87 protein-coding genes (2 of these 87 only partly in view) are annotated in these 115,343 nt (G+C 35.2%); 42 read left to right on the top strand and 45 right to left on the bottom strand.

Features of this window, described 5'->3' with window-relative positions:
• The 3 genes in view from KHA98_RS06380 to KHA98_RS06370 are tightly spaced (at most 9 nt apart) and all read left to right on the top strand, a layout consistent with a single transcriptional unit that may run on beyond the window.
• A protein-coding gene (locus KHA98_RS06380) for a LodA/GoxA family CTQ-dependent oxidase (RefSeq protein WP_213256414.1) crosses the window boundary here: on the top strand, positions 1–197 show its 3' end. The gene continues 2,881 nt to the left of window position 1, outside the view; only the last 197 of its 3,078 coding nucleotides appear in the window; its start codon lies beyond the left edge, outside the window; the stop codon is at positions 195–197.
• A 2-nt stretch (positions 198–199) separates the two neighbouring features.
• Positions 200–1,327: an NAD(P)/FAD-dependent oxidoreductase gene (locus KHA98_RS06375; protein WP_213256412.1), complete on the top strand. Its 1,128-nt coding sequence runs from the start codon at positions 200–202 to the stop codon at positions 1,325–1,327.
• 9 nt (positions 1,328–1,336) lie between these two features.
• Positions 1,337–1,504, top strand: a complete 168-nt coding sequence (locus KHA98_RS06370; RefSeq protein ID WP_213256410.1) for a hypothetical protein — start codon at positions 1,337–1,339, stop codon at positions 1,502–1,504.
• Positions 1,505–1,507: 3 nt separating this feature from the next.
• Here the strand turns inward: KHA98_RS06370 and qhpG are convergent, their stop codons facing one another.
• The 11 genes from qhpG to KHA98_RS06315 all read right to left on the bottom strand — a co-directional run bounded on the left by qhpG (position 1,508) and on the right by KHA98_RS06315 (position 22,414).
• On the bottom strand, positions 1,508–2,992 hold the full coding sequence (gene qhpG / locus KHA98_RS06365; RefSeq protein WP_213256408.1) for a flavin-dependent monooxygenase QhpG: 1,485 nt from the start codon (positions 2,990–2,992) through the stop codon (positions 1,508–1,510).
• Between the two features lie 6 nt (positions 2,993–2,998).
• Entirely contained in the window at positions 2,999–4,384 is a 1,386-nt protein-coding gene (locus KHA98_RS06360; RefSeq protein WP_213256405.1) for a radical SAM/SPASM domain-containing protein, read from the bottom strand.
• The gene (locus tag KHA98_RS06355; RefSeq protein WP_213256403.1) at positions 4,381–6,693 is read right to left on the bottom strand and encodes a hypothetical protein; all 2,313 of its coding nucleotides are present in this window, start codon (positions 6,691–6,693) and stop codon (positions 4,381–4,383) included. Before KHA98_RS06355 ends, KHA98_RS06360 begins: the two co-directional genes overlap by 4 nt.
• 45 nt (positions 6,694–6,738) lie before the next feature.
• On the bottom strand, positions 6,739–8,247 hold the full coding sequence (locus KHA98_RS06350) for a ferritin-like domain-containing protein (protein WP_213256401.1): 1,509 nt from the start codon (positions 8,245–8,247) through the stop codon (positions 6,739–6,741).
• Positions 8,248–8,331: 84 nt separating this feature from the next.
• On the bottom strand, positions 8,332–9,864 hold the full coding sequence (locus KHA98_RS06345; RefSeq protein ID WP_213256399.1) for a peroxidase, FMP-type: 1,533 nt from the start codon (positions 9,862–9,864) through the stop codon (positions 8,332–8,334).
• A gap of 953 nt (positions 9,865–10,817) precedes the next feature.
• Positions 10,818–12,902 (bottom strand): M56 family metallopeptidase, encoded by a 2,085-nt coding sequence (locus KHA98_RS06340; protein WP_213256396.1) that lies wholly within the window; start codon positions 12,900–12,902, stop codon positions 10,818–10,820.
• Positions 12,899–13,261 carry a BlaI/MecI/CopY family transcriptional regulator gene (locus tag KHA98_RS06335; RefSeq protein ID WP_213256394.1) on the bottom strand — a complete coding sequence of 121 codons (363 nt, stop codon included), beginning with the start codon at positions 13,259–13,261 and terminating at the stop codon, positions 12,899–12,901. The genes KHA98_RS06340 and KHA98_RS06335 overlap by 4 nt, the downstream gene beginning before the upstream one ends.
• A 203-nt stretch (positions 13,262–13,464) precedes the next feature.
• Positions 13,465–14,103 (bottom strand): porin family protein, encoded by a 639-nt coding sequence (locus KHA98_RS06330; RefSeq protein ID WP_213256392.1) that lies wholly within the window; start codon positions 14,101–14,103, stop codon positions 13,465–13,467.
• A 74-nt stretch (positions 14,104–14,177) separates the two neighbouring features.
• Positions 14,178–20,369 carry a M4 family metallopeptidase gene (locus tag KHA98_RS06325; protein ID WP_213256390.1) on the bottom strand — a complete coding sequence of 2,064 codons (6,192 nt, stop codon included), beginning with the start codon at positions 20,367–20,369 and terminating at the stop codon, positions 14,178–14,180.
• Positions 20,370–20,459: 90 nt separating this feature from the next.
• The gene (locus KHA98_RS06320; RefSeq protein WP_213256388.1) at positions 20,460–20,597 is read right to left on the bottom strand and encodes a hypothetical protein; all 138 of its coding nucleotides are present in this window, start codon (positions 20,595–20,597) and stop codon (positions 20,460–20,462) included.
• A gap of 167 nt (positions 20,598–20,764) precedes the next feature.
• Positions 20,765–22,414, bottom strand: a complete 1,650-nt coding sequence (locus KHA98_RS06315) for a tetratricopeptide repeat protein (protein ID WP_213256386.1) — start codon at positions 22,412–22,414, stop codon at positions 20,765–20,767.
• 323 nt (positions 22,415–22,737) lie between these two features.
• On the opposite strand from KHA98_RS06315, the gene KHA98_RS06310 reads away from it, so the two are divergent.
• Positions 22,738–23,334, top strand: coding sequence for a Crp/Fnr family transcriptional regulator (locus KHA98_RS06310; RefSeq protein ID WP_213256384.1), 597 nt, complete (start codon positions 22,738–22,740; stop codon positions 23,332–23,334).
• A 137-nt stretch (positions 23,335–23,471) separates the two neighbouring features.
• On the opposite strand, the gene KHA98_RS06305 is transcribed toward KHA98_RS06310, so the two are convergent.
• From KHA98_RS06305 to KHA98_RS06275, 7 genes are read right to left on the bottom strand one after another with little or no spacing between them, the layout of a single operon-like run.
• Positions 23,472–23,843, bottom strand: a complete 372-nt coding sequence (locus KHA98_RS06305) for a group III truncated hemoglobin (protein ID WP_213256382.1) — start codon at positions 23,841–23,843, stop codon at positions 23,472–23,474.
• 32 nt (positions 23,844–23,875) lie between these two features.
• The gene (locus KHA98_RS06300) at positions 23,876–24,643 is read right to left on the bottom strand and encodes an ABC transporter permease subunit (RefSeq protein WP_213256380.1); all 768 of its coding nucleotides are present in this window, start codon (positions 24,641–24,643) and stop codon (positions 23,876–23,878) included.
• Complete coding sequence (locus KHA98_RS06295; protein WP_213256378.1) at positions 24,627–25,349, bottom strand: ABC transporter ATP-binding protein; 723 nt, start codon at positions 25,347–25,349, stop codon at positions 24,627–24,629. The genes KHA98_RS06300 and KHA98_RS06295 overlap by 17 nt, the downstream gene beginning before the upstream one ends.
• A complete protein-coding gene (locus KHA98_RS06290) occupies positions 25,346–26,578 on the bottom strand; it encodes a nitrous oxide reductase family maturation protein NosD (RefSeq protein WP_213256376.1) in 1,233 nt (410 codons plus the stop codon). Before KHA98_RS06290 ends, KHA98_RS06295 begins: the two co-directional genes overlap by 4 nt.
• A 31-nt stretch (positions 26,579–26,609) precedes the next feature.
• Entirely contained in the window at positions 26,610–27,614 is a 1,005-nt protein-coding gene (locus tag KHA98_RS06285) for a nitrous oxide reductase accessory protein NosL (protein ID WP_213256374.1), read from the bottom strand.
• A gap of 54 nt (positions 27,615–27,668) precedes the next feature.
• Positions 27,669–29,642 (bottom strand): Sec-dependent nitrous-oxide reductase, encoded by a 1,974-nt coding sequence (gene nosZ / locus KHA98_RS06280; protein ID WP_213256372.1) that lies wholly within the window; start codon positions 29,640–29,642, stop codon positions 27,669–27,671.
• A 33-nt stretch (positions 29,643–29,675) separates the two neighbouring features.
• The gene (locus KHA98_RS06275) at positions 29,676–30,152 is read right to left on the bottom strand and encodes a c-type cytochrome (RefSeq protein ID WP_213256370.1); all 477 of its coding nucleotides are present in this window, start codon (positions 30,150–30,152) and stop codon (positions 29,676–29,678) included.
• A gap of 127 nt (positions 30,153–30,279) precedes the next feature.
• On the opposite strand from KHA98_RS06275, the gene KHA98_RS06270 reads away from it, so the two are divergent.
• The 10 genes from KHA98_RS06270 to KHA98_RS06225 all read left to right on the top strand — a co-directional run bounded on the left by KHA98_RS06270 (position 30,280) and on the right by KHA98_RS06225 (position 40,546).
• Complete coding sequence (locus tag KHA98_RS06270; protein ID WP_213256368.1) at positions 30,280–30,651, top strand: hypothetical protein; 372 nt, start codon at positions 30,280–30,282, stop codon at positions 30,649–30,651.
• Between the two features lie 80 nt (positions 30,652–30,731).
• Entirely contained in the window at positions 30,732–31,583 is an 852-nt protein-coding gene (locus KHA98_RS06265) for a FixH family protein (protein WP_213256366.1), read from the top strand.
• 62 nt (positions 31,584–31,645) lie between these two features.
• Positions 31,646–33,643: a TonB-dependent receptor gene (locus KHA98_RS06260; protein WP_246522181.1), complete on the top strand. Its 1,998-nt coding sequence runs from the start codon at positions 31,646–31,648 to the stop codon at positions 33,641–33,643.
• Between the two features lie 204 nt (positions 33,644–33,847).
• Positions 33,848–34,780: a quinolinate synthase NadA gene (nadA, locus tag KHA98_RS06255; RefSeq protein WP_213256364.1), complete on the top strand. Its 933-nt coding sequence runs from the start codon at positions 33,848–33,850 to the stop codon at positions 34,778–34,780.
• Positions 34,781–34,808: 28 nt separating this feature from the next.
• Positions 34,809–36,338, top strand: coding sequence for an L-aspartate oxidase (nadB, locus tag KHA98_RS06250; protein WP_213256362.1), 1,530 nt, complete (start codon positions 34,809–34,811; stop codon positions 36,336–36,338).
• A gap of 19 nt (positions 36,339–36,357) precedes the next feature.
• Positions 36,358–37,089: an iron-sulfur cluster repair di-iron protein gene (ric, locus tag KHA98_RS06245; RefSeq protein WP_213256360.1), complete on the top strand. Its 732-nt coding sequence runs from the start codon at positions 36,358–36,360 to the stop codon at positions 37,087–37,089.
• 11 nt (positions 37,090–37,100) lie between these two features.
• On the top strand, positions 37,101–39,224 hold the full coding sequence (locus KHA98_RS06240; RefSeq protein WP_213256357.1) for a ribonucleoside triphosphate reductase: 2,124 nt from the start codon (positions 37,101–37,103) through the stop codon (positions 39,222–39,224).
• Positions 39,205–39,372, top strand: a complete 168-nt coding sequence (gene nrdD, locus KHA98_RS22985) for an anaerobic ribonucleoside-triphosphate reductase (RefSeq protein WP_213256356.1) — start codon at positions 39,205–39,207, stop codon at positions 39,370–39,372. The genes KHA98_RS06240 and nrdD overlap by 20 nt, the downstream gene beginning before the upstream one ends.
• The gene (locus tag KHA98_RS06230; protein ID WP_246522203.1) at positions 39,350–40,042 is read left to right on the top strand and encodes an anaerobic ribonucleoside-triphosphate reductase activating protein; all 693 of its coding nucleotides are present in this window, start codon (positions 39,350–39,352) and stop codon (positions 40,040–40,042) included. The genes nrdD and KHA98_RS06230 overlap by 23 nt, the downstream gene beginning before the upstream one ends.
• A 57-nt stretch (positions 40,043–40,099) precedes the next feature.
• On the top strand, positions 40,100–40,546 hold the full coding sequence (locus tag KHA98_RS06225) for a copper resistance protein CopD (RefSeq protein WP_213256354.1): 447 nt from the start codon (positions 40,100–40,102) through the stop codon (positions 40,544–40,546).
• A 503-nt stretch (positions 40,547–41,049) separates the two neighbouring features.
• Here the strand turns inward: KHA98_RS06225 and KHA98_RS06220 are convergent.
• From KHA98_RS06220 to KHA98_RS06205, 4 genes are all read right to left on the bottom strand, one after another.
• Complete coding sequence (locus KHA98_RS06220) at positions 41,050–42,468, bottom strand: TolC family protein (protein WP_213256351.1); 1,419 nt, start codon at positions 42,466–42,468, stop codon at positions 41,050–41,052.
• Positions 42,449–43,804, bottom strand: a complete 1,356-nt coding sequence (locus KHA98_RS06215) for an HlyD family secretion protein (protein WP_213256349.1) — start codon at positions 43,802–43,804, stop codon at positions 42,449–42,451. Before KHA98_RS06215 ends, KHA98_RS06220 begins: the two co-directional genes overlap by 20 nt.
• A gap of 2 nt (positions 43,805–43,806) precedes the next feature.
• The gene (locus KHA98_RS06210) at positions 43,807–45,462 is read right to left on the bottom strand and encodes a peptidase domain-containing ABC transporter (protein WP_213256347.1); all 1,656 of its coding nucleotides are present in this window, start codon (positions 45,460–45,462) and stop codon (positions 43,807–43,809) included.
• A 102-nt stretch (positions 45,463–45,564) separates the two neighbouring features.
• The gene (locus KHA98_RS06205; RefSeq protein ID WP_246522178.1) at positions 45,565–45,900 is read right to left on the bottom strand and encodes a hypothetical protein; all 336 of its coding nucleotides are present in this window, start codon (positions 45,898–45,900) and stop codon (positions 45,565–45,567) included.
• Between the two features lie 345 nt (positions 45,901–46,245).
• On the opposite strand from KHA98_RS06205, the gene KHA98_RS06200 reads away from it, so the two are divergent.
• Together KHA98_RS06200 and KHA98_RS06195 are read left to right on the top strand one after the other, a co-directional pair.
• Entirely contained in the window at positions 46,246–48,186 is a 1,941-nt protein-coding gene (locus KHA98_RS06200) for a glycoside hydrolase family 97 protein (RefSeq protein WP_213256344.1), read from the top strand.
• Between the two features lie 384 nt (positions 48,187–48,570).
• Positions 48,571–49,203: an NAD(P)H-dependent oxidoreductase gene (locus KHA98_RS06195; protein WP_213256343.1), complete on the top strand. Its 633-nt coding sequence runs from the start codon at positions 48,571–48,573 to the stop codon at positions 49,201–49,203.
• A 111-nt stretch (positions 49,204–49,314) separates the two neighbouring features.
• Here KHA98_RS06195 and KHA98_RS06190 read toward each other — a convergent pair whose 3' ends face one another.
• Together KHA98_RS06190 and KHA98_RS06185 are read right to left on the bottom strand one after the other, a co-directional pair.
• Positions 49,315–49,908 (bottom strand): 5'-methylthioadenosine/S-adenosylhomocysteine nucleosidase family protein, encoded by a 594-nt coding sequence (locus KHA98_RS06190; RefSeq protein ID WP_213256342.1) that lies wholly within the window; start codon positions 49,906–49,908, stop codon positions 49,315–49,317.
• Between the two features lie 331 nt (positions 49,909–50,239).
• Entirely contained in the window at positions 50,240–51,856 is a 1,617-nt protein-coding gene (locus KHA98_RS06185; RefSeq protein WP_246522176.1) for an arylsulfatase, read from the bottom strand.
• 629 nt (positions 51,857–52,485) lie between these two features.
• On the opposite strand from KHA98_RS06185, the gene KHA98_RS06180 reads away from it, so the two are divergent.
• The 4 genes from KHA98_RS06180 (at position 52,486) to KHA98_RS06165 (ending at position 67,054) form a co-directional block, all read left to right on the top strand.
• Positions 52,486–62,130 carry a PKD domain-containing protein gene (locus tag KHA98_RS06180; protein WP_213256341.1) on the top strand — a complete coding sequence of 3,215 codons (9,645 nt, stop codon included), beginning with the start codon at positions 52,486–52,488 and terminating at the stop codon, positions 62,128–62,130.
• Positions 62,131–62,160: 30 nt separating this feature from the next.
• A complete protein-coding gene (locus KHA98_RS06175; RefSeq protein WP_213256340.1) occupies positions 62,161–63,084 on the top strand; it encodes a PorP/SprF family type IX secretion system membrane protein in 924 nt (307 codons plus the stop codon).
• A 10-nt stretch (positions 63,085–63,094) separates the two neighbouring features.
• A complete protein-coding gene (locus tag KHA98_RS06170) occupies positions 63,095–65,026 on the top strand; it encodes an OmpA family protein (RefSeq protein WP_213256338.1) in 1,932 nt (643 codons plus the stop codon).
• 561 nt (positions 65,027–65,587) lie between these two features.
• Positions 65,588–67,054, top strand: coding sequence for a glycoside hydrolase family 130 protein (locus tag KHA98_RS06165; RefSeq protein ID WP_213256336.1), 1,467 nt, complete (start codon positions 65,588–65,590; stop codon positions 67,052–67,054).
• 179 nt (positions 67,055–67,233) lie between these two features.
• Here the strand turns inward: KHA98_RS06165 and metQ are convergent, their stop codons facing one another.
• The 3 genes from metQ to metN form a co-directional block, all read right to left on the bottom strand.
• Complete coding sequence (gene metQ, locus KHA98_RS06160) at positions 67,234–68,046, bottom strand: methionine ABC transporter substrate-binding lipoprotein MetQ (RefSeq protein WP_213256334.1); 813 nt, start codon at positions 68,044–68,046, stop codon at positions 67,234–67,236.
• 122 nt (positions 68,047–68,168) lie between these two features.
• Complete coding sequence (locus tag KHA98_RS06155) at positions 68,169–68,822, bottom strand: methionine ABC transporter permease MetI (RefSeq protein WP_213256333.1); 654 nt, start codon at positions 68,820–68,822, stop codon at positions 68,169–68,171.
• Entirely contained in the window at positions 68,815–69,846 is a 1,032-nt protein-coding gene (metN, locus tag KHA98_RS06150) for a methionine ABC transporter ATP-binding protein MetN (protein WP_213256331.1), read from the bottom strand. The genes KHA98_RS06155 and metN overlap by 8 nt, the downstream gene beginning before the upstream one ends.
• A 615-nt stretch (positions 69,847–70,461) precedes the next feature.
• Between metN and KHA98_RS06145 the strand changes: the two genes are divergently transcribed.
• From KHA98_RS06145 to KHA98_RS06135, 3 genes are all read left to right on the top strand, one after another.
• Positions 70,462–71,052 (top strand): hypothetical protein, encoded by a 591-nt coding sequence (locus KHA98_RS06145; protein ID WP_213256329.1) that lies wholly within the window; start codon positions 70,462–70,464, stop codon positions 71,050–71,052.
• 367 nt (positions 71,053–71,419) lie between these two features.
• The gene (locus KHA98_RS06140; protein ID WP_213256327.1) at positions 71,420–71,671 is read left to right on the top strand and encodes a hypothetical protein; all 252 of its coding nucleotides are present in this window, start codon (positions 71,420–71,422) and stop codon (positions 71,669–71,671) included.
• A gap of 96 nt (positions 71,672–71,767) precedes the next feature.
• On the top strand, positions 71,768–72,250 hold the full coding sequence (locus tag KHA98_RS06135; RefSeq protein WP_213256325.1) for a GNAT family N-acetyltransferase: 483 nt from the start codon (positions 71,768–71,770) through the stop codon (positions 72,248–72,250).
• Positions 72,251–72,268: 18 nt separating this feature from the next.
• Here the strand turns inward: KHA98_RS06135 and KHA98_RS06130 are convergent, their stop codons facing one another.
• From KHA98_RS06130 to KHA98_RS06120, 3 genes are all read right to left on the bottom strand, one after another.
• Positions 72,269–73,492 carry a PQQ-dependent sugar dehydrogenase gene (locus KHA98_RS06130; RefSeq protein WP_213256323.1) on the bottom strand — a complete coding sequence of 408 codons (1,224 nt, stop codon included), beginning with the start codon at positions 73,490–73,492 and terminating at the stop codon, positions 72,269–72,271.
• A gap of 177 nt (positions 73,493–73,669) precedes the next feature.
• Positions 73,670–74,497 (bottom strand): hypothetical protein, encoded by an 828-nt coding sequence (locus KHA98_RS06125; RefSeq protein ID WP_213256321.1) that lies wholly within the window; start codon positions 74,495–74,497, stop codon positions 73,670–73,672.
• Positions 74,498–74,889: 392 nt separating this feature from the next.
• A complete protein-coding gene (locus KHA98_RS06120; RefSeq protein WP_213256319.1) occupies positions 74,890–75,228 on the bottom strand; it encodes a hypothetical protein in 339 nt (112 codons plus the stop codon).
• A gap of 226 nt (positions 75,229–75,454) precedes the next feature.
• On the opposite strand from KHA98_RS06120, the gene KHA98_RS06115 reads away from it, so the two are divergent.
• Positions 75,455–78,268 carry a PAS domain-containing sensor histidine kinase gene (locus KHA98_RS06115; RefSeq protein ID WP_213256317.1) on the top strand — a complete coding sequence of 938 codons (2,814 nt, stop codon included), beginning with the start codon at positions 75,455–75,457 and terminating at the stop codon, positions 78,266–78,268.
• Between the two features lie 47 nt (positions 78,269–78,315).
• Here the strand turns inward: KHA98_RS06115 and KHA98_RS06110 are convergent, their stop codons facing one another.
• On the bottom strand, positions 78,316–78,759 hold the full coding sequence (locus KHA98_RS06110) for a response regulator (protein ID WP_213256315.1): 444 nt from the start codon (positions 78,757–78,759) through the stop codon (positions 78,316–78,318).
• Positions 78,760–78,977: 218 nt separating this feature from the next.
• Between KHA98_RS06110 and KHA98_RS06105 the strand changes: the two genes are divergently transcribed.
• A complete protein-coding gene (locus KHA98_RS06105) occupies positions 78,978–79,478 on the top strand; it encodes a pyridoxamine 5'-phosphate oxidase family protein (protein ID WP_213256313.1) in 501 nt (166 codons plus the stop codon).
• 402 nt (positions 79,479–79,880) lie between these two features.
• Here the strand turns inward: KHA98_RS06105 and KHA98_RS06100 are convergent, their stop codons facing one another.
• Genes KHA98_RS06100 through KHA98_RS06090 form a run of 3 tightly spaced genes read right to left on the bottom strand, consistent with a single transcriptional unit; the run spans position 79,881 to position 81,966 of the window.
• Complete coding sequence (locus tag KHA98_RS06100; protein WP_213256311.1) at positions 79,881–80,594, bottom strand: DUF72 domain-containing protein; 714 nt, start codon at positions 80,592–80,594, stop codon at positions 79,881–79,883.
• Positions 80,591–81,370 (bottom strand): DNA-formamidopyrimidine glycosylase family protein, encoded by a 780-nt coding sequence (locus tag KHA98_RS06095; protein WP_317192567.1) that lies wholly within the window; start codon positions 81,368–81,370, stop codon positions 80,591–80,593. The genes KHA98_RS06100 and KHA98_RS06095 overlap by 4 nt, the downstream gene beginning before the upstream one ends.
• Positions 81,371–81,393: 23 nt before the next feature.
• Positions 81,394–81,966: a YciE/YciF ferroxidase family protein gene (locus KHA98_RS06090; protein WP_213256309.1), complete on the bottom strand. Its 573-nt coding sequence runs from the start codon at positions 81,964–81,966 to the stop codon at positions 81,394–81,396.
• Between the two features lie 188 nt (positions 81,967–82,154).
• On the opposite strand from KHA98_RS06090, the gene KHA98_RS06085 reads away from it, so the two are divergent.
• On the top strand, positions 82,155–82,640 hold the full coding sequence (locus tag KHA98_RS06085) for a hypothetical protein (RefSeq protein ID WP_213256307.1): 486 nt from the start codon (positions 82,155–82,157) through the stop codon (positions 82,638–82,640).
• A gap of 82 nt (positions 82,641–82,722) precedes the next feature.
• Here the strand turns inward: KHA98_RS06085 and KHA98_RS06080 are convergent, their stop codons facing one another.
• From KHA98_RS06080 to KHA98_RS06065, 4 genes are all read right to left on the bottom strand, one after another.
• On the bottom strand, positions 82,723–83,370 hold the full coding sequence (locus KHA98_RS06080; RefSeq protein WP_213256305.1) for a DUF5661 family protein: 648 nt from the start codon (positions 83,368–83,370) through the stop codon (positions 82,723–82,725).
• Between the two features lie 84 nt (positions 83,371–83,454).
• The gene (locus KHA98_RS06075; protein ID WP_073481941.1) at positions 83,455–83,616 is read right to left on the bottom strand and encodes a DUF1328 domain-containing protein; all 162 of its coding nucleotides are present in this window, start codon (positions 83,614–83,616) and stop codon (positions 83,455–83,457) included.
• A gap of 110 nt (positions 83,617–83,726) precedes the next feature.
• Positions 83,727–84,812, bottom strand: a complete 1,086-nt coding sequence (locus tag KHA98_RS06070) for a DNA topoisomerase IB (RefSeq protein ID WP_213256303.1) — start codon at positions 84,810–84,812, stop codon at positions 83,727–83,729.
• Positions 84,813–84,822: 10 nt separating this feature from the next.
• Positions 84,823–85,062 carry a DUF7218 family protein gene (locus tag KHA98_RS06065; protein ID WP_213256301.1) on the bottom strand — a complete coding sequence of 80 codons (240 nt, stop codon included), beginning with the start codon at positions 85,060–85,062 and terminating at the stop codon, positions 84,823–84,825.
• A 738-nt stretch (positions 85,063–85,800) separates the two neighbouring features.
• Here KHA98_RS06065 and KHA98_RS06060 point away from each other — a divergent pair.
• Entirely contained in the window at positions 85,801–86,388 is a 588-nt protein-coding gene (locus tag KHA98_RS06060; protein WP_213256299.1) for a DUF4142 domain-containing protein, read from the top strand.
• A 222-nt stretch (positions 86,389–86,610) separates the two neighbouring features.
• Here KHA98_RS06060 and KHA98_RS06055 read toward each other — a convergent pair whose 3' ends face one another.
• From KHA98_RS06055 to galA, 5 genes are all read right to left on the bottom strand, one after another.
• A complete protein-coding gene (locus KHA98_RS06055; RefSeq protein WP_213256297.1) occupies positions 86,611–87,594 on the bottom strand; it encodes an aldo/keto reductase in 984 nt (327 codons plus the stop codon).
• A gap of 247 nt (positions 87,595–87,841) precedes the next feature.
• Entirely contained in the window at positions 87,842–88,894 is a 1,053-nt protein-coding gene (locus KHA98_RS06050; protein WP_213256295.1) for an NAD(P)-dependent alcohol dehydrogenase, read from the bottom strand.
• A gap of 361 nt (positions 88,895–89,255) precedes the next feature.
• Positions 89,256–89,663: a cupin domain-containing protein gene (locus tag KHA98_RS06045; protein WP_213256293.1), complete on the bottom strand. Its 408-nt coding sequence runs from the start codon at positions 89,661–89,663 to the stop codon at positions 89,256–89,258.
• Between the two features lie 306 nt (positions 89,664–89,969).
• Positions 89,970–90,842 (bottom strand): helix-turn-helix domain-containing protein, encoded by an 873-nt coding sequence (locus tag KHA98_RS06040; RefSeq protein WP_213256291.1) that lies wholly within the window; start codon positions 90,840–90,842, stop codon positions 89,970–89,972.
• Between the two features lie 352 nt (positions 90,843–91,194).
• A complete protein-coding gene (galA, locus tag KHA98_RS06035) occupies positions 91,195–94,017 on the bottom strand; it encodes a beta-galactosidase GalA (RefSeq protein ID WP_213256289.1) in 2,823 nt (940 codons plus the stop codon).
• A 219-nt stretch (positions 94,018–94,236) separates the two neighbouring features.
• On the opposite strand from galA, the gene KHA98_RS06030 reads away from it, so the two are divergent.
• Positions 94,237–94,620: a hypothetical protein gene (locus tag KHA98_RS06030; RefSeq protein ID WP_213256287.1), complete on the top strand. Its 384-nt coding sequence runs from the start codon at positions 94,237–94,239 to the stop codon at positions 94,618–94,620.
• A gap of 133 nt (positions 94,621–94,753) precedes the next feature.
• Here the strand turns inward: KHA98_RS06030 and KHA98_RS06025 are convergent, their stop codons facing one another.
• Positions 94,754–95,245, bottom strand: coding sequence for a TlpA family protein disulfide reductase (locus KHA98_RS06025; protein WP_213256285.1), 492 nt, complete (start codon positions 95,243–95,245; stop codon positions 94,754–94,756).
• A gap of 477 nt (positions 95,246–95,722) precedes the next feature.
• Positions 95,723–96,406 carry a S24 family peptidase gene (locus KHA98_RS06020; protein ID WP_246522173.1) on the bottom strand — a complete coding sequence of 228 codons (684 nt, stop codon included), beginning with the start codon at positions 96,404–96,406 and terminating at the stop codon, positions 95,723–95,725.
• A gap of 304 nt (positions 96,407–96,710) precedes the next feature.
• Between KHA98_RS06020 and KHA98_RS06015 the strand changes: the two genes are divergently transcribed.
• From KHA98_RS06015 to KHA98_RS05950, 14 genes are all read left to right on the top strand, one after another.
• Positions 96,711–96,848 (top strand): hypothetical protein, encoded by a 138-nt coding sequence (locus tag KHA98_RS06015; protein WP_213256283.1) that lies wholly within the window; start codon positions 96,711–96,713, stop codon positions 96,846–96,848.
• On the top strand, positions 96,841–97,119 hold the full coding sequence (locus tag KHA98_RS06010; RefSeq protein ID WP_213256281.1) for a hypothetical protein: 279 nt from the start codon (positions 96,841–96,843) through the stop codon (positions 97,117–97,119). The genes KHA98_RS06015 and KHA98_RS06010 overlap by 8 nt, the downstream gene beginning before the upstream one ends.
• An 11-nt stretch (positions 97,120–97,130) precedes the next feature.
• Entirely contained in the window at positions 97,131–97,841 is a 711-nt protein-coding gene (locus KHA98_RS06005) for a DUF3164 family protein (protein ID WP_213256279.1), read from the top strand.
• Positions 97,842–97,963: 122 nt separating this feature from the next.
• On the top strand, positions 97,964–98,164 hold the full coding sequence (locus KHA98_RS06000) for a hypothetical protein (RefSeq protein ID WP_213256277.1): 201 nt from the start codon (positions 97,964–97,966) through the stop codon (positions 98,162–98,164).
• Between the two features lie 414 nt (positions 98,165–98,578).
• Positions 98,579–98,824: a hypothetical protein gene (locus KHA98_RS05995; RefSeq protein ID WP_213256275.1), complete on the top strand. Its 246-nt coding sequence runs from the start codon at positions 98,579–98,581 to the stop codon at positions 98,822–98,824.
• Positions 98,825–99,143: 319 nt separating this feature from the next.
• Entirely contained in the window at positions 99,144–99,431 is a 288-nt protein-coding gene (locus tag KHA98_RS05990) for a methyl-accepting chemotaxis protein (protein WP_213256273.1), read from the top strand.
• Complete coding sequence (locus KHA98_RS05985; protein WP_213256271.1) at positions 99,428–99,880, top strand: CHAP domain-containing protein; 453 nt, start codon at positions 99,428–99,430, stop codon at positions 99,878–99,880. The genes KHA98_RS05990 and KHA98_RS05985 overlap by 4 nt, the downstream gene beginning before the upstream one ends.
• A gap of 28 nt (positions 99,881–99,908) precedes the next feature.
• Positions 99,909–100,400 (top strand): hypothetical protein, encoded by a 492-nt coding sequence (locus tag KHA98_RS05980; RefSeq protein WP_213256269.1) that lies wholly within the window; start codon positions 99,909–99,911, stop codon positions 100,398–100,400.
• A gap of 34 nt (positions 100,401–100,434) precedes the next feature.
• Positions 100,435–102,636: a hypothetical protein gene (locus KHA98_RS05975; RefSeq protein WP_213256267.1), complete on the top strand. Its 2,202-nt coding sequence runs from the start codon at positions 100,435–100,437 to the stop codon at positions 102,634–102,636.
• Positions 102,636–105,947, top strand: a complete 3,312-nt coding sequence (locus KHA98_RS05970) for a hypothetical protein (protein WP_213256266.1) — start codon at positions 102,636–102,638, stop codon at positions 105,945–105,947. The genes KHA98_RS05975 and KHA98_RS05970 overlap by 1 nt, the downstream gene beginning before the upstream one ends.
• Before the next feature lie 2 nt (positions 105,948–105,949).
• Positions 105,950–106,420 (top strand): hypothetical protein, encoded by a 471-nt coding sequence (locus KHA98_RS05965; RefSeq protein ID WP_213256264.1) that lies wholly within the window; start codon positions 105,950–105,952, stop codon positions 106,418–106,420.
• Positions 106,421–106,681: 261 nt separating this feature from the next.
• Positions 106,682–107,197 carry a hypothetical protein gene (locus KHA98_RS05960; RefSeq protein WP_213256262.1) on the top strand — a complete coding sequence of 172 codons (516 nt, stop codon included), beginning with the start codon at positions 106,682–106,684 and terminating at the stop codon, positions 107,195–107,197.
• A 510-nt stretch (positions 107,198–107,707) separates the two neighbouring features.
• A complete protein-coding gene (locus KHA98_RS05955) occupies positions 107,708–108,790 on the top strand; it encodes a hypothetical protein (RefSeq protein ID WP_213256260.1) in 1,083 nt (360 codons plus the stop codon).
• 668 nt (positions 108,791–109,458) lie between these two features.
• Positions 109,459–115,343, top strand: partial view of a hypothetical protein gene (locus KHA98_RS05950; protein WP_213256258.1) — the 5' portion only. Its footprint extends 1,546 nt past the window's final position; 5,885 of the gene's 7,431 nt are visible here — the first part of the coding sequence; the start codon lies at positions 109,459–109,461; the stop codon falls past the right edge of the window.

Below are 115,343 nucleotides of genomic sequence, written 5' to 3'. Positions count from 1 at the left end.
ATATGGACTGGCTGCCTGAAAATATTTATGTAGAAAATCTGACTAAGGCTGAAAGCAAAAATCTTAAATCAGATAGTCTGATTTATAATAAAGCATTTAATGAACTTGGACTAAAAGATCAAAGAATGGCAGAAGCCGGATGGGATAGTGAAGAACAAAGAAATGAATTTTTAACTATTAAACGCAGAGGTAATTAATTTTGAACGATACAGAATTTGATGTAATTGTTGCAGGCGCAGGCCCAGCGGGATGCGCCGCCGCAATTGCCCTAAAACTCGCAGGAATAAAGGTTTGTCTGGCCGATAAGGAACTTACAACTGACTACAAAGTTGGCGAGTCGATTCCTGGTGCAACAATCCGGCTCTTAAACCGTCTTGGCATTAATGGAATTGATGATTTATTACATAAAAATCAGTATAACCCCTGTCACTCAAATGCTTCTGCTTGGGGAAGTGAAGAATGGGTGTATCAGTCCGGTTTAAAAAATCCCGAAGGTGGCGGATACCACATAAACAGGATCCTTTTTGACGAAGCGATTAAAACAAAAGCAACCTCTTTAGATGTTCCAATGTTTACCGCTTTAATAGATCAAATAAGCATTTTATCTGATGAAGAAGCTTCCCAAAAATTTCTCATTCAGTTTAAAAATGATACTTATAAAAATATTACCGCAAAATGGATTATAGATGCAACTGGACGTAAAGTAGCTATAGGACGTAAATTAGGCATCAAAAAAAATCGCATTGATAATCAGATGGCTGCTATAAATTGGGTCAAAGCTCCACCAGACGATACTGATTCTGCTACAAGAATAAAATCGACTGCTAATGGATGGTGGTACACAGCTCTTTTACCAAATCAAAAAAGAGTCATTGGATTTCAAAGTTTGCCTGACACGATTAGTCAAATGCATAAAAATCCACATTTGTTTTTTCAGGAATTTAATGAATCCCAAATATTACCTTATAAAATTACCAGTGAATCAAGTGTAAAAAACATTGCAGTTGAAGCTGGATTATCTATATCTGAATCTATTACAGAAAATCGTTTGCTCTGTGTTGGTGATGCGGCACTTTCTTTTGACCCTCTCGCCTCTCAGGGAATTTTCTTTGCGCTTTACAGCGGAATTAAAGGGGCTGAAACTATTATAAATTGTCTTAACGATGGTAGTTTAGAGAATAAAAATCTTGCCGATTATAAACTCATCATAAATCAGGTATTTAATGAAAACAAAAAAGCACTCCGATATTTTTATTTAAATGAAATACGTTTCCAAAATCATCCTTACTGGAAAAGTCGTCGGACTAATTTTGAAGTTCTTTCCTGACGAAGCATAATGAATCATTTCAATTTCAGAATTTATTACACTAAAATGGGACTTATTAATGCTTTTCTGGAAACCAATTCTGAAGCTTTTTTAGCTAAATATTGTAATCAAGACGGCAATATAAAAAATTCACAACTCAAATTCTGGATGGATGGTGCCAGCAAAATTCTAACGTAAGCTTTACGCATTCTGAACTATAGCAAGCAATTGATTTGAAAATAGAAATACAACTATTTTCTTTGACTTTTCCAGTGTCATAAATTTATTCAGATGAGCCACAATATCCGAAACGGTTTTGCCATTCATGGTCTTAAAAAGTGGAAATAATTCTACCTGATCCAAATAAACTAAAGGACGCTCCAGATTAGGGTGAATTAATGCCTGTTTTGTCACTACGCAATCATTATCAATAGCGTAAACTGATTTAAATGTAATATTTGAAGCAACTACTATCTCTTCATTCCAAAGTCGTTGTAAGATGTAATCGACAGGAATTGGCTCTGTTTGTTTATGTTCAACTATTGGTTTTATGGAATTAAATGCTGTTTCCAGTTGGGTTGTAAATGCTGTTTTATGGTTCGAAATATCCAATTGGAAATTAATTCTTTTCATCCAAAATTCACTATTATCATTGCAAGTCCATGCATTTTGATAATAATCAGTGGTCCAATGCGCATGATTTACAACCGATTCTATTAATTTTTCTTCATAAAAATTCTTTGGATCTGGCGAATCCGGGTCTTTCAGGTACGTATTTATTGCAATAGCAACCTGCAAAGAAAAGCGCATTGCTTTTTCGACACCGGTTGAGGAAAGCGGATCTAATGTAAAAGCCGCTTCTCCGATTTTTATAAACTCATTATTCCACGGAGTTTGATTAACAAAGGAAGTAACCGAACAGGTTTCAATAAAATTACCTTTTATCTGGTTTGTAAATGGAGCAAATAGCTTTGTTTTATGCATTAAATCCAAAAGATGTAATTCGCTGTTTTTTTTGAATTTTACCGTATCAGTAAAAGCCATGATACGATAGCGATTTCCGCAAACCGGAGATCCCCATAACCAGCCATCGTCGACAGCTTCAACAAATGCCTCATTAAATGTCGCATTGTTATCTATATGGGTCCAGACCGCAATAGCGGGAGGCGCAACAGAAACTCTTTCGTTTAAAAGAGTTCCTTTACGTCCTCTTCCATCCAAAACTATTTTTGAGTTAGTTTTAATTTCAGATGAATGCTGTGTTATTTCTAAATTCCAACCCTTTTTGGAATGAGTGGATTTTTTTAATTTTCCCGGCTGTATTAAATACAATCCTTTTGAAACCGTGAACCTGAGCAATTCCTGATCGAGTCTACTTCTGTCTACAATTATTCCTCCATTATTTTGTCCCGGACGTTCGTAAATTTGCTCTTTATTTTCCCAAATAACCTTAGCAGAAATCCTGTTCAGATACATAGAATCATCTAATAAATCACCTGTATTTAAATAGTCGAAAATATTACGAATTCCAGGCGAAAGAGACTCTCCTATTTGTGCTCTCGGAAATTCTTCCTGTTCAAGCATTCCTACGGTATAGCCCATATCTAGTAAACGTATCGCAGCACACAATCCTGCAGGACCCGCTCCAAGAATAAAAACGTCAAAAGTTTCAGGAAATGATTTCATTGGTAATTAATTGTTCCAGTTGGGTTTTAATCTCGATAATCTTTCGTTGGCTTGTATGGTATAAAACAACCAAGATCTAATGTAATCGCAGGCGGGTCTTCCTTTATCGATAACTTCATGATGGCATCCTCCTCCGCATAAATAACGAGCCCAGCATTGTGTACATGGATCTTGTGTATTCACATGTCGGTTTGCAAGCCAGTTGTTTTGCAGATCAGCATTTACGCCTTCTGTTAAATCTCCCATTTTACCGGCTTCTTCGTTTACAAAACGATGGCAGGCAAATAGTTCTTCATCTGCAGAAACCCCCATGTAACCAGCACCGGCACCACAAGGATACGGTCTGTGGGTTCCTTTTGAAATTTCCTTTAATGCATTTACCATGTTCAAGAAAGGATAACGTTTTCCTGCTAATACATTTTTTTCAAAATTAAGTCCACAGGCAATCATATTTTCCAACATGACAGACAGTTGCTCTTTGTTCATTTCATTCTGTCCGTTACTAGATTTTAGTAATGGAGAAAAACCCACACCATGAAATCCCATGCGAACAAATTCGTCTAAAACCTCCGGAAGATTTGTAATTTCCGGGGTTACGGTCACTCTAGCCGAAACCTGCATTTTTTTTTGCATGGCCAATAATGGCTGAATGTTTTTTATGATTCTGTCATAACTCCCATTTCCACCTTTCATTGGTCGGTTTAAATCGTGATCTTTACCAATCCCGTCTAAACTAATCGTTACTGAGAAACCGTATTCTTCAAAAAATTCCGCATCATTTTCTGTTACCAAAGTACCATTTGTAGTAATCGAATAACTCATCTGAATGTACTTCTTCTTTGCAGCTGTTTCAGCATAAAGCGTCGCTTCTCTAATCGCTTTCCGATTAATCAGAGGTTCTCCGCCTAAAAAGGTGAGCTGTGCTTTTCCTCCTTCGGGACAATCTTTTAGTAACAGCTCTATGGCTTTAAAAGCGGTTTCTAAAGACATATTTTTTGTAGGCCCTCCAAAATCACCCTGATCGGCATAACAATACGTGCATCCCATATTACATTTTTGCGCTATTGCCAATGATAAAGCGTGCAAAGGCGGACTTTGCAATGGCTCATCTGTAATATATTCAGGAGCATCAATCCCTAAAAGTGCCAGTTCGTTTTGCAGGGCATTTTCATCTTTTTCATTCATTAAAAAAGCTATTTTTTGCTCTACTTCCGGAGAAATAGTATAAAGTCTGCTTCCGTTTGGAATAAAAATCTGAGTCGCTTGCCCGCCTTTTATTAAATGTGCTTTGGGTGAACGCGGTCTGGATTGCGGAACAATTATCTCCGTCAGCTTAGTTGCGACGGAGCTATTTTGTTTCTCTTCGGAAAATCTTTCCTTAGTTCCTATCATTTTTTGTCTTTCGGTTTAGGTTTTACTATGCTGCTTTCTATCGCATCTTTTCCTTCAATGATGAAATTAAGTTCTCCCTGCCAGTTTTCAAAAAGATCCTGATAAGAGATTAGTCTTGAATTTTTCCAGTCGTCGGGAATATAAGATCCTGTACGTTTTTTTGACATCCATAAATCACCGGTGCTCAAACCGTTTTCATCCGGAACAATATTTACAAAATCGGGTCTGCTTGCCGCCCAATAGTAACAAGAACATTCGCGATAGTCATTTTGCCACGGAGCACAAAGACCTTGTGTTAGTTCTCCGGGTTTTAAAACAGTATCTGAAAATGCTGCACTATTGCCATCAAATATTTTATTTACAACCAGTTTTACCTTAATATATTTTTTAGGATCATCTAATTGACTTAAATCTACAACTACTTCTTCTAGTGACGGTTCTGCCGTAAAATGACATATAACTTCCTGCCCTTGTTTTTGTAAAACCTCAACCATAGAATTGGACCATTCCATAAACGAAACCCCATTTGGATTGGCATTTGTTTTTAAAGGAACGGAATCTCCATCGGGAAAAACAGGTCCAAAAGTTTGTACCATTGTAGGTTTTCCTTCTATGGCTACCAAACGATGTCCCACTAAATTGGAGTCGGTTGCTTCGAGTACATAGTTATTATTTTCCATAAGAACGATGCCGTTAAAAGCTCTTCTCCAAAGGTTTCTAAAATCAAATTCAAGTCCCGGATAGCAGTTTGAAATTGCTGTTCTTGGCAAAACCGCAATAGGATTTCCGACTCCTCTGTAATGCAATTGTGCGGTTAAATTAGAAGCTTTAAGCGGCGAACCATAAGATAGCGGCAAAGTATCCGGATTACTATCTGCAAACATCGATTTTGTTGCCGCTTTTATAATCGTATTGATCTGGCGATAGGTAAAAGTAAGCGATCTACCGTCGGCACCACGCATTAAGGCTGGCATTTTTCGAAGTGCTTTACTTGATAAATCCCCAATTTCTGTAGGTTTACGCAATACATCTCCAAACCACGGAGAGGCACCGGAACTTAATCCGTTGAATACTCTTTCGTGTAATAACTGCAAAGCCAGATTGTCAACCAATGAAGTGGCCATAATCGGCTCAAAAAGACGTCCGAAGTCATTTGTATTCTGGCGCACCATTGTACTGGCAACATTTTGTTTCCCCTCGTAACTATTGCCATTCATAATCGTTGTATTCATCAGACGAATGGTTTCAAAAGCCCTGCGAATAATTTCTTCGGCTTCTTCTATACTCACTTCTCCTTCGATATCGGTTCCTTCGATAATTTGTTCCAACTCGTCTGAAACTACACGAATTGGTAAAGTATCCGGTGCAAAAGAAGGAGGTCCGGCGCTAATATGAGCTTTGGCTGTTAAGGTCTTCTCGTCTGAAACTTTTAGTTTAACCGTTACAAAACCATCACATTCATCATCAATATAGCCCCAACTTACCTGCCAGCTTTCATTTTTTTTGTCTGTATAACCATACCCGGCAAAAATTTGTGCAGGAACGGTATAGAATATATTTGGATTACTGCCTTCTTTATAACCACGCCAGGTACCTTTTCCTTTACTGATATCGTACAATATTCTATCTTCATCTCCATCTCCATTTTCCTTTTTAAAAGTAGGGTCAATTTCTGTCTCGTCAACACCAGACACTGTATTTCTATGTAAACTGGAACCATAAACTTTTCCTCCGGCTGGCGTATAACGCAATCTTAGCTCTGGAAAATCTTTGGTTGGTTTTACATACTGAACAGAGCCTAAAGGCAATTGTTTGTTCGGCAGAAAATTGTTGCAATCTGCTAATACTGGTTTTAGTTCGTGCGAATTAATATTACTTAATTTTGCAGTCATTTTATCATTTACATCTCCCGTTCTTCTGAAGATTTTAATGTTTGCCACATCGACGTCCCAGCTGATATCTTTCAGACTTAATCCTGATTGTTTCAGTAATTCTTCTGTAAGAGGCACTAACTCGTCCGGTTTTTGATCTGTTATGGCAAAAACTTCCAGAAAAGGAGAAACAGGGTGTATTTTTCCATTTCTGTCTTCCAGATTGGCTACTTCTTTAAACTTTATATTCTGAGGTTTGTGAGCCGTAATTTCTCCTGAAACCGGATCTACAGTTAATGTTGTTTTTGGAATAATTTCTCTATAATCGAGCGGTTTTTCTTTTGATAATTCAAGATCGTATGCCGCCATTGGTTTCTTTGATTCTCCTAACCTGCCAATTGCAATGGGCGGAAGAATCCTTAGTTCAATAATTTTCATATCGTGGTATTTTTAATAATTAAATGAAATAAAAATGCTTTGGAATTAAACCAGATTTTCTTCGGTTAAACTTGCCATTGCCTGTAGCAGTTTTTGATCTGCTTCCTGTAAACCGTTCAAATATTGAATGTGTGGCTGAGTCTTAAAGTTTTTCAACTGCACTATAATATTGTTTGATGCTTCCAGAAGATCTCTGTGCAATCTCCATCGATTGTGTTCCCCAAATGGTAAATCAAATGTATAAGGCAGTGTAAACGGAGGTCCGGCGACTTTAGTACTATTTTTTGAGATAGGCGTCTGAACCAAAATTGTAGCCAGACTTCTTAAATTGTACATTTCTCCAAATGCCGAATTGATAATCATACCTCGAGGAGAAGAATTTCCTGAATTATTAAAACCATTATCTAATAAAAAACTATGATTTAAGAAATTAAGCAATAATCGATAACGAATGTCACACAAGTTCGCCCAAAGTATAGCTTCCGGACTTTTAATTTCGTCACTTTCTTTTTCCTTTTCTTTTTCCTTTTCTTTTTTTGAAGTATCTGCATCTGACGTTTCTTTTAAATCAGATCCTGAACCTACATAAGGATTTGTAGCTACATCTCTGGAAGGATCAAAAGCATTGTTGGTTTCATCTAGTATTTCTTTGTACTCTGTGTAGATATGCAAAAAACGTTCAAAATGAGATGGTAAACTTTCATCTGTATCTAATCCTTCTCCCTGTTCTGCTATTTCCGACAAGGCGTTGTAGGCATCATCGCGGGATAATAACGGAGCCACCAAAACATCGGGGCTTTTTGTGTAGATATTTTGTCCGTCACTTCCTCTGCTTCCACCTTTATATCCACGTCCCCATTCATCAAATTTTGCCTGATAATTGTAAGTCGCAGCCTGAAAGGTTTCATCTGAAATTACTTTTGGATCTTTAATTAACTGAAGCAACACAACAAATAATGCTCCAACAGTATGAGGATCTGATACAGTTGAATCTACAGAAGTTCTAATCTCAATTGCCAAAGGATCATTTCCTGCCAGCCACTCGCAAGGCGCTTCGGCATATACATACTTAGCAAGCGATTTAAGAGAAAATTTTTCTAAAGTAAAAGGAAATGGATAAAAAGGGCTGTCCCAGGGATAACTTTCTCTTCCAAAATTTAAGGGTGCTCCAATTACTTTTAATACATTTTGAACCGAGATGAAATGTCCCATTTCTTCCTTAGCTATCCCCAAAATAATATTTTGCCAGGTATGTACTTTTTCCTGATATTTTTCGGGAACTTTTGGCCCTCCCATACTGTATGCTGAATACAGATATTGCAACATCAGTCCCTGTTCTATTTCTGCATCAATCTGAAGCAGCATTGTTATATAATCTTTCCCATTAAACTGAGATGGTACTTTAAAAGGTTCTCCGTTTTTTAAACGATCACAATTACTTATGGCATCGCCAGCCATGAACATCCCTTTGGCAACATTTGGCTGAGGTGCATTGGCTTTTGCCCATTCTAATATTGGCGAGATAAAATGATCTCTTTTTTCGTTGTAATTCATGGTATCTTTAGTTAGTTGATCTTTGTTTTTGATACAAAAACATCACAGTATTTCAATAAAAAAATACTGTGATGTTTTCTAATTTTATGATTTATGATAAGGACATTCTGAAGCTGATGCAGAAGAAGTAATTATGTGTGAGCTAGGAAATTGCTCTTCGATTAATTTTCTTTGCTCTGGCGAAACATCATCAATTTTACGAAGTGTATTTACCTGAATGTGCGGCCAGCTTGTAGTTCCTCCGTTATCTCCAAAATCAAATTCAAAAAAGATAATCTGTTCGTATTGCAACTGAAGAATTTCTACTCCGTTTTCTTCGACTGTTTCAATCCACATTCTCATGTTCATTTCGACAGTCGGAACAAAACGATTTACAAATGGAACATTTAATATCCCTCCTTGTGCTCCTGTTTTATTTTTGGATGATAAATCGATACGTACGTGATTTTTAATCACCTTTCCTTTGTTATTATCGCGCAAACGTAAATCTGGTCGTACAGAATAAGGATATAAATGATGGGCAAGTATACGCTGAGTATAAATTCTGTTTTCTTGCGGGTCATTTTCGTGATCCAGTTTTTCAAATACCCAGGCTGGTGGTGGCGCATCAAGATTTATAGGGTCGGCCTCACTTGCTCCTGCGCCTCCCATTGTTTGGGAAATAGAAAGATGATCGTACTTCCAGGCTGCATCCCCGCTTGGAAATGCCGGAGCACCCTGTATTAAAAAACTACTTCCTTTTGGTTTTAGATCACCCAGCAAGGTTACCGTACTTCCATGAGGAATAACACCACTTCTGGAGATGGAATAATCTGGAATAAAATACGTTCCTGTCTGACCTGCTCCCGGTTTAAGCTCTTTGGCTGCTATAATATTATAATACTCACGACCGTTTAGATTTTCCAGCGTTACATATTCTTTTACACCTTTATCGTTTATAACCAAAAAAAGAGTTTCATCCTGATAACCACTTTTATATAAATGTCTATTTGGATCATCTGGTGCTACGGCATGAATACCACGATCTTCTTCAATCGTTTTTTTGGTAGCGGCATAATTAAATATTTGACTCAGCCATAAATACATTCCGTTTTCTTCGTGAATCGGAGTATATTCCAAAGAAGACTTACCCAGAACTCTATTGACACTTTTTATACTTTGATCATATTTAACAGCTCCGCAAAATTGCTCGTTTGCTCCTCCACGATTACGAACTCCTCCGGGAACCAGATTAAAGGTTAGTTTTTCGATATACTCTTCGCATTCAAAGCTATACTTCCCGGGAATTGTTCCTGCATTTGTTCCGGGAGATGGCATAATGGTGGTATGTATTCCGCTTCCTACCAGATTACCCTGGTTATCGTTATAACTAACCCATGTACCTTCCAGCATACTTAAAACCCCATAATCTACATTTTTAACAATTTCCTGTAGATTCTCTTCACGAAAAGGATTAATTGGGGTTTCGATCAGAAGTTGCTTATAATTTGACATCAACTTTTCTAATCTGCCCTGATCACCAGGAGTAAATTTCAATAAGGATTCATTTCCGTCAACTAAATTTGCGGCTAATTCAGATTCATTTAATTCATCTGTGAGGTTTTTACGTTGTAACATAGCATTTGTTTTTTAAGGTTAATAATTTATGTGTTAATATGGTTTCAGGATTATAATGTCAATCGAAATTGGCACTTCATTAACGAACAAATTGTTCTTACAATAGATTTGGGATTACAATAAATTTCGCGTTTCTTTTAAATCGTTTTTATAATTTTTAAGATGTTTATAAGGATTATTTTCATTCTGTTATTTTCTCTCTTAACAAAAAACATAACAATCTAAAAATCAAACAACAACATATAAAAATCATATTTAAAACAAGACTCGTTATTTAAAAAAAAGAGGGACTTCTTTTTCTTCAACTCAGATTCCTATCTCAAAAGATCCAGAACTTTTCAAAATTTATTCTTACAATATTAAAGCTAAATTTCAAAAACAAACTAAGTGTTTTTACCTGTTTTTTCTTACTTGATAAATTGATCTTTCGGTTCTTATAATTGACGGAGATTCTGCAAAAAATATAGATGGAGATACAAAAAATTATTGCAAATAGGACTTTAGCCAAAATTATGCGCTAATTTGGCTAAAGCCTGCCTTACTTACAATTCATAAAATCCCCTGGTTAAAACCAAGGGCTATGGAAATAACCTTAAACCGTTGGGTGTAATTAAAATAGTGTAAATTTTGACGCGGATTAGACAGATTCGTTATCACGAAAACGCGGACAAAAACGGATTTGTATAAAGAATTAAAAAAAAAAATCTGTTTTTGTCCGCGTTTTTACGAAGTAAATCCGTTTTATCCGCGTGCTATTTTTATTCAAAGGAGCATTTTTAAACATAATAACACCCAACGGGTTAACCTTAAAAACTTATATCTATTTAGATGCAATTTCACGTAACGGATTAAATCATCCGTTTAATCGCATAAAAAAAGGTTTGCACATAAAAATGTGCAAACCTTTTTCTTTTTTGGCTCAGTCTCAAAAGCCAGTTAATTCTGAGTTTGATTTATTTTCCCAGAACTTTTAACTGAATATATTCTTGCAGGTCATTAGAATTATGTCCTTTTCCTTTCATCGATTTTATAAAAGACGTCGTAGTTCCGGTAGCTTTAGCTCCAACAACATCTTCAATATTCAAATTAGAAAAACCAAGATCTTTATATTGCTGAATTAAATCCGGAGTTATGTTTTGTGATTTTAAGGCAATTAAATTTTCTGCTTGTATGTCTTTAAAACCTGATTTTTTAAAAGCATTTGCATATTCCGGTGTAACATTTAATGACTTAAAAGCCATCAAATCACCATTTGAAAGATCATTAAATCCTATTTTTTTAAAGGAATCAATATATGCCTGATCAATGTTTAAGGATTTGAAGGCGATAATGTCATCGTTTGAATCGTTTTCATCATCATTGTCTTCTTTATTCTTATCCTTATTTTTTTCTTTATTCTTATCCTTATTTTTTTCTTTATTCTTCTCTTTATTTTTTTCCTTATCTTTTTTACCGTCATTAGTCGAATTATGAAAATCAGAGATATATTTTCCATCAATACCCTGAGATTTTAAAGCTATAATTTTATCCGGACTAGCCTCTTTATAACCTGCATTGCGTATTTCTTCGATATAAGCTTTATCAACTCCAAGTGCTTTAAAAGGAACCAGATTTTCTACATCAATATCTGGTACTACTTCTTTAATAGATGTGATGTAAGCTTCATTTATGCCTAATGCAGCAAGAGGAATTACATCATTTTTATCAAGATTTGTATAACCTTGTTTTTTAAGCATTTGTACATAAGAACGTTTAATATCTAACATATAGAAAACCACAAGATCACTGTTTTCTGAAAGTACAATTCCTTCTTTTTCCATTGCGGCACTATAGTCTTTATTAGGTGTAAATCTGTAAGATCCCATTCCGTTATCTCCTTCAAATTTACCGGTAAAAGTCATTGTGCCTGCCTCGCGCGTTCCTGTAAATTCACCTTTTTTGTCTCTTGGAAGGTTTGAAAAATCGCTTAACTGAAAAGTGTGTGATGAAGTACTATTTTCATCGCTTTTGAATTGCATGTTTACTTCAGTACCTTTTATGGTAGCAAACCAACTGCCTTCTGTTTTCATTTCGCCGTGAATTTCAGCATGTTGTTCTTCTTTTACTTTAGAAGTAAGCGTTTGACTTTGTGCTGCCGGCTGATTAAAAAGGCACACAAATAACACCATAATTGGTAACAGGAAAAAGTATTTCCAGGTGGTGTTTACATTTGATTTTTTTGAGTTCATCATGATGATTCGTTTTTTTAAAAGTGATTGATTATAATTGGTTGTGAGACTCAAAGGAAATTGGGGCGCTGCAACTTTAAGCAAGCTAAACTGGTAACTTTCTCTTTCAACAGTTTCTTGTTGCAGCATTTTGTCGTCTGTTAAAAATTCCAGATTGATTTCTAAGGCTTTTCTCCATTGCCATGCAAAAGGATTAAACCACTGAAATATAAGCACTAACTCGGCAAGCAGAAGATCTACAGTATGCTTTTGCTCGATATGAATTTTTTCATGCTGCAAAATCTGATCGTAAGTTTCCCATTCGTATTTTTCAGGATTGATGAAGATATTATTGGCAAAAGAACAGGGTGCTTTGTCTCCCGTAATTTCGATAATACGGAATTTTCCGTCCTGAATAACGGAACCCGAATAGGATCTGTAAACCAAGATTACGATTTGCATCAAAAAGTTAAGTCCAAAGATTACCACACCAAACCAATACAAATAAATCAATGATTTACTAATGGTTTCAAAATTGATCATTTGTTTCGTTTCTTCAGCAATTGCTGGCGCAACTTTCAACTCTTTTGCTTGTACTTGTGTAGTATTTCTGATTGGAGTTTTAAAAACTTCAATTGGTTTATGTTCCGAAACTTTTCTCAATGAAAATTGCTGAGGCACGGGAACCAAAGGCAAAACGAAAGCCAAAACCATACAGAAAAGCAATACAAATCTGTTGAGATGAAAAAATGTTTCTTTTTGCAGCAACAGCTTGTAAAACACAAGGCATGCAGAAAGAACCAAAGCCGTATAAAGAATATAAGGTATCATATTTTCTCTTTTTTAATGATATTTACTATTTCGTCCAGTTCTTTTTCTGACAGCTTTTGCTCTTTTGCAAAAAAGGCAAGCATTCTTGGATATGAATTATCAAAATACTGGCTTACGACATCTTTCAATGCAAATTGTTGGTACTCTTCTTTACTAACTACAGGAAAGTAACAATTCATATTACCGGCAGTTTCATGATTCAGAAATCCTTTTTCTTCTAATATTTTTACGATAGTCGCCACGCTATTATAATGTGGTTTAGGATCTGGCAATTGTGGAATTACATCTCTTATAAAAGCTTTGTTTAAATCCCAAAACACCTGCATAATCTGTTCTTCTCTTTTTGCTAACTTAATCATAGTATGAAAATTTTAACGCAAGATACTACTAATTAATTAGTAGTCAAACTAATTTGTTAGTAATTTAACTAACCGATTAGTTTTTGCAAGAAAAAACAAAACTTAAAACATTGTTTACCAATAAAATAAACACTTTTAAAACAAAAAAAACCATTCTTAAAAATAAGAATGGTTTTTAAAACATGAAGTCATACTAACTCGATCTAGAAAAAATAACCTACGGTTATCTGAAAAATTCTATTCTTCATGTCACTGTTAATTACATACGTGTCTGTTGCTTCTTTAAAAACATCAGAATAAGAAATAGTATATCTTAAATCTGCATAAAATTTATCTTTAAACTGATAACCCAATCCAAAGTTTGCAGCAGCATCTACTCCATTTGTAAAATCTGATAAATTGTAATTATCCTGATTTTCATAACCTAAAAAGTTATCCTGAGATTTGTTATTCGCTTTTAAAAGTATTCCGATTTGTGGTCCGGTTTGCAGACTCAATCCTTTTACTACATAATATTTAAGCATTACCGGAATATTCAAATAATTCAATCCGATTGTACTTTTATAATGTGAATTGGCGATCGCTGCATCAGAATAAGAAAGTTTTACTCCTTGCTGACTGTATAATACTTCGGGCTGAACTGAAAAGTTTTTTGTCAAAGGAATTTCAGCCATAAGTCCTGCTGTAAATCCGGTTTTTGATGATGAATTTAATTCGCTTTCATCGAGACTTAAACTGGAAATATTCAAACCTGCTTTTACACCCAATTTAACTTTCTTGTCCTGAGCCATAACAGACCCGCAGAGAAAAAGGGAACATAAAATTAATATGGATTTTTTCATAATATTCATTTGTTTGTTTTTTAGAACGGTAACTCTAATGGCTTAGAGTTACCGTATTTCTATCTCTTATTTTGTTATTTCTTAATAACCTTGGCTGTGTATTTTTTATCTTGTATCATACAGTCTAAAATATAAACTCCAGTTGTTAGCTGACTTACTTCTATACTTGATGGCATTTTTGCATAGGTTTTACTCCATAATACATTACCATCCATTCCGTAGATTTTAAGCTGTGCTTCTCCACTAACCTTATCCGCTAAGAAAATATTTAGATTATCAGTTGCCGGATTTGGGAAAACTCTAAAAGAATTAGTTAATTTCCCAATAAGTAAACCTTTAGAATCAAGTGGCTCTGACATTCTGGTACATCCGTGTGCATTAGTTACTTCAACTGTATAACTTCCTTCCCATATTGTCGCTACCATTTTTTCGGTTGCACTTGGTATAACTCTTCCGTTTAAATACCATTGGTAAGCTGCCGCATCTACAGAAGCACTTAGTTTTTTGTTGTCTAAAACCTGAATTTCCGGCACTGCATTTTCAAGAATCGTAATGCTTGTACTCAAAATTTTTCCTATTCCGTTTTCATTATAAACCGTAACATAGTAATCACCGTTTTCTGTTGTGGTATAGGTTGGATCTGTAGAACCGTCAAACCATTCATAGGCAGAATAGTTTCCTGGATTTAAAACAACTTCAGGACCACAAACCTCTCCACTTAGCAAACCAGATTCAAACGTATCAAATACAACTTTTACAGTTTCTGTAAGTGTACATCCATTTTCCAATACAGCCGTTACGGTATAATCTCCGGCTTTATCAACATCTATAGCGTTAGTAGCTGCACCTGTATTCCATAGGTATGAAGTAACTTCTAATTCTTTATCAAGAAAATTAGTTTCGGCATCAATATACAATGTTGTTCCTGCAGAAGCGTGAAGTACCGTTTTATCAAATATTTTGAAATCTGAAGATACATTTTGGTACACATAATTTTTAACTATATTATTTTGTGTTATAATATCGTCTTCCAATTTTGCATTAATAGTGAACTTGTGAGAATCTCCCGAATCATCCAATTTTGGTTGTTTGATAAATGTATATTCTATACTTTCTCCAACAGGAATTCCTGAAGCAACATTTTCAGAGATTTTTTCTGAAGTATTGTAATAGTCTAAATCTAATTGAATAGCATTTGCAGCAATGGCAACTTGCCCTTCATTGGTAAGTTTCACTTTTACTTCGTTGTTACCACAAACATCTTTTGGAGATAAAATTTGAAGTGATACATCTAAAACAGCTTCATTAACTACTTTAAGATCATCTAATACCAAATAAGAATATCCATCAGATTTAGCATGTCTAAAACGGAACATTACCGATTTACCAGCATACTTAGTAACATTTGCTACTCCCTTTTGCCATTCTGTATCTACATAAGTACCTTGACTTGTAGCTCTCCATGCTTCTTTCCACTCACCACCAACTGGTTTTACATCTACGATTAATGCATCATTAACATTACTTTGCAATGCGTAATAAAACTCTAAAATTGTAGCATTCTCACTTAGTTTATAAACTGGAGAGATCAACTCAGAGTAGTAATAATAACCTTCTAAAGAACTGTATAACAGTTTTCCGTTAGTATCACCTGTGCGGTCTTTTTGAGGAAGTGTCAAATAAGTATTATCAGGTGCCGGAAGAGCTCTCCAAGGATAATTTTCATCACTTTGATTAGAAACAAATCCTTTAGATCCAAATATAGAACCTTGCGTTAGACTTGTAAAACTCTCCGCATTTAATTCTGCTGCGTTTGCAACAACTTCAAAAGAAGCTGTCAAACTTGTAGTACTAGGAGCACTTTGTCCTTCGGCAGTCGCCTGTACTTTTATCTCATAACTTCCTGCTTCTAATTTAGGAAGACCGTCTATTTTATAAGCAAGATTTTCACCCAGTCTTACAGTAGCTGGTCTTTCTAATGAAACTGGTTCACCAACAGCAGTTCCGTTTTGAAATATTTGATATTTTAATGAAATCTTATCAATTACCTTATAGCCCACATTTCTGGCGTCTATAAAAAATTCAGACGAAGGCGCATCTTCATACACACTTTCTGCTACAACTAAATTAGATAGTTTTAAGTTTTCTTTGGTTGGATTAATTTCAATATTATCAACTGCAAAACCATTAGCAAACAATCCGTTGTCATTGTGCTGAAATGCAACCATTACGCACGATTTTCCTGCATATGGAGTTAAGTCAACATTATATCCAAACCAAGCGCCATAATACGGCATATGAAATACTTCTGTCCAAGTTGTTCCGCCATCGGTACTTACTTTTACATAACCGTCTGAAAGATGTTGAGGATCTCCGAAAGCATCAAATGATAAATGTGCTTCTTTATAATTGGTTAAATCAAGTACCGGAGAAACAAGCATATCGTTTGAAGCATCACAATTGCATTTGTCATCATTACTTGCCATAAATTTGGTATGATCATCAATAAACCATCCAGGAGATCCTAAATCCGGACGAGCTCCGCGTTGCCATCCTGCTGCACCCTTATTTTCGTAAGTTCTCCATCCTTTGTAGTTAGAAGCATCTTCAAAGTCCATTTTATAAGGAAGCGTAGTTACTTTAACATCTTCATTATTCCAGTTGTCATATGCAAATACATAAGAATTATTTGCCTGTTTTACATCTGCAGTCATATCTTCAGGGAAAACAGAAACCGAAATAGTATGTTCTCCGATATTTTGCAAACTGATATTTGGAACAGAATAAGCAATAGTATCTTTAAACTTAGCAAAGTTTAAGGTCGTCTTTTCTGTTTTTGAAAAAACTTCTGTCTTTGCAGCGTCAAGGATTTTTGTTGTCACATTAACCACCTGACTGCTTGTAGCAAAATTATTGGTGATTAAAGTTCTTACTGCAACATTCTTATTATCAACAGTACATTTTCCAGCGTCTAATTTTGCTGAAAGAACCTCTAAATCATAAGGAGCATTGCTTACTAAAATATTGTCTACAAATCCTCCTAAAAAGCCATCATAATAATCATCTGATTTTACATGGAAACGAATTGCTACTTTTTTTCCTGCAAGATCATTTAGACGAATCTGATATGGATCTTTTTTAAGAACGGTATTTATTCCGGTAAACCAAGGACTGTGATCTGTATCATCATCACCATGTACCGTTTCAGGATAATTTACGGTTTCGATTTTTTTCCAGTTTTTACCTTTATCTTCAGAATATTCAACAATTACACCATCATATCCTCTATGAAGTAAATAATATAAATCGAATTCTATATAAGGAGAAACAACATTTGTAAAATCGAAGATTGGAGATTCTAATACAAAATCAGAATTAAGTCCCATTTTTTCACCTGTCTTAAGATCTACTAATCCCCACATATATTGAGACTTAACATTTCTGAATGAAGCCGGGTAATTTTGGAAAATAAATTTTTGTGTTCCCCCTAACACTTTTGTATTCCATCCTCCCGGCGTTCTTTCAAAACCTTCCGAATAAGGTAATTGTGTTACAATACCACTATAAGATGCGTTTAATATGCTGTTATTTGTTGCATCAGGATCCTGGCTAAATGTTACATAAGCCTCGTAAGTATGAAGTCCTTGTGCAGACAAATCTACTGTTCCGTCAAAAGGAATTGTTATTTCCGATTTTCCTTTAAAATCTGACTGTAGCACAACATCTTTCCAAATCAATGTGCTTCCTGCTTTCGTATTAGCATATCCAATCTTTAGCGGAGTTCCAGCCGGTATAGCTGCGCAGCCCAAATTAGAAAGCGTAATAGATAACTGATAATTTGCACTAAGTGCATCTCCAGTATAATCAGGCATTTTTAGCGCCGTTACCTTAATATTAAAATCTTTTTGAGCAGTAGGAACTACTATTTTTGAAACAAAAGAATATCCTTCTTTTACGCCAAATTCTTTAATAGGATTAAGATCTATTTTTACCTCTACATAGTTTATGCCACCTCCAACTTGATAAGGTATCTTACTTAAAAGTGCTAAAGTTGTTTCTTCTCCAACTGCTAAATCTTTAGCAAAAGAAACTTTATCCTCATTAGTATAAAAAACAAGCATTCTTCCTAAGGCACTAGCCATTGCTCTTAGTTTGAAATTTAAAACTTCATCTGCTTTTATTACTGTAGTTCCGGTATTTTTTACCGTTACATAAAAAGGCTCATCTCCTTTTAATTGTCCGCAAGGCAAAGATGGCTCCTGAACAGAAACTAACGAAATTTGTTTGTCTCCATAAGCTGCCCCTACACCAATTGCATACCAGGCATTGGTTACTTGTTTGTATTCTTCAGAACCTAATCCGTACAAATCTTCTGTAGCCATTAAAGTCGCCTTACGCATGTCTTGAAAATTTGAAGAAGGCGATAAGTATTCTGTAAGTGCTATGTAAGCAATTTTTTCTGCTTTCGCCAGACCAATCGCTTTGATACTATAACTGTTATTAAGGTCGTTTACACCTTCTCCTCCTTCTGCCAACAAGTAAAACCAATAATTAGTAATACCACTGTTCATGTGCACACCACCATTGTCATATCCAACATTTGCAGGATCTACCCAGTTTGTTCCTCCGTAAGTATCCGGCTGACCTTCTGCTTTAGGGTTTGACATGCTTCTTAAACTTCCGTGAGTATATAACTCATCACCAAGCATCCAGATATCATTTTTACTGTCTTTCCCTGCGTAAAATTCAATAGAAACACCAAAAATATCACTAAAAGATTCGTTCATTGCTCCCGATTCTCCCTGATAAATCAACCCTGCTGAAAACTGCGTTACAGCATGCGTTAACTCGTGACCTGTAATTCCTAAACTTACGAAAGGAGAATTGTCTCCATCTCCAAATTGTGTCCATCCTCCGGTCCATGAAGCATTTTCAACCTTTGTCCCTAAATGTGCAATACCAAACATGATCATTCCATTATCATCAACACTATTTCGGTTGAATTTTTCTGCGTAATAATCAACAGATTTTGACAATCCCCAATGAATATCGATTGCAGCTTCATCATGATCTTTATTGTACAAATCATTCCAGTTATTATCCTGATCAATAAAATCAGTAAGTACTTCATCAGCAGGAAAATCTGCATGGTTCATGTTTATAGTATAAACAGGAACCTTAAATTTGCTTTGTTCTGCTTCTAATTTATAACCGTCTGCATATTGTTTGGTATTAAAAGTAACATCACCTGCGTAACGCGCTTTTCCCTTTCCAATACTTTGAAAAGCGAATGCATTAGGATTTAAAGCCACCTTTTTTCCAAAATTCTCTTTCGTTTTTCCAGTACTTTCATTTCCTGTATGCACGTCACGGCTTAAGTCAATTTTTAAAATAACTTTTCCAGTATTTGCATCTACATAAATAGTCTGACTAGATTGCGGATTTGTAGCGAAAACATCATATTTCCACGCCAAGTGATATTCCGTTAATTCAGAAGAAAAATTTGGTCCAACATACACCAATTCACCTTCTGGTTTTGTGCTGATTTTTTTATGAACTAAAGAAGATAATTTCTTGTTCTGCCAAACATATTCCTTGGCCTTTACAGTATTTAATGCATTTTGTAAACCAGCCGAAGCATTCACTTTATAACTACTGTTTGCCGGCAGTTTTTTACTAATGTGTCCAAAAGCATCAATTTTATTTTTACTGTCTCTTACTTTATAAATTGACCCTTCTACCGGAACAGAATTGTGCATTTGCTGGTACGTTGCAAGGCTTCTGCCGTGTTTATCTGAAACCGATTTTAGCTGCATTTTATCCGAAGTAGACAATTCAAAATCAGCTTTTTTGACCTCAAATACATTTCTGATGGTCAAATTAGAAGATTTGGCAAAAGACCTGACTTTTGTGCTGTCTGCAATCTGGATATTTTTGGCTGTTGAAGCGCCCTGACTTTTGCTATACAATTTTTGGCTTGCTTCTGCTCTTTTATTTACTGCTTCACTTTCTTCCTGAGAGAGCGTTGTGCCATTTATACTCTTTTGAGTCAAAAGAGGATTAGCACTTGTGTCTTCCTGAGCATTTTGATCACTGTTTTTCTTAGAAACTTGATCTTTTTTTTGAACTGCAAATGGCGATTGCACTGCCGTTTGCACATTGGCTGTTTTGCTCTTTGGCAAAGGTGACTGAGCCATTCCTGTAGAAAAGGCAAAGAAACCTAACAAAAGAAACAAATACCTGGGTTTCTGGTAAATCTGGTTCATTCTTTTAAATTTAAAGTTAATATTAAGGTTGTTTGGTCAAAAGCTACTTTAAAATGGCGCATACAAAACCACAAAAGCAGATTCTAAAAATCAATTTGGTGGTTGATCTTTAGAATCTGCTTTCGCTATTTTTTGTAAAATTTTTAAAAGGGCACTCTTTTTTGTTTTTGCTTCTTCTAAGAGTTGCTCCAAACTTTTAAGTGGCACATTTTTTTTCTTCGCGTTCATCCAAACTTATTTATAATAGATTGGGTAAATGTAGAACGGAGCTACAGCCTAAGAAAAAAAAGTACTATTGTAAAAACACTCGCAGACAAATATGGGTCACATATTTACCACTCATTTAAAAGTAACCATAACAATATCAATAAATTAAACTTAAAATTTATTTGTCATTATTCCGGTTTAAATGAGTTGAGATAAGTGGAAAGATTTACTTTTTCGTTGGTCAAATCGAACTTTTTACGAAGTCTTGTTCGGGCATTTTCAATCGATTTAAAAGACTGACCTGTAATCTGAGAGATTTCTTTTGTCGTTAAATCAAGATATAAAAGCGCACACAATCTGCGGTCTTTTGGAGTAAGTGAAGGATAATCTATAGTAAGTTTATCAAAGAAAGATTTATGAACCTGCTCAAAACTAAGTTCAAATTCTTTCCAGATGTCGGTATTCAAATTCTTTTCCAGACGTTTTAAAACAATATCAATGGCTTGTTGCATTTCTTTATTGACTGTTTTGAGTTTTATCATTTTAAGATCCGTCAGGATTTCATTGATATTATCTGTACGATGAATTTCGGACATTGCTTTGCCAATAAGCACCATATTTTTGGCCTCGAGACTTTGTTTAAGTTCCTGTTCTTTTCGTTTTAATTTTTCTTTTTCGAGCTGATTTTTAATATTGTTATTTCGGTATTTTATAAGCAAAATAATCAAAATCAAGATCCCTACAACCAGTATTAATCCCACGACATAATACTTAAATCGCGCTTTTTCCTCCTCTAATGTCCTGATTTGGCTGCGCACTTTGTAATCCTGTTCCAGTCTTATTCTTTCCAGATTTACTGCCTTATGCTCAATGTTTATGCTGTCGCTAATGGCATTATACTTCTGAAAATAAAATACGGCATTTTTATAATCTCCTTTTTTTAAATAGCTCTCATACAATAATCTATTCAACTTTAGACTGGAAAAACTATACAGGTTACTTTTTGATAATTCTAAAGCTTGCTTTGCATTAAGAATAACGTCATCATACTTTTTTTCTTCAAATTTATATTCCGAAAAAGCCCCATAAACAAACACTTTTACCGAATTATCAAGAGGATTATTTAAAACGGAAAAGGCTTTATTAAAATACAGGTCACTATTTACTTTATCTTTCTTGAGTGCATAAGTCCTTGCCAGGTTGGTATAAACATACGTTTTTAAAGTAGCATCAGGCAAAGTATTAATTATAGCGTGTGCCTTCTGAAAGTAGTACAAAGAAGAATCAATATTTTTTCCAAGATAGATTGTTCCAATATTGTTTAAAATTTTTACCAGTTTAGCCGGATCTTTCTTTGATTTTTGATAGTGATATACATTTAAAAAAGATTGTAGTGCTTTCTCTTTGTTGTCTCCTTGTGCATAAATAATCGCAAGATTGTTTTCTAACTTCGCTACTTCTTCCGTATTATTTCTGCTTTTGTAAATATTATAGGCTTTTAAATAATATTGCAAAGCAACATCTAAAACATCCTTATCTGCATACATTTTACCTGTCGCAAGATAAACCGAAGCCAGGCTCAGTTCAGGATCTTTTGCTTTTTTGGCTTCTTCTTCTGCCAGTTCAATATATTTTATAGCCCTTTCCCAATCTGAATGCTCTAATTGTATTGCAATTTTCTGACTCAGTTCTGCCTTTTTATCGTGATCACTAATAGTGTTCAGGTTATCAATCAGTTCTTTTGTGGAAGACTGAGAATAGGTACAAAAAGAAGTAAAAAGAAGAATTAGGAAGAATAATCGTGCCATCATGAATAAAATCTCTAAAGATGGTTTCAAATTTAAAGAAAATAAATAGTTTTAAGAAAAAACATAAGTAAATACCATTTTAACAAATCTATCAACGGCGATTTTTGCACTTAAGATAGCTGAACAAAGTTAAAACCGATAAAACACTATAAATCAAAACTATAAAAACTAATTTATCTACTAAATAAAGTAAATTTTGACTCCTTTAAAAACCTAACATTTATCATGTTTTTTTTACTTGCAAATACATTTCTTTGATACGAAATTTAAGATAGACACTTTTTCCTGAATAGAAAACAAGTCGAGTTTTAATCCGAAACAAATCCTTTTTAATGTATTAATAGTTTACTAAAATGCACATTGATACTGATTTACTTTATACCTGGGGCGCAGTTGCAAAAAAACTGCCCAAAAATACCATCATATTTTATGAGAATGATGCACCACTCTATTTTTATCAAATTCTGGAAGGTGCAGTAAAAATGATTTATACCAACGAAGATGGCAAAGATCTGACACTTGGTATTTTTACAGCAGGAAACAGTTTTGGTGAACCTCCCCTTTTTATTGGTCAGCCCTATCCTGCTTCTGCCATAACCCAGACAGATTGCGTAATCTTAAAACTTTCAAAGTCAAACTTCTTTTCCTGTCTTGCCGAAAATCCTGAAATACAAACCAACGTATTAAAACTTTTTGCATGGAAAATCTACAATAAAATTGTTTTTTCTAAAAACATCATCAACCATAAACCCGAATATCGCATTCAGTCTTTTTTGGATAATTTAAAAAAACAACAGAACATAAATTCTACGATAAAAATGAAAATCCCGTACACCAGGCAAGAGATTGCCGATTTTACGGGTTTACGCGTCGAGACCGTTATAAGAACGCTTTCGCTAATGTGCAAGAATAAAAAAATTGAAATTATCGATCATAAATTATTCTATTAATCTGTATCAATATGATTTTGGTCATACTTTATATAATGCTTTTGCGTTTACTTTGTCAAGGTTAAAAAGTAAATTATTAATTCAGTTCTAATAACTTTAAAATAAAAACGGGAACCTTTTTTAAGTTCCCGTTTTATTTAACTGACTACTTTGTTCATCAGTGCTTTTGAAATGTTATTTGCCCTTACTTTTACTTCATTTGCTTTCTCGCCTTCAAATAAATCATCGACTGTTTTTTTCCACAATTTTGTCCAGTGTTTAAAATGTGCTTCTGTCAAAGTGCTTTTCTCATTCAATATCCTGTGCTTCATCATCGGATTTCCATCAAAATTTCCAGAGTGAAAGAGAATATTATCCCAAAAATCATACATAATTGGTAAATGTTTTTGCCAGTTTACAGCTGCTACTTCTGTAAATAAATAACCGATAACCGGATCTGCTTTAATCTTCAAATAAAAAGCATCAACCAATATTGCTATATCATCTTTATTTTTAATATCTGTTTTCATATTGCTTTTATAATTCAAAAATTCATCACAAACTAAAGATCTTTCGTTTCAAATTTTCTAACTGAAACTAAAAATGGCACCACAATCCATAAAACCAATAACAAAAAAGAAACTATTAAACCGATTGTTGTTCCAAAAAAATCTTTAAAAATGGCACCGGTATATCCCATCATCGCAGATTGATCGAGATGTAATAAAATTTGGATACGTGCAAGATCAATTGGACTTAAAGCTGTTATTCCGACCATTGCTTCTTCAATAGGATATTCTGAAAACTGGAATAATAAAAATAGCACCATTGCATCAAAAAGAATGGCAAAATACAACCAGAATAATATTGCTAATCCGATGCCTTTTGCTTTGTCACGAGTCAGAATACAACTTAAAAAAGCCAATCCGACAAATACAACCGAAATTAAACAGCCCGACAAAAGCATCATTAATCCGGCCATGTCTGAGCAATTTATCAAAAGTGGAATTCCTGCACCCAGAAAAAAAGCTAAAACCATCGCCACTGATAGTCCGATAAATATACTGATCCAGATTTTTTTTCTTTTAATTGGCTGACTTAGTAAAAGTTCAATAAACTCTGAGCTGTTGTAAATGTAAATCGTAGAAAAAAGTACCGAAACTAAAGGAACTGTAAATAGAATTACGTTTAAAATCGTCAGAAGTCCTTTGGCTGTATTGTCTTCCAGCATAAAAGATCCCCACGAAAGCAAGGCCAGAATCAAGGCATAACTTACGACAATCTTATTCTTGAGTATGTCCACGAGGACAATCTTAATTATCCTGTTCATGTTGCTTTTCTTTTAAAATTGTGGCTATCGATTTTGATATTTTATTTTCTCCTGTTGATTCCAGAAGTTCTTTGATTGTTTTATGGAAATGCACTTTTCCGTCCTGCATAAAAATAATCTGAGTAATCATATCATCAAGTTCGCTCAAAAGATGCGATGTAATCAATATCAGTTTTCCTTTGTTTTTCTCTCTGATGATCTTTTCCTTCAAAATTTCCGCCGCCAAAGGATCTAATCCTGCCGTGGGCTCGTCCAGAATCAAAACATCAGGATTAAAAAGGAAAGCCAATGTTGCGCTTACTTTTTGCGTTGTTCCACCTGATAATGTTCTCATTTGTTTGTCACGCATTTTATCCAGTTTGAAAGCTTGTATCAAATCTTCATCCAATGTTGCTTTTGAATTTCTGATTTGTTTGATCATTGAAATGATTTGTTTGATCGTCATATTATCCGGATAACGACCAATTTGCGGCATATAACCAATATTATTTCGATAATCAAACTTCTTTAGAACCGATTCATTGTTTAGCAAAATATCGCCATTATCCGGAAGAACCATTCCTAAAATAGACTTTATCAAAGTGGTTTTTCCACAACCGTTTGGACCAATAAGAGCAATGCATTCTCCAGCTTTAAACTCCAGATTGACATCTTGTAATACTTTAAGTTTGCCAAAATTTTTATTTATATTTTTTAAAGTAATCATAATTGAAGGGATTTCATTTCGGGAGTTTCGTCAACAAAATTATCGGGCGTGATACTCGGAAGGATTTTTTCAGATTTATCTAAAAGCGTAATCATAAAGCTGCGAAACAATAACATCGCAGACGGATTATTTTCTGTAATTACAGCAAAGAGACTTAAGGGGTGAAAAGGAACATCACCTGTTCCGTCCCGATTTAGGTCATAGCCTTCGTATTTGTCCCAATAATTATTATTGAAATGATTGAGGACTAAACTTCCATTTGTACTGATATCAAAAGTATTGGCAAGAAAATTATTAAACGAAATTTGATTGTCCATGCAACTTGCCTGAATCTTCATTCCCCAGCCGTTATCCTTAAAAACATTCTTTTCGAGCTGAACTCTGCTCGTGCCTTCCATATAAATTCCCGACGTGTTGCGAATAAATTTGTTTCCGATGATATAACTATCTGAGATTTCTTTTAAAAGCAATCCGTACGCGGCATCACCCCAGTTTTCTTCGAAATAATTATTGAACATTTTTACATTTTTGGTAAACATTACAGCAACTCCGGCTCCGTTATTCTTGAAAACATTGGAGATATAAGCATCATCATTTGAAAACATAAAATGAAGTCCGTATCTAATATTTTTTGTAGAAATATTTCGCCAGATTACCGAATTAGAAACAAATTCAAAGTAGATTCCGTCACGATGTCCTGAAATTTTGTTTGCTGTAATCTGCAAATTTTCGCTTTTCCAGCAATGAATACCATTTCCTATGCGCTGTTCCTCTTTTTGATGCGCACTAATAATGTTGTTTTTTATGATACAATGTGTTCCTTTTTGAACATAAATCCCGAAGAAGTTGTTTTCCAAAATATTATCTTTTATTACAACTCCGGTTTTATTGTATATTTTAATTCCGCAGGGATCATTCAGGGAGGCGTACCCTGAATTAACAACCTTAAACCCAGATACCACAACGCTGTCAGCTTTTATAGAAAGCACTTCAAATTTTTGTTGTCCGTCCAGAAGTGGAAAGTTTTTTCCCTGCAGAATTATTTTTTTATCCACTATAATATTGCCCTCCCGATAAACTCCTTTATAAACAGTAATTGTATCGCCGGATTTCGCCAAATAAATCGCTTCTTTAATCGTTTTTACAGCTCTATTTTGACCGACCTCTATGGTTTTAGCCCAAAAAAAATTAAAAACCAATAAGAATGAAAGACAAAAATGCAGTTTCATATTTTTAAATTTTAATTAGAATCCGGACTTTTTACTTTTGAAGAATTTCTGTCCATTTTATTTCTTTTGCTTTTGAAGCTGCCTCAAAAGCTTTTGCCTGACTTTTATCTGAAAAAGCAGCAATGTTCCCGTTCATCGGACTTTTTACAGCGCCTCCAAAAACAAAAAAAGCTTTATCTGCCAGAATCAATTCATTGTTTTGGTTGTAATTATGAACATAAAAAGCTTTGATTTTTACATTTTGGTTTTCCTTGCAATAATTCGCCATGCAACCTATATCATCAAATTTGTAGGCTCGCCCTTTTTCGGTTATAATTTCAGCTCCGTGTTTACCATCACTAATGCCCATTTTACAATAATCGCAATTATCAACGTTTAGTTTAATAGGAACTGATTTATCACCCGAACATGACAAAAGAAACCCTGAAAGAACCAAAAGACTCAATAAACGACCTGATTTCTTAGCTCCATATTTCTCTTTTGCAATTGCCAGAGCAAGTAAAACTCCCGTTCCAATGAGCATCCATCCTCCAATATCCGGAATTGAAAAGGCGCCAAAATTCAATAGTTGCTTATAACCAATCATAGGCGGCTGATATGCCATACCCGGAACTCTGATAGCAGCATTGGGATCTAAATTGTGACCGTATTCATAATTCCATCGGTAGAAATCACATGCGGAAAGTATCCCAAAAATCAAAAAAGAAAAAAAGACTGCATAAAGTGCTTTTTTCTTTGCTGATAAAAAAGAAACTATCGCAGCAATACCAAAAGCGCCCAAAATATAAGGCAAGACCTTAAATTCTATAAAATCTTCGGTATGCAAAGTCTTCATTCCTATGTAATGATTAAGTCCGTTTATGATATCTACATTGCCTGCAATTTTATTGGCATGAAGTTTTAAAACCAAACCTTCAGGATATTGAGGTGCTGTAAGTTCAATTCTCCAAATTGGGAAAAAGATTGCTCCAATCAACAAAAGACCTGATGCTAAAAGAGTCAATTTAGAAAAGTTAGAAAGTGTATTATTTCTCATAATAATTCAAAATAAAAGGGAACAAAGAATACTTTGTTCCCTTGTGGTTACTGGCTATTCTTTTGGTAAGTTGGTACCTAGACTATAAGTAATCGGAACATTACTTCCTGCAGGCGAAACGCGAACGTATCCCTGCATTTCCTGATGCAGCGCACTACAGAAATCGGTACAATAGAATGGGAAAATTCCTTTTTTCTGCGGAACCCATTTCAGCGTTAATGTTTCTCCCGGCATGATTAGCAATTCGGCAGTATTTGCGCCTTTGATTGCGAAACCGTGAGGAACATCCCAATCTTGTTCAAGATTCGTAACGTGGAAATAAACTTCATCTCCAACTTTGATTCCTTCAATATTATCCGGTGCAAAGTGAGAACGAATACAAGTCATATAAATATGAACTTTATTGCCTTCTCGAACTACTTTAGATTCTTTTTCCCCTTTTGTTACAAAAGCATGATTGTTGTCTGCTATTTTGTAGAATTTCAACTGACCGTTATTTCTAACTTTTTCTGCCGGAATACCTTGTGCGTAGTGCGGTTCTCCAATTGTTGGGTAATCTAATAACAGTTTCATTTTATCTCCGCTGATATCAAATAACTGCGCACTTTGTGCCAATTCTGGTCCAGTTTCTAAGAAACGGTCTTTCGTGATTTTGTTGTAAACCACCATATATTTTCCATATGGTTTCTCTGTATTTCCACCCGGAATCATCAAGTGACCAGGAGAATAATACGTCGCTTTTCGGTCTAAAACTTTCAAATCTTTAATGTTCCATTTTACAACTTCAGAAGAAACAAACATTGTCGTATATGCATTTCCTTTTCCGTCAAACTCTGTATGCAAAGGTCCTAAACCAGGTTTTTGAACTTCGCCATGCAAGGCAGCTTCATATTTAACAACCGGAATTCCGGCATAAGCTCCGTCAAATTGTTTTTTAGCAATCGCATCTTTAAGTTTTGTAAAACTAAATACAGGAATTAAAGCGGCTAATTTTCCACTTCCCACAATATATTCTCCTGTAGGATCGATATCGCAGCCGTGAGGTGATTTTGGACACGGAATTAAATAGCAAATATCTTTAAGTTCTGCAGCATCAAGAATCAAAACCTCTTTTTTCATCTCCGATTTGGCCGTTTGTGTTTTTTCGTCCCATGTATTATGAGCGTAATTTGCAGGAACACGTTTTCCTTTTCCGGCTTTGATATATTCCTCTGCTTTTTTCCAGTTTACCGCCATGATAAAATCTTTATCATTTTTAGAAGCATTTACTTCCAATAATGTGTTGGCTTGTTCTGTGTTGTAGCAAGAGAAAAAGAACCAACCGTGCGACTCTTTTTTACCCGGGTGACTAAGGTCAAAATTTACTCCGGGAGTTACAATTTGGAAAGCCAAATCCAACTCTCCTTCCTTCCCTACTTTTACAAAACTAAGATGTCCTTTGAAGTTTTTCTTATAAGTATTAATTGGAACATCTCCGTCGTCATTATCAGCAGGAACACTAAAACGGCTTGCTCCAACAACATACTCTGTATTTTGAGTGATAAAAGGCGAAGAGTGATTTCCACCGCAATTCGGAAGCTCAATAATTTCGGCTGTTTTAAAAGTTTTCAGGTCAATACGTGCAATTCTGGGTGTATTATTTGCGTTAGCAAAAAGCCATCGTCCGTCTGTTTCCCCGTTTGTCTGCGATAAATCAAGATGATGCTGATCGTCCCAGGGCACGTATCCGTGTGAGGTATTAAGCATTGCTTTGGTTTCCTCACTATAACCGTAACCACTTTGCGGATCTTGAGAAAATACAGGCATTACGCGTAAAAGTCTTCCGCTAGGAAGTCCGTAAACACTTACTTGTCCACTAAAACCACCTGATACAAAATTGTAATATTCGTCATATTTACCCGGCGCAACATATACTTTTGCAGCTGCATCACCTTCAACAGCATCTGTTGAATCTTTTGGCTTGCAGGAAACAAAAAAGGCACATCCTAACGTAACTACGAAAATCGATTTTAAAAATTTATTTTTCATAAGGTTATTATTTAAATTTTGTCTGATTAGAAGTTATTTTACCCCATCATTCTGGCGCATATATTCTAATATAGATCTCGCTTCATCATCTGTTAATCCTTGATTTGGCATGCGAATCATACAAAGTTCCAGTTGAGCTTGCAATTCGGGATCTTTATCTATCATTGGGTCTGGGTTGGTGATGAAATTCATGATCCATTCCGGTGCTCTTCTTTCGGTTACACCTTTCCATCCCGGACCAACTAATTTTTCATCGGTTGCTTTATGACAAGAAGTACATTTTACCTCTGCAGTTTTAAGACCTTTTTCTGCTAAAGCTTTATCTAAAGTGGCTCCCAATTCAACAGTTGAATATTTTCCCAGACCTCTTTTAGGATCATACGATTCTGCTTCTGCAGTTTTTTCAGCCGGAGCTGGTGCAGAAAAATCCTGATCGGTATTTGATTTTTCTTTTCCGCAGGACACAAAAAAGAAAAATCCAAACATTGTTAATACGAGTAGTTTGTTCATTACTTTGTTTTTTTAATATGTTAAACTTTTGACCAAAATTCAAGAACTTAAATTTTATAAAGTATGACCAAAATCATACAACTAAATAAATATTCATAGTATCTTCGTAACCTCAAAATATAGGTTAATGAAATTTTGTGTTTACTTATTCCTTTTCTCATTGGTATTCAGACCGGCTTTTCCATTTTTGGATTACGTACTGAATTACCAATATATTGCAACGGAATTATGTGAAAACAAAACCAAACCGCAACTTGGTTGTAACGGTAAATGTCACTTAAAGAAAGAGTTGATTAAAGCGTACAAAGATGAAACGCCGTCATCTAATGATAAAAAAAGTGAAACAACAGAAACCGTAGTACTTTTTATAGTAAAAATTCCCGTTTTTACTTTTGAAACAAGTACGAAATCAATTCTAAAAGTCAATTCGGTATACCAGAATCTATATTCTCATTTAAATACTGGATCTGTGTTCCGACCACCTATTTTCAGCTGTTAATTTTTCTATTTTTTAAAAAATCTCCTTTATCCGAAGCAATTCGGTAGAGATTCTATTATCATTATTTAAATTAATATTTCATGAAAATTTTAAAATACACAGCACTGCTTTTTGCAGCCATTACGTTCTATTCTTGTTCTTCTGATAACGATTCATCATCTGAAATCCCAGCTGATGAAACAACCGGACTTCAAAAAATTCAGGAAATCGCAAATGACACTCATACTGTTGAATTATTTACTACAACAGGAGCTTTGGTACAGGGTTATAACCATATCTCACTAAGAATAAAAGACAAGAAAACCAATACTTATGTTACTGATGCCAAAATAGACTGGACACCCCTTATGCACATGACTATGATGCAGCATTCCTGCCCGAAAACACCAGTAAAGAAAGCCACTGATAAGAAAACAATCTACGAAGGTGATATAATTTTTCAAATGGCACAGAACGAAAAAGAGTACTGGGATCTAACTTTTACTTATACCATAAATAATGTTTCGTATACAGCTGTAGATAAAATTGCCGTTCCTGCTTCTGCAAAACGCACTGTAAGTTCGTTTAAAGGTACAGATGGCAGCAATTATGTAATTGCTTACATTACTCCTGCTGCTCCAAAAGTGGCTTTAAATGATGCAACATTTGCAATTTACAAAATGCAGGATATGATGACATTTGCTGTCGTTAATAATTTTAAAGTAAAAATTGATCCGAGAATGCCAAGTATGGGAAATCACGGTTCGCCAAATAACACCGATTTTCTGCAAGCTGAAGCTGGCGGATTATACAAAGGAAAACTTTCTTTGACCATGACCGGATATTGGAAAATAAATCTTCAGGTACTTAATGCTACAGATGAGGTTCTTAAAGGAGAAGCTGTAACTGCAGAAAACACAGCCAGCAGTCTTTATTTTGAGATTGAATTTTAAGTACTAAAATATAGTAATGAGAAAGAGATAGTTACCGCTGTCTCTTTCTTCTAATTTATCTGATGATGAAAAATATAACAACAGTTTTTTTAGCTGTGTTTTCGGCAATTTGCTGGGCACAGGAAAAAGCAACCGATAGTCTTGGCACTATAAAACTGGATGAAATTATAGTGATCGGAAAAAAAACTTCGTTGCATCTAAAACAAGCTAAATCATTGACTTCTGTAGAAGATTATTTATCTCAGTCTTCAAAAGTAAATATGATCAAAAGAGGTGCTTATGCCTGGGAACCAGTGCTAAACAATATGGCAACAGAACGCACCGTAATTACGATTGATGGTATGCGAATTTTTGGTGCCTGTACTGACAAAATGGACCCGATTACCTCTTATGTCGAAGTTTCAAATTTAGCCGAAGCCACCGTTGCATCAGGTCAGCAGGCAAGTTGCCACGGATCGACCATTGGCGGTTCTGTAGATTTAAAACGCAACAAATTTGATCAGAACAAAACGGGCTGGAACGGCAGTTTAAATTCAGGATTTGAAAGTAATAATCTGCAAAAAATTATTGGCGGGTCTTTAGGCTATAATGATACCCGCTTTTATGCCCATATTGATTTTATGCATCGTGATGCCGAAAATTACAAAGCCGGAGGCGATCAGGAAGTAAACTTTTCACAATTTACTAAGTACAATATTTCTGCCAATGCAGGGTATTTTATCAATAAGAAAAACTTAGTTGAAGCATCGGCAATTTACGATAAAGCCAATAATGTAGGCTATCCGGCGCTTCCAATGGACGTTTCTTTAGCAGAAGCTCAAATTATGTCTTTGAGTTATAAATATTTACCGGATTCGGGCATTATTTCTAACTGGGAAACAAAAGCATACTTCAATACCATTACGCATAAAATGGACGATACCAAAAGACCAAACGTACCAATTCATATGGATATGCCGGGCTGGTCTGATACGTATGGTTTTTATTCGAAAATAAAAGGGAAATTCGAAAATCATAATTTCATTGCCGATTTAAATTCTTTCTACAATAAATCAATTGCAGAAATGACCATGTATCCCAAAGATCCTAACGAAAATCTGATGTTTATGTATACCTGGCCCGATGTTCGAACATTTTATAACGGATTGGCTTTAGAAGATAACATCGTAATCTCTGAAACAGATCAGTTAAGAATCAGCACCAATATTGGTTTTCATTCTAATACCGTTGCAAATGATTTCGGATTACAGAGTCTGCAGATTTTTTATCCGGATATGGAAGCTACAAAGAACCGATTCTTAAAAAGTTTTTCCGGAAATTACACTAAAACCATTTCACAATTTGAGTTTGGTGCTGGTTTGGCTTACGCCGAAAGAGCTCCATCTGTTTCAGAAGGTTATGGGTTTTATTTGTACAACAGCAATGATTTTTACGATTATATCGGAAATCCGGATCTAAAGAATGAAAAAGCGCTTGAAGGTAACTTTTCTGTTGGCTTCAAAAAGAATAAACTGACCTCTAAAATTACAGGTTCTTACTTCTATTTTTCAGATTATATCATCGGAAAAATTGATCCGAATGCACTCCCAATGACCATTGGTGCTTCTGGCGTAAAAATTTATGAAGCAATAGATCATGCCGTAATTTTTAATACCGATTTTAATCTGGAATATGCCTTTTTAGAAAACTGGCAATTAAAAACGCAGTTAACCTATAGCCTCGGAAGAGATAATGACGGAAATAATCTTCCTTTTATAAGTCCATTTAAATATAGTGCGGGCATCAACTTTCAAAAAGAAAAATTTAATGCAGGAATTACCGCTTTGGGAAATCTGGCTCAAAACGAATTTGCCTCAACGTACGGACAAACCAGAACACCTGATTACTTAATTTTTAATATTAATGCGGGATATGCTTTCAACTGGAATCAAAATATACTAAAAGTACAATCAGGAGTCGAAAATATCTTTGATCGATATTACACCACCTATTCTGACTGGAATAAAATTCCACGAATGGGTAGAAACTTTTTTGTAAATCTTGCCTTTAGTTTTAACTAGTAATTGATCGTTTATGGCTAAGCTGTAAAAATAAATTTAATACAGTATGATTATAATCATAGTTTAAAAAATATGATGATAATATATTTACCCTATTAAAATTATATACTTAACAGTAGCTAAATAAACGATTAATAAGACTAGAATCTTTTCTCTTCTGTGTTTAAAAAAAAAATACAGAAGAGAAAATTTAAGACTAAAACCATGGATAAAAACGTATTAGTACAGGAAATAATCCGCTTAAAAAAAGAAAAAAATGCCGTTATCCTGGCTCATTATTATCAAAATGAAGACATACAGGAAATAGCCGATTTTATTGGAGACAGTCTCGAATTATCCAAAAAAGCACAAACTACAAGTGCTGATATTATTGTATTTGCCGGAGTTCACTTCATGGCAGAAACAGCTAAAATTTTAAATCCAAACAAAAAAGTTCTTGTTCCCGATTGGGAAGCAGGCTGCTCACTGGCAGATGGCTGCGATCCTAAAGATTTTAAAACCTTCAAAGATCAATATCCCGATCATGTTGTCGTTACCTATATTAATTGTTCTGCCGAAATTAAGGCAATGAGCGATCTGGTTTGCACTTCGGCGAATGCCAAAAAAATAATCGGATCGATACCTTTAAATCAGAAAATTATTTTTGCTCCCGATCAAAATTTGGGAAATTATCTTCAAAAAGAAACCAATCGTGAATTTGTTTTATGGAAAGGTTCCTGTGTTGTTCATGAGGCTTTTTCATTAGATAAGCTGATCGACCTTTATAAAAAAAATCCAACGGCTAAAATTGCCGCCCATCCTGAATCTGAAAGCCAAATATTAAAAATTGCCCACTATATTGGCTCAACCTCAGGTATAATCAACTTTATCAAAACGGATCCTACTGCCGTTTTTATTGTGGCTACAGAAGCCGGTATCCTGCATGAGCTTGCAAAAGCTGTTCCCGACAAAACCCTGATCCCGGCTCCTACCACAGAAGACAATACATGCGCTTGCAGTGAATGTGCTTTTATGAAAATGAACACGCTCGAAAAATTGTATTGGTGTCTTAAAAACGAAAGTCCCGAAATCATCATACAGGAACAACTTCGAATTGATGCCCTGAAACCTATAGAAAAGATGCTTCAGTTATCTTAAAACGGTCATAATCTTAAATCAAAATAACATGCTTAAAACAGATATACTTATTATTGGTTCTGGTATTTCGGGATTATTTTTTGCAATGAAAATTGCTAAAAAACGCCCTGATTTATCGATTGTTATCATGACTAAAGAAACGGCTAAACATACCAATACACGATTTGCCCAAGGCGGAATTGCAATGGTTACAGAGAATCTTCAGGATAGTTTTGAGCAACATATAAATGATACACTTCAAGCAGGAAATGGTCATTGTGATGAAGCTATTGTAAAAATGGTCATCGAACAGGCTCCCGCAAGACTCAAAGAACTTCTTGAAATTGGAACTTTATTTGATAAAAATGAAGAAGGAAAATGGGATTTAGGTCTGGAAGGCGGACATTCTCAGCATCGTATTTTGCACCATAAAGATAGTTCCGGATTAGAAATTCAGGAAAAACTGCTGAAAATCATAAAAAAAACGGCCAATATTGAAATTTGGGAAAATCATCAGGTTATTGATCTGAATACCGAGACAAAAAAAGGCCAGACTATTTGTACCGGTGCTTTCTTTTATGATAAAAAATACAACCGTATAAAATATATCAGAACCCGAACAGTCGTTTTAAGTACGGGTGGCTGCGGACAATTATTTGAAAATACGACAAACCCGAAAATTGCAACCGGAGACGGAATCGCAATGGCAGCACGCGCCGGAGTTGCGATTGAAGACATGCAATATATTCAGTTTCATCCAACGGCTTTACAGGCTGGAAAAGAAAACCCAATGTTTCTTATTTCAGAAGCTGTGCGAGGTTTTGGTGCCTATGTTGTAAACGAAGATCAAAAAAGGTTTCTTTTTAAATACGATTTACGAGGTGAACTCGCAACACGTGATATTATTTCGCAGGCCATTAATCAGGAAATACAAAACAGCTCAAAAAAGCATGTTTACTTAGATTGCCGACATCTTGATGCGGAGTCATTTCAGTCTCATTTTCCAATTATTACAGCACATTGTAAAAGTCTGGGAATAAACCCCGAAAAAGATTTACTCCCGATTGTGCCTGCAGCTCATTATCAATGCGGAGGTATAAAAGTGGATCAAAACGGAGCTACTACAGTTCCTAATCTTTATGCTATTGGCGAATGTGCCAGAACGGGTTTGCATGGAAAAAATCGTTTAGCTTCAAACTCATTACTGGAAGCTGTTGTTTTCGCCCATCAGGCGGCTGAAAATGTAGATAAAACGATTGCCAAATTTATTTTTTCGACCAAAATACTTATTCCGAAGTTTCCAAAAGTACAGGAAACAAACGATTATCATGCCTTTGCAATTCTCAAAAAAGAGCTGCAAAGTCTGATTACTGCTTTTTATACCAGCAACGAAAGAGATGCTGATCTGGCATTCGAAAAAATCAAAATGCTTAACAATAAAGCCATTTCTCTTATTGAGGCACATGAAATTACCATACCATTTGTAGAGTTTTCCAATATGCTTGCCACAGCCTTAATAATTATAAAACAATGTAAAGAGGAAAATAACAGTCTTACCACATCTAAAACTAACATTTAATTCTATATAACCTACCAACATGAAAATTACTAGCAAAACTACCATTGGCGAAATTGTAGCAGATGATTTCAGAACTGCCGTAATATTTACAAAATACCACATCGATTTTTGTTGTAAAGGACATCGCACTATCGAAGAAGTCTGCAAGAAAAGAGATATCGATGAAGCCATTCTTATTAAGCATATTGAAACTGCAAAAAATGGAACTGAAAATCAATCTTTCGACTATAAATCCTGGTCCGTAGATTTATTGACCGATTATATTATAAAAACACATCATAGATATATTAAAGAAAAAACGCCTGTTCTTGAGGAATATCTAAATAAATTATGTACCGTTCATGGCGATAACCATCCTGAATTGTATGAAATAAAAGCATTGTTTCTGGATGCCGCATCCGATCTGGATACACATATGGATAAGGAAGAACGAACCATGTTTCCTTTTATCATACAAATGAAAAGAGCCCATAGCAAAGGATTATTTCTTGAAACTCCGCCTTTTGGTTCTCTGGAAAATCAGGTTCTCATGATGAAAGAAGAACATAATGCAGAAGGACAACGTTTTAAACGAATTGCCACATTATCTAATAATTATACGCCACCAACTGATTCTTGTGCTACTTATAAAGTGACTTTTGGAATGCTGGATGAATTTGAAAAAAATCTGCACAAACACATTCATATGGAAAACAATATTCTGTTTCCAAAAGCAATCAGTCTTGAAAAAAACGTTGAGCATGTCTCATAAAAAATAAAAACATGGAAAAATATGTTATCAAACGCAATGGAGATTATAAACCTTTTGAGGCTTATAAAATTCAGGATGCCATTCAAAAAGCTTTTCAAAGTGTAAATCTGCCCTTTGACAAAACAATTTTTAAAACAGTGCTCTCAGGACTTGACGCAAAATATTCCTGGCCTGTTGAGGAAATTCAGGATATGATTGAAAGAGTACTTTTTGAAAATGGCTATTTTAAAACCATGCGCTCTTTTATTGTCTACCGTCATACGAGAAAATTACAAAGAGAACATGTGAATGGCCTGAATGATGACACTACTTATGTAGACAGTACACAAACTGTTGACGAATATATTAACCAATCAGATTGGCGAATCAATGCCAACGCAAATATCTCTTATTCTAATGCTGGATTGGTAAGTAATACTGCCGGTAAGATAATCGCCAATTATTGGTTGGATAAAATTTATAATAAAGAAGAAGGTGCTGCACATCGTAATGGAGACATACACATTCACGATCTCGACTGCCTGACGGGATACTGCGCCGGATGGAGTTTGCGTGTGCTGCTAAATGACGGTTTTAATGGCGTGCGCGGACGTGTCGAGAGCAGACCTCCTTCTCATTTTAGGGAAGCCTTGGGGCAAATGGCTAATTTCCTGGGAATTCTGCAAAGCGAATGGGCTGGTGCTCAGGCTTTCAGTTCTTTTGATACTTATCTGGCTCCTTATGTTTTTAAGGATCAGCTTTCTTATGAAGAGGTTTTAAAAGGAATCAGAAGTTTTGTTTATAATTTGAATGTTCCTGCTCGCTGGGGTCAATCTCCCTTTACCAATATTACTTTGGACTGGATTGTTCCTGACGATTTAAAAGAACAAATTCCGACCCGAAATAATGAGCATTTATTTTTAAATACAGAAAACAAGGAGCTTTTTGCTGAGGCACAAAAAAGAGGTGCTGACAGTCTGATCAACTTAAAATATACTCATTTTCAGAAAGAAATGAATCTTATTAATAAAGCCTATTATACGATCATGACAGAAGGCGATGCAAATGGACAGCCTTTTACTTTCCCGATTCCAACCGTTAACATCACAGAAGATTTTGACTGGGAAGGTGAAAATGTGGATTTGTTATTTGAGAATACGGCTAAAATAGGTTCTTCTTATTTTCAGAACTTCGTTGGCAGCCAGTATATTCTGGATGATAATGGAAATAAGGTTGAAAATCCTGATGCTTACAAACCCAACGCTGTACGAAGTATGTGTTGCAGATTACAACTGGATTTAAGGGAATTACTTAAACGTGGAAATGGTCTTTTTGGCAGCGCAGAAATGACGGGAAGTATTGGTGTTGTAACCATCAACATGGCACGTTTAGGTTATTTGCATCACGGAAACATCATTAACTTATTCATGCATCTGGATGAACTGCTTAAAATTGCAAAATCGACATTGGAGAAAAAAAGAATTTTTATTCAAAAAATGTACGATCAGGGATTATATCCTTACACACAACGCTATTTAAAACATTTCAGGAATCATTTTTCTACCATTGGCGTAAACGGAATGAACGAAATGGTGATTAATTTTTCTAAAGGAAAACAAAACATTACAGATAATTCAGGAATTAGTTTTGCTACCGAAATTCTCGATCATATTCGATTAAGAATGAAGGAATTTCAGGAAGAAACCGGAAACTTATACAATCTTGAAGCCACTCCGGCTGAAGGAACAACGTACAGATTTGCGAAGGAAGATAAAAAGCGTTTTCCTAAAATTTTTCAGGCCGGACAAAATGAAAACATTTACTATACCAATAGTTCACAAATTCCGGTAGACCATACAGACGATCCTTTTGAAGCTTTGTTGCTTCAGGATGAATTACAATGCAAATATACTGGCGGTACAGTTCTGCATTTGTACATGAGAGAAAAAATCAGCAGTCCGGAAGCCTGTAAAAACTTTGTGAAAAAGGTCTTAACCAATTTTAAACTGCCTTATATTACCGTAACACCCATTTTTAGCATTTGCCCGATTCATGGATATTTAAACGGAGAACATGAATATTGCCCGAAATGTGATGAAGATTTAGTAACAGAAAACAATCAAAATAGTCTCGCTTATGAAAACAAAAACGCTTAAAATTTTAGAAGAAAACCAAACTAAAAGAAGCAAATGTTTGGTGTACACAAGAGTAATGGGATATCACAGACCTGTAGAAAGTTTTAATATTGGAAAAAAAGGAGAACACCAGCAACGAACTCATTTTGAGGAAGCCGTTATCTGCTAAAGCAATTTACAGCATTACGCCTTTTACATTACTGGATTATCCGGATAAAACAGCCTGCATTATTTGGTTTGCAGGCTGTAATATGAAATGTCTTTATTGTTATAATCCTGATATTGTTCTGGGAAAAGGAAAAATAGATTTTGAAAGTGTTCTTTCTTTTCTTCGTTTAAGAAAAGGACTCTTAGATGGCGTAGTTTTAAGTGGCGGTGAATGTACCATGCATAAAAATATTATTCCTTTTATAACAGAAATTAAAGCATTGGGTTTTACTGTCAAAATTGATACAAATGGATCAAAACCTTTAGTATTAAAAAATTTGATTGAGGAAAAACTCATTGATTATGTAGCACTGGATTTTAAAAGTCTTCCCGAAACCTTTGAACACATAACGCAATCGAATTTGTTTTCAGTATTTGAACAAAGTTTTTCTTTACTGATGGATTTTGATGTTCCTTTTGAGATTAGAACCACTTTTCATTCGGGTTTAATTTCTGAATCTGCGTTTATCAAAATGATTGCTTATCTGGAATCTAAAAGTTTTGAAGGAAATTATTATGTTCAGCATTTTATGAATAATGTACCAACGCTCTCCGCATTAGAAGATTCAGATAAACAAATAAGGCAAAAGGATTATTCATCCTCAAAAATAAAAGTTGTTTTTAGAGAATGATTACCACAGGATTTTAATCGCATTCAACGAATTAATAACTTATAAAACAATGGTATCATGACGCTTCATCATTTCGTATTGGTAATTCATCTTTTGGCAGCAACCGTTTGGGTTGGAGGTCATTTAATGCTTAGCATTTGTTATCTGCCATTGGCATTAAAGAAAAAAGATCCGCAGATAATCTTAAATTTTGAACGAAAATTTGAAGCACTCGGAATGTCTTCTCTTGTTTTGCTAATCCTATCAGGAATCTGGATGGCGTTTGATTTTGGAGTTACATTTGAAACCTGGTTTAGTTTCTCAGGCGGATTTGAAAAAGTGGTTTCTATAAAACTATTGTTGCTTTTCCTGACATTTATTTGTGCGATTTGTGCACAGTTTTTTGTGCTTCCTAATCTCAATGAAAACAATATCAAACGAATGGCTGTTATCATAATTTCTGTTACCACAATTGCAGTAACCATGCTTATTCTGGGATCGACATTACGCTACGGAGGAATTTAATTGGCATCATAAATAAAAACTAAAATCTAACCCGTTGACTGAAATTAAAATAGTATCAATTTTGACGCAGATTAGACAGATTCGTTATCACGAAAACGAGGACAAAAACGGATTTGCATAAAAAATTAAAAAAAAATCCGTTTTTATCCGCGTTTTTACGAAGTAAATCCGTTTTATCCGCGTGCTATTTTATTCAAAGGAGCAATTTTTAAATGTAATTTCACCCAACGGGTTAAAATCTATGTTTTTCTTATGTTTGAAAAATAGGCCACAGATTAAAGGATTAAAAAATCTGCCGAATCTGCGAGAGAAAATAAAAAAGACTTAAAAATAAATCCTTTAATCCAAGCATAAAAATATGCCACAGATTAAAGGATTATAAAATATTAAAAAAACTGCCAAATCTGCGAGAGAAAAAACGAAAAGAATTTAAAACTAAATCCTTTTAATCAATAGCAAAAAATAAAATTATTGGTTATAAATTTTATAATGCATAGATTAGTTTAATCAGGATTGGCAAGGATTTTATACAGTTCGGCATTTGAAATGTAAAACTGATTCTCAATACTAATTTGAGATAATTTTGCACTCACCAAATTGTTTTCCCTTGAGTTAAGCAGGAAAATAGAGCTTTCGCCAAAAGAGAACAGTTTCTCTTCTGAGTTAAGCATTGTTGTATAATCTTTAACCAAATTATCAATTACGTTTTTCTGTCTTTTTAGAGAAGCTATTTCCGTTTGCTGCGCTTTAATTTTATTTTTAAGTTCCAGTCTTTGTTGTTCAATATCAAACTGTAAATCCTGAATTTTAAGTTTCGCTATTTTAAGGCTTCCTCGCTCCTTTCTCAGGAAAATAGGAATACTGAAATCAACATTAAACTTATAATCATCGGCATTGAAAGAACTAAAGTACGAAGGCTCAGAAATATAGTTATAACCCACATTTAACTTTGGCAACAACGAATTTGCTTTTAGTTTTCTGCCAATTTCCAGCATGTCCATTTTGGTTTCCAGCGCCTGAATTTTTGGATGCGATTCCAACGTTTCAACATTTACCATCATGGCATCTGTTTTAAGCGTTTCTTCAACCGTTTGAACCAATTTATCTTCCGGTCTTACAACATCATCCAATTCAACAGGAATGTTTTCAATCCATAAATAATTAGACAAATAAAGTTTTGCTTTTGCCAGTTTCAGATTTCCGTTTTCAACATTCAGCTCTCTGTTTCTCACTGTAATTCCGGCTTCAATACTATCAATTGCCGGAGAGTCGCCAAGTGCAATCAGTTTTTTTACACCTTCAAAACGGGTACTTGCAAAACCTAAATATTTCTTATAAAGTTCGGCTTCATTGTAGCTTTTTCTCCATTCAAAATACGCTTCACTTGCTTTGTACAAAACTTCTATCGCTTTTAGTTTTCGCTGCGCATCACTTAATTTTATCTGCAATTTACCTTCCCGAACATCTGCCATTCGTTGATTGATAAACATTCCCTGTCCTAAAGCAACACTCACACCAAGCGAAGTTAATCCGGCTTCCGGCGTTTTATTCTGCGGATTGTAATATTGTCCGTCGGTCTCATCAAATCCGGCTTTAATTTCCACACCATACCAGGTCGGAATTTTAAAACTACTGTTTAAGAGCGAGTAATACTCTGTTCCTTTAAATTCTTTTTTGCTGTAATCTACTTCTATTTTAGGATCAAAACCTCCACGCGCCTGCATTAACAACGCCTGAGCCTGAGTTACCTCAAGATTAGCCTGTTTCACCAAGGGATGGTATTTTTTTACGTATCCTAAAAACTCACTATAGCTTAACTCTTCTTTATTAAAATCCTGGCTGTAAGAAATTGAAAAACAGAATAAAAACAGAAGAGAAAGCAATAGTACATTATACTTCGGTTTATTTTTTATCCTTACCATCTTTACTATCCTTTTGATCTGACTTATAATAATTTGGTGGAAAACCATTTAGATTTCGCCATATTTCATACCCAACCGAAACCGTTTCCAGCAAAGCAATACTTTGCGCTCCGGCTCCAATACTCAGTTCTTTTGGCCATTTATTATCGTGACCGTCAGGAGAAATAAGTACTCTGTACTTTCCGTTGTCGCTTATAAAATTTTCTATAGCGACTACTTTTCCTCCATAGGTTCCGTAAGACAATCCCGGCCATCCTGAAAATACAATTCTTGGCCATCCGTCAAACCAGACACGCACTTTTGCACCACGATGTACCAACGGAAGATCAATAGGATTAACATACGTTTCTACCGCAATATCATAACTTGCGGGCATAATACTCACAATTGGAGTTCCTTCTTTAATTGTTTCACCAAGACCTGTTAGCAAGGCACGGTTTACATAACCACTCTGAGGTGCTGTAATGTAATACAAACCATTTCTAAGGCGGTAATTTGTATATTGATTTTCCAGTTTATTTACCTGCGCTTTTGTGTCGTATTGCGTACTCAGAGCAGTAAACTTATCACTTCTTGATTTCGAAATTTTTTCAGCATACTCAGCCGAAATTCTGCTTATTTCTACTTTAGCATTTATGAGTTCGTTTTTACTGCTCAAAAGCTTGTTTTGTTGTGTAATACTATAAGCTTCAGATTCCTGCAGTTTTAATCTTTTCTGCTCAACATCAGAAAGTGGTTTTAAACCTTCTTTATTCAAGGCTGTCGAACGGTCAAATTGAGTTTTAGCGATTCTTAACTGCGTTTTTACCGCTACAAGATCCATGCTGTCGCTCTTAATTTTTAAGCCTGCTTGTCTTATTTTATTCTGAGCCTGTTGCAATTTTAATTCTCTTTCTGTGTTTAGCGATTTTGCCTGAACATCAAGAGAGTTTACTTTATCGGCATACGATTCTACGGCCATTTTTTTAGCGTCAACTTGTTCTTTGGTATTGCCAACCAAATTAGGATCCAGATAATCTTCTTTTATTTCAGAAATAAAAACAATTGTATCTCCTTTTTTTACAAAATCACCTTCTTGTACATACCATTTTTCGATTCTTCCGGCAATAGTATTATGAACCGTTTGTGGTCTTTGATCTGGTTTTAATGTCGTTACAGAACCAATTCCCGAAATATTTTGTGTCCATGGCAGAAACAGACAGGCCACGCAAAAAATTAAAAATCCGATGATGACTCTGTTCAGGATTTTATAATGTGGTCTTCTGGCAACACTGGTAATCGACTTGTATTTACCCGGGGTTATAAGTAGATTGTTATCTTTAGATATATTGAGCATGATTAAAGCTTTATGTCGTTACTAATTTTCCCATCTTCAATTGTAATCATACGGTCGCATTTTTCCTTCCAGATCTCATTTTTAGAAGTTACAATTACCGTCCAGTTATTTTCTTTAGCCAGTAAAAAATCTACAATTTTTGCAGAAGTTATTTCATCCATTTTATCAACCGGATCTTCAAGAAATAAGATATTAGGCTTATGGACAATACTTCTGGCCAAAAGAATTTTCTGAACATCTGACCCTGAAAGTTCACGTCCCTCCGGATGGATCTGATGTCCAAGTCCATTAGGAAAAGTTTTTATATAAGGCGTAAGACAAACATTATCCAGCGCCCATTTCAGATCGTCATTAGTAGTATCTTCAATTCCGAAAATAATATTCTCCCTGATGGTTCCGGCAAAAAGCGTATCGTCCTGCAAAAACGTACCGGACTGTGCTCTGTAACTTTCTTCATCAAGACGGTTCATAAAATTATCGGTAACATACATTGTACCACTCTCCGGTTCCAATAAACCCGAAAGTAATCTCAATAAAGTACTTTTTCCGGCTCCGTTTGCACCGTTTAATAAGATCTTTTCTCCCTGATTTATTTTCAGGTTGATGTTTTTAAGGGACTTTTTATTATGCTGAGGGTAATTGTATGCAATACTTTCAGTTTCGATAGTAATTCCGGTTTCGCTTACTTCTGAAGTTTGCGGGATACATGAAATTTCCATATCCATAACCTGTCCAATCTTTTCTATAGAAGTAAGTACATCATAAAAAGATTCCAGTCCAAAGATTATTTTCTCTACCGAATTAATCAAAAGTACAATAACAATCTCAGCTGCTACAAACTGCCCGATGTTCATTTGATGATGAATTACCAGAAAACCACCAATTGATAATAAGGCAGCAGTAACAATAATTTTAAAAATTACAAGCTGAATGTATTGTTTTTGCATTACCTGAAAATGCTTTTCGTGGTAATTTATATACTGCGCTACATATTCGTCATTGCGTTGCAGCGCATACTCAAAACCTCCTTTTTGGCGAAAGCTTTCTCTGTTGCGCGCGATTTCCTGAATCCATGCCGCGACTTTATATTTGAATTTTGATTCGTTAAGACTGGTTTCAAGACCATCTTTGTACGAAAATTTGAAAATAATGTACAAAATGGCAATAAATAAAAGTCCGATTACCATAAAAAAGGAATGGTACAAAACCAACAATATGATACCAAAACTAACCTGAACAAAGGCGGTACAAAAATCCAGTAAAAGTTTGGCTGTACCTTTTTGAACCATCAAAGTATCAAAAAAGCGGTTTGCCTTTTCGGGAGCATATTCAGAATACATTTCTTTAAACTTAATTAAAGGCATTCTGTAGGCGAATTCAAAAGAGGAACGCACAAAAATACGTTGCTGCAGATTTTCGACAATTCGCAGCTGTAAAATATTCAAAACCCCGCCAAATCCGACCCCAATGGTAACCAGAATGACCAGAATAATCCAGGAAACGCTAATTTGCCCGCTTTGAATAAAATTAATAATAGCCTGAATTCCTAAAGGCAAAGAAAGGTTTACTAAACCGGCAAAAGCAGCGTAAAATATAATTTGATACACGTCGCGCTTATCCAGCTTAAGTAAATTTACAAAACGTTTAAAAGGTGTCATAAATTTATATATAAATACAAGATTAATAGATAGATATTAATATACGGTAAATACCGTATTAAGGATGTAAGAAATTATCCCGATCCAAACAAAATTAAGCATTTATACAATAAGTCGCGGAGGTCGCAAATGAATTTTACCATGAAATCCAAATAAAAATACCGGATTATCAATATAGTTTTTACCCTTAGATCCTATTTTAAAATACAATCCGGGAACTGAAGCATCTAATGGTACCAGGTATTCTAATAATAAAATTCCTTTTGCCAATTTTGTGGTTTTGGTTTCCTTGGTTTCGTAATCATCGAGTTCTTCCGGAATTCCATCACATTTAAAGATCTTTTTTAAGAAAGTACACGTAATCCCTTTTACAGAATCCTGCTCGGTATTTTGATTTATGATTTGAGAAAAAGTACCGGACATGTTAATACTGCTCATTAAAAAGTAGCCGATTAGTAATGCGTGCAGGCATTTACATAAGATACTATTTTTAATTTTGTTCAGCATTTTTGGTCTTTAAAGGGCGCAAATTTAGAACGAAATTATCGGTGCTACATTAAAATAACATTAGAATTGAATCTGGTTCTGTTATTTTTTTCTTAAAGGAAAGCCCGAAAAAACTAGTCTTTAAAAGCGAAATCCTCTTTATATGCTATTTTGTAAGTTTATAATAATCAAATGTTTTTGGTCTTTTATTGGATTTTTAATAAATAGTGTTATTTTTACACTTATAAGTATTTCCAAATACTTCACTTTACTAATCAACCAAAAAATACCACACACATGAGAATTTTTCTAACGAGTCTTCTGCTCTTTTCTTTTTCAAATTTACTGCAATCACAGACCATATCAGCAGTAAGTCCGGATAAAAACATACAACTTGAAGTGTCTGTAAATAATGGAACTGCCTCCTATTCTATTTCCTATCAAAAGGAAGTTTTTTTAGATCCATCGCCATTAGGGCTTCATAGTACTGTTGGTGACTTTACACAAGGATTAAAGCTAATTAACAATACTTCAAAAACTATAAAAGAATCTTATAATTTAAACCGTTCAAAAGTGAGTACGGTTGATTATAAGGCTAATGAATTAATTTGCACTTTTACGAATGCTGCAAACGATACGATTCAAATTATCTTTAGAATCACAAACAGAGATGTCGCTTTTAGTTATCTGATTCCTAAAAACAAAAATCTTAGCGATTGTACTATCGATAAAGAAATAACTGGTTTTAAACTTCCAAAAGGAACTACGACTTTTATTACGCCTCAAGCACCACCATTAACAGGTTGGGAAAAAACAAAACCATCTTATGAAGAAGAATATACCAAAGAGGAACCTGTAGCAACAAAATCACAATATGGATTGGGTTTTACTTTTCCGGCTTTATTTCATTTAGGTGAAAAAGGATGGTTATTGCTTTCAGAAACCGGAGTTGGAGGCAATTATGTCGGCACCCGACTGAGTGATGCAAATGCTGAAGGAGTTTATACGGTTACTTTTCCGCAGGAAGGTGAAAATAAAAGCATGGGGCCTGTAACGGCGACTGCTACTTTACCTATGCAAACTTCCTGGAAAACAATTACACTTGGAAAAACATTGAAACCCATAGTAGAATCTACTGCTTCGACAGATGTTGTAAAACCGCTTGTAAAAACTTCTAAAGTATTTAATGCCGGACGTGCAAGCTGGAGTTGGATTGTATGGCAGGATGAAAGTTGCAATTATGCCGATCAGAAAACTTTTATTGATCTTGCTGCAGATATGAAATGCGAGTTTATTTTAATCGATGCCATGTGGGATGTTAATATTGGGAAAGAAAAAACAATTGAACTGGTAAATTATGCCAAGTCTAAAAATGTTGATGTGCTGCTTTGGTATAATTCTAACGGAAACTGGAACAATGCACCACAAACGCCAAAAGACAAAATGAATACTCCGGAAGCCAGACGCAAAGAGATGCAATGGCTACAGCAAATTGGGGTAAAAGGTTTAAAAGTAGATTTTTTTGGCGGTGATAAACAGGTTACGATGAAACTTTATCATGATATACTGGTTGATGCTGCAGAATTTGGATTGTGCATCAATTTTCATGGCGCAACCCTTCCCCGCGGATGGGAAAGAATGTATCCTAATTATATGACGAGTGAAGCGGTTCTGGCTTCTGAAAATCTGGTTTTTCAACAGGATTTTAGTGATCGTTATCCGGTAACGGCAACGTTATATCCTTTTACCAGAAATGCAGTCAGTGCAATGGATTTTGGTCCGGTTTTCCTGAACAAACGCCTGCACCGTGATCCGGATAAAGGAACAATAAGAAAAACTACTGATGCTTTTGAAATGGCAACGGCGGTGGTATTCTTTTCTCCGATTCAACATTGGGGTTTAACTCCTCAAAATCTGACAGAGAAGCCTGCTTACTTGCTAGATTATTTAAGAAATATACCAACGGTTTGTGATGAAACGGTATTTATAGACGGTTATCCGGGTAAATACTGCGTGATTGCCCGTCGAAAAAACACAAAATGGTACATTGCTGCAATTAATGGTGAAAATAAAGTAAAAGAAATTACGGTGAATTTACCAATGTTGAAGGGCAAACAAATTTCGGTTATTGCTGATGGTGAAGGCGCTGAATCAAAATTCAGTTCAGAAAAAATTACCAATAATGCAGTCGCTTTGAAGCTTTCAGCAAATGGCGGAACTGTATTATTTATACCTTAAAAGTATATTTTTAAACTTAGTTATTTATTTTTAGTACACCAAAAACTTGTTGGTTGAAATTATTTTAAACTTCCGGATCGGGATCAGGTTACGCAAAGTACGCGAAGTTTTTTAAGTATTATTAAAATGAAAAAGTTCGCAAAGCATTGTGTAGATAAAGCTTTGCGTACTTACTTTATAGATTCTGATTAGTCTTCAAATAAAAATACCTTAGCGAACTCTGCGTAATTTTTTAAGCACCACCATGAAAACATACAAGCAATTATTTTTTTACCTGATGAAGGCAATTTAATTTAACATAACACATTAGATTTAATAATTCCCTAAGAAAAAATAGATTTAAAGTTTTTACATTTGAGTAATAATTTAAATATCTAAAAAAAAATGGCCTTAATAGATGCACTAAAGTGGCGTTATGCTACAAAAAAAATGAACGGACAAGTTGTGCCGCAAGAGAAACTGGATTACATTCTTGAAGCTGCAAAACTGGCTCCTTCTTCTTCTGGATTACAGCCTTACAAGGTTTTTGTAATTACTAATAAAGAGGTAAAAGAAAAACTAAGAGCGGTAAGTTTTGATCAAAGTCAGGTTACTGATGCTTCTCACGTTTTGGTTTGGGCAGCATGGGATGGTTATACTTTAGATAAAATTTCTGCTGTATTTAATAAAACAATTGCTGAAAGAGGTATTCCTGCTACTGCAATGGATGATTACAAAAAAACACTTTGGGGAATGTATGAGCCGTTAGGTCAGGAATGGCATGCTAATCACTCTGCAAAACAAGCTTATATTTCGTTTGGTATGGCAATCGCTGCCGCTGCTGAACAAAAAGTAGATACAACGCCAATGGAAGGTTTTATTCCTGCTGAAGTTGACAAATTATTAGGTTTAAGCGAACTTGGTCTTAAAAGTGTTTTACTATTACCTCTTGGTTATAGAGATGAAGCAAACGACTGGTTGGTAAACATGAAGAAAGTAAGAACTTCGCAAGACGAATTTATTATTGAAATTAAGTAAATCATTCGAAAACAGATTTACAACTGTTTAATATAGAGAGGGACTTTTGGTCCCTCTTTTTATTTTAATGCAATAAACTTTTTGTATATTTTTGATTCTTTAAATCAATAATTATATATTTTTAGTAAGATTAAGAATAGTTCCATAAGCTGCGGCGGCTTTATGAACTTGTACCAGCCAATCTTCGGCAGCATTGTCATCTGCTCCGTCTGAGATGTATTTTAGACATAAAAAAGGAATATTCTCTTTCATTGCAATCATCGCCAGTACATACGATTCCATATCCACTACATTATATAAAACGGTAGAATGTCCCATTTCAAAACTATCTCCGGTTCCGCAAATTCCTTCCTTCAGACCTTCTAATTTTAAACCATATTCTAAAACCGGTGGCAAACCAGATAAAGGTGTTTCGTATTGTGCGTACCCTAATGCCTGAACATCCATGTCTCTTTGTATAAAACTGGTACAACAAATAACGTCACCTTTCTGAAAAAAATTACTTCCGGCAGATCCAAGATTTACAATTAGGGAAGGTTTTTTATGCTGTATAGCCTTAGAAAGTTCATAAGCTGCATTTACTTTTCCGATTCCTGTTATCAGGGTATTACAATGTCCAAAAACATCGGCCGCTTCAGATTCCAGTGCAAATGAAAATAAGACGTTTTCTAATGGAAATGAAAGTTCCGGATTTATTTTAATCATGGTTTATTTTACTTTTTGAAATGCAAAAATAGAATTAATTAAGGTTCTATGCATAAAAAAGGGCTGTCCTTTTGAGACAGCCTCTTTTACAGTAAATTAAAAAAAAATATTATAAACTAACCCGTTGGGTGAAATTACATTTGAAAATGCTCCTTTTAATAAAATAGCACGCGGATAAAACGGATTTACTTCGTAAAAACGCGGACAAAAACAGATTTTTTTTTAATTCTTTATACAAATCCGTTTTTGTCCGCGTTTTCGTGATAACGAATCTGTCTAATCCGCGTCAAAATTTATACTATTTTAATTTCACCCAACAGGTTATAAACTATTAATTTTTCGGATCAACACTTAATGCTGGCAGTGTCAATTGCTTACTATTTAATAATTGTTTAGCTTGTTCGATGGTTCTATATCTTCCAATTTCCATTGGTCCGCCATAAGAACCACTTTGTTGTGGTCTTGGAGGATTTGCAGCATAAGTTTTCATCAGCTCAAGAATGACCTGATCGAAAATTACCATTGTCCATGTTTTCTCTGTAAAACTGTTCATAAATAAATCGTAACGTTCCTGAGGGTCCTGCCATAAATCATATACCGCAGGAACAGTTGCTACATAAGATTGATCGCCTCTCCAGCCCAACTGTTGTCCTGGCATATCGCTTCCTGCCTGTGCTCCATTGTCACCGCGTGTATTAAATACAGCTTTCCATTTTCCAATTCGAACGGCTCCCGGAGATAGTTCATTTTCTGTAAAATAAAACCATCTGTCACGAAGTGGCTTTCCTTTTTTAAACAAAACATTTGACATATCATAACTGTCAAAAACCATAGGTTTACCCTCTCTATCGTTTTTTGGCAGCTCAACTCCAGCAAGACTTGCAAAAGTTGCCATCAAATCTAAACCTCCAACAATATCATGACTTGTACTGCCAGCTTCAATTTGTCCAGGCCACCAGGCAATAGCTGGTACTCTGCTTCCTCCTTCTCTATCTGTTCCTTTAGATCCTCTAAACGGAGTATATCCAGAATCTGGATGAACGTCTTGCCAGGCGCCATTATCAACTGTATAAATCACGATTGTATTCTCTGCAATTCCAAGCTCACGAATTTTATCCATTATTCGACCAACGTTATAATCCATTTCTACAACTGCATCACCATATTTACTTTTTGCCGGAGATTTACCAACAAATTGTTTTGATGGTAAATTTGGCTGATGGTTCTTTGCAAAATTGATACACATAAAAAACGGATCTTTTGATTTGCCATATTCCTCAAGCTGTTTAAGGTTGTTATCTACCATATTTACATCCAGTTCGGCAATATTTTCTTCTGTTACAGGACCTGTATCACGGGCTGGCTTTCCCGCTTCTCCTTCAAGAATACCTTTTGTTGCTTTTTTTATATAAGCAGAAATTTCAGGAGCCATATCGGGATTCCATGACGGAAAACAATACGTATAGGCATTTAAATGATACAATACCACATTTTGCATTTTATCAAAACCATGAGCTATGGGCATAGCAAAATCAGCTTCTCCCAAATGCCATTTTCCTGAAAAATAAGTCTTGTAATTGGCTTTTTTTAATATAGATGCTAAAGTCCATTCTGCTGCAGGAAGTCCACCCCCTTCACCCTGAAAAGCTACTGTAGTCATACCGCTTCGGTTTGGAATACGCCCTGTAATCATTGCTGCTCTTCCTGGCGTACAACTAGGTTGTCCGTAAAACTCCCAGAACTGCATACCTTCTTTAGCCATTTTATCTAAATTTGGTGTTGGCATTCCTCGACCAACTCCACCTCCATACACTCCTAAATCTCCCCAGCCAGTGTCATCCGAAATAACCATAATGATGTTTGGTTTCTTTTTGGTCTGGGCATAATTTACAGAAAATGCAAAAAGCATTAGCCCAAACAGTAATAACGATACGTTTTTCTTGTTCATAATAAAGTTTTTTATTTGTTTAAGTAAAATCTTAATACGTTTCATTTTTAAAAGCTAATGAGTTAAAAATGAAGCGCATGTGGTACTTATAAAATTAGAAAAGAGAAGTGAGTACTTTATATAAAACAGGTTGCAACTTTAAATATGAAACGGATTTTAAATTCAATTTTTACCTTTTAAGATAAAAAACAAAGCATAAAAAGTTTATTTTCAAATAAAAAACAACAGCATTAAAAAATAAAAACTTCTACACAAAAAAACATCCAAAACAAACTGATTACAAACTAGTTACCTATTTATTCCGTTTTTTAAATTAAACTAAAATCAGGCTATTAATTCTCTTATTCAATACTATTTTCTATGGCGTAATGAACAATTACCCTAAAACAACATTCTTAAAACTTTTAAGGATATTTTTTAAGAATATCATTTTTTAATAATTGAATTTTGTTGTTTCATTTTAGAATTTGAAACATCAAATACAAAAAATGAACGCTTTCTTTCTTTAACTTTGAGTTACCCTCCCCCTTATCCAAATCAACAAACCTGCAAATTAAATGTTCATCGTAATTATTAATTAAAGGTGGTTATTTAATTATTCGACCCCACCTTTCATATCCTGATTGCTTATGGTCCAAGTTTACCTTTCTTCGCCGATCTTTAATTTTGCTAAAAAACTGTTCGTTCTTACTATTATATTGTTTTTAACTACTACAAAGTTAAATGCACAGAACTGTACAGTAAATGCAGGAGTACTAAACGTTACAATTTGCGAAACGGATGCTTTAGTACTTACAGGTAATAATCCCGCTCCTATTATAGGTACGGTTTTATGGACACAAATTTCGGGTCCTGCTGTTACCATTAATTCCCCAACGAGTTCCAGTACTACAATATCTGGTTATACTGGAGGAAATACCTATATTTTTAGATATAGTGCTACTTGTGGTGACGGAATCTCCTCTTATCAGGATAAAGTGGTCAATGTAAAACCAATTACACAAGCAAGTGCAGGCGGAAACATAGCCAGTTGCCCTAACAATAACGGAACATTAACTATAACAGGAAATGCACCTCATAATACGGGTGAAATTGCCCATTGGGAAATTGTTGGAAATAATGATGCCGGAGTTGTAATTAATTTTCCGGACTTACCTACCTCAACAATAACACTTCCCGTTAACAAATGCGGGGTGAGTACTTTACAATGGGTTATCGAAGGTCCTGAATTTGCACCAGGACAACGTTGCAGAACTACATCACAGATTACCGTAACCAACTATGGTGGTGTTAAACCAGTTACCGCAGGACCAGACCAGACTTTAAGTAATTGTTATACCACAACTCAAAGTACTAACCTGCTTGGTAGTTATGGAGGCTGCGGCCTTAATGGACAAAATGGACAATGGACTTTTGTTAGTGGACCAAATACACCAACAATAGCGAATGCAAATGCAAATAATACGGGAATTTCTAATCTGATTGAAGGTACTTACACATTCAGATGGACTGTTACTGGTCCTTGTGCTTCCGGAAATGATCTGGTTTCAATTATTGTTCCGCCAGCAACGCAGGATGTTACAAGCTTGCCTGGTGGTGATGAATTTATTAATTTTTGTGATAATACAATTAATCAGGTAACCCTTGTGGCACAAACGCCGCTATATGCTGGTGAAACTGTAAAATGGACACAAGTATCTGGAGGTTCGGCAACAATTGTTTCCCCTGATAATCCAACTACATTAGTAACTGGTATTTCTGATGCCGGAGATCCGTATAGATTTCGCTATACTTTGACCAATAGCAACACAGGTTGTGTGTTTATCAAAGATTATATAGTACAATATAATGGCCCAACACGAACTATTGTAGCAAATAATGGTAATGATATTACCGGAAGTTGTAATGCTACGGTATTTACAATTCCGCTTGCCGTAACTGGAACAGGAATCAATCAGTATAGAATTGTGAGTGGCCCGGACAGTTCTCCATTAGGTCCTTTTCCTACTGCTATACAAAATGTAGGAGATTCCGTTACCTTGACACTTACCGCTCCTGGAGATTATACTGTAGAATTTATTCGAAGTCAAAACGGTAATCTTACCGTAGCTTGTGATTACGGTTATGATACGATAAATATTCTGGTTTCCGGTGAACCAACACCATCAAACGCAGGAACCGATGTAAGTTTACCTTGCGGAGACACAACAACAATACTATCCGGTGTTAGCACAGATGATGGAATGCATTTCTGGAGTCAGCTAAGCGGACCAAATGAGGCTGTAATTGCCGATGTTTTTGCTATAGACACACAAGTTTCAGGGCTTATATCCGGAACTTATGTTTTTCAGTATATCACAAAAGGCGGCGGTGCTACGTGCGGTTTTTCTGTTTCTACAGTAACGGTATATGTTTCAAATAGTTCATTAGGCACTATAGATGCCGGACAAGATCAGGTGGTTTGTATAAATTCACAAGTAACTCTTGCTGCTGGTGCCACACTAAGTAGTGAAATAGGTGAATGGAGTCAAATTTCGGGACCTGATCCCATTACTTTTTCAAATAAAAATGATCCAAATGCAATTGCAACCGGATTTTTATCTGCTGCATCTTCTTATGAATTGCAGTGGACGGTTTCTTACCTGCATCCCGGACCTTCATGTGGAGGATCTTCCTCTGATAATGTAATTATTGCTACAAACAGTACAGTCGCTCCTTCAAACGCAAATGCCGGGCCCGATGCTTGTTATTCTTCCGGGACAAATTCCTTTAATCTTAGTGCTAATACACCAACTTTGACCGAAATTGGTTTGTGGACTGTTCAGCCTTCTGCCGGAGTTGTTTTTGCTGATGTAAGCGATCCAAATACTCTTGTAACCGTTCCCGGAAATGGGACTTATGTTTTTACCTGGTCAATTAACACAAGAATAAGATCTTGCGTGGGCAGTTCCAGTAATGTTTCAATCACAGTAGCAGATACGCCTCCTACTGCCAATGCAGGTCCCGATCAGCAAATTTGTGGCAACACGATAACAATGGCTGCAACACAAAGTGGCGGGGCAATAGGAACATGGACAAGAATTTCAGGAGTTGGTAGTTATACCATAAGTGATGAACATAATCCAAATGCCATTTTTACTTTTACTTATAGCGGTTATTACATATTTAGATGGACTGTAGATGCAAAAATTTGCGGACAGGCATTTGACGATATTGAATTAACAATCGGAATTCCGCCTAGTCCTGCTATAGCTGGCCCTGATCAGAATGTTTGTAATAATTCAAGCGTTACTATGGCCGGAAATACTTATGACAGCTTTTTTGAACTGGGACAATGGTCTGTTTTGACAGGAGCTCCGAATCAGCCTAACATTGTTAATCCTTCGAGCCCAACTACCGAAATTAATGGATTAATAGCGGGAACCTATACTTTTAGATGGACAATGACCGCAAAAAGTATCTTTTTATGCCCTGGAACTTTTGATGATGTGGTCGTTATAGTTGACCCAGCTGCTAATGCAGGACCCGATCAGACAGCTTGTGATGTGACGAGCGTTCAGCTTATGGCAAGTGCCAACTCAACCGGAGTATGGTCTCTTACAAGTACAACAGGCAATATTGACGATGTAGACATAACACAATCGCCATCCAACAGTTATATTGCAAATGCAACCGTCGTTCCCGGAGAAAGCTATGTATTTACTTTTACTACCAGTACTACAACATTTCCTGGTGGTGGCACTTGTCCAGGAACATCAGATTCTGTAAACGTGACCATCTACAGAGGCGCAAGTATTGATCCTAATGCCGGACCAGATCAATTATTATGTATTAGCGATGTCGCAGGATCAACTACTATGGCTGGAAATGGTAAACCAGTTGATGTTACTACCGCAGAATGGCGTTTTGTTTATCAGCCTGCCGGAAGTGTCGCTTCTATTACTACCCCATCAGATCCCTTAACGTCTGTTACAGGACTTACCATTCCCGGACTTTATATTCTGGAATGGGTTTTTGAAAGCGAAAGTTGCCGACCGCTTTCAGATGTGGTTCGTATAGAAATGAATGCGCCTCCAAGCACTGCAATTGCAGGACCCGACAATACTGTCGCTTGTCAGACCAGTTATAAAACAGAAGCCGTTCCGCCAGCAGTAGGTATCGGGACCTGGACAATTGCCTCTCAGCCTCCCGGAGGAGCTGCAGTAATCGATAGTCCAAACAGTCCGGTAACCACTTTATCCAACATAAACGTTTTAGGTACTTATACTTTAACTTGGACAGTGACTAATGGTCCTTTTACAAGTCCTTCTTCATGTCAGCCCTCTTCAGACAATGTCTCAATCACATTTAATGATGATCCACCATCAATAGCAAATGCAGGACCGGATCAGGAATTATGTGATGTTGATACTGTTACTATGAATGCTGTAGCAGTAACCTCAGGTTTAGGAACATGGACTAAAGTTTCAGGACCACCTGCTAACATTGCCTCACCAAATCTTGAAAACACTTTAATCCTGGGTCTTGTACCGGGGGTTTACGAATTTCTATGGACAGTAACAACACTAAATAATAACGGCTGTACTTCTACAGATTCTGTTATTGTAACCATATATGACAATCCCTCTACAGCAAATGCAGGTCCAAATCAGATTGTACCGCAGTTTAGCCCGGTAAATATGAATGCTGTCACTCCTGTAGTTGGTACGGGAGTCTGGACACAAGTTTCAGGACCAAGCACTGTAGGTTTTACAAATGAAACAAGCCCTACAACTGCTGTAACAGGAACTGTTGCCGGTATCTATACTTTGCAATGGACTGTTAGTAACGGAAATTGTCCCGTTTCAACAGACACTATGAATCTTACCATTCTTGCCGTTGCCGATCTTGAATTAACAAAATCTGTAACTCCAATGACAGGAAGTGCTGGTGATGTTGTAACCTTTAATATTCAGGTTTTTAACAACAACTCACAAGGCGGATCAGTTACCGCTACTGGTGTAGGAGTACGTGATTATATTCCGCTCGGATTTGCCCTCGTGGCCGGATCTGTTACCTCATCCGGGCAATACAATGTAGGTGATAATACCATTACGTGGTCTGACATCACAATTCCAAATGGCGCAATTTTAAATTTATCTTTTAAGGCCACAATCAGGTCTATAGGATCTTATGTCAATGTTGCCGAAGTTATTGCCTCAGATCAATTTGATCCCGATAGTACTCCAAATAACCAAAATGCCACCGAAGACGATCAGGACGATGCTTCTGTTGTTCTTGATGTGGCCGATTTATCACTTCAAAAATCAGTTTCTCCTGAAACAGTAAGTATCAATGACAATGTAATCTTCACCATTTCTGTTACCAACAGTGGGCCAAATAATGCTACCGGGGTTTCGGTTATCGATCAATTGCCGCCGGGATATACCTATGTAAGTGATAATGGTGGTGGTAAATATAACAAGACTACAGGTATATGGACGGTTGGAAATTTAAATAATGGTAATACTATTTCGCTACAGATCACAGCAAAAGTAAATGTTGCCACTCCAGCAAATTATGTCAATGTTGCCGAAATACGAACAGCAAATCAATTGGATCCCGACAGTACACCGGGTAACGGACTTCCTGAAGATGATCTGGACGATGCTGTTGTAAATCTGAAATCGGCTGATTTGGAACTCACAAAATCAGTTTTGCCAAACACTGCCGAAGCCGGACAGCAAGTACAATTTACACTTCACCTGGAAAATAAAGGCCCGGGGAATGCAACCGGAATTGGCGTTCAGGACGTCATTCCGGAAGGTTTTACCCTTATTCCGGGCTCGGTATCAAATAGTGGGTTTTATAATATAGCAAATGCTAATCTTACCTGGCAAAATCTGACTTTGGCAAATGGTGCTACTTTAGATTTAACCTTTAGAGCCACTGTAAATCCTTCCGGGACCTATCTCAATATTGCTCAGATAACTGCCAGTGACCTTCCCGATCCTGATAGTACGCCAAATAACGATGATGGCGATCAAAGTGAAGACGATGAGAGCAATGCTCCTTTTACCTTTATAGGTCCAACAGCAGATCTTTCATTAATTAAAAGAGTCGTAACTGGAAATACTTCTCCGGTAATTGGAAGCCAGATTTCTTTTGAACTTATTATTACCAATAGTGGCCCTAATAATACAAATAACGTTTTAATTAAAGATCTTTTACCATCCGGATATGAATTTGTAAATTACAGTTCATCAGCCGGTCTATACGAAAACACCTTTGGTATCTGGAATGTTGGTACAATTAATAGCGGAGTTTCAGAATCCCTTATCATTGATGTTAAGGTACTTCCAACAGGTAATTATCTCAATACCGCTCAGGTAACAGCAAGTAGTCTGCCTGATCCTGACAGTACGCCTGATAATGATGACGGAGATCAGAGCGAAGATGATGAAGATCGAGCCGAAACTACCCCTATTCAGCCTTCTGCCGATTTATCATTGACCAAAACAGTCAGTAATACAAGTGCAGTTGTAGGCTCCCTTGTCACGTTTAAAATTATTACTACCAATAGTGGCCCTCAGGATGCAGCGGGTGTTACTGTGACGGATTTATTGCCTTCCGGTTATACTTTCAGCAGTTTTAATGCAACAAGTGGTACTTACAACAGTACTACCGGTTTATGGTCATTAGACATTTTAAAAAGCACCGAATCCGAAACATTGCAAATTATCGCAATTATTAATGCTGCAGGAGATTACACCAACATTGCTGAGGTTACCAGTAGCGACACCCCAGATCCGGATTCAACACCAAATAACGGTGTAACAACTGAAGACGACTATGCAACAGCTTCAGTAACAGCAATTCAAATCGATTCATCGGCAGATTTATCACTAACCAAAACAGTTAGTAATGCAACGCCCCTTGTAGGCTCTGTAGTTACTTTTGAAGTTGTCGTGACCAATAATGGTCCACAAAATACAACCGGGGTAACTGTTACCGATTTAGTACCGGATGGATATACTTTTTCAACCTATAGAATTTCAACCGGAACTTACAATCCAACTACCGGATTATGGACAGTTGGCGACTTAGTTAATGGCAAATCAGAAACTTTACAGATTACCGCAATTGTAAATCTTACAGGTAATTACACCAATATTGCTGAGGTAACTGCAAGTGATATGCCCGATCCTGATTCAACACCAAATAATGGTATTCCAACCGAAGATGATTATGCATCAGTTACAACAACGCCAAATCCACAATCTGCTGATTTATCATTGACCAAAACAGTAAATAATACAACTCCTTTAACAGCATCAACAGTAATTTTTGAAATTGTGGTTACTAATAATGGTCCACAAAATACAACCGGAGTTGAGGTAACAGATTTACTACCTTCAGGGTACACTTTTAGTAGTTATAGTACAACTAAAGGAACTTATAACAGTGCTACAGGCAAATGGAATGTGGGTTCATTGCTTAATGGCGATTCTCAGGTTTTACAGCTATCGGTAATCGTAAACCCAACAGGAATTTATCAAAATACGGCCGAAGTAACTGCAAGTGCGCTTCCTGATCCAAACTCAACACCTGGAAACGGAGTCATTACAGAAAATGATTATGCCGCAATTACACCGGTACCTCGCGAACTTGCTGCTGACTTGTCATTAACCAAAACAGTAAATAATGCAACTCCGTTAATTGGTACTCCGGTAACTTTCGAAATAATCATTACCAATAATGGACCTCAAAATACAACAGGAGTCGAAGTTACAGATTTGCTTCCGTCAGGATATACCTATTCTAATTTTACGGCCACAAAAGGAACTTATAATAGTACAACCGGAAAATGGACGATTGGATCTTTACTAAATGGTGATTCTCAAACCCTTCAGTTAATTGGTATTGTCAATGCGACCGGAAACTATAACAATACGACAGAGGTTACTGCAAGTGATCTCACCGATCCAAATTCAACGCCAAATAACGGTGTAACAACAGAAAATGATTATGCTGCTGTAACCACTACCCCAACAGCACCTGTAGCCGATTTATCTCTAACTAAAGCATTAGTAAACAGCAGTGTAAGCCCTGTTTTTGGGGCTACAGTCACTTTTAAAATAGAAGTCAAAAACGATGGACCACAAGCAGCAACCGGTGTAGAAGTTATAGATTTGCTTCCAAGCGGCTTTAATTATGTAGTTTACAGTTCGACAACAGGTACTTATATTGCTGCAACAGGAATTTGGACCATAGGAACTATACCAAGCGGAGCCTCAGAATCTTTATTAGTATCTGCATTGGTTAATAATTTCGGAGATTATAGAAATATTGCTGAAGTATACAAATCAAATGAATTTGACCCCGATTCCACCCCAAATAATGGTGTGGTTGGTGAAGACGATATGGGATCTATTTTCTTAACTCCAGTATCTGCAATAGCTGATCTTTCGATTGATAAAAAGGTAGTTAATAACAATTTAACTCCAGATGTAGGCTCGCTGATAACATTTTCAGTTACAGTAACCAATTCAGGTCCAGATAATGCTACGGGTGTTGTGGTTAAAGACATTTTACCTTCCGGTTATGACTTTGTTTTCTATAATGCTTCATCCGGAAGTTATAATAGTATTACAGGCGAATGGGTTCCCGGAATTATACTAGCCGGCACAAGTGATACCATGCTGATAAATGCATTTGTAAAAGGACCAACCGGAGCACCGGATGAATACTTAAATATTGCTGAAGTAATGCAATCTGATCAGGACGATCCGGATAGTACGCCCGGAAACGGAATTACAACCGAAGATGATTATGATAGTATCGCTGTTACTCCAGTTATTGTTCAGGCCGATTTGTCTCTTAAAAAAGAAATTATCACCGGAAATACCACTAATGATGTAGGCAGCAATGTTGTCTTCGAAATAACCGTTACCAATGATGGTCCCGGAAATGCCAGTGGTGTAAGAGTAAAAGATTTACTTCCTGCCGGATTTACCTATCTCACCTATACGGCAACCAGCGGTGTATACAACAATGTGACAGGAATATGGGCCACCGGAATCGTTAACAGCGGAAACACACAAACATTACAAATCTATACCCGAGTTAATCCGCCTTCTGGTGTGGCTAACGAATATTTGAATGTCACCGAAATAACTGCCAGTAACCTTCCCGATCCTGACAGTACTCCGGATAATGGTGTTACGACAGAAGATGATTACGACAGCATTCAGATTAACGTAAATATTGCCGATTTAAGTCTGGAAAAAACAGTGAGCAACAAAAATGCAAACGTTGGTGAAGTAGTCACCTTTACGCTTCAAATTGGAAATGAAGGTCCGGGCGCGGCAACCGGCGTGGCCATTGAAGATTTGATCCCGCTTGGATATAAAAATATATCTAACATCGATAATGGAGGAATTTTTAGCAGCAATACGATAAGATGGGTTAATCTCAACGTACCCGTAGGCGGAATTACCTTAACGTATCAGGCAACTGTTGTTGATCCGCATGGATTGGATAGCTACGATTATTTAAATATTGCTCAGGTTACTGCAAGCAATCAGTTTGATCCTGACAGTACACCAAATAACGATAACGGAGATCAGAGTGAAGATGATGAAGATTCAGAATTCATAAACATTCCATCGACTGATATTGCCATAAACAAAGAAGTAGATCAGACCGATGTTCCAATGGGTGCCGAAGTAATCTTTACCATAACAGCAGAAAATCTCGGAAGCCTCACTGCTACAAATGTAGAAGTACAAGATCTATTGCCAAAAGGATATACATTAACTACTTATACCGTTACATCGGGAGTTTACAACGGAAAAACGGGACTTTGGACCATTCCAAACATCAACGGAAAAAGTGTTCAAACCTTAGTCCTTAACACCAAAGTAGTTGATTTTAATGATTATCTCAATACGGCACATCTTGTAAAACTGGATCAGATAGACACCAATGCATCAAACAATCAGGACAGCGCGACAGTCAAACCAAATTGTTTGAAAATCTATAATGAGTTTTCTCCAAACGATGATGGTCAAAATGATACTTTCTACATCGACTGTATTACACAATACCCTGACAACCAACTGCAAATATTTAACCGTTGGGGTAATATAGTGTATTATAAAAAAGGCTATGACAACACCTGGGACGGTAAAGCAGAAGGATCTGCAAAAACACTCCCTGAGGGTACATACTACTATATTCTTGATCTCGGCGATGGTTCTAAAAAAACCTCTGGATGGGTTTACTTAAAATAAAAAAAAGGAATAACCAAAAAAGAATTGGCTATGATTAAAAATATAAAAAAGATTTTCGCAACAATCGCCATACTTTCTGTATGCGGAGCATTCGCACAGCAAGAACCTCAGTACACGCAGTATATGTATAATACAATGACTGTAAACTCTGCTTATGCCGGCTCGTTAGGACATTTAACAATTACCGGACTGTACAGAACACAGTGGGTTGGCCTCGATGGAGCTCCAAAAACACAATCGTTTACACTGGATACCCCAGTAGGAAAAAACGTGGGACTTGGTTTATCTGTAGTCAGCGAAGAAATAGGTCCATCTGAGGAACAATATATCGATGCCAACTTCTCCTATACCATTCCATCCGGAGAAACGCATAAACTTTCTTTTGGAGTAAAAGGTGGAGGAAGAGTCATCAATATCGACTGGACAAAAGGAAGCCACAGAGATCCGGATGTACAATTTCGTGAAAACATCACCAATAAATTTCTTCCTGTTGTGGGAGCAGGTTTATACTGGCATGGCGAAAGAGATTATATCGGATTATCGATCCCGAATTTCATGACCAGAGAGCGTTACAATTATGATGATATTGCCGATGATCTGGTTAACGAACGTATGCATCTCTATCTTATTGGAGGAATTGTATTTGATCTATCAGCTCATACTAAATTCAAACCGGCTGTTATGCTTAAATATGTAGCAGGAGCGCCTTTAATTGCCGATTTTTCAGCCAATTTCATGTTCAACAATTGTTTTACTCTTGGAGCATCCTATCGTACTTCAGATTCTGTAAGCGGATTGGCATCTTTACAAATTTCACCCCAATTTATGGTCGGTTATGCGTATGATTACACCACAACAGAATTACAGAATTATAACAGTGGTACACACGAAATTGTACTTCGTTTTGAATTAGTATCACGCAAAAAAGGCCTAAAATCACCAAGATTCTTTTAATACTGTATTTATGAAAAGAAGAATTACTATACTCATACTGCTGACTATACAACTGGTATATTCTCAGACAAAAAACAAAGCTGCAGATGCCTTGTTTGATAAAATGTACTACATCGATGCGGCAAAATCCTACGAGATGTCGATAAAAAATGGTGAGACCTCCAAGGAACTTTTGCAACGTATTGGCGATGCTTACTACTTTAATACACAAATGCGAAATGCCAGCAAATGGTACGGAAAACTAGTTGCAGAATATCCTGATCAGGTTTCCTCCGAATATTATTTCCGATATGCACAGTCCTTACAAGGAATTGAAAACTATGAACTGGCAAAAAAATGGATGGTTAACTTTTCAGAGAAAAAAAAATCGACCGATTCCCGTGCTCAGAATTTTTCTTTAAAAAATGTAACACTGGAAGATATCGAAAGAATCAAACCACAATTTTTACTGGAAAATCTGGAAATCAACTCCGCTTATTCCGATTTTGGACCTATGTTTTACAAAGGCAATCTGGTCTACTCTACCACTTCTGATTCCTCTTATGTAAAAACAGCAAAATATGGCTGGAACGATCAGCCGTATTTAAATTTACAACTCGGACAAATAAGTCCAACACAAACCAATGTTACTTTTAAGGAACGTTTTGCCAAAGAAATCACCACACAATATCATGAAGCCTGTGTGGCATTTTCTCCAGATGAAAAAACGATTTATTTTACCCGAAACAATTATAACGGAAAACTAAAAAGAGACACCAAAGGCGTTAATAATTTAAAACTCTATACAGCCAAAGCAACAGAAAACAGTAACGGAACTGTAAAATGGGGTAATGTAAAAGAACTTCCTTTCAACAGCGATAATTATTCTGTCGGTCAGCCTTCAATAAGCAAAGACGGGAAAAAGTTATACTTTGTTTCTGATATGCCGGGAACAATTGGCTCAACAGATATTTTTGTGGTCGATATTTTGGGCGAAGATCAATATTCAACTCCTAAAAATTTGGGCGAAAAAGTAAATACAAGTGGGCGTGAAATGTTTCCGTTCATCACCGATCAGGCTTTATATTTTTCTTCTGACGGATTTCTGGGTCTTGGCGGACTTGATGTTTTTGAAAGCCGATTAACAGATGGTGTATTTGATGTTCCTTCTAATCTTGGCGCACCATTAAACAGCAATAGAGATGATTTTGGCTATATCGTAAACGAAGAAACCAATAAAGGATTTGTGTGTTCCAACAGAAAAACCGGAAAAGGCGACGATGATATTTATTCTTTCGAAAGAACCTGTGTTCAGTCAATTGAAGGTTATGTTTTTGATGCCGTTTCAAACAGCAAAATTCCCGGAGCTATTGTAACACTTAAAAACAATTCAAATCAAAAAATAGAGGAAACCGTTTCTAAAATTGATGGAAAATTTGAATTTACCGAACCTATCAGCTGCAATACTTCATATACCATCGAAGCTGTAAAAGATAACTTCAACACCGTTTCTAAACCAGTAGCAACCGCCTCTTTTTCCGGAATAACCCAAGTTCCCATCGGGCTTGACCCTGCCCTTATTGAGCGTAAAGACGGCCTTTTAAAAATCAAAATCGGAATTATATTATTTGACCTCAACAAATCCGATATTCGCTATGATGCAGCAATTGAGTTAAATAAAATCGTTTTATTAATGACCCAATACAAAACTATCACGATTAAAATTGAGTCCCACACCGATTCAAGAGCAAATGATCAGTACAATCTCGAATTATCCGATCGCAGAGCCAAAGCAACCAGAGACTATATTATTTCGCAGGGAATTGCTCCGGAACGAATTGAAAGTGCAATAGGTTATGGCGAAACCCAACTGCTCAACAACTGCTCAAACGGCGTACCTTGTACTGAAGCACAACATCAAATGAACAGACGAAGCGAATTTATTATTACCAAGATGCAATAGATTTTATTTCAAATTACTTTTTACAGAAACACGTTGGGTGAAACTATAATGTTTTCAACAAGTAAAAAACAATCGTTTCCCTGTTTTGATAAAAATGCATAATCCCGAAGCCTCGGGAAACGCAAAGTTCGCTAAGGCATTTTTATTCTGAGGCTAATCACAATCTATTATAAGTTCGCAAAGCTTTGTGAAGACAAAGCTTTGCGAACTTTATCATTTTAATGACTCTTAAAGAAACTTCGCGCACTTTGCGTAAAATCCTGGCATTCTCTGCGTTAAAATCAATACCAGACTTTTATTTTACCTGAGAAATAGCTTTTAACTATGTGCATCTAAAAATATTTAAACTTTACGCCATCATACTTGATGGAGTTTTTTTGCCTTCAAACTTTTTAATGAAAATAATCTTTTTTTTCACTAACTTGTTGTATAAATAATAATTAGCATTTTTTCCTGTTTAAAATAGACATACTTATACATTTCTGTAAAAGAATTCAATACCACTTCACTGAAGTAATTTTACTAAATACACTTCTTTTATTGTAATTAAAAATTAAAACTATGCGAGTATCCGTAACCCGAAAAAACATAAAATTCACCCCAGATTCAAGAAGAGTTGTTGCCCGCTATTTTATGAATGGTGATGAACGGACACAACAAATGGTAGGTCGTATTATGATATTGGATGAAAAGCAGGTACTAGTAACATTAGAACAAACACTTCGTGAATTTGCCAGACGTCATCGTAATATATCCTCTGTATTTTTAAAGCACTGCGAAAAAATAAAACCATTAATAGTGGCCATGCAAATTGATTATGATGCGATGTCTCTAAATCGAAAATTACTTATAGGATCTTATTGTACAATGGAATACGCCATTGAATCTGCCGCAATTTTTAATCCTTCAATAGTAGAAGATTTCGATCAATCGGGGCTTGGAGCGGGAGAAAAAAGAGTCATTATTTCTTTTCGCGCCACAGGTGAAGGTCATATTTCATCCATCGTTTTTAGAAGAGGAATACTCGACAAGAACAACGATTTGCAAATAATGAAAAATGGAAATCAGATCGATAAGGCCGAAATTGAACATAAAACCTTATTTAATAAAGACCGTTTTTTGACCAAATTGTACGAAATGCATACAACAGACAAATACATTGATCAGATTATGCAGGATCTGCCTGATGAGTTTGAGTTTGTTGTCTTAAAAAACATTGTAAATACAGCACTCAGCGATCCATCAATGCGTCAGGAAAGAAGAACCGCACTCGAAGAGATAATCTGGCTCGCCAACTCTTTTTATGATTTACAGTTCAACCATGATTCTGATATTACCGAACGTGTTATATTTCCAATCTCCGATTCTGAAAGTCGTGGTATAGAAGATGCCCGTTTCGTTCGTTTTACCGATGACGATGATTCTACCCGCGTAATGGCAACTTATACCGCCTATAACGGTCACGCCATATTACCAAAACTTATTTCAACCGAAGATTTTTATACCTTTAGAGTAATGCCTTTGCATGGTGCGGGCGCACAAAATAAAAATCTGGCACTATTTCCAAGAAAAATAAAAGGTAAATACGCCATGTTATCGCGAATCGACGGTGTAAACAATTACATCATGTATTCCGATCGCGTAACACAATGGAATACCCCTATTCTTTTACAGGAACCAAAATATCCATGGGAATTTACACAACTAGGAAACTGCGGATCGCCACTCTGGACAGAAGAAGGCTGGCTCGTAATTACACATGGCGTCGGCACAATGAGACGTTATTGCATCGGAGCCTCATTATTTGACCTCGATGATCCTTCCAAAGAAATCGGAAGACTTGAGGAACCTTTGCTTTCCCCATTAGAAGATGAAAGAGAAGGTTATGTTCCAAATGTTGTTTATTCCTGTGGAGCCATAATTCATAACAATAGTCTTGTATTGCCTTATGCTGTTTCTGATTATTCCTCTACTTATGCTGTAGTAGATATGACCGAACTTCTGGAAGCACTTAAAAAGAGTAAATAACATTCCCTAAGAATTAAAGAACAAAATATTCAATTGCCTCCAGTTTTAACTGGAGGTCTCAGTTATTATAGCATAAAAGGCTTTAGCCAAAATTCACTTTCAGCTAAAGCCTTTTTACATTTATTTTATTTTCCCTCTAATTAAAACTAAAGGCAACTCAAAAAATTAAATCTAAAGAATTACCAGCCTTTTACAGCACCGCCTTTAAACTCACGTTCTGCAGCCTGCTCCACTTCAGGAGATTGAAAAGCTTGTAAAAACTGTTTTACTTTCTCTTCATTTTTATTGTCTTCGCGGCTTACCACCAAATTTACATAAGGAGATTCTTTATCCTCTACAAACAAAGCATCACGCGACGGAACCAATCCAGCCTGAGAAGCAAATGTATTATTGATAATCGCAATTGAAACATTAGCATCATCAAGCGCACGAGGCAATTGAGGCGCTTCTAATTCTAATATTTTTAGATTTTTAGGATTACTTACAATATCAGTTACTTTAGGCAATAAACCAACTCCGGCTTTTAATTTCAATAAACCGTTTTTCTCCAAAAGCAATAGCGAGCGTCCACCGTTTGTTGGATCATTCGGAATAATAATCGTGCTTTCGTTTTTCAGTTCAGCAAGGCTTTTGATCTTTTTAGAATAACCCGCGATCGGATAAACAAACGTTTTACCAATAATTGCTAATTTATAACCACGTTGTTTAGACTGCTCATCCATGTAAGGTTTATGCTGAAAAGCATTAGCATCAATATCCCCCTGACTTAAAGCTTCGTTTGGAATTACATAATCATTGAAAGAAACCAATTCCACTTCCAATCCAAATTTTTCTTTTGCCACTTTCTTCGCTGCCTCAGCCACTTTTAATTCCGGTCCGGCCGCAACTCCCACTTTTATATGGTGCGGATCATTAGTTTTACTCTTCCCACAACTAACGACAATAAGCGATAAAGCTATAATTCCCGTCACTTTCAAAACATTTCGTTTCATATCTATACTTTTATTTAATTTTTTAAAATTTCACTTTCATCTTTCATCTTTCATCTTTCATCTTTCATCTTTCAACTTTCAACTTTCATCTTTCGACTTTCGACTTTCGACTTTCGACTAAACTACCTATGATCAAAATACTTCGACAAAGCATCTCCCGCAAACTGAATCAGGAATACCAAAACAACCAGTAAACCCAAAACCGAATTCATTGTCACGGCATCATAACCAATATATCCGTACTGATAGCCTACTTGACCCAATCCGCCTGCACCAACTGCACCACCCATTGCAGAATATCCAACAAGGGTAATTAACGTAATTGAAGCTGCATTGATTAAGGATGGCAAAGCCTCCGGAAGCAATACTTTGTATACAATTTGAAAAGGAGTTGCACCCAAAGCTCTTGCAGCTTCAATTAATCCAGAAGGTAAACCTAAAAGACTATTTTCAACCAAACGGGCAATAAACGGTGCTGCACCAATACTTAACGGAACCAAAGCTGCACTAACTCCAATTGAAGTTCCAACAATAGCACGTGTAAACGGAATCATCCAGACAATTAAGATGATGAATGGAATTGAACGGAAAACATTTACCAAAACCGATAAAGTTCGGTTTAAAACCGGTTGCTCTAATATTTGATTTTTTCTGGTAAGGAAAAGTAAAATTCCTGTTGGAAGACCAATTACAAAACCAAAAAAGCCCGATACAAAAGTCATAACGATGGTTTCCCATGTTCCTTTTAACAATAAATCTATAATAGAATCAGACATAACCTATAATTTCTGTTTTAATATGTTTTGAATTAAAATATTGAATCGCCGCAGCATAATTTTCGCGTTTACCTGATAATTCAATCAGCATTACACCAAAATTAACTTCCCCAGCCTGATCCATTTGAGCACTTACTATTTTGAAATCAGTATCAAAAAGTCTTGAAACTTCTGAAATTACAGGCTCGTTTACCGATTTCCCAGTCATTTCCAGTTTCAATAACGGATTCAGATTTCCGTTATCTTCCTTTTGTAATCTTTCCTGATAAACCGTTGGTACATCGATATGTAAAGAAGAAGAAATAAACTCTTTAGTCAATTCATGTTTCGGATCGGCAAAGATTTCGCCCACACTTCCCTGCTCTATTAATTTTCCGTGACTGATTACCGCCACTTCATCACAAATCGATTTTACCACTTCCATTTGATGCGTAATCAATAAAACAGTGATATTAAGACGTTTGTTAATGTCTTTCAATAAGTTCAGAATAGATCGTGTAGTTGCCGGATCCAGTGCACTTGTAGCTTCATCACATAATAGCACTTTTGGATTATTGGCCAAAGTTCTTGCAATCGCCACTCTTTGCTTTTGTCCGCCCGAAAGACTTGCCGGATAATCATTGGCTTTTTCTGCCAGACCAACCAATTGCAATAATTCTAAAACTCTGGTTTTGATTGCTGCTTTTGGAGTTCCTGCTAATTCTAACGGAAAAGCAACATTATCAAAAACGGTTCGGGATGAAAGCAGATTAAAATGCTGAAAAATCATTCCGATTTGTCTTCTTTCAATTGCCAGTTCTGCATTTGATAATTGCATTAATGCCTTACCATCTACAATAATTTCTCCCGAAGTAGGTCTTTCCAACAAATTGACACAACGAATTAAGGTACTTTTTCCAGCACCCGAAGTTCCGATAACACCAAAAATTTTCCCCGGAGGAACTCTAAGCGAGACATCAGATAAAGCAGCAACAATCCTGTCTTTCTGATGAAAAGTTTTGGTAACATTTTTTAATTCAATCATTTTCTTAATCAAGTTTAAAAACAAAAAAGCCTCTCAAACATTCATGAAAGGCTTTTTGAAATAAATAATATCATTTTATATACAAGCCAGATCAACGAATCTCATAATAGTATCACAACACATCATATTGCTGCTGTAATAATTCATCAATTTCTGGTTACTTTTCTTCATTGCGGTTGCAAATTTAAACAGTTAATTTCAATTTTAAGGTATAAATCCTTAAAACTTTTATTAACCTATCAAAATAATAGACTTCTATATTAAATATCTCGCTCTGAAGAACAATTATTAACTCCAAACCCGTTGGGTATAATTAAAATAGTATAAATTTTGATACGGATTAGACAGATTCGTTATCACGAAAGCGCGGACAAAAACGGATTTGTATAAAGAATTCAATAAAAAATCCGTTTTGTCCGCGTTTTTACGAAGTAAATCCGTTTTATCCGCGTGCTATTTTTTTCAAAGGAGCATTTTTTAAATGTAATTTCACCCAACGGGTTAACTTCAAATAAGTATTTATTCTAAAAAAAGACAATAAATACAGTTGTTTGATTGTTATATAAATACAGATACTCATGAGAAAATCAAAATAACAACGTATTAAAATCCACTATGAAAAAAATAGCTTTTATAATTCTACTTAGTGCCTCACTACAAGTATATGCGCAGAATGAACTTGATCCGAAGTTTAAGCCAATTCCGGCAAAAAAATCTCCTGTCAAGGAAGTAATTCCACCTGTAGAAGCTGCGCCTACTGTCAACCCGCCTGCGCCAGTTGCACCAGATCCGTTACAAATTAATCCCGAGGAACTATTTAGTAACCCTAATTTATATAAAAAAGACGCCAATGTTCCGGGTATATTTTACAGACGAAACCAATATCTAGGAGGCTTTAAAACAAAAACCATTGTTTCTACAGTTCGTTTTCGTGATGCCGCATTTGTTGATGGCGATAAAATAAAAATGTATGTGAATGATCAATTAATTGAACCGGAAGTTACATTGGACGGAGAATTTAAAGAATTCAAAATAAAATTAATCGATGGTAAAAATAAAATTGATTTTGAAGCTATAAATGAAGGTTTTGCATCGCCAAATACAGCACAATTTGAAGTTTATGATGACAAAGGAACCGTAATAACCTCAAGCCAATGGAATGTTGGTACCGGCTACAAAGCCACTATTATATTGTTTAAAGAATAATTAGACAAAAATAATCCACTCTGTTTTTCTTCATTTTTAAGAAAGATTAAACTTAAACCAAAAATCCCATTTCAGTATAGAAATGGGATTTTTTTTTTATAGATAAAATACATTTTAAGCTCCTCTAAAGCTATTTTTTATAAAATATTTTTTTTCTCATTAAACCAAATAAAATTAAATCAGTCTATATCGTACCTAAATCAAAATTTGGCAGAAGATTTCCAGTTTCATGAAAGTCCTAAGACCAAATTTAAAGTTATCGAAGATTTTACTTTTAATGAAATTATGTCAATTTGTGAGGCCTTTAGACATAGTCGCTTTTTTGTATTATCATTTTAGTTCTAAATATTTATTAAAAAGTTCAAAAGTGGATAAATTAAACATTCAAAGATTAAAAAGCACATTGGCTTATCTAAAAAGCAAACAACGAGAATTAAAAAAGGAAGAAACCAGCAATACCCGAACTCTTGAATCGATGATTAAATACCTCAAGAAAGATATGCTGGATCAGTTTAAACTGGGAGAATACGATATCTATATCAAAAACGAAATAAAAAACACCGATACCTTCATTAAAAGCGTACAAAACATAATTGATGAACACTGTATTGTTTCCTGATTCAATTTTCTGCTATTTTTAAATAGATTTGTTATTGTATTGCAAGCTAATTTTAGAAGTAATAACTTTCGGCTGTAATTTATAAGCAAAAAAATTATGACTTTCAGAAATGCAACCCTAAATGATTTAGCAATAATTAATGAAATTGAAAACCTTTGTTTTCCGCCAAATGAAGCCGCTACTTCAGAAACCTTGGCCAAGCGATTACAGGTTTTCCCTCAACACTTTTGGTTGATTGAAGATCAGAACAATACTATTGGTTTTATAAACGGAATGATAACCGACAATCGAACGATTGTGGATGAAATGTTTAAAAATGTAGATTTACATAATGAAAACGGAAAATGGCAGTCCGTTTTTGGACTAGCCACTTCTCCTAATTTTCAAAAAAAGGGTTATGCAGGCGAACTAATTAAGCATTTGATTGCTAAATCTAAATCTCAGAACCGTAAAGGCATCACACTTACCTGCAAGGATTATTTAGTTGCGTACTATGAAAAATTTGGTTTTATCGATCAAGGTATTTCAGCGTCTGTTTATGGCGGAGAAGTATGGCATGATATGGTAATAGAATTCTAAATTCTCATTTACAAAACCTTATTTTTTATCAATTTTATAAAGTCGCCCACCATCGGTTACGGCATATAATGCGCCATCAATTCCCTGGGTAATATCTCTGAATCGTTGATTTTCTGACGATAGCAGTCTTTCTTCACCAACAACTTTATTATTAGAGATTGCCAAACGCACGATATGCATTCCGCTCAAAGCGCCAATAAACAAGTTATTTTCCCATTCAGGAACGCGATTTCCCGTATAAAAAGTCATTCCGCTTGGTGAAACTACAGGATCCCAGTAATAAACCGGCTGCTCCAAACCACTTTGTTGCTGAATTCCCGCTCCTACTTTCTCCCCGCTATATTCAATTCCATACGTAATAGTTGGCCAACCGTAATTTAATCCGGCTTGTAAACGATTTATTTCATCACCACCACGAGGTCCGTGTTCGCTTTCCCAAATTTCGCCTGAAGGAGAAAGCGCCAATCCCTGCGGATTTCTGTGTCCAATACTGTATAACTCAGGCAATGCCCCAGATGCGGTAAATACAGGATTTCCTGCGGCAGCTTGCCCTTCTTTGGTAATTCTGATTACTTTACCAAGCCCTGCTGAAATAGATTGTGCCAAAGGTCTTGTTTCTAAAACAGATCGTTCTCCAGTACTTACAATAAGATTTCCGGTTTTATCAAATAGAATACGTCCGCCATAATGCAATTCACTTGGGTTAGCCGGTTTTGCGCGATAAATCACTGTTGCTCCTTCTATTGTTTTTTCATCGATTGAAAGTCTTCCTTTTGCAACAGCGGTATTATTTCCGCCAGTAGTTGCTTCTGCAAAAACCCAGTAAATCATTTTGTTGGAGGCAAAATCCGGATCCAGACATAAACCCAACAATCCGCCCTGACCACCAGGATTAACAGCAGGAATTCCGGTAATTGGACTGCTCACCACGCCTGCAGTGGTTACAATACGCATTTGTCCGGTTTTTTCGGTTATTAGAAGTCTTCCGTCTGGCAAACTTTTTACTCCCCACGGATTTGATAAACTACTTGTAACTATTACGGATTGATATTCTGTATTGGTTTTGACCCCATTAATACGGGTTTGTCCTGCAAACGCAGGTTTATAAGCCGAATTTGGTGCATTGGTTTCTACTGGATCTGTAGTGGTTCCCGGATCAGCAGGAACATCTTTATCATTTGAACAACCATTAAATGTAAATAAAGCGGTTGCAATTACGGTAAGGCAGGTTAAACTTTTCATATTCAAAGATTTATATTAAAAAATTACTAATTTGGATTCTATAAATATCCGAAATTCTGTCTGTAAAATTTTACATAATTCCCATGTTGCACTATTGTAATTTACAAACCATCAAATAATTACAAAAAAAAAACAGCCTATGAGCTGTTTTTTGGATTGGTAGTTATAAAGTGCTTTTTAGCTAGCTAATTTTTGATTGTATAATTTAAAAGGCAAATGGTATTTGGTTTTAAATAATTTCGGGAGATTTCGTGTTGCCAAACCGGCTGCAGAAGCGAATTCTGAAAAACTCATTTGCGTAATCTTTTTAATCTCATTGATTTGTTTTTGTGTAAAAACCATAACAGGATCAAAGGTTTTCAGGTAATTGTAACTATGTTGCGCTAACTCCATTTCCATGATATTTTTCAAAATGGTTTTCTTTGTCAAAGTGGCTGTAATCCCTTTCTGTGCAACGGTTTTGTATTCCTGAAGCTTCTCTGAAATTCGTGAATTTTCTTTTCCCACATAAATGTAATTTCCGGAATCATTCGTAAATCTCTTCTTAACTTCTGCTGCTAACTCTGTGTTTTTATTTTGTGCCGTTTGCGTTGTTGGCATTCCCAGTAAAGTAAACTGAATACGTTTATGACTTTCAAAGTACAAAACACTATTAACAACAGACGAATTACTCAAAATCGCTGTCTGACTTTTTTTAAGACTTTTTTTCTCTCCGCTGACACCAAAAGTATGCGTGATATTTCCGCTTTCACAATACACAAAAAACACAGGCGCTGAATGAAACGACTCGATACTTAAACTCACATCCAGATGAAAAACAAGATCAAAATGCATGAAAACGATTTTATCATCAAAACGAGTTCCTTTTATAGAACCTTTTGTCCATCTGGATTTAATATCCAAGCTGTAATCATTATTTTCTGCCGTAAGTTTTCCGCTAAAACTATCTTTCAAATCGTTAAAAACGGCATCAATTCCTCCTGTATTTATGTAAAGTTTTTTCATTTTGATGTGATTTAGAAAACTTGTTTGTACTTAATCAGTTTATAGAAAATGAGTTTTACTTTTTTACCTCATTTTGCATAACCCAAATTTCGTACTTATTGTAAATCAAACTCTTATACAATTTCAGTTAGAACTTTCATAATTTTTATTTAAGGGACTAAGGCTCTAAGGTGCTAAGCCTCTAAAGCTATTACTTTAAATACTTTTTTAATTTTAGTTAAGATTTTAAGGCTTAAAAGTACTTTTATTAGATGTGCAAAAACTCAAAGCTTAGCTACTTAGAACCTTAGTGCCTTAGAATCTTAGGACCTTAGAACAAAAAAAACAGCCGCCTCAGATTAAATCTGAAACGACTGCTCCTCAGCAAAATAAAAATACCTATCTATTTTATCTTAAGTAAGTTCATTGATGTCGGCGTTTTTAGAATAGTTTTTCTTCGGAATATCTTTAAAAAACTCCGCTTCTTCTAAATCTGCTGTTGGACCATAGCCTATAAGGTGAGTTCCCTTTTTCTGATCTTTGGTTTCGATAACATATAAAATAGACATATCATCAGGATCGCTCATTCCCTCATATCTATGATGTGCTACAATATAGATTTCGTCAGGTTGATAAGCATATTTTGAATCAGAATCTATCAGGCAGCCATTTTCAAATAAATAATTGGTTGTATAGCCTTCATCCTGATATTTCTGTATATAATCGGTTTCGTGTTTTTGTTCTTTTTTCATGATCTCAAATTTGAATTAAGAATTGTTTCAATCTTGTTTTATCAAATTTCATCATAGCATGCAAATAAAATTAACTCTATTAATTATAAAATTACCTCATTCAAAAAAGTGCTTTTTCAATCCTGAAAAAAATTATTAATTTTATTTTTCAGTGAGATACAATACAAAAAGTACTATATTTAATACATAAAATTTAGTTTTCCAACTCAGCAAAAAACGAATTTTAATGAACCATACAAATTACAATTTTCTTTCTAAGGGAGGCGAAATGGGTGCCCTGACACGCGCCAAAGACTGGAGCAAAACTCCTGTTGGACCGGTAGAAACATGGCCGCAAAGTTTACGCACCACTCTTGGAATTCTATTAAACTCCAAATTCCCCATGTTTTTATTCTGGGGTCCCGAACATATTTGCTTTTACAACGATGCCTATAGACCAAGTCTTGGAAATAACGGAAAACACCCTGAAATTTTAGGCCAAAAAGGTGCAGAATACTGGCCGGAAATCTGGGAATTTATCGGACCTCTTATCGATCAGGTTTTAACCGAAGGCGAAGCCACCTGGCATGAAGACCAGTTAGTGCCCATTTACAGAAATGGTAAAATTGAAGATGTATACTGGACTTTTAGCTATAGTCCGGTTATAAATGATGATGGAAAAATCACCGGAGTCCTTGTGGTATGTACTGAAACTACAGAAAAAGTAAAGATCAATAGACAGCTTGGAGAAAGTGAAAAAAAATTCAAAAGCATTATTGAGCAGATTCCGCTTGGAATTGCCATTTTAAATGGTCCGGATCTGGTTTTCGAAATGGCCAATAAAACCTATTATCAAATAGTTGATAAAACCGAGGAAGAACTCCTAAATACAGCTGTTTTTAGTACTTTTCCTCAAGTTAAAGAAACCGTTAATCCGCTCTTTAAAAAAGTTTTTGAAGAAGGAACACCCTATAGTACAGATGAACTTCAGGTTACTTTAAACCGATTTGGCAGACAGGAAGAGTGCTTTTTTAATATTGTTTTTTATCCTTTAAGGGAAGAAAGCAGTGCTATTACCGGCATAATTGTCGTTTGTTATGAAGTAACTCAATCTGTAAAAGCAAGACATGTACTGGCAGAGCGGGAAAAAGCCTTTAGAAACCTCGTGATACAATCGCCAATTGCTATGACCATTTTCAAAGGAAAAGACCATATTATTGAATTGGCAAACACTGCTATGCTCAATGAAATCTGGCAAAAACAAGAAAGTGATGTAATTGGCAAACCTGCTTTAGAAGTTTTTCCGGAATTATTAGATCAGAAATATCCAAAGCTCCTTCAGGAAGTTCTTATTGAAGGGAAAACGATTCAGGAAAACGAAGCTTTGGCTTTTATCGATATAAAGGGCAAATTAGAGAAGTTTTATCTCGATTACCAATATACCCCTCTTTTTGATAAAACGGGCGAAATTTCGGCTATAATGATTACTGTGAACAATGTTACAGACAAAGTCGATGCCCGAAAAAAAGTAGAAGAAGCGGAAGAACGTGTTCGTCTGGCTTCTGAAATTGCCGAAATCGTAACCTGGGATTTGAATATCCCGACTCAGGAACTTATTTATTCGGATAATCTGCCCGCACTTTTTGGACTTTCAAAAGAGCAGAAAATTTCAAGGCCTCAGATTTTAAGTCAGATTTATAGTGAAGATCTTCCAGTAATCGAAAAAGCGTACAAAAAAGCCTTAAAAACCCATTTTTACAAATACGAAGCCCGCATTATTAAACCAGACAGCTCAATTTCGTGGATTAGGGTTCATGGCAAAATGTTTTTTGATGAATTTAAAAATCCTGTAAAAATGCTGGGCACCATTATGGATGTTACCATCGAGAAGAACAATCAGGAAATTTTAATGAAAAGTGAAGAAAAATTCAGGCTTCTCGCCGACTCTATGCAGCAGTTTGTCTGGACCAGTGATGCCATGGGAAATTTAAACTATTTCAACCAGTCTTTATACGATTTTACCGGACTTACAAAAATTAATGTTCGCGATAACGGATGGTTGCAGGTTATTCATCCTGATGATCGAGAAGAGAATATAAACCGCTGGATGGAATCTATCAAAAGCGGAAATGAATTTTTATTTGAACACCGTTTCCTGCGTCACGACGGAAAATACAGGTGGCAGGCAAGCCACGCTATTCCGCAAAAAGACAGTAAAGGAATTATTCAAATGTGGGTAGGTACCAGCTCTGATATTCAAGAACAAAAAGACTCAACAAACTTACTGGAAACACAAGTTTTAGAGCGTACCGAAGAACTGGAAAGTAAAAATAAAGACCTCATCAATATGAATATTGAATTACAGTCTTTCGCTTATATTTCAAGCCACGATTTACAGGAACCACTTAGAAAAATTCAGACTTTCGCCAGCCGTTTAACTGACTTAGACGAACAAAATATCTCACCAAGAGCCAAAACTTATTTAGAACGAATTGAGGTTTCTGCCAAAAGAATGCAGGCGCTTATTCAGGATCTTCTCTCGTATTCGAGAACCAATTCTGCGGACAGAACTTTCGTTAAAGCCAATTTAGATGAAATTGCAGAAGAAGTTATTATGGATTTTTCTGATCGTATTGAAGAGAAAAATGCCGTCATCGATCTTCATCCTTTGGGCGAAGGAACAGTAATGCCGTTTCAATTCAGACAATTACTGCATAATTTAATTGGAAATGCATTGAAATTTTCAAGAAAAGAAATTCCGCCACGTATTGAAATCAAAGCACGTCGGGTAATTGGTCATAAACTCAATTTTAAAGTTGATTATCCGGATAAAATCTATTTCTGCCTAAGAATTGCTGATAACGGAATTGGTTTTGATGATGAATACAAAGACCGCATTTTTGAAGTTTTTCAGCGATTAAATACTGAAAGTGAATATCTTGGAACCGGAATTGGACTGGCAATCGTAAAAAAGATTGTAGAAAACCACAAAGGCGTTATAAAAGCGCATAGCGAAAAAGGCAAAGGAGCAACGTTTAAAATCTTCTTACCGGAATTATAAAGAAAAACACCAAACTCAATCGAATAAGTTTGGTGTTTTTTTTCGTTTTAAACTTTAAGTTTTGCCTTGTAAACAAAGGTTTTAAGATCTGGAACAAACGCCGTCCAGTCTATGGACAAAGCATGTTCTATTGCGTTGATGATATCTCTCATTAAAACCGGTTTTGTCACAAAATAATTCGCTCCCAGAGTGAGGCATTTTTCAATTATACCAGGCTCATTTGAGGTCGAAAAAATCACAATTGGAATGTCACTGTTTTCAGCTGAACCTTTAAGTTCATTCAAAACGTCGAATCCATTTTTTCCTGGCATATTCAAATCTAAAAAGATAACATTCGGTTTTGGAGGCGATTGTAAAATTGCATGAATCAATTTTTCTCCTCCTGAATACGTCTGCAGATTTATATCTTTTGATATCGCTTCTACCGCATCTGCAAAAAGACTCAAATCGTCTTCATCATCATCTGTGTAGAAAATTAACAAATCGTTCATATAGAAAGGGCTAAACTGTTTTTGTAAAGATAAAAAAAATCTTTTTAGGTTGAATAATACAACTAAAAATTCTCACAAAAACACCAAATTGAAATCTAATAATTTATAGCCGTAATTCTGTAAAAGTTTCCATTTGAAAAATCCCAACTTTGCTTACCGTTTATTATTAATAGATTTTTAATCAAACACTTATACTACAAACTATAAATTAAAAAGTCATGGGAGATCATAAAAACCTTACCGAAGAATTAGCTGTAAACAAAATAAAAGAGCTGGCAGAAAACATTAAAACCTGCATGTTTTGCACGTATAATAGCGACAGACTACAGTCAAGACCAATGTCTGTTCAGAAAATTGACGATTTAGGTCAGCTTTGGTTCTTATCAGATCGAAACAGCAGCCAAAATGCAGAAATTACCTTAAACCCTACTGTTGAGCTCTTTTTCGCTGAGCCGCACGATAAATTCCTAACATTACACGGAACCGCGTCGATAACGTACGAACGAAAAATAATCGAGGAATTATACGAACCAATTGTCAAAGTCTGGATGCCCGGCGGAATTGACGATCCAAACTTAAGCGCCATAAAAGTGATTCCTGAAGATGGTTATTACTGGAATAACAAACACGGAAAAATGGTCGCCATCGCAAAAATGACAGCAGCATTGGTAACCGGCAAAACAATGGATGATGGTATTGAAGGGAATTTGCAGTTGTAATACGCACACAGTTTTGTCATCTCGACGAAGGAGAGATCACACAAGAAACTCCGCAACGTATATCGCCAATCTTTGTCGATTTTCTAGTGCGATTTGCTTTGCCTGTTCGCTATCGCTCGGGTCTCATACTTCGAAATGACAAAACATATAGTCTGTCATCTCGACGAAGGAGAAATCTCCGCAAGAAACTCCGCACAGTATATCGCAAATCTTTGTCGAATTTCTAGTGCGATTTCTCATACTTCGAAATGACAAAACACATAGTCTGTCATCTCGACGAAGGAGAAATCTCCGCAAGAAACTCCGCACAGTATATCGCCAATCTTTGTGGATCAATTAGTGCGATCTCTCCTTATGTCGAGATGACAAACTGTGCCGAAAACTGTACCGAAAACTTTGCGATTAAGAAACAATCCTTTTCATCTCCAAAGCATTTAAAATTCCGGCTTCACTTGCAGTATTATTAAAATATATAAACGCTGATTTTGAAGCTATTTCATTCTTTATTTCAAGTAATTCTTCAGGTGAATAACTGGAGTAAAATAATTTCGGAATTCCGTGCAAACGAATGTAAATAAGGGGAAAATCTTTAAAAATTGTCTTGGGCAATTTTGGATAACTCACGCTGCAAAACGTAATATTGTTTTCCCGAAAGGCATTCCACACCTCTTCATTCCACCAACTGATGTGTCTAAATTCAATTACATTTTTAAAATTCAGATCCAGGCTTTGAATAATGTGTAAAAGTCGTTCTGAAGTAAAATCATAACTCGGTGGAAACTGAAATAAGACACAACCAAGCTTTTCTTTTAATCCTAAATCGCACACTTTATAAAAGTCGGAAAGCAATTTTTCGCAGTTTAAAAATCGCTTAAGATGTGTAATTTCTTTGGGCGCTTTTACCGAAAACACAAAATTTTCAGGTGTCTTATTGTACCAGTTTTCGAATATTCTGACAGTCGGAAACCTATAAAAGCTTCCATTGAACTCATACGTGTTAAAATACTGGTAATAAAATACAAACATATCCTTACCTGACAAACTGTCTGGGTAAAAAATCCCCTTCCAAAGACGATTATTGTAACTCGAGCAGCCTATTAAAATTTGATTTTTCATGTGTGAAGTTGTTGACAGTTAGAACAGAAAAAACTTCGACGATTTCTTTTCCCCGTATGCTTTCTGATGAATGGTAAATTGCATCTTAAACATTCTTTTTTGGTGTATGCGAGCCAATGTTTTTTTAATTCAAATTTTTTCTTCCAGTATAAAAATTCAAAACTATAAATCGAACATTCGGAAATAAGTTCGTCTATTTTTTCTGATGGAATTTTCCCCGTCAAAGATTCCGGGTGAATAAAGCAACGATACAAAACTTCATTTTTGATGATATTCCCTACTCCCGAAAATATATTCTGATCTAAAATGGCATCACAAATCATTTCATCCGGAATTTTATCGAGACTTTGTTTTGCTTTTTTCGGATTCCAATTCTCATTCAAAACATCTTCGCTCCAATCGTAATACTGACTCACAGGGCCTTCGAGAATCTTAACTGAACAGGTGTAAAAGTTGATTTCTCCACTTGAAAATCCTAAATGCAACCTTGGTGCGTTTTCTTTTTTCTCGTTAATTCGGTAGGTTCCAAACATCAGCATATGAATTTTTACAGTGAAATCTTCAAAGCAAATTAAAAAGTGTTTTCCCCAGGTTTTAAAGGATAGAATCGTTTTATCTTTTAAACGCTGAATATCAACGCTGCTGTTTCCTGAAACTTCAATTACTTTTTTACCGCTAAATTGTTGTGCTTCTTCTTTTAATATCAATATTGATGGACCTTCGGGCATAATTTCTGTTTTTTTAGTGATAAAAAAAAGTGCAGTTTTGTACTGCACTTTTAAGTTTTAATTCTCGGGGATTAATCTGCTTCGGCTGCTTCCAGATTGATAGCATTTACAGCAACTTCTGTCAATAATTTATCTGCACCTTTTTCTTCGTCCAGCGTTAATTCAAGTAATGAAGCTGCTTCTTCCAAGCCTAGTGTTTCAGCAAACTGTCTTAAAGTTCCGTAAGTTGCAATCTCGTAATGCTCTATTTTCTGACTTGCAGCAATGATTCCGGCATCTCTGACAACGCCAATTTCAGTTTCTTCCAAAATTCCCTTTCCTTCTTCGATTAAACCTTCCATAGCATCACATTTTTTGGCCGTTGCTTTTTTTCCAATTAAATCAAAAATTTTCTCCAGACGAGTGACATGTTCTTCTGTTTCGACCAAATGATTGTTAATCGCCGATATCAATTCTTCTGAAGTTGCATTTCTTGACATTATCGGAAGTGCTTTTGTTAATGCCTTTTCGGCCCAATACAGGTCTTTTAAGCCATCTTCAAACAATTCGGTCAATCCTGATGCTGCATTCGATTTTGGCTTCGTTACGCCTCTTTTTACTTCTTGTTTTGTTGTACTGTCTTTTTTACTATCCGTAGTTTTCATGGTAATTTGTTTTTAAATTAATAGATTATAAAATTACCATCCTCAGTTTCAGATTAGTTATAGGATTTTTTGAATAAATTTCATTCTAAACATCTGTTAATTATACAATTGCAAAAAACAATTCTATAAAGAAAACTGACCTCAACAGCACTAGATTTGTAGTATAGAAACTATAAAAATTCAATATCATGAATACTACAGATAACAAAAACAGGACTTTTAACAATAATTCGCGAAATCCAAATACTTCAGACAGAAACACTGTTATGAATGAAGAATTTTATGATTTAGACGATATGAAAGAAACTGATAATGACATTGAAGAAATCGCAAATCGAGGTTATACGGTTCGAAACGGGCATAATCCAAACAGACCAAATCCTGATGAAAGAGACGACTTGGAAGATTTAAATGATGATTTTCATAATGAGCAGGATCTTGAAGATGATAACGATGATAATTATGAAATCAAATTTGAAGATGAGCTTGATGAAGAAGAAAATGACGAATTTGACAATCCCGATGACACTTTTGAAAATGATTTTAATGAAACCGAAGATGATTTTGAAGACATCGACGACGATGAAGAAGATGAAAGCGAATACATTGAAGATGATGTACAGGAAGAAGATGATGACGAAAGTTATCCGGAAGAAGATCCAAGAAAATTTTAAATTCCCTTCTGTTTTTAAAACAATAAAGCCGTTAAATATTGATATTTAACGGCTTTATTTTAATTCTTTAAAATCCAGATTCTTAATCTCCTATTTTCTCGAGAGTCGGAATATCATCCATTTTTTGTAAACGTTCTACCAAACCAGTTCTGGCTTCGCTTAATTCCATTTCGGCTTTGCCCAATTCTTTGTACCATTCTTCTTTTCCTGTTTTTGAGTTTTCGATTTTACGCATAATTTCGTAAATCTCGCCTTCAGCTTCCATTACTTTTAATCGTTTATAATACGTGAGACTTTCCGTCATGTGCGCCAAAGCGATCATTGCTGTTAGGAACGGATGATTATTGGTCACATTTACATCGCGGATTCTTCCGTGTTCCAATTCGACTTTTAAAGCAAATGCAAATTCTTCTGTATTAAACTTTTCATGCTTGCTTTGCGGATTTAAGTAGGCTTTTATAGCTTCAACATTGTTCATTGTCGACAAATCTACATCTGTTTGTTTACTGTCCATCAAATCTTTGTAAACCACATTGGCAATAGCTCTCGCCTCTTCGTTTGTTGGATCGTTTTCGGGATTTTCGAAATCGCGCGTTCCCCAATCCCAGTTTTTAGGATGCACAGGTTTTATGTACTTTTCGCAAAAATCTGTTACATCATTTTTCAAGCTTACCATTTCGTCCTCTCTTTTGATGTAAACATCCTGATAAGCACCACTTTTTGTTCCCATGATAAATATATTTTTAAAAGATAAACGACACATATATCGAAATAGATGTGTCGTTTTTAATCGGTTATTTTACTGAATTCCAGCTTATACACTTCTTCTTCCGCTAATAAGCGAAATGATAAATAATACCAAGAATATAAAAAATAGAATTTTTGCTATACTAGCGGCTCCGGCAGCAATTCCGCCAAAACCAAATATTCCCGCAACTATTGCCAGAATAATAAATATGACTGTCCAACGTAACATAATAATTGATTTTTTGGTTAATAATGACTTTGTTTGTTACTCAAATTTCATACTTTTTAAAGAGATGTATTAACTCTAAATATTTTATTTATGACTCTATCGATGATGATTTACAATAAATTAACCTGATAATTTTCGATTAATTCTGCAAACGCAGTTTCTGATCTTGAAAAATACTTTTTGGTACTTCGGCTTTTTTTGACTTTATCAAAATACTGCTGAATTGAGCCGTCTTCATAAGTTGAAACCAACAAAGGATGAACGTAATAATTCTTGCATACATTTCGTGTATTCCCTAGCGCTTCGGCGGTTGCGTCGTATGCGATTAGGATATTTTTCTTAATTTCTTTTTCGTCAGAAGCGGTTCCAATTTCCATCAGGTTTTCAAAAAACACAATCGACGCTGCCCAGGTTCTGAAATCTTTGGCACTGAAATATTCTCCCGAAATGTTGTGTAAATATTCGTTGACCATATGGCTGTCAAGCACTTTCTTTTCGCCATTGGCATCGTAATACTTAAAAACTTCCCAACCCGGAATTTCTTCACATCGGCTTACCAATTTTATCAATTGTTTATTTCGGGTCGTAATCGTATGTTGTTTTCCTTTTTTACCAATAAACTCAAATCGTAGCGTGTTTTTATTAATATTGATATGTCGCTTGCGCAAAGTCGAAAGTCCGTACGATTTATTGTCTTTGGCGTACTTTTCATTTCCAATTCTGATGTGCGTTTCCTCCATTAACCGAATAACAAGTGCTATAACCTTATTTTTAGACCACTCCTTCTCTTCTAAATCCTGATCGACATGTTTTCTTATCGAAGGCAGTTTTTGTCCAAATTCGGCGATTTTATAGAATTTCGTCTGATTTCTGATTTGATTCCATTTTGGGTGGTAACGATATTGTTTTCTGTTTTTAACATCCAGACCCACCGCTTGTAAATGTCCGTTGGCTAAATCTGAAATTCTTACGTTTTCCCATGCAGGCGGCAAGACCAAACTGCTGAAACGCTTTAATTCGCTTTTTTGTTTAATGCAGCGTCCGTTTTTTTTATAAATAAAACCATCCTCGCCTTCGCAACGTTCAATCGGCAATTTTTGATTGCTAACGTAAACCAAATCCAATTTCTCCAATACCAAATGCGGCGATTTGATTAATTGGTTCATGATTTTTTGCTGAGCGACTTTTAGTGGCATGGTTTAGATTTTAGTTGTTTCTTAAAGAATGTATTAATGCTTTTTTATTCATGTACGAACGCCCTTTTATTCCCACTTTTATCGCTTGTTTGAGCAATTCTTCTTTTGTCCATTCTTCATAAGGCTTTGCTTTTCCGCCTTTTTCTCCTGCATCTGGCGTATTGGCAATTCGTGCTGATTTCTCTTTGCTGTAGCCTTTTTTTACCAATGCTTCATATTGTGCTTCATTCTTAATTCGTGGATCTGGCATGACATAATTTTTTAGGTTAATGATTTTGGATGTATGGTATTCCAAAGTTCATTAAAAGACAGATTTTTCTGTTATATAATTTTGGGTATAATTTTCATAATTTGAGTCTTACAGTTTTAAAGTCGAAAGTCATAAAGTCGAAAGTCATAAAGTCGAAAGTCTGGTTTGGAGCAAAATTGTATCATCGACTGAAAGTAGACCCGAGCGATAGCGAACTGGCGAAGCAAATCACACGCGGGATTCCGCAAAGTTTATCACCAATCTTTGTAGAGTTTCTAGTGCGATTTCTCATACTTCGAATGACAAACTAAGCCGATTATTAACAAAAGATAAACCCAGATTCTGCGCAAAATTGTCATTTCGACGGAGGAGAAATCACACGCGGGATTCCGCAAAGTTTATCACCAATCTTTGTAGAGTTTCTAGTGCGATCTCTCCTCCGTCGAGATGACAAACTAAACCTAGTTATTAATAAAAGACAAACCCCAGGTTCTGCGCAAAATTGTCATTTCGACTGAGGAGACCCGAGCGATAGCGAAAAGGCGAAACAAATCTTCGCAAGTAACTCCGTAATGAAAACCCAATCTTTGTAGAGTTTCGTGTGTGATCTCTCCTCCGTCGAGATGACAAACTGAACCGAAACTGTATCCAAATCATATAACAATCTCCCAAAATACTATAAGACATTCCTTAAGCTTCCTTAATACTTTTACATTATAACATTAAACTATTAAAATCATGAAAAAGATACTATTAGCCGGAAAAGTAATTTTAGGAGCGGGATTAATCATTCTGTTTTTAAACTCTTGTAAAAACGAAACCAAACAAGAAGATCCAAAAGAAGTCGCTGAAGATGCCAACGAAGCCAAATTTGATTCTATTGAAAGTAAAGAAGATGATTCTGAGTTTTTAGTAGATCAGGCTGAAATTAATTTAGCTGAAATCGAAATCGGGAAACTGGCACAGCAAAAAAGTACTAATGCCGAGGTGAAAAAATTTGGAAAAATGCTGGTTGACGAGCATACCAAATCGGCTTCTGGAGTGAGTACTTTGGCAAAGGCTAAAAACTTTACTTTACCAACTTCCCTTACTGAAGAAGGTCAGGACGAATACAATAAACTAAGCGAAAAATCGGGTGTAGATTTCGATAAAAAATTCGCCGATATGATGATCGACGGTCACGAAAAAGCGATCGATAAACTACAAAAAGCTTCTAAAGACGCCACAGATGAAGATGTGAGAATGTGGGCTTCTAACAACATAGCCGGTTTAACAGCACATTTGGAACATGCAAAAATGCTTAAGCAAAATTTGGAAAAAAAGTAATTTTTAAGGTTCTGAGATGCTAAGGTGCTAAGGTTCTGAGATACTAAGGTACTGAGGTTCTGAGACTCTAAATTGAAAAGCTTCTAAGCTCTATAATCTTTAGAATTTAAGATAAAAAAAGGCTCAAAGTAAAACTTTGAGCCTTTTTTTGTATTTCAGAAAGACGCTAGAGAAAACTTAGAACCTTAGTATCTCAGAGCCTCAGCACCTTAAAACAGCACCTTATTTCCCAACTATCTTCTGCAGATGCTCAGGATATCTCGATCCTTCAATCGCTATTTTTGAGGCAGCTTCTGTGATTTCGGTGATATCTTGCGCTGAAAGTTGTAGATTAATTGCTTCTATATTTTCCTCTAAACGGTGTAATTTTGTTGTCCCGGGAATGGGCGCAATCCATGGTTTTTGGGCTAAAATCCATGCCAGTGCAATTTGCGCATTGGTTACTCTGCGATCGGTTGCCATTTTGGTTAATACCTCAACAAATGCCTGATTTGCTTTTCTTGCTTCAGGTGCGAAACGTGGTAATGTATTTCTAAAATCAGTACTATCAAACTGGGTGTTTTCATCAATTTTTGAAGTTAAAAAACCTCTTCCAAGCGGACTAAAAGGCACAAAACCAATTCCGAGTTCTTCCAGGGTGGGAAAAACCTCATCTTCGGGATTTCTCCACCAAAGTGAATATTCGCTTTGCAACGCCGTAACGGGTTGTACCGCATGCGCACGACGAATGCTCTCTGCTCCCGCTTCTGAAAGTCCAAAGTGTTTTACTTTTCCTTCCTGAATCAAATCTTTTATCACTCCGGCAACATCCTCAATCGGAACATTCGGATCTACGCGATGTTGATAATATAAATCAATAACATCTGTATTCAGTCTTTTTAATGAACCTTCTATACTTTTTCTAATCCATTCCGGACGACTGTCTAATCCTTTTTTAGAATCACCTTCCAAAAATCCGAATTTAGTCGCAATTACGGCCTTATCGCGAAAAGGCGATAATGCCTCTCCCAATAGCTCTTCGTTTAAAAATGGTCCGTAACATTCGGCAGTGTCAAAAAAAGTAATTCCTTTTTCATAAGCCGAACGAAGTAACGCTATCATTTCTTTTTTGTCATGAGCAGGACCGTATCCAAAACTCATTCCCATGCAGCCAAGTCCCAATGCAGAGACTTCAAGACCGCTATTTCCTAGTTTACGTGTTTTCATGTTTTTCTTTTAAAGGTTCTGAGGTCCTGAGGTTCTGAGGTTCTGAGATACTAAGGCTCTGAGATACTAAGGTTCTGAGGTTTTATTCTCTGACGTTATAATCTTGGCATCTTATTTTTTTTTAAAAGGTTCTGAGATACTGAGATTCTAAGGTTCTGAGTTTTTCTTCTCGATGGTTTGTAATCTCAGAAGCTTACTTTTAAAAGCTTAGAACCTCAGTACCTTAGAACCTTAGCATCTTAATAGCTTATTTAAGCGAAGCCATATCAATTACAAAACGATATTTAATATCTCCTTTTAGTAATCTTTCGTAAGCGTTGTTTACCTCATTTACACCGATTAATTCGATATCGGCTGTGATGTTGTGTTCAGCACAGAAATCAAGCATTTCCTGAGTTTCGGCGATTCCTCCGATTGCAGATCCAGCAAAACTTCTTCTTCCTAGTAAAAGGCTGAATGAGGTTACAGGAAGCGGTTCCATTGGTGCACCAACTAGAGTTAAAGTTCCGTCTACTTTTAATAAGTTCAGATAGGAATCAATATTATGTTCGGCAGAAACACAATCCAAAATAAAGTTCAGGCTTTTAGCATGTTGTGCCATTTGGTTTGGATCTGTCGATAAAACTACTTCATCAGCTCCCAGACTTTTTGCTGCTTCAAATTTTGATGCCGATGTAGTGAAAACAACAACATGAGCGCCCATAGCTTTCGCTAATTTGATTCCCATATGTCCTAAACCACCAATTCCAACAATACCAACTTTTTGTCCAGGTCCTACTTTCCAGTGTTTTAATGGAGAATAAGTTGTGATTCCGGCACAAAGCAATGGTGCAACCCCTGCAAGGTCTAGTTTGTCAGAAATATGAAGTACATAATTTTCATCGACTACAATACTTTGAGAATATCCTCCAAAAGTTTGTCCTCCTAAATGTTTGTCCGGCGAATTGAATGTTAGTGTGCTTCCTTCGTCACAGTATTGTTCTAAATCATTTTTACAGTGATCGCATTCTCTACACGAATCAACCATACAGCCTACTCCGGCTAATTGACCTACTTTAAAGTTCTTTACGTGATCGCCCACTTTAGTTACGCGGCCTACGATTTCGTGTCCCGGAACAATTGGGTAAACTGTTCCATGCCATTCATTTCTGGCAGAATGTAAATCAGAGTGGCAGATTCCGCAATACAAAATTTCGATTTCTACATCGTGTGCTTGTACTGCTCTTCTTTTAATATCTAATGTTTTTAACGGTGCTTCGGCAGCTTCTGTTCCAAAGGCTTTAATGTCTTTTGTTTCCATAATTTTTTTTATTGTTTTTTGTTTGAAGTTGTTTTGAAATTTTTTGTTTCAGGTTTCAAGTTTCAAGTTACTGGACTTGATTGCACGCGGATTGGACGGGTTTAAACAGATAGATGCGGATTTTTTTTTATATCTATTTAATAATGATGAAGTTATGAAAAATATCTCAGGTTTTATTATAAAATAAAAATGGAATAATTTATATGTAATGTCATTTCTATTTTAAAAAAAATGCAATAAAAATCTTTCTCGTGAAGAAAATACCACAAGGCGATTATTCATTTCCCAAAATATAAAAACCTTAGCACCTTAGCATCTTAGGATCTCAGTACCTTACTATCTCAGCACCTTTAAAAAAAACCTACGCGCTCTGAAAAGAAAAATATTCTTCGTCTGTAACTTTATCCAGCCAGATTCCTGTGCCTTTGTCAATTTCTGTGATGATTACAATGTAGGAGAATGTATTAAAAGGAGTTGCGCCGTACCAGTGTTCAATTCCCGGTAAAATGGTAATTACCTCATCTTTTTTAACCAATCTGATTTCGTTTCCTTTTTCCTGATAATACCCCATTCCGTTTGTAGCTATTAATACTTGCAGGCTTGCGTTACTATGCCAGTTGCTTCTGGCTGATGGTTCAAATGATACTTCTTTAATAACTGTATTTTCAGGATGAATGTTGCTGGTTTGCTTTTTATATGACACTTCACCTGTCATATAAGTATTTGGAATTCTTCCTTCTTCGGTCACGGTGGTGTATGGTGTCGACATAATTTACGTTGTTTTAGGTTAATAATGTATTTTAAAAGTTATTGCAAACTATCTTTCGATAGAAAAATCAGAATATCCGGCCTCTTAAAAAAGAGACTTAGCGTCAATTATTCTTTAAAATGTAACTATTATTTTATATCAGGCCTTTAAAACTAAACCGTAAAGCGGGGACATCGCTTTTATGAAGTATTTTTTAGTCTTTAAATACCGATAAATGATTTATGCATTAATCTGGGACAAATGTAGTGCAATACCGCAATCCGAAAATTACAATATTCAAACAAAAAATTATGAAAATGAAACAATTTACGTTCTTAACGATTTTGGAACCGTTCCTGTAAGTCTTTTAAAATAATTATTGAAGTAACTCGGATATTCAAATCCTAAAGAATAACCAATATCTGAAATACTCCAGTCTGTATGCTGCAAAAGTGCTTTTGCTTCATTGATAACGCGATCTGTAATGTGCGAAGTTGTGGGTTTTCCTGTCACTTCTTTTACAGAGCGATTTAAATGATTTACATGCACAGCAAGGCTTTGCGCGTAATCCTGAGGCGTTTTTAATAAAAGTGGCTGGTCTTTTGTTTCAATCGGGAATTGCCTTTCTAATAATTCTAAAAACAATGAGGTAATTCTGGAAGAAGCATTTTTGGGTTTAAAGAAATTTTCCGAAGGTTGCATTTTCATGGATTCATGCAAAATCAAATTGATATAATTACGCATTAAATCGTCTTTGAAGGCATAATCTGTTGCTTGCTCTTCGATCATTTTCTGAAATAAAGAATCGATAAAAACCTTTTGTTCAGGCTTTAAAGAAAAAATAGGTGTTCCGCCAATTTTAAACAAAGGCGATTCGTGAAGTGTTTCTGAACGCTCTTTTGATCTTAGGAATTCTTCGGTAAAAACACAGGCATAACCATGATGCTCCGGAGAAATAAATTCCCATGAATATGGAATAATCGGATTTCCGAAAAACAGAAAGGTTCCGTCTGTTTCTATTCCGCGATCGGCGTAATGTATAAGACTTTTACTGGTATTGATGCATATTTTGTAAAAATCCCTGCGGTTGTAGGTCGGAATTTTACTTACATCTCCATTTACTTCGTATACTTTAAAGCCTTTTAATTGTAAATCTAAAGTATTAAAATCGCAATTGTTGTTTTCTGTCTGATTTTCCATTTTGCAAAGTTATGAAAATCAAACATTATTCTTTTGTTAATTTTTTGTTTCAGGTTTCATGTTTCATGTTTTAAGTTTCATGTTTAACCACAAAGGGCGCTAAGGTCTACGTAATCCCGATAGCTATCAGGAGCCAAGTTTTTTTTGAAATACGCTCGCAAAGTCGCGAAGTCGCAAAGTTTTATCGCGCATTTATGTCTTCCTGAGCGGAGTCGAAGGACACACAAGTTGCTCCACATGCAATGTCACAGCATACGTATATCCTTCGACTCCGCTCAGGAGGACAAATCTGTATTGCTAAATTAGCGTAAAAATTTCTTCACGTTGATTGCGCTAGCGTTACGTATAAAATCTATTTTACAACGATTGTTCCTGTTTTTACTCCTTTCGCGGAAGCGGATAAAACCACTTCTTTAGCATTTTCATCCTTTTGAATGATGATTTGGGCATAACCATTAAAAAGCTGTCTCTTCCATGGTTTTGCTGACGTTATGATTTGTATAATGCCTGGATCTGTGTTCATTACATCCCAGTCTTTTACTTTTTGCAATGGTGTTGCAGCAATATGTATGGTGTTTTTGCCTTGTTTTAAAATAACTGAATTCAAAATATACTTTTGAGCATCTTCTACGCTTGGTTCTACTTTATTTCCGTTAATAAAAACCGCTGTTTCTACTCCTATTTTCTTGTAAAAGAAACTTATAATGTTTGCATTAGGACTGTCTTTTAGCTCAAATTCTCCTTTATAAATATATGATGGTGCCTGATTTTTGTAATCACGGTCTTTAAAAGCTGTTTTCCAGTCGTTTTCGGCATAATTTGATAATTGCTGAGGCAAAGTTGCTATTGTTCCTTTTTGCTCCTTTAAATCGGTTATATTAACTAACGAAAGGGCATCAATAAACTGATCGTTTTCTAATGAAGTAGGATCTCCGTTTCCTACGCCTAAAATTTTACCGCCTTTTATTGAAAATGCAATTTCATCATTTGCTGTTGGTACGTGCAAGCCGTTGTTGTCCGTGACTTCGACTGTAATAACCGAAACATTTCCTTTAGCTACATTTTCTTTGTCTACGGTTAATTTTATGTTTTCTGCTTTTCCGGTTGTTTTCTGAGTTTCGGTCAATACTTTTTTACCGTTTTTATAGCCAATTGCTTCCAAATTTCCTGGCGTGTATTTTACTTTCCATTCTAAATGGCTGTTAAGTTCCATTTTCTTTTTGCCTAAACTTTTCTTGTTCAGGAAAAGTTCTACTTCATCACAATTAGATTGCACCCAGACATCGATTTCTTTGCCTTCCATTCCACTCCAGTTCCAGTGTGGCATAATGTGCAAAACGGGTTGATTTCCCCACCATGATTTAAGATAAAATACATTGTCTTTCGGGAAACCGCAAACATCCATCATTCCGAAATAAGACGTTACAGATGGCCAGCCATAAGGCGTTGGTTCTCCGCGGTAATCAAATCCTGTCCAGATAAACATTCCCGCCAAATAAGGTCTTTCGGTATAAAACTTCCAGCCTTCTTCTATACTGTAAAAAGTGGGCCTCGGTTTTTGATCGTAGGCACTTTTATAATGTTTGGCATCATCAGTAAAATAAATACCGCGGGTTGTAAAGGTGGAGCCTTCCTCCGTTCCCATTCCGGGTTGTTGTTTGAATTCATTTCGATGTGCATCAATATCTCCGTTTCCAAGATAATTGTATCCCATGATTTCAACAACAGATGAAATTCCGCTTTTAAATCCGCTACTAATTCCTACTGTAACTGGTCTTGTCGGATCGATACTTTTTGCAAAATCCTGCATCGTAGTTGTAATGCGCTCTCCCACGATATTTCCTTCAATATTCCATTCTTCATTTCCAACAGACCAACAGAAAATACTTGGATGATTTCGGTCGCGTTTCATCATTCTTTCCAAATCATTCAAATGATAGTCATTAATTCCCATTAAACGGGTTTCATCAATTACAAGCATTCCGAGTTTATCGCACGCATAAAGTAATTCCGGCGTTGGCGGATGATGCGAACAACGATAGGCATTCGAACCCATTTCTTTCAGTTTCTGAATTCTATAATACTGAAGTTCATCGGGCAACGCGGTTCCAATTCCTGCATGATCCTGATGATTGTTGGTTCCTTTTAATTTTAAAGGTTTTCCGTTGAGGAAAAATCCTTTTTCGGCATCAAACTTAATCGTTCTGATTCCGAAAGACGTTTCATAACTGTCAATTATTTTTCCGTTTTGCTTTAACTGAGTTTCCAAACGATATAAATTCGGCGCATCAATATCCCATAAAACCGGATTTTTGACCTTTAGATTTGAGGTGAAATTGGCTGTTTTATAAAATTCAGGAACTGCAACATTTTCAGAAGATGTCGCAATTTTTTTATTCGAAGCATCAAAAATGGTCTGGATAATTTCGACTGAACCTTTGTAATTTCCTTTGTTTTCAATGGTTACTTCTGCTTTTATTTCGGTATTATTATCTTTAATTTCAGAAGTTACATAAGTTCCGTTTGTCGCAACATGCACCGGATTTGTTTTCTGTAAATACACATGTCTGTAAATTCCCGCACCTTCATAAAACCAGCCTTCTTCCATTGAAGCATCGGCACGAACTACGATTGCATTCTCTCCATTATAATTTACATAAGCGGTAACATCGTATTCAAATCCGTTATAACCGCTTTCTTCTGTTCCGAGATAATATCCGTTAAAGAATACTTTTGAATTCCTGAAAACACCATCGAACTTTAGCGAAATGATTTTGCTTTTATCTGTTTCGGGAATATTAATTTTCTTTCTATACCAGCCAATGCTTTTCTCCGGAAAACCTTTTCCGGCGGTTTTAAATCCGTGACTGAAACTGCCGCTTTCGCTAAAAGGCTGCTCTACTGCCCAATCGTGAGGTAAATCGAGTTTTCGCCATGCACGATCATCAAAGTCTTTTGCAGCGGGACCATCTCCAAATCCTGTTTTCGTTAAATAAGAGAAATAACCCGTGGCGTGTCCGAAATCTTTATCAGTATCATATAAATGTCCGAATGAAAAACGCCAGTCTTTGTCTATCAAAATTAATTCCCGATCTGATTTACTTTGGGCAAAAACAAAACCTGAAGACAAAAAAATAAAAACGGCAAAAGCTCTTTTGAAAATAGTAATTCTCATGAAAAAATGGTTTGGTAAAGTTAAATAGCGTAAGAGGCTAAAATTAAGTTTTAAAAGTGATTCCTGTTAATAGTATTTTATCAAAAACATAAAGTATAACCGTTGTACAGTTAACTAAAAAAGGCTATTAAAAATTTAGAATCATTCTATTGGCGCTACTTTCAAAAATGATTTTCTTTTGATGTAATTTTATACTAAAATTTAAAAGACAGAGAGTATATGAGTGTTATAAAAGATGAAAAAAAGCTTCTTAGTACCATTAAACGCATCGATGAAAAGATCGATAAGATTAATGATCAAAAGATAGTTGCCTTTTTTGATTCTCTTGGATTAACCGAAAGAGAAGATGTTCCCAAAGATTTTCTGGATTGGGATACGATTCTTATTGTCGTACCCGATCGTCACATTTCCCACGAATTAAAATATTATAAATTCTCCATATCAAGACTTTTTTTTGTAACTAATCCGTACGCAGATCAAATTCATATTTATGATTTTGACGAGTGGAAAAATGTTACGCGAAATAAAACACAGTTTCAGATTAGGGAAATGATGAAAACAAGCTTTGGAGGCGTAAAAGGTCACGCAACAGAAGACGAGTAACAAAACAAAAGCCCAATTCTAACGAATTGGGCTTTTGTTTTGGTTTCAGGTTTCAGGTTTCAGGTTTCAAGTTTCAGGTTTAACCGTAGTTCAACAACTTGGAACTTGAAACATGAAACTAAACTGAAACAAATTATTTAGTCAACAAACCGTTAACCATATCTTCCAAAGCTTTTCCGTGAATGTTTTTTGCTAAGATGATTCCATTTTTATCAATTAAAAAATTCAACGGAACTGATTGAAGCATATAATCTAAAGCTGCCGGAGATTTCCAGTACTGCAAATCACTTACTTGTGTCCATGTTAGTTTTCCTTTTGCTATAGCGCCAGTCCACAAAGGTTTTTTAGTATCCATAGAAACACTGTAAATCGACAATTTATCCGGATAAGTTGTATTCAATTTCTTCAATAAAGGTTGTTCTTTTATACATGGTCCGCACCATGATGCCCAAAAGTCGATTAAAACCAAAGAACCTCTAAATGAAGTCAAGGCAACATTGTTTCCTTTTGTATCGGGAAGATCAATTTCGGGAGCTATATCTCCAACATCAAGTCCAACAACCTGAGCATTTGATTTTGTGATTGTTAAAAGCAAGAATGCTAAAATGAGTACAGTTTTTTTCATAGTTAAGTTTTTTTTTAGATAATTGGAGTGTTTTTATTTCTTTATTATCGTACTATTTACCCTTTCAACATAAGGAGAAATCGCACTCGAAACGATGCAAAGTAAATCGCCAATCTTTGTCGACAAACTAGTGCGATTTCTCCTTACGTCGAAATGACACAAATTGAGAATAAATCGGTAAGCAAATATAAATTTTCTTTGCGAAACCTGTAGACTACAACAGCACTTTCTCCTGCTCCAATCATAAAATTATGCTAAATATTTTTTTGCTTATTTGACATATAACAGGCTAATAATTTATTACATATATAAATTGATACGATCAAAAAACATCTGGACTATTATACATTATTTTACAATACTGTAAAGAAACATAACAATTGCACCAGACTTCTTAACAACTTTTTTTTGAGCTGAAGTTATATTGACATTTACACTTTCAAAAAACTTGATTTAATTGTAATTTTTAACAACCTATTACATCATCGTATTAATACGAATACTCGCTTTTATCAAAGCCAATGCAGATATTTTTGAAATGTGAATATCTTTTGGCTGATGATGTGAATTCTGACTTACCAATTTCACATAGTCTTGTCCTTGTTCCGATTTTTGAACATATTTCACCGTAATATATTCTTCCCAGTCATTTAGTTTTACGCTTAGAAGATACATTTCGCCAAAGAAGATATTTTCAAATTCTGTTTCCTTATACAAAATAATATCTCCCGATTTTAATAACGGATACATACTATCTCCTGTTACAGAAATTGCTCCATCACATTTTGGAAGATTCGGAATTTTTATAGTATCCAGAATTCTTTGTGGTTCTCCACTACTAAAAAGTTCCCTTAAACCTGCAACAGCTTCTAAATCATATAAAGGTATTTCCTGACTTGCTTGCAGAGAATCAACTGTTTTTCTATCATTATTCATAATCACCAGGCTTGTATTTTCTTCTTTAATCATTGTACCATTTCCTGTTAATAGCCATTCTGAATTTAAGTCTGGATAGTGATGTAATATTTTACACGCTTTATCTGTTCCCATATTACTGCTATTGTCTAAAAATTTATTAGAAAATCCTAAATCATTACAAAACTTATACTTAGTAATCCCTTTATAATCAAGATATTCCCGCACTCTTTCCGTTGACCCCATAAAAAGATGTATTATTTTACGTTAAAAATTTGTTTTCATGTATTATTTTACATTATATTTGCAAAGTAAAGAAAAATAAAATTGAAAAACAAGGGATTAAGGCAGAAAATATATTAGAAATATAAATCTACTAAACTAAAAACAACTTTTAATAAATTGATTTTCAATATATAAAACAACAAAAATATGAAACATAAAAATACTACCATAAAAACCAAAAAGAATGTAAAATACTACGCATGCAAAAAATAATCCTTAATAAGAATAAAAAAAACTAGACTAAAAAACTTTAAATCAAATTGAAATGGCAAAAAATCAAATCAAAGAAAAAATTCGGGAACTGGAAAATTGGCTGATTGAAAACCCGAGTAGCCCTGAAAGAAGCTTAATCGAATCTGACATTAAAAAATTAAAAAATCAATTAGAGAAAAATCATGAGTAACACACAAATCGAAGAACGTATTGCAACATTATATCTGGCACTTCAATATTGTTCTGAAAAAAAGAAAACTTTTACTGCTGGAGAAAGAATCTGTATTAATCAAGAGCGTTTTCAATGGATTCATATTCTAGAAAACGAAGCCGCTATTCCCCGCCCTGTTTCTGTAAATATTGAAAATAAACTAAAAGAGGTTTTGAGACTTGCTCTTCAAAATAATTTTAAACCCTATTATGGAGATCCTTTTAAAGAAGAAATTTTATTAAACGCCTAAAACCAGATATCATGAACACTTCAACAGCAAACAATTTCAAAACTATGGACTTATCTCAATTTTCTGCTCAACAATTAAAAGAAGCTTTAAATCAAATTGAAAGCAAAAAACTGGAAGAAAGAGATGCTTATAAAAAATTAGTGGCAGAAACTATCCCAAAAGCACTTTCCAGACTACATGAAACATCTGAAATGATGAGAAATGCAAAAACCGAAACTTTCCAGTTATTTGAAACTATTCTGGATTTAAAAAATCAGGTTTATGGTTTTAAAGAAAAACAAATGTCGCATACTTTTTCTAATGATAAGGAAGAAATTACCATTGGCTACCGAATTAACGAAGGTTGGGACGATACGGTAACAATTGGAATTGAGAAAGTTCAGAATTACATTTCGTCGCTTTCTACAAGCAGAGAAACGGCTTCGCTGGTCAAAATTGTTTTCAATCTCTTAAAAAAAGATGCTAAAGGAAATTTGAAAGGATCTCGAGTTTTAGAACTTCAAAAACTAACAAAAGAATTTAATAATGAGGAATTTACAGATGGTGTAGAAATTATCGCTTCTTCTTTTAAACCTGTGCGTTCCAGCTGGTTTATTGAAGCCAACAGAATTGATGAAAATGGTATAAAAACCAATATTCCGTTATCGATGTCTTCTGTTGATTTTTTACAAGGATATGCTTTCAATTTCTTTAACCAAAACGAACAAAACCATGCAGCTTAATCACGACATTTATTTATCACTGTTACTAACTATCTTGTTAATCCTGACGAATTTAAAGCCAATACTTTTATTTAGAGAATGGTTTTCTTTCAAATTAAAAACAACTTTAAAACAATACTTAAATGAGCGTAAAAATAAAACCAATTACAGATCATGAAAGCTACAAAGTAAACGAACATACGATCTTTAAAGACGGACTCGGAAACTGGAACTGCACTAATGATTTATCCAGCAAAGAACGTCGGGCTTTTTATCAGTACGAAAGTATTGTGATTAAAAATCCTAGATTCAAAAAACACACCACAGCCACTTACAGAGGCTAAAAATGACCTTCAAACTTGCAGCCGATACATGTGAGTAAAAAAAATGGTTCCTGATTCTTCTTCCTTTTGAAGAGAACCAGGAACCGGAAAATCGGGCGATTTCTGCCCTAATAAAATAACAGCCAAAACGCATTCTTTCTATTGGAATCCAAACTTGAAAAGGTTTTGGAAACAGGATTGTCATGCGGGGTTTGCTGACCTAGATTGTTAAATAAAATCTTTAACAAACATTACCTCAGAACGAGGTTTACTATAAAAATGGCATTGAGAATTAAAACCATTCATTAAAAATGATCAAATGGTTTTGGCTGTCTAAATATCATGTCATCAAATAAATATTCAAAGCAATTAACTATTCAAACTTCGTTCTTCTTAAAACTTTTTCTTTTTTCTATCATTCAAAATATATCTCTCATGCCTATATCTTCAAACAGAAGCCTCGGAATTCAAAAAAATAAATTAATGCGTTACAAGCTTATTAAAGAGCTGTATCAAAAACACAAAACAGAAGATATTCCAACTACTGTGGTGTGGCGTAAATACGTATATCCAGTTTACCCGATTTCGAGAACTACTTTGTACGAAATTCTATGTACACCTATAACATCTGAACTAAAAAAAATCGAAGAACTTATGGGCAACAAGGAAAAATCTTCTTAATCAACATAAAAGAAAAATTATTCTTTTTTAAATCTTCAAAAACATCCTTTTTGTGATGCAAAGATGAGTCATTTACTTCATCTAAAACGACTTCTGTTCGCTTTCCTTACAACTCTGTAAAGCCCTAGAATACAAATGTTCGCAGACCTTGCATGCATTTTTTTCAGGGCTTTTTTCACCCAATCTTTGCAATGTCAAAAGGAAACAATTGCGCTCTTCAAACCAGAAAAAAATGGTTCTGCTTCCTCCAAAAAATATCACTTCAGGTCTATTCCTGAAAACAGCTTTAATCCAATATTCAATTTTACAATAACATTTAATGGAACAATTTCTATACCCCACTCTTACGGCATTTTTTGCCGCTTTTATAACCTGGCTTTTCTCGATGCGAAAATCACTCGCAGAAGATCGTGCCGCCGAACTTGACAATGCGGTAAGCGCCGTAAAATATTACCGAGATCTTCTTGATGACATTACGGCACGCCTTACCGCTGCAACAGAAACCATCAAAAAAATGGAAATACAACACAAAGAATTAATGCTTATAAACCAACAATTGGTTGATGAATTACAAAAATTTAAACAGCTAAACGGAAAAACATCATGACACTTGCCCAAAAAACTTTAGAAATCGCCACCGCTCAAATTGGCGTCGAAGAAATTCCGAGAAACAGTAACGCCGGTCCTGAAGTTGAAATTTATTTAAAAAGCGTGGGGCTTAGCAGAGGTTATGCCTGGTGCATGGCTTTTATCTACTGGTGTACGCAAAGAGCTTCGCTACAGATTAACGAAAAAAATCCTTTAAAGAAAACCGGTGGTGTTTTAGATCAATACAATTCTAGATCGCTTTTGGTAAAAAAAACACCTCAGCCTGGTGATGTATTTATCATGGATTTTAAAAACGGAACCGGGCATGCCGGATTTATAGAAAAAGTAGTCGGAAACACGATTTATACTATTGAAGGAAACACAAACGATTTCGGTGGTCGGGAAGGCTACAAAGTGGCCAGACGAAAACGCAATATCACCAGTGCAAAAGGCTTTTTACGCCTCTAAAAACAAATTTTATAAACCCACAATAATTATGATCAAAAACCTAAAATGCTTGATTTTTTTGTTTGTCGCTTTCGTATTGGTGATTTCATGCAGAAGTCCGAAACCTGTACAAAACGAAAATAAAACCCGGACGATAACCATTACCGAAACTTTACACGACACTGTCTTTAAAATCGCAAAAGACAGCAGTTCTTATAATGCATTACTGGAATGCCTTAACGGAAAAGTAGTGCTTAAAAATGTTATCCAAGCCGAACCAGGGCGCACATTAAAAAGCCCAAAGGTTCGACTGGATAACAATACACTCCAAGTAGACTGCAACCTAAAAGAACAGGAACTCTATGCTACCTGGAAATCGAAACAAGTAAAAGATGTTCAGGAAAAAACCATCACCGTTACCAAGTTTGTCAACTATTTGACTTTTTGGCAAAAGGTTCAGATTTGGTTAGGAAAGCTACTGCTGCTTTTACTGCTTTTTCTACTGGCGAGATTCGTCTACAAATACAACAAACCTTTCTGATTCAAATAAAAAACTTTTAAAATAACACTTAAATATGTCCGCACAGTCTCATTTTTTTATAGAGTCAGGAGGATTTCCGCAACAGCAACCGGATCAGGGTTTTGGCCCAAAGTCTGAAACTGTTTTCAACCTGACTTCTCGATTTACTTTGGGCAATGAGCCCAAAAAAGCCTTTTCAATCTGCAAAGGAGTTGTTTTAGTACAACCTCAAACGGGCAGCACTGAAAAAGTAAATCTTATTCTTCGTCCTTACAAACAGCCATTTCCTGGGTTAAACATTAAATATTTTGTTTACAGAGGTTTAAAAAGAAGTGATTTTTTCACAACCGCTGACGAACCTTTGATCATTAAAAAAACTTCTTCAACCTCTGATTTTATTACTAAAATTAACGATGATTTTGAAGCTTTTTATGAAGGAAAAAAAGAACCTGATGAAGTAACGCCTATTTCTATTCCTTTCAAAGCCGAATTCATTGGTTACGAAGAACCTAAAGCCAATCTTAATCCAAATGATCTTGCTCAACTATTATCAACTCCATTATCTGATTTCTTTTTTAAGGAATCGAAGTTTGAAACGAAAGATAATACTTTAGAAGAAAAACATCTCTTTGAATTACCCTTAATTGATAGCGGTAAAACGTTAGGAAACTTTGCGCAAGGTATATGCGGAATTGATGTGGTATTAAACTATGGCGATTACCAACATGATTTTGATAATTCTGAGTTTGATTTCAATCTGGAATATGCTCGTAAACCTTTTGCAGAAATTATCACAAATGGTGCTACCAATTTTGCGAAAAAACTTCAGCGAGAGCAAAGTACTCAATTTATTGATATTGCTGCTTTTTATGGTTTACACACTGCCGATGGCACCATAACAGTAGATGCTTCCGGAACTAAAACAAAGAAAACAGGAAACGCTATTTATAGTGATGTAATTAACAATTTTGCAACCAAAAACAATTGGTACGTTTATATTCAGAGTGATCGTACGCGCAGTTATGATTTTTACGGAAACTATAAGATTGGTGAAGATGCTGAAAACCTAAAAACAGGATTATTAGAAGATTCTGTAACCAAAGAAGTTCCAGTGACAGCTATAACGTATGGCAAATTAGGTTGGCCAGTTCTGGTTAACACGCAACAACAGGCTAATACAATTACCACAAACAATTTGTACCTGCAATTTCCAACAGACAACAATAACAACACCGCCTTTTACGGACAAATTGCCAATGTTGCCAACGCCCAAAAAGATACTTTTATCAACGCAGACGGATTAAGATTACCTCCTGATGAAGAAGGCAATTACGCAGATTTTACCTCAACCATTCAATTGACAACTCCAGCAGTAGCAGGCAAAAATATTGCTTCGCTTAGTATTTTACTTTATCAAGGAAAAGTGAATATGTATACTGATCCGCAAGTAGTACCAGATGAAGAAGGGGCTCCCATAATTACATATAGAAAGGCAAACTTTTTTGATAATGTTTTTAATTTAATAAAAGCCAGTCCTTTATTGAACTTAGGCAGTGATAAAAGTTATTCCAGAATGACTTCTGAAAAACTGAACCTTATCAATGCGTTTTATGATAAAAAACAACAAGGAATTTCGATTGTACAAACTCTTACAGTAAATGATGTTATTGAAACTGGAATTGAAGAAACACCAACTGTTGCCCGTGTTGCTTATATAACTGAAGCTGTAGATGTTATGAACAATGCTGTTTCGGCAACTGGAAGCACAAATCCAACTACTTATACATCTTCTTCAGCAGGTGGTGCCGTTGGCAATAGTAAAACGTACCAACTGCCTGATCCTTACTATTACAATCTGAAAATGTTTACGGATAGCACTGAAACTATTACAGGACTTGAACTAAAAACTTTGGATGGCTCTACTCCTAACAAAATTATTTTGGGATTAACCGCAAGCGAAAATGATAATATAAAAGCCCTGATTACCAAAGAGAAAAAGAATCCCCGTTTGTTTTTAATGGATCTTTTTGAAGATGGAAATGAGTTGGTTTCTCCTGAAAATATCAAATATCAGAAATACAAAGTTGCTATTGTGGTTGAAGATGCTGAAGGTAATAATAAACTGGAAGAACCTGGTATTCCTGTTTTTGTTTATTCACTTGATCGTACGTATCATTTTAGTAAGGGATATAGCGACTACATGCCAGAACAACAATTCGAAGATGAGTATTTAATTTTAAATAAAGATATAGAATAATGGTAGTACTCTTATATAAATCAGGTATACCTGTGCAATTAACAAATGATTTTAGTGATTTGCGATTCGATATTGAAGGTTTTTTAATAGGCTTTACACACAAAGCAATCATTGAAAAAAATATCATTACAACTAAATATGCATTTCATCATAAATCAGAGTTTAAAACAAATGATAAAAAAAGATCTGATTTAATCGACGGATTTTATGATGAAGACCAATTTTTAAAATATACTGAAAGCGTTATTTTTAATATTGTCTCTGCTAGCGATATGATTTACAAACACAAGTTTAATTTTGATAAATTTATTGCTAAAGCAAATGATTCAATTTCTGTAAACGTCACTAATTTTGGTGCTCCTTACGAACTATTCTATGATAGAAAAAAATATAATTTTTTAATAGAAAGCTTGTCTGGTGGTAAAGGTCCAAGGAGCTATTCTGATGGCATTCTTGATGGTTTTGATATTATTGATTATAAACTAAAATTACCTAGGACTTATTCTTCTTCAACGGTTAGTGTTCAAAATCAAGTAAATACTCCCGGGTATCATTTTTATGCGAAAAATTTAGGCAATTTCATTCATCAGTATTCAAGTGATGAAGAAAAAAGAAAATTAAAAAAAATTACTATCCTTATAATTTTCAAAATTAGAGAAATCATTAATGAGATATTTCCAAATCTACTTTTAAATGTTAGTACTGAAAAAACTTTAAATGATGCTGCAAACTCGATTAATATAGATCTTAATAACTTATCCAATTTTGAAAAAATGCTTTTTCTTTTAAAGAAAAGTTGGGGATATTATTATGACCCTTCTTCAGCTTTACCACACAAAAGTACTTTGCCAGAAACCTTTAATGTGAATTCTACTTATTCTGATTTTGAATATTATTATTTAGGATTGGTAAGTTTTTACGATGAATTTTATAAAATTCCTCAAACATTAGCAAAAGCTCCAGAGTTTGAGAAATATAAATTCATTTTAACATTACTACCTGTCAATGCATTATCGCTTATTCCATTTGAAGTTACAAAATCAATAATTGAATCTTTCATAAAGAAGAAATATTTAGCAGAATATCAAAAGAGATTTTTAGTGAGATTGATCGTTTCAATTCCTTTTTCTTTAGCGGATTCATTTTTGGATTATTTGGCTGAATGTAATAATGGTATGGATACAAATTATCAAGCTATTTATTACATCCTTGGAGATGCTCGTACCAAAAGATATATTCCTTTTGTTGATGAAGTGCTTACAAGAAGGCAATATGTATTTGCTATTCATCAATTATGGACAGCATCGAAATATAACTTTTACCATATCCCAAATGGAATCATTCCAATTGTAGGTAATATCAACCCAAATGCATACTTTATTCAAAATTCTCATGAATTTGAACTAAATAATGCATTGGTTTTTAATACTGGTTATTACTTTACAGAAGAAGGAATTACAAAACAAGGTTTTGAATATTCAGCCAACTTTATTCATGATAAAATTAGAATTTTTAAAACTGAAAAAACTGAATTTTACAAGAATAAATATATCGATGATGGACTTGGTGCACCAGCAGTTAAAAGTTTACCTCTTATTAAATTACCTGAAGAAATTGGTAATTTTCATATGTATCATCCAATATCTTTAATTGGTATACAGCCAGATTTAGAAGTTGTCTTACCCGAAGCAAGTTACTATCCGGCCTTTATTTTTCAATATGTTGAGGAGTTTGAAGATCTTAAAGAATTTGATGCAGCAGTAAGCTTAGGAATTGCAATTACTATCGAATTAGCATTAGCTTATTTTACTGGAGCCCTATCTAGTTTAAAATATTTAAATTATCTAAAAAATGCATCAAGAATATATCAAGCTTTGACCAATTCTGCACTTGCAGGTGAACAAATATTAATTTGGACTGCCTTAGAGGGAGCAACAAATGCACTAGCTATTTCAGGAAGTATATTATACTCTTACAATAATTATTTAATTCAATTATCTAATGATCCTTCAGAAATAGAAAAATTAGAAAAACTAAATATAATTTTATTCTGGCTAATAATCGCACAAGCTACAGCATCAGTTACCTTTAGGTACAAAGCCATTAATGCTGCAGACCAATTCTTAAATACTTTCCCTTCGGGAGTCATTCATCCTGATGTAGAGAATTTATTAGTAACTCTTAGAACTCAAAAAGCAACAAACATTCTTGGTATTAGGCAAAAACTTATTGATTTAGGTTTTGAAGAAAATATAATCGTTACAAAATTTGATGACTTTGCTGCTGATGTTAAAATAGCCTTCTGGGACGATTTTAATAAATTATCTAAAGAAGAATGGAGTCTAATTAACAAATCAAATGCTTTGGAGAATTGGAAATATCTAAATGATAAAAAAATAACTGATAGAAAATTCATTAATATTATAATTAGTAATACAAAAGTAAATGCTATTGCAAGATTTTATGAATATCCACCGTTAAGCAATTTTTTAGAATCTCTTAGTCCATTACAAAGATGGAGATTCTTAGAAAAACATGGTAAAATAGAACAAAATATTTTAATCCAATTGATCGAAAATCCAAAAGGAATAATACTTCTAGACCAAGCTAGCATTTCAATTACAACAGCACCAGATTATTTATCCGTTCTTGATGTAAAAAATATTCTACGAACCAACTCCTCAAAAGAAACAATAGGTGTAACAATTGAAAGACAAAGATTAAATTGGGATACAGCCATTAAGTCTTATGAAAAAGAAATAATTTTTGAAGAGATGTCAGTAGCACAGCTTCGTGACTTTTATACCAGCTTTTCAGATGCATTTTATGATTTGAATCCTAAACAACTTAAGCTATTCCAAAATTCAAATCGAATACGCGCTACAACAAGTTGCTACATAGATAATCAATTAGTTGAAACTTTTTCAGAATGGTATATGTCTGGTGGTATTGATAATTATGAGATGATTATGAGAAATACACCCTTAAGTTTTAGAAATCGATTTATTCCAGTTTCAGATATTGATAAATTTAATGCTTTTGTTACCAAAGCTCTTGATATCGACGGAAAAGGACGATTTAATGACACCGAACTAAAATATTTATTTAACTTTTTTGAGAATCATTACTCAAAAGGCAATAGATTTGTTATTGAAATAGAATCTACACTATATACTTGTACATCATGTCAAAAATTTTTACAGGCAGCAAAAATATATGCCAATTCAGAAAATAAGATTTTAGAAATTAAATTTATTGCTCATCGAGACGCAATTAGAATGGACAATGTTAAAAATATGATAAACGAATAATCATGAATATAGAAAAACTCACTTATTTAAGAGATAATCCCATACATTACGGAAAAACATTTAACTTTCCAATAAAACCAATTTCTATTGAAGAAATAGAAGATTTAGAACAACTTTATAATAATGGTAATCTATTCCCACAAGCACTTAGAGAATTATTGTATCTTGCGGGTAACGATTGTTATGTCTTAGACTATGCGGGTAATACTCAAGAGGAGTTACAAACAGAAGTTAGAGAATGGCTATCAAATTATAATAAAAGCATAACAAGACCATTTTTTGCTATTGATGCTCACAATCCTGGTGAACAATTTTTATATGTTTATTTAGATGAAGGTGATAACCCTATAGTTTACCAAGCTCATTTACCAACCAGAAATGATATTTTGCCTTTTACAAGTCTAAAAAAGACTTTATCTGATTTCATCAAGGTACATGTTGATATGGTAAAAAAAGGATACAATCCTTTCTAAATACCCGATCGTGCAGATTTATGCCTGCAACGATATCCGATCGCGCAGATATATCTCCGCAACGATAGTGCAGATTTGTTATCTGTGCCCGCACAGATTGTTAAGTTCTCATTGTAAGTATAGAAAAGCATATTACTTTGTGGAATTTTTGTTTGAATGATTTGTTTTGTGTCTTACTGTTGCGGGCACGGATTGCAAATCCGCGCGATCGGGTTTCAGCATTTCCAAAAATGTAAATTAAAATAATTTAAAAAAAATATTATGTCATATTTAAAAGGGTTAGTTATAGATAAATACAAAAGCGTTGATTTAGGTATTGATGATACTACGATTTCCAATTCAGGTTATTTATCGGATTTAAGTTTAGATTCTATTAATAAAGCAATAACAAATTTAAATTATATTATAACACAAACAACTGGGGTTATTACTTGGGGAGTTGATCGATTTATGGTTGATTCAGATCCCGAAGGCTCTTTATGTAAAGACGAAAATGATATTGAATTGGCAGATGTGCCTAATAGTGTTATGATTAATTTATTATTAGAAATCAAAAATTTTAAAACACAATATCAAAATACCACCAATTTGAAAAATATTGTTGGCCAAGCATTCACAATTATAAAATCGAATCCTAATGCTTATAAAAGATTTCCAAATTCTGATTTTCATTTTGCTACTACTATAAATGATGTTTATATCACACTAATATTAGAACAAAATGATTTAAACTTAACTGAAAGTTTGTATATAAATCAATTGAATACTAATTTTTAATAGTTTTCTATTCCCCCGCTAGTGCGAGCGTCCCGCTCGTGAACGCAAAGTATTTCTTACATTAGCTCAAAAAAATAATGACCAGAAAATACAAGTTGGGAGATAAAACTGGAGCTTACTTTATAAGTTTTGCTACTGTTTACTAAATAAAAAAACAACTCAAAGACAAAATCTTTGAGTTGTTTTAAACTAAGAATCTTCTCCAAGCAAACCCAAAAATTACATTTTAAAAACCCAATCTGGAAACTTAAAACTATAAGTTTCCCTACTCTACTATTGGCTTTATTTTAAGCCCAATACACACAAACCTTATTTCTTTGTTTTACAACTCTATCTCTGTAAAATAAAACCCTATTGTGACGCCACTAACACAATTTTTAAACATATTATTTGGGTTTATATTATTTCAAAAAAACTTTTGTCAGTATAAATTAATCTTAAATAATAATGGTTTATCCTAAAACTGAATAACTGCCTTTAATTTTTATATAACCCTTAAATATTTTAAAAATGAGTGTAAATCACAACAGAATCAAAGTGTCAGACTTAGAAAAAAATGAACCTGGCAAAATTTTAAAAACGAATGAAAAAGGAGAACTGGAATTTACTGATACTAGCGATCTTAAAACCGAAAACTATAATGCTTTGGACTGCACAGTCGAAGGAAAAGCATTAGATGCCAGACAGGGAAAAGTATTGAAAGATATGATTGATCTGAAACCTGTAGATATTGCATCTGATGCTGAAACCCAAATAACTGCAGCTGTTCCAGAAGATAATAAAGCAATTAGCCGTTCAAAACTTTTTAACTGGTGGAAATGGATCAAATCTCAAAATCAAACTATTTCCGGCCCCTGGAACTTTGGAAACAAGGTTACCTTAGCATCTGGAACTACTTCAACGCCACCATTAATCATCCCAAGTGGCACTTTAACCTCAGCAACAGTAGATGGTGCAATTGAAACCAATGCAAATGGAATTTATTATACAATTAACGGTTTACGAAAAAATTTAATCACAGAATATGTTGTTGATACTCAAACAATGAATGATGCTTACATGTATCTCTGGGGAAATGGTACAATAGGAACTCGTGAGGATATCGTTACTTTGTTTTCAAACAAAAAAGTCTTTAATGATTTTACATCAAATCAATATGCAAAATATAAAATAGACGTGAGTGGTATACTATCAAGAATGAACACTATGGTAACCGACGTTAAATTTGAACTGCAAATGCTTATCAGTAACAGTTCGACACCTACAACTTGGTATACTATTTCAAAATTTGAAGATACAAGAGTCAACCTTACATCGACCACCTCTTTACCGCAACAAATTAATTTATCGTCAGACTTATTAATTGCTATTCTATATAATAAAACGATATATATATCAGGAAAATCATCTACAGCAACAACAGAAAGTTTTTTTAAAACTAAAACGCAAAACTTAGCCACTTCGCAAACCGATCCAAAAAAAGAAGACATGTTGATATCTCTTAGAATAAAAGCAACAACCAACTGGAGTACAGCAATTACAACACAAGAATTTCTTACTGATTTTGGGTTAGTAAAAATGATAAAACTATAATTGTGCGCATTAAATAATCAATTTATAGCAACAACTTTTTACCGATATAACGCGAGCAACTTCCTTTTTGGTGACCATGTTTAATAATTGCTATAGTGTTGAAAAATGCTAAGGAAGCAAGTTTTTCTTAGGATCCTCAATCAATATTTTTTGAAAGATACAATTGGAAAAATATTTTTTTAAGCAACTACTCCAGAAAGAAGAAATGTCTTTTATTCTGGAAAACAGATAATAATACTATTGCTTTGGCAGTAAGAAAGAATAGGATCGTTTTTGATGAAATCATAAGTACAATGCGAAAATAAATGTAAACGAATAAAAACAGATTCTTTAATGTTTTTCAAATTTTTATGGGAACTTAAGTTTTTAAGTTCCCATAATTTTCTAATCTCTCCTTTAAAACTTAATTCAATCCCAATCCACTCTCTTTACAACTCTGTAAAGCTCCAGAACATCAATGTTAAACCACTAAGCAGCTGTTTCTTAAAGCTCTTTTTTAGGCTCATCTTTGCTTCATCAAAAGAAAAAAAAACAGCATGTAAACACAATTAACTGCAGTAAAATGCTTCAATAAATTAACCCAAAAAACAAGCCTTTGATTGGTTAATCCCTCTCCTATTTAATTACTCCGAATACGAACAAAATTAAAGTCAAAAACAAATTAGAATATGCCAACCAATACCATAACAGCGGTTCCAATTCCTGCGCCAAGATATTACCCTCGATTGTCTGAGGTAATTACGGTAAACGATTTGCCTGAGTTTTTATCGTTTGTCGAAGATGGCCTGAACTCCATTTTTGATAAAATTCATTATAAAAACCTGCAATATTCAAAGGGTTATCGCGGCGATTCTGCTTTTTACAGTCTCGACATTGTTACAAGCAGTCCGCTTGCCCTTCCGTTACCATTTGATCTTAAACTGGTCCTAAATCCAGATTTAAAAGATGGCGATCAGTCTATTTCATCATTTCCTATTACGCTGGAGTATCAATGGGAAATTTTAGCCTTCTTAAAAACATTCAGTTCCAGCAATTTTTCTTTTTCTATAAAAGATTTTTATTCCGTAGGACTACAAGTTTTCCGCATTAGCGAAGAGCAAGTAATTGCCCACATGATGAATATGTTTGTTGAAGCCCAGGAAGGAAAAACCAAATACGAACAGCTTTTAACCGATATTAATACTTTTGATGAAGTTACTAATGATCCAACTTATCAGGAATTAAAATTTCCTGCCAATGTCGAGCAATCTATTCAAAGCGTTATTGATGTTATCAATGCTAATCCTCTTATTACAAAATCGATTCCGTTATTATTATTCGGAACTTATATTGCCCGAGATGGTTTTAGTGCAAACGAAATCAAGCAAAAATTACAAGATTTCTACAATATTGTTGCTCCAGACGGAATTGAAGCGCACATTAAGAGAATTATTACTCCAAAAGCCAAAGCTACACTAGAATTAAGTGCCGGAATCGAATTCCCGCATAGTATTCTAAAGCCTGTACAGCAAGATGGCTCTGCTTTTCATGATCCGACAACCAAATCAACTTTCGTATTTGCACAAGCACAATTGTATGCCGATACAGAAGCTGGAATTGGTTATCAGGCAGAATTAGGCGGTTCATTAACACCTCCAAATGCCATGATTGGAAATACAGGGTTAATGCTGGAATTAGATACCTTAAAAGTCGATTTAAGTAAAAAAACCAATATTCCAGAAGCTGATGCAGATGGACGTCCAAATGATTTTGTTGGCGTTTATGCCCGAGCAGCGTCGGTTACATTGCCATCAAAATGGTTTCATGATGAAGCGGAAGATCCGAGCAATCCTCAAACCTTAAAAATTGGCGCTTCAGATTTGTTAGTAGGTTCTGGCGGTCTTTCAGGGAATATTTATTTAGAAAGTGTTCCTGCACCAAAAGGTGGTTCATTTAATTATTTTAATGACAAATTCGATTTCTATTACCCGATTATAATGTTTGAAAAAGACGAAGTAAGCGGTGTTGCAAATGAAAAAGAAATTGCCGATTACCCTGCTTTGCTTGTCTATTTACAAAAATTATACACAGCCAAATTACCATATGCTTTTAAATTTCCGTTAGCATTAAAAACGAAATCTGGATTACAATCTTCAGTAATAAACGCTAATACAGATTATTCTTTTGACAATGCAATGGATTATCAGGCATTTTTATTAGAATTAGAAGATAATACGTTGTGGAAAACAATTGGTTCTCCTAAAAAAGGATTCAAAGTTGGTTTTAACAAATTTGATATTACCTTCAGGCAAAACAAAGTTGTAAACTCCAACATTAAAGGTGCTTTAGAGATTCCGAAACTTAAAGAAAAAAACGGCAATCCTTTAAAAGTTGGTCTTGAAGGCCATATAGCTGATGATGGCGATTTTAACCTTACTGCTTCTTTTAATAAAGAGAACAAACCTAAAGCCAATTTATTTGATCTGGTAAACCTTGATTTTAACAGTTTTGAACTTGGTAAACAAGATGATGCTTACTATTTAGGAACTTCTTGTGCTGTTTCTTTTCCTGAAGGAACTTTAATGGGAAATCTATTAAAAGGAAAAGGCTTTGAGGTTGAAAAACTTCGCGTTTATAGTGACGGAAACATTGAAGTAGAAGGAGGATCTATTCCTATTCCTATTAGTCTTTCTGTCAATTTAGGCCCCGTTCAAATGGCGGTTACCAATATTAACTTTGGTTCTACTCAAATTAACGGGCGCAAGTTTAATTTCTGGGGATTTGATGGAGCCATCAGTATTAATCCGCTTGGAGTTGATGCTCGTGGAGAAGGTGTAAAATACTATTATCCTACAGATGGCGGTAAAGATTCTTTCATCAGGATTCAGACCATCGAGGTTGACTTAATTATTCCGGGAACTGCAACCGAGGCATCGGCTATGGCAATTATTCACGGTATGATTACACTTCCTGAACCAGGAAAATCTAAAGAATTTGTTGGTGAAGTTGGTTTAAAACTACCTAAAGCAAAAATCTCTGGAAGTGTTGGAATGCGTTTTATGCCAAAATATCCAGCTTTTTTAATTGATGCCAGCATTGAACTTCCAGTTCCTATTCCGCTTGGATTCCTTGCTATTAATGCCTTTAGAGGATTATTAGGTTTTAGATATGTTGCCACCAAAGAAGCCGCAGGATTAACCAAAGACAATTCTTGGTATGATTTCTATAAACATCCAAAACCGGGTATCAATATTAAAAAGTTTAGCGGGCCGCCAGATTCGATGCAATACGATGCGCCGTTCTCTATTGGAGCGGGAGCCACTTTTGGAACTGTTGCCGATGGCGGACATGTGTTGTCTCTGAGAGCCATGCTGTTACTGTCGCTACCTACTCTATTTTATATTGAAGCAGGATTAAATGTTATTTCTTCACGACTAGGATTAATTGAAAATGACCCTAGCAATCCGCCTTTCTTTGCAATGGTTGCCTTTGGAGACGATTCATTAGAATTAGCTGCAGGAGCCGATTTCAGTATTCCGAAAGATAGCGGACAAATTTTTAAACTTCATGCTTTATTGGAGGCTGGATTTTTCTTTAAAAACCAGAAACCTTGGTACGTAAATCTTGGTTCTAAAAAAGATCCGATCACGGCAGAAGTCTTAACCTTGTTTACCGCAAAATCGTTTATTATGATTTCTGCACAAGGTATTGAAGCTGGAGCAAGATTAGATTTCAAATTGCAGCAGAGTTTTGGCCCTGCCAAAGTTAAGCTTTGGGCCTATTTGGAGTTGGGAGGGAAAATTTCATTTAAACGTCCTCAAATGGGTGGTTATATCACCGCTGGTGGAGGAATCCAAATTAAACTTTGGATTATTAATGTCGAAATTGCCTTAGATACCATATTCTCTGTTGAGTCATTTAAACCATTTCTAATTTATGCCAAGTTAGAATTGAGTGTTCGTTTAAAAATTGGTTTTATAAAAGTTCGTAAAAACTTTACGGTTGAATTGCAATGGGATATCAACAGAGTTGTCGATCGTACACCGTATAGCCCGCTTCCAAAAGGAACTGTTGGCGATGGAGAAGATAATAGGACCTTAGAGAACGTCAAAGGTGTTCATATGCTCACCAATCAGGCTTTTGCTTTAGATTATTTCAAATCTGCAGGAGAGAAAGGTTATAAGCCAAATCAGTTTGATAGTAATGGAATGCCTAAAGCAGAACTTATTACCAACATAATCCCTTTAGATACTTATATTGATATTAAAATGGCTAAAGGCTTATTGCCAAATCCAGAATTAATTCAAAAAGTTGGAGGTTATACTGCTGATGCTAAAAACTATACGGATATGATGCCTCCGATAGATAATAATCCTAAGACTTCTCAAAAGCCACGTAGGGTCAAACATGAATACGGAATCAAATCAATCAATTTAAAATCATGGAATGGTTCTAATTGGGTAGATTATCATCCTTTTGAAGCTGTTGTAAAAGATGGAGAAAGAAGTGATGCATTAAAAAAATTGCCTTGGGCACAATGGCAAAAAGCAATTGATCAATACGATTCTATTCGTGTATTAGCAACAGATCCGTTTTCTTTTTTAAGTGCCGGAGAACCAGGATGGCATGTTCCTGAGCAATTAGGAATTACACCTTCCAGATTATTCTGTGCATCGGCTCAAATTGAAAAACAACATACTGATTTTCTTAATAAACAAATTGGTCAGCGTTACTATGTTCCAATGCAGTATGAAGCAGATAAAATCAATGGATTATTTTTTAAATTAAATGGAGAGCTTCCTGAAATTACTGGCAATTATCAGATTGAAGGAGGAGATTTTATGAGCATTACTGCAGATAGAAATCCTCATGGTTATAGTAAATCGCTTTCATTTAAAAACGAAAATGAGTTAGAAATTATTTTCCCTGAATCGGCAATTGATCCTGTCTTGCAGCTTACAACACAAGCAAAAGAAGTAAAAATTTTGGCTTACACCGCTGCTTTTAAAGATGGCGATAAATTAGTATCGTATGTGCCTATTCGCTTTAGCAAAACTAGTTCTGGTACTTTTTCTAATGAGCAATCGTATACCAAAGCAGAATTTTCAACTGCCATAACTTTATTTAGTGAAGAAGTTGAAGATCAGAAAATAAAGATTGACAAAATTGTAATTAGTCCAGTTTCAGCAAAGGCAAAACGAATTAAAGAAATCAGAAATAAAATTGCTGCTTTATTTGATGCCACTTACGGAGATCTAGCTGGAGAAACTGAAATTACATTGACAGATCCTGCAAAGATTGCAGAATACAATTCGCATATGACTGAATTAAATAATCTGAAAGTGGAAGCAGGAAACGACAATGTTAATTCTGGAGGTAATCCAAATGCATTGACTTTCACTCACTATTATGGTTATAATGGAAGAACTCTGTACGATTTTGATCAGGTAATTAAATTTAATGATTCGTTTGTAATAACATTCCATCCAAAAGGAGATGCAAAAACTACAATTCTATTACAAGTAGATGCTGATGGAAGCATCATTCGAGAACGTTTAATTAATGGAATCGTAACTTCTGTACAAGTTGTAAATGGTAATTTATTGGTAACCCAAGCCTTGAATGCAGAACAATGCAAAGGAATTGGTGAGGCCATTATTGATCTTGATTTTATTGTAGGATGCTCCTCTCCTATTGCTGCCACAGCAATTGTAGAAATGGATGAAGAATTAAATCCAACTTCTGGAACATACTATCAAAATACCTATTCTTTAGGTTTCAACAAAGTACTTCCGTTAGCAAACAATGATTTGCTTTGGGTTAATACTTTATCAAATGAAACTCAAATTAGCTGGATCAAAGGAGACGATCGAAGTGTTGTTTATCATTCTAAAATAAACGGAGAAACTATCAAAGTTCTGAAGCAAAATGATACTGAGTTTACTTTGATTACAAAGGATAAAAAAATCATTCGTTTGAATATCAACAACACAGCAAAAGTGTTTTCTGTAATCGACACAAAAGTGCTTTCTGATACAGAAATTGTTGGAATCAGTGATGCCATTAGTGTTAACAACAAAACTTGGGTTTCAGTCAAACTTTCAAACAATAAATTTGGTTTAGTTCAAATTAATGGAAACACCATTAATCTGTTGAAGAATGATACATTTTTTGAATCGGCAATATACTTCTCAAATAATGCTTTAACTGATAATTCTATTGTTTCTTATAATAAACATTACCAGTTTGTATTTGGCGAAACATTAGAACTTAAAAGATTAATTAAAAGAGAAAGTGAGATTAAAGACGCTTCAATTATTAAGGTTCAAAATGAACCATCAGTAAACGAAATCGTGATGCTTTCTAGTAAGACAAACGAAAAAGGAGTTTATTTCTCATTGTTTAGTGATGCTTTTGATAATTGTTCTTTATATCCTGCTTCGAATGTTTCTGTAACATCGTCTACAACAGCATTAACAAACGGAAGCACAAGTTTAATTCCGTTAAGCACAATTACCGGATTAGCCTTCAGAAGAAGTCTTAGAAATTCGAAAATTATTATTACTGATGCTAT

It is taken from the genome of Flavobacterium branchiicola (genome assembly GCF_018383905.1).
Taxonomy (GTDB): domain Bacteria; phylum Bacteroidota; class Bacteroidia; order Flavobacteriales; family Flavobacteriaceae; genus Flavobacterium; species Flavobacterium branchiicola.
Note: the sequence above shows the minus strand (reverse complement) of the source record. Positions and strands in the feature narration are given on the sequence as shown.

What these genes read in the sequence shown, in the direction of transcription:
- KHA98_RS06370 (WP_213256410.1), top strand. Translation starts at nt 1,337, where the DNA reads ATGAATCATTTCAATTTCAGAATTTATTACACTAAAATGGGACTTATT.
- qhpG (WP_213256408.1), bottom strand. Translation starts at nt 2,992, where the DNA reads ATGAAATCATTTCCTGAAACTTTTGACGTTTTTATTCTTGGAGCGGGT.
- KHA98_RS06360 (WP_213256405.1), bottom strand. Translation starts at nt 4,384, where the DNA reads ATGATAGGAACTAAGGAAAGATTTTCCGAAGAGAAACAAAATAGCTCC.
- KHA98_RS06355 (WP_213256403.1), bottom strand. Translation starts at nt 6,693, where the DNA reads ATGAAAATTATTGAACTAAGGATTCTTCCGCCCATTGCAATTGGCAGG.
- KHA98_RS06350 (WP_213256401.1), bottom strand. Translation starts at nt 8,247, where the DNA reads ATGAATTACAACGAAAAAAGAGATCATTTTATCTCGCCAATATTAGAA.
- KHA98_RS06345 (WP_213256399.1), bottom strand. Translation starts at nt 9,864, where the DNA reads ATGTTACAACGTAAAAACCTCACAGATGAATTAAATGAATCTGAATTA.
- KHA98_RS06340 (WP_213256396.1), bottom strand. Translation starts at nt 12,902, where the DNA reads ATGATACCTTATATTCTTTATACGGCTTTGGTTCTTTCTGCATGCCTT.
- KHA98_RS06335 (WP_213256394.1), bottom strand. Translation starts at nt 13,261, where the DNA reads ATGATTAAGTTAGCAAAAAGAGAAGAACAGATTATGCAGGTGTTTTGG.
- KHA98_RS06330 (WP_213256392.1), bottom strand. Translation starts at nt 14,103, where the DNA reads ATGAAAAAATCCATATTAATTTTATGTTCCCTTTTTCTCTGCGGGTCT.
- KHA98_RS06325 (WP_213256390.1), bottom strand. Translation starts at nt 20,369, where the DNA reads ATGAACCAGATTTACCAGAAACCCAGGTATTTGTTTCTTTTGTTAGGT.
- KHA98_RS06320 (WP_213256388.1), bottom strand. Translation starts at nt 20,597, where the DNA reads ATGAACGCGAAGAAAAAAAATGTGCCACTTAAAAGTTTGGAGCAACTC.
- KHA98_RS06310 (WP_213256384.1), top strand. Translation starts at nt 22,738, where the DNA reads ATGCACATTGATACTGATTTACTTTATACCTGGGGCGCAGTTGCAAAA.
- KHA98_RS06305 (WP_213256382.1), bottom strand. Translation starts at nt 23,843, where the DNA reads ATGAAAACAGATATTAAAAATAAAGATGATATAGCAATATTGGTTGAT.
- KHA98_RS06300 (WP_213256380.1), bottom strand. Translation starts at nt 24,643, where the DNA reads ATGAACAGGATAATTAAGATTGTCCTCGTGGACATACTCAAGAATAAG.
- KHA98_RS06295 (WP_213256378.1), bottom strand. Translation starts at nt 25,349, where the DNA reads ATGATTACTTTAAAAAATATAAATAAAAATTTTGGCAAACTTAAAGTA.
- KHA98_RS06290 (WP_213256376.1), bottom strand. Translation starts at nt 26,578, where the DNA reads ATGAAACTGCATTTTTGTCTTTCATTCTTATTGGTTTTTAATTTTTTT.
- KHA98_RS06285 (WP_213256374.1), bottom strand. Translation starts at nt 27,614, where the DNA reads ATGAGAAATAATACACTTTCTAACTTTTCTAAATTGACTCTTTTAGCA.
- nosZ (WP_213256372.1), bottom strand. Translation starts at nt 29,642, where the DNA reads ATGAAAAATAAATTTTTAAAATCGATTTTCGTAGTTACGTTAGGATGT.
- KHA98_RS06275 (WP_213256370.1), bottom strand. Translation starts at nt 30,152, where the DNA reads ATGAACAAACTACTCGTATTAACAATGTTTGGATTTTTCTTTTTTGTG.
- KHA98_RS06270 (WP_213256368.1), top strand. Translation starts at nt 30,280, where the DNA reads ATGAAATTTTGTGTTTACTTATTCCTTTTCTCATTGGTATTCAGACCG.
- KHA98_RS06265 (WP_213256366.1), top strand. Translation starts at nt 30,732, where the DNA reads ATGAAAATTTTAAAATACACAGCACTGCTTTTTGCAGCCATTACGTTC.
- KHA98_RS06260 (WP_246522181.1), top strand. Translation starts at nt 31,646, where the DNA reads ATGATGAAAAATATAACAACAGTTTTTTTAGCTGTGTTTTCGGCAATT.
- nadA (WP_213256364.1), top strand. Translation starts at nt 33,848, where the DNA reads ATGGATAAAAACGTATTAGTACAGGAAATAATCCGCTTAAAAAAAGAA.
- nadB (WP_213256362.1), top strand. Translation starts at nt 34,809, where the DNA reads ATGCTTAAAACAGATATACTTATTATTGGTTCTGGTATTTCGGGATTA.
- ric (WP_213256360.1), top strand. Translation starts at nt 36,358, where the DNA reads ATGAAAATTACTAGCAAAACTACCATTGGCGAAATTGTAGCAGATGAT.
- KHA98_RS06240 (WP_213256357.1), top strand. Translation starts at nt 37,101, where the DNA reads ATGGAAAAATATGTTATCAAACGCAATGGAGATTATAAACCTTTTGAG.
- nrdD (WP_213256356.1), top strand. Translation starts at nt 39,205, where the DNA reads ATGAAAACAAAAACGCTTAAAATTTTAGAAGAAAACCAAACTAAAAGA.
- KHA98_RS06225 (WP_213256354.1), top strand. Translation starts at nt 40,100, where the DNA reads ATGACGCTTCATCATTTCGTATTGGTAATTCATCTTTTGGCAGCAACC.
- KHA98_RS06220 (WP_213256351.1), bottom strand. Translation starts at nt 42,468, where the DNA reads ATGGTAAGGATAAAAAATAAACCGAAGTATAATGTACTATTGCTTTCT.
- KHA98_RS06215 (WP_213256349.1), bottom strand. Translation starts at nt 43,804, where the DNA reads ATGCTCAATATATCTAAAGATAACAATCTACTTATAACCCCGGGTAAA.
- KHA98_RS06210 (WP_213256347.1), bottom strand. Translation starts at nt 45,462, where the DNA reads ATGACACCTTTTAAACGTTTTGTAAATTTACTTAAGCTGGATAAGCGC.
- KHA98_RS06205 (WP_246522178.1), bottom strand. Translation starts at nt 45,900, where the DNA reads ATGAGCAGTATTAACATGTCCGGTACTTTTTCTCAAATCATAAATCAA.
- KHA98_RS06200 (WP_213256344.1), top strand. Translation starts at nt 46,246, where the DNA reads ATGAGAATTTTTCTAACGAGTCTTCTGCTCTTTTCTTTTTCAAATTTA.
- KHA98_RS06195 (WP_213256343.1), top strand. Translation starts at nt 48,571, where the DNA reads ATGGCCTTAATAGATGCACTAAAGTGGCGTTATGCTACAAAAAAAATG.
- KHA98_RS06190 (WP_213256342.1), bottom strand. Translation starts at nt 49,908, where the DNA reads ATGATTAAAATAAATCCGGAACTTTCATTTCCATTAGAAAACGTCTTA.
- KHA98_RS06185 (WP_246522176.1), bottom strand. Translation starts at nt 51,856, where the DNA reads ATGAACAAGAAAAACGTATCGTTATTACTGTTTGGGCTAATGCTTTTT.
- KHA98_RS06180 (WP_213256341.1), top strand. Translation starts at nt 52,486, where the DNA reads ATGGTCCAAGTTTACCTTTCTTCGCCGATCTTTAATTTTGCTAAAAAA.
- KHA98_RS06175 (WP_213256340.1), top strand. Translation starts at nt 62,161, where the DNA reads ATGATTAAAAATATAAAAAAGATTTTCGCAACAATCGCCATACTTTCT.
- KHA98_RS06170 (WP_213256338.1), top strand. Translation starts at nt 63,095, where the DNA reads ATGAAAAGAAGAATTACTATACTCATACTGCTGACTATACAACTGGTA.
- KHA98_RS06165 (WP_213256336.1), top strand. Translation starts at nt 65,588, where the DNA reads ATGCGAGTATCCGTAACCCGAAAAAACATAAAATTCACCCCAGATTCA.
- metQ (WP_213256334.1), bottom strand. Translation starts at nt 68,046, where the DNA reads ATGAAACGAAATGTTTTGAAAGTGACGGGAATTATAGCTTTATCGCTT.
- KHA98_RS06155 (WP_213256333.1), bottom strand. Translation starts at nt 68,822, where the DNA reads ATGTCTGATTCTATTATAGATTTATTGTTAAAAGGAACATGGGAAACC.
- metN (WP_213256331.1), bottom strand. Translation starts at nt 69,846, where the DNA reads ATGATTGAATTAAAAAATGTTACCAAAACTTTTCATCAGAAAGACAGG.
- KHA98_RS06145 (WP_213256329.1), top strand. Translation starts at nt 70,462, where the DNA reads ATGAAAAAAATAGCTTTTATAATTCTACTTAGTGCCTCACTACAAGTA.
- KHA98_RS06135 (WP_213256325.1), top strand. Translation starts at nt 71,768, where the DNA reads ATGACTTTCAGAAATGCAACCCTAAATGATTTAGCAATAATTAATGAA.
- KHA98_RS06130 (WP_213256323.1), bottom strand. Translation starts at nt 73,492, where the DNA reads ATGAAAAGTTTAACCTGCCTTACCGTAATTGCAACCGCTTTATTTACA.
- KHA98_RS06125 (WP_213256321.1), bottom strand. Translation starts at nt 74,497, where the DNA reads ATGAAAAAACTTTACATAAATACAGGAGGAATTGATGCCGTTTTTAAC.
- KHA98_RS06120 (WP_213256319.1), bottom strand. Translation starts at nt 75,228, where the DNA reads ATGAAAAAAGAACAAAAACACGAAACCGATTATATACAGAAATATCAG.
- KHA98_RS06115 (WP_213256317.1), top strand. Translation starts at nt 75,455, where the DNA reads ATGAACCATACAAATTACAATTTTCTTTCTAAGGGAGGCGAAATGGGT.
- KHA98_RS06110 (WP_213256315.1), bottom strand. Translation starts at nt 78,759, where the DNA reads ATGAACGATTTGTTAATTTTCTACACAGATGATGATGAAGACGATTTG.
- KHA98_RS06105 (WP_213256313.1), top strand. Translation starts at nt 78,978, where the DNA reads ATGGGAGATCATAAAAACCTTACCGAAGAATTAGCTGTAAACAAAATA.
- KHA98_RS06100 (WP_213256311.1), bottom strand. Translation starts at nt 80,594, where the DNA reads ATGAAAAATCAAATTTTAATAGGCTGCTCGAGTTACAATAATCGTCTT.
- KHA98_RS06090 (WP_213256309.1), bottom strand. Translation starts at nt 81,966, where the DNA reads ATGAAAACTACGGATAGTAAAAAAGACAGTACAACAAAACAAGAAGTA.
- KHA98_RS06085 (WP_213256307.1), top strand. Translation starts at nt 82,155, where the DNA reads ATGAATACTACAGATAACAAAAACAGGACTTTTAACAATAATTCGCGA.
- KHA98_RS06080 (WP_213256305.1), bottom strand. Translation starts at nt 83,370, where the DNA reads ATGGGAACAAAAAGTGGTGCTTATCAGGATGTTTACATCAAAAGAGAG.
- KHA98_RS06075 (WP_073481941.1), bottom strand. Translation starts at nt 83,616, where the DNA reads ATGTTACGTTGGACAGTCATATTTATTATTCTGGCAATAGTTGCGGGA.
- KHA98_RS06070 (WP_213256303.1), bottom strand. Translation starts at nt 84,812, where the DNA reads ATGCCACTAAAAGTCGCTCAGCAAAAAATCATGAACCAATTAATCAAA.
- KHA98_RS06065 (WP_213256301.1), bottom strand. Translation starts at nt 85,062, where the DNA reads ATGCCAGATCCACGAATTAAGAATGAAGCACAATATGAAGCATTGGTA.
- KHA98_RS06060 (WP_213256299.1), top strand. Translation starts at nt 85,801, where the DNA reads ATGAAAAAGATACTATTAGCCGGAAAAGTAATTTTAGGAGCGGGATTA.
- KHA98_RS06055 (WP_213256297.1), bottom strand. Translation starts at nt 87,594, where the DNA reads ATGAAAACACGTAAACTAGGAAATAGCGGTCTTGAAGTCTCTGCATTG.
- KHA98_RS06050 (WP_213256295.1), bottom strand. Translation starts at nt 88,894, where the DNA reads ATGGAAACAAAAGACATTAAAGCCTTTGGAACAGAAGCTGCCGAAGCA.
- KHA98_RS06045 (WP_213256293.1), bottom strand. Translation starts at nt 89,663, where the DNA reads ATGTCGACACCATACACCACCGTGACCGAAGAAGGAAGAATTCCAAAT.
- KHA98_RS06040 (WP_213256291.1), bottom strand. Translation starts at nt 90,842, where the DNA reads ATGGAAAATCAGACAGAAAACAACAATTGCGATTTTAATACTTTAGAT.
- galA (WP_213256289.1), bottom strand. Translation starts at nt 94,017, where the DNA reads ATGAGAATTACTATTTTCAAAAGAGCTTTTGCCGTTTTTATTTTTTTG.
- KHA98_RS06030 (WP_213256287.1), top strand. Translation starts at nt 94,237, where the DNA reads ATGAGTGTTATAAAAGATGAAAAAAAGCTTCTTAGTACCATTAAACGC.
- KHA98_RS06025 (WP_213256285.1), bottom strand. Translation starts at nt 95,245, where the DNA reads ATGAAAAAAACTGTACTCATTTTAGCATTCTTGCTTTTAACAATCACA.
- KHA98_RS06020 (WP_246522173.1), bottom strand. Translation starts at nt 96,406, where the DNA reads ATGGGGTCAACGGAAAGAGTGCGGGAATATCTTGATTATAAAGGGATT.
- KHA98_RS06015 (WP_213256283.1), top strand. Translation starts at nt 96,711, where the DNA reads ATGGCAAAAAATCAAATCAAAGAAAAAATTCGGGAACTGGAAAATTGG.
- KHA98_RS06010 (WP_213256281.1), top strand. Translation starts at nt 96,841, where the DNA reads ATGAGTAACACACAAATCGAAGAACGTATTGCAACATTATATCTGGCA.
- KHA98_RS06005 (WP_213256279.1), top strand. Translation starts at nt 97,131, where the DNA reads ATGAACACTTCAACAGCAAACAATTTCAAAACTATGGACTTATCTCAA.
- KHA98_RS06000 (WP_213256277.1), top strand. Translation starts at nt 97,964, where the DNA reads ATGAGCGTAAAAATAAAACCAATTACAGATCATGAAAGCTACAAAGTA.
- KHA98_RS05995 (WP_213256275.1), top strand. Translation starts at nt 98,579, where the DNA reads ATGCCTATATCTTCAAACAGAAGCCTCGGAATTCAAAAAAATAAATTA.
- KHA98_RS05990 (WP_213256273.1), top strand. Translation starts at nt 99,144, where the DNA reads ATGGAACAATTTCTATACCCCACTCTTACGGCATTTTTTGCCGCTTTT.
- KHA98_RS05985 (WP_213256271.1), top strand. Translation starts at nt 99,428, where the DNA reads ATGACACTTGCCCAAAAAACTTTAGAAATCGCCACCGCTCAAATTGGC.
- KHA98_RS05980 (WP_213256269.1), top strand. Translation starts at nt 99,909, where the DNA reads ATGATCAAAAACCTAAAATGCTTGATTTTTTTGTTTGTCGCTTTCGTA.
- KHA98_RS05975 (WP_213256267.1), top strand. Translation starts at nt 100,435, where the DNA reads ATGTCCGCACAGTCTCATTTTTTTATAGAGTCAGGAGGATTTCCGCAA.
- KHA98_RS05970 (WP_213256266.1), top strand. Translation starts at nt 102,636, where the DNA reads ATGGTAGTACTCTTATATAAATCAGGTATACCTGTGCAATTAACAAAT.
- KHA98_RS05965 (WP_213256264.1), top strand. Translation starts at nt 105,950, where the DNA reads ATGAATATAGAAAAACTCACTTATTTAAGAGATAATCCCATACATTAC.
- KHA98_RS05960 (WP_213256262.1), top strand. Translation starts at nt 106,682, where the DNA reads ATGTCATATTTAAAAGGGTTAGTTATAGATAAATACAAAAGCGTTGAT.
- KHA98_RS05955 (WP_213256260.1), top strand. Translation starts at nt 107,708, where the DNA reads ATGAGTGTAAATCACAACAGAATCAAAGTGTCAGACTTAGAAAAAAAT.